Source organism: Bordetella petrii (genome assembly GCF_017356245.1).
Classification (GTDB): Bacteria; Pseudomonadota; Gammaproteobacteria; order Burkholderiales; family Burkholderiaceae_B; genus Bordetella_A; species Bordetella_A petrii_D.
The window spans coordinates 1726998-1841233 of sequence record NZ_JAFMZZ010000001.1; the positions used below are offsets into that span (position 1 = coordinate 1726998).

Annotated in this window: 107 protein-coding genes (2 of these 107 cut by a window edge); 66 read left to right on the forward strand and 41 right to left on the reverse strand. The window is 68.0% G+C overall.

Annotation, left to right across the window (positions count from 1 at the left end; genetic code table 11):
* The 11 genes from J2P76_RS08430 to fdxA all read right to left on the reverse strand — a co-directional run.
* On the reverse strand, positions 1-32 hold the start of the coding sequence (locus J2P76_RS08430) for an ABC transporter substrate-binding protein (protein ID WP_431603387.1). The gene continues 970 nt to the left of window position 1, outside the view; 32 of the gene's 1002 nt are visible here — the first part of the coding sequence; it begins with the start codon at positions 30-32; the stop codon falls past the left edge of the window.
* A gap of 94 nt (positions 33-126) precedes the next feature.
* Complete coding sequence (locus J2P76_RS08435; RefSeq protein WP_207406189.1) at positions 127-1107, reverse strand: branched-chain amino acid ABC transporter permease; 981 nt, start codon at positions 1105-1107, stop codon at positions 127-129.
* Entirely contained in the window at positions 1104-1991 is an 888-nt protein-coding gene (locus J2P76_RS08440) for a branched-chain amino acid ABC transporter permease (protein ID WP_207406191.1), read from the reverse strand. Before J2P76_RS08440 ends, J2P76_RS08435 begins: the two co-directional genes overlap by 4 nt.
* A gap of 93 nt (positions 1992-2084) precedes the next feature.
* The gene (locus J2P76_RS08445) at positions 2085-3299 is read right to left on the reverse strand and encodes an ABC transporter substrate-binding protein (RefSeq protein ID WP_207406200.1); all 1215 of its coding nucleotides are present in this window, start codon (positions 3297-3299) and stop codon (positions 2085-2087) included.
* A gap of 58 nt (positions 3300-3357) precedes the next feature.
* On the reverse strand, positions 3358-4071 hold the full coding sequence (locus J2P76_RS08450; RefSeq protein ID WP_207406202.1) for an ABC transporter ATP-binding protein: 714 nt from the start codon (positions 4069-4071) through the stop codon (positions 3358-3360).
* A complete protein-coding gene (locus J2P76_RS08455) occupies positions 4068-4841 on the reverse strand; it encodes an ABC transporter ATP-binding protein (RefSeq protein WP_207406210.1) in 774 nt (257 codons plus the stop codon). The genes J2P76_RS08450 and J2P76_RS08455 overlap by 4 nt, the downstream gene beginning before the upstream one ends.
* Positions 4842-4984: 143 nt before the next feature.
* Positions 4985-5623: an endonuclease III gene (nth, locus tag J2P76_RS08460; RefSeq protein ID WP_207406212.1), complete on the reverse strand. Its 639-nt coding sequence runs from the start codon at positions 5621-5623 to the stop codon at positions 4985-4987.
* On the reverse strand, positions 5620-6261 hold the full coding sequence (gene rsxB / locus J2P76_RS08465) for an electron transport complex subunit RsxB (protein WP_207406213.1): 642 nt from the start codon (positions 6259-6261) through the stop codon (positions 5620-5622). Before rsxB ends, nth begins: the two co-directional genes overlap by 4 nt.
* 46 nt (positions 6262-6307) lie before the next feature.
* Entirely contained in the window at positions 6308-7522 is a 1215-nt protein-coding gene (locus J2P76_RS08470; protein WP_207406222.1) for a polyhydroxyalkanoate depolymerase, read from the reverse strand.
* A 140-nt stretch (positions 7523-7662) separates the two neighbouring features.
* Positions 7663-8460 (reverse strand): ferredoxin--NADP reductase, encoded by a 798-nt coding sequence (locus J2P76_RS08475; RefSeq protein WP_207406224.1) that lies wholly within the window; start codon positions 8458-8460, stop codon positions 7663-7665.
* 47 nt (positions 8461-8507) lie between these two features.
* Complete coding sequence (fdxA, locus tag J2P76_RS08480) at positions 8508-8831, reverse strand: ferredoxin FdxA (RefSeq protein ID WP_207406226.1); 324 nt, start codon at positions 8829-8831, stop codon at positions 8508-8510.
* A gap of 171 nt (positions 8832-9002) precedes the next feature.
* Here fdxA and pncB point away from each other — a divergent pair, with 171 nt between their 5' ends.
* The 3 genes from pncB (at position 9003) to J2P76_RS08495 (ending at position 10821) form a co-directional block, all read left to right on the forward strand.
* Positions 9003-10178: a nicotinate phosphoribosyltransferase gene (gene pncB / locus J2P76_RS08485; protein ID WP_207406228.1), complete on the forward strand. Its 1176-nt coding sequence runs from the start codon at positions 9003-9005 to the stop codon at positions 10176-10178.
* 51 nt (positions 10179-10229) lie between these two features.
* On the forward strand, positions 10230-10583 hold the full coding sequence (locus tag J2P76_RS08490) for a RidA family protein (RefSeq protein WP_207406236.1): 354 nt from the start codon (positions 10230-10232) through the stop codon (positions 10581-10583).
* An 85-nt stretch (positions 10584-10668) separates the two neighbouring features.
* Positions 10669-10821, forward strand: a complete 153-nt coding sequence (locus J2P76_RS08495; RefSeq protein WP_207406238.1) for a DUF3309 domain-containing protein — start codon at positions 10669-10671, stop codon at positions 10819-10821.
* A gap of 2 nt (positions 10822-10823) precedes the next feature.
* On the opposite strand, the gene J2P76_RS08500 is transcribed toward J2P76_RS08495, so the two are convergent.
* Complete coding sequence (locus J2P76_RS08500) at positions 10824-11336, reverse strand: flavodoxin family protein (RefSeq protein WP_207406248.1); 513 nt, start codon at positions 11334-11336, stop codon at positions 10824-10826.
* Positions 11333-12190: a zinc-dependent peptidase gene (locus tag J2P76_RS08505; protein WP_207406250.1), complete on the reverse strand. Its 858-nt coding sequence runs from the start codon at positions 12188-12190 to the stop codon at positions 11333-11335. Before J2P76_RS08505 ends, J2P76_RS08500 begins: the two co-directional genes overlap by 4 nt.
* A gap of 105 nt (positions 12191-12295) precedes the next feature.
* On the opposite strand from J2P76_RS08505, the gene J2P76_RS08510 reads away from it, so the two are divergent.
* The 6 genes from J2P76_RS08510 to J2P76_RS08535 all read left to right on the forward strand — a co-directional run bounded on the left by J2P76_RS08510 (position 12296) and on the right by J2P76_RS08535 (position 19540).
* Positions 12296-14518, forward strand: a complete 2223-nt coding sequence (locus J2P76_RS08510) for a RelA/SpoT family protein (RefSeq protein WP_207406252.1) — start codon at positions 12296-12298, stop codon at positions 14516-14518.
* An 86-nt stretch (positions 14519-14604) separates the two neighbouring features.
* On the forward strand, positions 14605-15759 hold the full coding sequence (gene argE, locus J2P76_RS08515; protein WP_207406254.1) for an acetylornithine deacetylase: 1155 nt from the start codon (positions 14605-14607) through the stop codon (positions 15757-15759).
* 90 nt (positions 15760-15849) lie between these two features.
* Positions 15850-17049, forward strand: a complete 1200-nt coding sequence (gene trpB / locus J2P76_RS08520; RefSeq protein ID WP_207406255.1) for a tryptophan synthase subunit beta — start codon at positions 15850-15852, stop codon at positions 17047-17049.
* Positions 17050-17053: 4 nt separating this feature from the next.
* Positions 17054-17914 (forward strand): tryptophan synthase subunit alpha, encoded by an 861-nt coding sequence (gene trpA / locus J2P76_RS08525; RefSeq protein WP_207406257.1) that lies wholly within the window; start codon positions 17054-17056, stop codon positions 17912-17914.
* Between the two features lie 35 nt (positions 17915-17949).
* On the forward strand, positions 17950-18825 hold the full coding sequence (accD, locus tag J2P76_RS08530) for an acetyl-CoA carboxylase, carboxyltransferase subunit beta (protein WP_207406259.1): 876 nt from the start codon (positions 17950-17952) through the stop codon (positions 18823-18825).
* Between the two features lie 169 nt (positions 18826-18994).
* A complete protein-coding gene (locus tag J2P76_RS08535; RefSeq protein WP_207406261.1) occupies positions 18995-19540 on the forward strand; it encodes an acyloxyacyl hydrolase in 546 nt (181 codons plus the stop codon).
* A gap of 70 nt (positions 19541-19610) precedes the next feature.
* On the opposite strand, the gene J2P76_RS08540 is transcribed toward J2P76_RS08535, so the two are convergent.
* Both J2P76_RS08540 and J2P76_RS08545 read right to left on the reverse strand, forming a co-directional pair.
* Entirely contained in the window at positions 19611-20054 is a 444-nt protein-coding gene (locus J2P76_RS08540; protein WP_207406263.1) for an acyl-CoA thioesterase, read from the reverse strand.
* 125 nt (positions 20055-20179) lie between these two features.
* The gene (locus tag J2P76_RS08545) at positions 20180-23146 is read right to left on the reverse strand and encodes an Rne/Rng family ribonuclease (protein ID WP_207406271.1); all 2967 of its coding nucleotides are present in this window, start codon (positions 23144-23146) and stop codon (positions 20180-20182) included.
* 515 nt (positions 23147-23661) lie between these two features.
* Here J2P76_RS08545 and J2P76_RS08550 point away from each other — a divergent pair.
* From J2P76_RS08550 to msrQ, 4 genes are all read left to right on the forward strand, one after another.
* Entirely contained in the window at positions 23662-24630 is a 969-nt protein-coding gene (locus tag J2P76_RS08550; protein WP_207406273.1) for an RluA family pseudouridine synthase, read from the forward strand.
* A 2-nt stretch (positions 24631-24632) separates the two neighbouring features.
* Positions 24633-25289: an HAD family hydrolase gene (locus tag J2P76_RS08555; protein WP_207406275.1), complete on the forward strand. Its 657-nt coding sequence runs from the start codon at positions 24633-24635 to the stop codon at positions 25287-25289.
* A 102-nt stretch (positions 25290-25391) separates the two neighbouring features.
* Positions 25392-26357, forward strand: coding sequence for a protein-methionine-sulfoxide reductase catalytic subunit MsrP (msrP, locus tag J2P76_RS08560; RefSeq protein WP_207406284.1), 966 nt, complete (start codon positions 25392-25394; stop codon positions 26355-26357).
* Between the two features lie 16 nt (positions 26358-26373).
* Positions 26374-27045, forward strand: a complete 672-nt coding sequence (gene msrQ, locus J2P76_RS08565; protein WP_207406286.1) for a protein-methionine-sulfoxide reductase heme-binding subunit MsrQ — start codon at positions 26374-26376, stop codon at positions 27043-27045.
* A 5-nt stretch (positions 27046-27050) separates the two neighbouring features.
* Here msrQ and J2P76_RS08570 read toward each other — a convergent pair whose 3' ends face one another.
* Genes J2P76_RS08570 through J2P76_RS08580 form a run of 3 tightly spaced genes read right to left on the reverse strand, consistent with a single transcriptional unit; the run spans position 27051 to position 29205 of the window.
* Positions 27051-27896, reverse strand: a complete 846-nt coding sequence (locus J2P76_RS08570; RefSeq protein ID WP_207406288.1) for an N-acetylmuramoyl-L-alanine amidase — start codon at positions 27894-27896, stop codon at positions 27051-27053.
* The gene (locus tag J2P76_RS08575) at positions 27893-28609 is read right to left on the reverse strand and encodes an SAM-dependent methyltransferase (RefSeq protein ID WP_207406290.1); all 717 of its coding nucleotides are present in this window, start codon (positions 28607-28609) and stop codon (positions 27893-27895) included. The genes J2P76_RS08570 and J2P76_RS08575 overlap by 4 nt, the downstream gene beginning before the upstream one ends.
* Complete coding sequence (locus tag J2P76_RS08580) at positions 28606-29205, reverse strand: Maf family nucleotide pyrophosphatase (protein WP_207406292.1); 600 nt, start codon at positions 29203-29205, stop codon at positions 28606-28608. Before J2P76_RS08580 ends, J2P76_RS08575 begins: the two co-directional genes overlap by 4 nt.
* 65 nt (positions 29206-29270) lie before the next feature.
* Here J2P76_RS08580 and J2P76_RS08585 point away from each other — a divergent pair, with 65 nt between their 5' ends.
* The 18 genes from J2P76_RS08585 (at position 29271) to recO (ending at position 45273) form a co-directional block, all read left to right on the forward strand.
* Positions 29271-29882 (forward strand): YceD family protein, encoded by a 612-nt coding sequence (locus tag J2P76_RS08585; RefSeq protein WP_207406294.1) that lies wholly within the window; start codon positions 29271-29273, stop codon positions 29880-29882.
* Positions 29883-29933: 51 nt separating this feature from the next.
* Positions 29934-30116, forward strand: coding sequence for a 50S ribosomal protein L32 (rpmF, locus tag J2P76_RS08590; protein WP_207406296.1), 183 nt, complete (start codon positions 29934-29936; stop codon positions 30114-30116).
* 50 nt (positions 30117-30166) lie between these two features.
* Positions 30167-31231: a phosphate acyltransferase PlsX gene (gene plsX / locus J2P76_RS08595; protein WP_207406298.1), complete on the forward strand. Its 1065-nt coding sequence runs from the start codon at positions 30167-30169 to the stop codon at positions 31229-31231.
* A complete protein-coding gene (locus J2P76_RS08600) occupies positions 31231-32217 on the forward strand; it encodes a beta-ketoacyl-ACP synthase III (protein ID WP_207406300.1) in 987 nt (328 codons plus the stop codon). The genes plsX and J2P76_RS08600 overlap by 1 nt, the downstream gene beginning before the upstream one ends.
* A 77-nt stretch (positions 32218-32294) precedes the next feature.
* Positions 32295-33230 carry an ACP S-malonyltransferase gene (fabD, locus tag J2P76_RS08605; protein WP_207406302.1) on the forward strand — a complete coding sequence of 312 codons (936 nt, stop codon included), beginning with the start codon at positions 32295-32297 and terminating at the stop codon, positions 33228-33230.
* Positions 33231-33276: 46 nt separating this feature from the next.
* The gene (fabG, locus tag J2P76_RS08610; RefSeq protein ID WP_207406304.1) at positions 33277-34032 is read left to right on the forward strand and encodes a 3-oxoacyl-ACP reductase FabG; all 756 of its coding nucleotides are present in this window, start codon (positions 33277-33279) and stop codon (positions 34030-34032) included.
* 125 nt (positions 34033-34157) lie between these two features.
* Positions 34158-34397, forward strand: a complete 240-nt coding sequence (acpP, locus tag J2P76_RS08615) for an acyl carrier protein (RefSeq protein ID WP_003813816.1) — start codon at positions 34158-34160, stop codon at positions 34395-34397.
* Positions 34398-34580: 183 nt separating this feature from the next.
* Positions 34581-35810, forward strand: a complete 1230-nt coding sequence (fabF, locus tag J2P76_RS08620) for a beta-ketoacyl-ACP synthase II (protein ID WP_207406319.1) — start codon at positions 34581-34583, stop codon at positions 35808-35810.
* Position 35811: 1 nt separating this feature from the next.
* Positions 35812-36309, forward strand: a complete 498-nt coding sequence (locus tag J2P76_RS08625; RefSeq protein WP_207406321.1) for a hypothetical protein — start codon at positions 35812-35814, stop codon at positions 36307-36309.
* Positions 36306-36905 carry an RNA polymerase sigma factor RpoE gene (gene rpoE, locus J2P76_RS08630; protein WP_207406323.1) on the forward strand — a complete coding sequence of 200 codons (600 nt, stop codon included), beginning with the start codon at positions 36306-36308 and terminating at the stop codon, positions 36903-36905. Before J2P76_RS08625 ends, rpoE begins: the two co-directional genes overlap by 4 nt.
* A 12-nt stretch (positions 36906-36917) precedes the next feature.
* Positions 36918-37418 carry a sigma-E factor negative regulatory protein gene (locus tag J2P76_RS08635; RefSeq protein ID WP_207406325.1) on the forward strand — a complete coding sequence of 167 codons (501 nt, stop codon included), beginning with the start codon at positions 36918-36920 and terminating at the stop codon, positions 37416-37418.
* Positions 37418-38473, forward strand: coding sequence for a MucB/RseB C-terminal domain-containing protein (locus J2P76_RS08640; protein ID WP_207409154.1), 1056 nt, complete (start codon positions 37418-37420; stop codon positions 38471-38473). The genes J2P76_RS08635 and J2P76_RS08640 overlap by 1 nt, the downstream gene beginning before the upstream one ends.
* A 47-nt stretch (positions 38474-38520) precedes the next feature.
* Positions 38521-39993, forward strand: coding sequence for a DegQ family serine endoprotease (locus J2P76_RS08645; RefSeq protein ID WP_207406327.1), 1473 nt, complete (start codon positions 38521-38523; stop codon positions 39991-39993).
* 355 nt (positions 39994-40348) lie between these two features.
* Positions 40349-42142, forward strand: coding sequence for a translation elongation factor 4 (gene lepA / locus J2P76_RS08650; RefSeq protein ID WP_207406329.1), 1794 nt, complete (start codon positions 40349-40351; stop codon positions 42140-42142).
* A 19-nt stretch (positions 42143-42161) separates the two neighbouring features.
* Complete coding sequence (gene lepB, locus J2P76_RS08655; protein WP_207406331.1) at positions 42162-43046, forward strand: signal peptidase I; 885 nt, start codon at positions 42162-42164, stop codon at positions 43044-43046.
* A gap of 1 nt (position 43047) precedes the next feature.
* Positions 43048-43806: a ribonuclease III gene (gene rnc, locus J2P76_RS08660; RefSeq protein ID WP_207406333.1), complete on the forward strand. Its 759-nt coding sequence runs from the start codon at positions 43048-43050 to the stop codon at positions 43804-43806.
* Positions 43803-44693, forward strand: coding sequence for a GTPase Era (gene era / locus J2P76_RS08665; RefSeq protein WP_207406340.1), 891 nt, complete (start codon positions 43803-43805; stop codon positions 44691-44693). The genes rnc and era overlap by 4 nt, the downstream gene beginning before the upstream one ends.
* Positions 44686-45273 carry a DNA repair protein RecO gene (gene recO, locus J2P76_RS08670; RefSeq protein ID WP_207406342.1) on the forward strand — a complete coding sequence of 196 codons (588 nt, stop codon included), beginning with the start codon at positions 44686-44688 and terminating at the stop codon, positions 45271-45273. The genes era and recO overlap by 8 nt, the downstream gene beginning before the upstream one ends.
* 13 nt (positions 45274-45286) lie before the next feature.
* Here recO and J2P76_RS08675 read toward each other — a convergent pair whose 3' ends face one another.
* From J2P76_RS08675 to J2P76_RS08695, 5 genes are all read right to left on the reverse strand, one after another.
* The gene (locus J2P76_RS08675; RefSeq protein WP_207406344.1) at positions 45287-45955 is read right to left on the reverse strand and encodes a PliI family lysozyme inhibitor of I-type lysozyme; all 669 of its coding nucleotides are present in this window, start codon (positions 45953-45955) and stop codon (positions 45287-45289) included.
* A 140-nt stretch (positions 45956-46095) separates the two neighbouring features.
* Positions 46096-46806 (reverse strand): Bax inhibitor-1/YccA family protein, encoded by a 711-nt coding sequence (locus J2P76_RS08680; protein ID WP_207406351.1) that lies wholly within the window; start codon positions 46804-46806, stop codon positions 46096-46098.
* A gap of 114 nt (positions 46807-46920) precedes the next feature.
* A complete protein-coding gene (locus J2P76_RS08685) occupies positions 46921-47292 on the reverse strand; it encodes a hypothetical protein (protein WP_207406353.1) in 372 nt (123 codons plus the stop codon).
* A gap of 17 nt (positions 47293-47309) precedes the next feature.
* Positions 47310-47756, reverse strand: coding sequence for a DNA polymerase III subunit chi (locus tag J2P76_RS08690; protein ID WP_207406355.1), 447 nt, complete (start codon positions 47754-47756; stop codon positions 47310-47312).
* Positions 47757-47772: 16 nt separating this feature from the next.
* Complete coding sequence (locus J2P76_RS08695; protein WP_207406357.1) at positions 47773-49269, reverse strand: leucyl aminopeptidase; 1497 nt, start codon at positions 49267-49269, stop codon at positions 47773-47775.
* Between the two features lie 54 nt (positions 49270-49323).
* Between J2P76_RS08695 and lptF the strand changes: the two genes are divergently transcribed.
* Positions 49324-50424 carry an LPS export ABC transporter permease LptF gene (lptF, locus tag J2P76_RS08700; protein ID WP_207406365.1) on the forward strand — a complete coding sequence of 367 codons (1101 nt, stop codon included), beginning with the start codon at positions 49324-49326 and terminating at the stop codon, positions 50422-50424.
* A 13-nt stretch (positions 50425-50437) separates the two neighbouring features.
* Here lptF and J2P76_RS08705 read toward each other — a convergent pair whose 3' ends face one another.
* Positions 50438-51358, reverse strand: a complete 921-nt coding sequence (locus J2P76_RS08705) for a LysR family transcriptional regulator (RefSeq protein WP_207406366.1) — start codon at positions 51356-51358, stop codon at positions 50438-50440.
* Positions 51359-51502: 144 nt separating this feature from the next.
* Between J2P76_RS08705 and J2P76_RS08710 the strand changes: the two genes are divergently transcribed.
* The 4 genes from J2P76_RS08710 (at position 51503) to J2P76_RS08725 (ending at position 55868) form a co-directional block, all read left to right on the forward strand.
* Entirely contained in the window at positions 51503-52720 is a 1218-nt protein-coding gene (locus J2P76_RS08710; protein WP_207406367.1) for an ABC transporter substrate-binding protein, read from the forward strand.
* A 75-nt stretch (positions 52721-52795) separates the two neighbouring features.
* The gene (locus J2P76_RS08715) at positions 52796-54289 is read left to right on the forward strand and encodes a CoA-acylating methylmalonate-semialdehyde dehydrogenase (protein ID WP_207406368.1); all 1494 of its coding nucleotides are present in this window, start codon (positions 52796-52798) and stop codon (positions 54287-54289) included.
* A gap of 137 nt (positions 54290-54426) precedes the next feature.
* Entirely contained in the window at positions 54427-55371 is a 945-nt protein-coding gene (locus tag J2P76_RS08720; protein ID WP_207406369.1) for a CysB family HTH-type transcriptional regulator, read from the forward strand.
* Positions 55372-55556: 185 nt separating this feature from the next.
* Positions 55557-55868 (forward strand): DUF2325 domain-containing protein, encoded by a 312-nt coding sequence (locus J2P76_RS08725; protein ID WP_207406370.1) that lies wholly within the window; start codon positions 55557-55559, stop codon positions 55866-55868.
* A 36-nt stretch (positions 55869-55904) separates the two neighbouring features.
* Here the strand turns inward: J2P76_RS08725 and J2P76_RS08730 are convergent, their stop codons facing one another.
* A complete protein-coding gene (locus J2P76_RS08730; protein ID WP_207406371.1) occupies positions 55905-56546 on the reverse strand; it encodes a C40 family peptidase in 642 nt (213 codons plus the stop codon).
* On the opposite strand from J2P76_RS08730, the gene J2P76_RS08735 reads away from it, so the two are divergent.
* The 6 genes from J2P76_RS08735 to ltaE all read left to right on the forward strand — a co-directional run bounded on the left by J2P76_RS08735 (position 56517) and on the right by ltaE (position 64617).
* The gene (locus J2P76_RS08735; RefSeq protein WP_278253099.1) at positions 56517-58664 is read left to right on the forward strand and encodes a propionate--CoA ligase; all 2148 of its coding nucleotides are present in this window, start codon (positions 56517-56519) and stop codon (positions 58662-58664) included. The two genes, J2P76_RS08730 and J2P76_RS08735, sit on opposite strands and share 30 nt — an antisense overlap.
* Complete coding sequence (locus J2P76_RS08740; RefSeq protein ID WP_207406379.1) at positions 58661-59068, forward strand: GlcG/HbpS family heme-binding protein; 408 nt, start codon at positions 58661-58663, stop codon at positions 59066-59068. The genes J2P76_RS08735 and J2P76_RS08740 overlap by 4 nt, the downstream gene beginning before the upstream one ends.
* Complete coding sequence (locus J2P76_RS08745; RefSeq protein ID WP_207406381.1) at positions 59065-60411, forward strand: MFS transporter; 1347 nt, start codon at positions 59065-59067, stop codon at positions 60409-60411. The genes J2P76_RS08740 and J2P76_RS08745 overlap by 4 nt, the downstream gene beginning before the upstream one ends.
* A 168-nt stretch (positions 60412-60579) precedes the next feature.
* Complete coding sequence (acs, locus tag J2P76_RS08750; RefSeq protein ID WP_207406382.1) at positions 60580-62559, forward strand: acetate--CoA ligase; 1980 nt, start codon at positions 60580-60582, stop codon at positions 62557-62559.
* Between the two features lie 108 nt (positions 62560-62667).
* Complete coding sequence (locus J2P76_RS08755) at positions 62668-63549, forward strand: EamA family transporter (RefSeq protein ID WP_207406384.1); 882 nt, start codon at positions 62668-62670, stop codon at positions 63547-63549.
* 57 nt (positions 63550-63606) lie between these two features.
* A complete protein-coding gene (ltaE, locus tag J2P76_RS08760) occupies positions 63607-64617 on the forward strand; it encodes a low-specificity L-threonine aldolase (protein ID WP_207406386.1) in 1011 nt (336 codons plus the stop codon).
* Between the two features lie 40 nt (positions 64618-64657).
* On the opposite strand, the gene J2P76_RS08765 is transcribed toward ltaE, so the two are convergent.
* From J2P76_RS08765 to gtdA, 11 genes are all read right to left on the reverse strand, one after another.
* On the reverse strand, positions 64658-65749 hold the full coding sequence (locus J2P76_RS08765; protein ID WP_207406395.1) for a cytochrome: 1092 nt from the start codon (positions 65747-65749) through the stop codon (positions 64658-64660).
* 105 nt (positions 65750-65854) lie between these two features.
* Positions 65855-66838, reverse strand: a complete 984-nt coding sequence (locus tag J2P76_RS08770) for an IS110 family transposase (RefSeq protein WP_207403706.1) — start codon at positions 66836-66838, stop codon at positions 65855-65857.
* Positions 66839-67172: 334 nt separating this feature from the next.
* Complete coding sequence (locus J2P76_RS08775) at positions 67173-68369, reverse strand: 3-hydroxybenzoate 6-monooxygenase (protein ID WP_207406397.1); 1197 nt, start codon at positions 68367-68369, stop codon at positions 67173-67175.
* Between the two features lie 61 nt (positions 68370-68430).
* A complete protein-coding gene (locus J2P76_RS08780) occupies positions 68431-69783 on the reverse strand; it encodes an FAD-dependent oxidoreductase (protein ID WP_207406399.1) in 1353 nt (450 codons plus the stop codon).
* A 23-nt stretch (positions 69784-69806) separates the two neighbouring features.
* On the reverse strand, positions 69807-70793 hold the full coding sequence (locus tag J2P76_RS08785; RefSeq protein ID WP_207406400.1) for a tripartite tricarboxylate transporter substrate binding protein: 987 nt from the start codon (positions 70791-70793) through the stop codon (positions 69807-69809).
* The gene (locus tag J2P76_RS08790; protein WP_207406401.1) at positions 70786-71166 is read right to left on the reverse strand and encodes a chorismate mutase; all 381 of its coding nucleotides are present in this window, start codon (positions 71164-71166) and stop codon (positions 70786-70788) included. Before J2P76_RS08790 ends, J2P76_RS08785 begins: the two co-directional genes overlap by 8 nt.
* A gap of 24 nt (positions 71167-71190) precedes the next feature.
* Complete coding sequence (maiA, locus tag J2P76_RS08795) at positions 71191-71829, reverse strand: maleylacetoacetate isomerase (protein ID WP_207406402.1); 639 nt, start codon at positions 71827-71829, stop codon at positions 71191-71193.
* 33 nt (positions 71830-71862) lie between these two features.
* The gene (locus J2P76_RS08800) at positions 71863-72828 is read right to left on the reverse strand and encodes a tripartite tricarboxylate transporter substrate binding protein (RefSeq protein WP_207406403.1); all 966 of its coding nucleotides are present in this window, start codon (positions 72826-72828) and stop codon (positions 71863-71865) included.
* A gap of 107 nt (positions 72829-72935) precedes the next feature.
* Complete coding sequence (locus tag J2P76_RS08805; RefSeq protein WP_207406404.1) at positions 72936-74195, reverse strand: flavin-dependent oxidoreductase; 1260 nt, start codon at positions 74193-74195, stop codon at positions 72936-72938.
* 3 nt (positions 74196-74198) lie between these two features.
* Positions 74199-74897 carry a fumarylacetoacetate hydrolase family protein gene (locus tag J2P76_RS08810; RefSeq protein ID WP_207406405.1) on the reverse strand — a complete coding sequence of 233 codons (699 nt, stop codon included), beginning with the start codon at positions 74895-74897 and terminating at the stop codon, positions 74199-74201.
* A gap of 36 nt (positions 74898-74933) precedes the next feature.
* Entirely contained in the window at positions 74934-75986 is a 1053-nt protein-coding gene (gene gtdA, locus J2P76_RS08815; protein WP_207406406.1) for a gentisate 1,2-dioxygenase, read from the reverse strand.
* Positions 75987-76124: 138 nt separating this feature from the next.
* On the opposite strand from gtdA, the gene J2P76_RS08820 reads away from it, so the two are divergent.
* The 7 genes from J2P76_RS08820 to J2P76_RS08850 all read left to right on the forward strand — a co-directional run bounded on the left by J2P76_RS08820 (position 76125) and on the right by J2P76_RS08850 (position 85405).
* Positions 76125-77054: a LysR substrate-binding domain-containing protein gene (locus tag J2P76_RS08820; RefSeq protein ID WP_207406407.1), complete on the forward strand. Its 930-nt coding sequence runs from the start codon at positions 76125-76127 to the stop codon at positions 77052-77054.
* A gap of 270 nt (positions 77055-77324) precedes the next feature.
* Positions 77325-79709 (forward strand): type VI secretion system Vgr family protein, encoded by a 2385-nt coding sequence (locus J2P76_RS08825; protein ID WP_207406410.1) that lies wholly within the window; start codon positions 77325-77327, stop codon positions 79707-79709.
* A gap of 13 nt (positions 79710-79722) precedes the next feature.
* The gene (locus J2P76_RS08830) at positions 79723-80130 is read left to right on the forward strand and encodes a DUF3592 domain-containing protein (RefSeq protein ID WP_207406411.1); all 408 of its coding nucleotides are present in this window, start codon (positions 79723-79725) and stop codon (positions 80128-80130) included.
* A gap of 14 nt (positions 80131-80144) precedes the next feature.
* Positions 80145-82772 carry a DUF2169 family type VI secretion system accessory protein gene (locus J2P76_RS08835; protein WP_207406413.1) on the forward strand — a complete coding sequence of 876 codons (2628 nt, stop codon included), beginning with the start codon at positions 80145-80147 and terminating at the stop codon, positions 82770-82772.
* Positions 82769-83848 carry a pentapeptide repeat-containing protein gene (locus J2P76_RS08840; protein WP_207406421.1) on the forward strand — a complete coding sequence of 360 codons (1080 nt, stop codon included), beginning with the start codon at positions 82769-82771 and terminating at the stop codon, positions 83846-83848. The genes J2P76_RS08835 and J2P76_RS08840 overlap by 4 nt, the downstream gene beginning before the upstream one ends.
* A 29-nt stretch (positions 83849-83877) precedes the next feature.
* On the forward strand, positions 83878-84813 hold the full coding sequence (locus J2P76_RS23735; RefSeq protein ID WP_347565300.1) for a PAAR-like domain-containing protein: 936 nt from the start codon (positions 83878-83880) through the stop codon (positions 84811-84813).
* Entirely contained in the window at positions 84803-85405 is a 603-nt protein-coding gene (locus J2P76_RS08850; protein ID WP_242697327.1) for a suppressor of fused domain protein, read from the forward strand. Before J2P76_RS23735 ends, J2P76_RS08850 begins: the two co-directional genes overlap by 11 nt.
* Before the next feature lie 129 nt (positions 85406-85534).
* Here the strand turns inward: J2P76_RS08850 and glpK are convergent, their stop codons facing one another.
* Positions 85535-87055 (reverse strand): glycerol kinase GlpK, encoded by a 1521-nt coding sequence (gene glpK, locus J2P76_RS08855; RefSeq protein ID WP_207406429.1) that lies wholly within the window; start codon positions 87053-87055, stop codon positions 85535-85537.
* 58 nt (positions 87056-87113) lie between these two features.
* Entirely contained in the window at positions 87114-88544 is a 1431-nt protein-coding gene (locus J2P76_RS08860; protein ID WP_207406438.1) for a DHA2 family efflux MFS transporter permease subunit, read from the reverse strand.
* A gap of 97 nt (positions 88545-88641) precedes the next feature.
* Between J2P76_RS08860 and J2P76_RS08865 the strand changes: the two genes are divergently transcribed.
* The 4 genes from J2P76_RS08865 to J2P76_RS08880 all read left to right on the forward strand — a co-directional run bounded on the left by J2P76_RS08865 (position 88642) and on the right by J2P76_RS08880 (position 90969).
* Positions 88642-88830 (forward strand): DUF3460 family protein, encoded by a 189-nt coding sequence (locus J2P76_RS08865; protein WP_207406440.1) that lies wholly within the window; start codon positions 88642-88644, stop codon positions 88828-88830.
* Between the two features lie 15 nt (positions 88831-88845).
* Positions 88846-89733, forward strand: coding sequence for a segregation and condensation protein A (locus tag J2P76_RS08870; RefSeq protein ID WP_207406442.1), 888 nt, complete (start codon positions 88846-88848; stop codon positions 89731-89733).
* A 37-nt stretch (positions 89734-89770) separates the two neighbouring features.
* Complete coding sequence (gene panC / locus J2P76_RS08875) at positions 89771-90613, forward strand: pantoate--beta-alanine ligase (RefSeq protein ID WP_207406444.1); 843 nt, start codon at positions 89771-89773, stop codon at positions 90611-90613.
* Positions 90614-90729: 116 nt separating this feature from the next.
* Positions 90730-90969 (forward strand): response regulator transcription factor, encoded by a 240-nt coding sequence (locus J2P76_RS08880; protein WP_207406446.1) that lies wholly within the window; start codon positions 90730-90732, stop codon positions 90967-90969.
* Here the strand turns inward: J2P76_RS08880 and J2P76_RS08885 are convergent.
* The gene (locus tag J2P76_RS08885) at positions 90958-91743 is read right to left on the reverse strand and encodes an IclR family transcriptional regulator (RefSeq protein WP_207406448.1); all 786 of its coding nucleotides are present in this window, start codon (positions 91741-91743) and stop codon (positions 90958-90960) included. The genes J2P76_RS08880 and J2P76_RS08885 overlap by 12 nt on opposite strands.
* A 145-nt stretch (positions 91744-91888) precedes the next feature.
* On the opposite strand from J2P76_RS08885, the gene J2P76_RS08890 reads away from it, so the two are divergent.
* From J2P76_RS08890 to J2P76_RS08910, 5 genes are read left to right on the forward strand one after another with little or no spacing between them, the layout of a single operon-like run.
* Positions 91889-93076 (forward strand): acyl-CoA dehydrogenase family protein, encoded by a 1188-nt coding sequence (locus J2P76_RS08890; protein ID WP_207406457.1) that lies wholly within the window; start codon positions 91889-91891, stop codon positions 93074-93076.
* Positions 93073-94575 carry a class I adenylate-forming enzyme family protein gene (locus tag J2P76_RS08895; protein ID WP_207406459.1) on the forward strand — a complete coding sequence of 501 codons (1503 nt, stop codon included), beginning with the start codon at positions 93073-93075 and terminating at the stop codon, positions 94573-94575. Before J2P76_RS08890 ends, J2P76_RS08895 begins: the two co-directional genes overlap by 4 nt.
* The gene (locus J2P76_RS08900; protein WP_431603418.1) at positions 94572-95861 is read left to right on the forward strand and encodes an MFS transporter; all 1290 of its coding nucleotides are present in this window, start codon (positions 94572-94574) and stop codon (positions 95859-95861) included. The genes J2P76_RS08895 and J2P76_RS08900 overlap by 4 nt, the downstream gene beginning before the upstream one ends.
* A gap of 43 nt (positions 95862-95904) precedes the next feature.
* Entirely contained in the window at positions 95905-96924 is a 1020-nt protein-coding gene (locus J2P76_RS08905; protein ID WP_207406463.1) for a cyclase family protein, read from the forward strand.
* 53 nt (positions 96925-96977) lie between these two features.
* Entirely contained in the window at positions 96978-97955 is a 978-nt protein-coding gene (locus J2P76_RS08910) for a Bug family tripartite tricarboxylate transporter substrate binding protein (RefSeq protein ID WP_207406465.1), read from the forward strand.
* Here J2P76_RS08910 and J2P76_RS08915 read toward each other — a convergent pair.
* Positions 97952-100051 carry a PIG-L family deacetylase gene (locus J2P76_RS08915; RefSeq protein WP_242697328.1) on the reverse strand — a complete coding sequence of 700 codons (2100 nt, stop codon included), beginning with the start codon at positions 100049-100051 and terminating at the stop codon, positions 97952-97954. The two genes, J2P76_RS08910 and J2P76_RS08915, sit on opposite strands and share 4 nt — an antisense overlap.
* Positions 100052-100708: 657 nt before the next feature.
* On the reverse strand, positions 100709-101446 hold the full coding sequence (locus J2P76_RS08920; RefSeq protein WP_207406466.1) for a copper resistance protein NlpE N-terminal domain-containing protein: 738 nt from the start codon (positions 101444-101446) through the stop codon (positions 100709-100711).
* A gap of 177 nt (positions 101447-101623) precedes the next feature.
* Here J2P76_RS08920 and J2P76_RS08925 point away from each other — a divergent pair, with 177 nt between their 5' ends.
* From J2P76_RS08925 to J2P76_RS08960, 8 genes are all read left to right on the forward strand, one after another.
* Positions 101624-102478 carry a prepilin peptidase gene (locus tag J2P76_RS08925; protein ID WP_207406468.1) on the forward strand — a complete coding sequence of 285 codons (855 nt, stop codon included), beginning with the start codon at positions 101624-101626 and terminating at the stop codon, positions 102476-102478.
* Between the two features lie 57 nt (positions 102479-102535).
* Positions 102536-103180 (forward strand): dephospho-CoA kinase, encoded by a 645-nt coding sequence (gene coaE / locus J2P76_RS08930; RefSeq protein WP_207406471.1) that lies wholly within the window; start codon positions 102536-102538, stop codon positions 103178-103180.
* 40 nt (positions 103181-103220) lie between these two features.
* Positions 103221-103973, forward strand: a complete 753-nt coding sequence (zapD, locus tag J2P76_RS08935) for a cell division protein ZapD (protein WP_207406473.1) — start codon at positions 103221-103223, stop codon at positions 103971-103973.
* 133 nt (positions 103974-104106) lie between these two features.
* Positions 104107-105354 carry an MdtA/MuxA family multidrug efflux RND transporter periplasmic adaptor subunit gene (locus tag J2P76_RS08940; protein WP_207406475.1) on the forward strand — a complete coding sequence of 416 codons (1248 nt, stop codon included), beginning with the start codon at positions 104107-104109 and terminating at the stop codon, positions 105352-105354.
* Positions 105351-108440 carry an MdtB/MuxB family multidrug efflux RND transporter permease subunit gene (locus tag J2P76_RS08945; RefSeq protein ID WP_207406477.1) on the forward strand — a complete coding sequence of 1030 codons (3090 nt, stop codon included), beginning with the start codon at positions 105351-105353 and terminating at the stop codon, positions 108438-108440. The genes J2P76_RS08940 and J2P76_RS08945 overlap by 4 nt, the downstream gene beginning before the upstream one ends.
* Positions 108437-111553: a multidrug efflux RND transporter permease subunit gene (locus tag J2P76_RS08950; RefSeq protein WP_207406485.1), complete on the forward strand. Its 3117-nt coding sequence runs from the start codon at positions 108437-108439 to the stop codon at positions 111551-111553. The genes J2P76_RS08945 and J2P76_RS08950 overlap by 4 nt, the downstream gene beginning before the upstream one ends.
* Positions 111550-113079 (forward strand): efflux transporter outer membrane subunit, encoded by a 1530-nt coding sequence (locus J2P76_RS08955; protein ID WP_207406487.1) that lies wholly within the window; start codon positions 111550-111552, stop codon positions 113077-113079. Before J2P76_RS08950 ends, J2P76_RS08955 begins: the two co-directional genes overlap by 4 nt.
* A 279-nt stretch (positions 113080-113358) precedes the next feature.
* Positions 113359-114236, forward strand: partial view of a metallophosphoesterase family protein gene (locus tag J2P76_RS08960; protein ID WP_207406496.1) — the 5' portion only. The gene runs 1075 nt beyond the window's last position; the window shows 878 of its 1953 coding nt (coding positions 1-878); the start codon lies at positions 113359-113361; the stop codon falls past the right edge of the window.

Genomic DNA, 114236 nt, shown 5'->3' on the forward strand with positions numbered 1-114236 from the left:
GCGCCCAGCAACAGGCGGGGGGCTCGCGTCATGTGCATGAAGGTCTCCTTGCTCGCATGGTGGCGCCCTGGGGGCGATCGGCCCATTGTACGAGGCGCGGAGCGCGGCCCGGCCAGGGCGCGGCGTTCAGGCGCGCGCGCGGCGCCGTTCCATGAACGCCTGCCATTCGCCCACGATGCCGCGGCGGAAGGCCAGCACGCAGATGATGAAGATCAGGCCGATCACGATGGTGACCGATTCGCCCAGCCGCAGGAACCAGCTGCTGCCGGTGAGGTCGGCCATGAAGCGGCCGAAGTCGCCCACCTTGTTTTCCAGCAGCACCACGATGAAGGCGCCGAGAATGGGGCCCACCAGCGTGCCCAGGCCGCCGATCAGGGTCATCAGGATCACCAGGCCCGACATCTGCCACGTGGCGTCGGACAAGGTGGCCGACACGAACACCAGGGTCTTGGTGGCGCCGGCTAGGCCCGCGATCGCGGCCGACAGCACGAAGGCCAGCAGCTTGAAGCGGTCGACGTCGTAGCCCAGCGACAGGGTGCGCGGCTCGTTTTCGCGCAGCGCCTTGAGCACCTGGCCGAACGGCGAGTGCACGGTGCGCCAGATCACGAAGTAGCCGAACGCGAAGATCGCCATTACCAGGTAGTACAGGTTCAGGTCGTTGCGCAGGTCGATGAAGCCCAGCAGCGTGCCGCGCGGCACGCGCTGCAGGCCGTCTTCGCCGCCGGTGAAGTGCGCCTGCAGGAAGAAGAAGAACACCATCTGGGCCAGCGCGAGCGTGATCATGGCGAAATAGATGCCGCTGCGGCGGATGGCCAGCAGCCCCATCACCAGCCCCAGCAGCGCCGCCACGGCGGTGCCGAACAGCAGGCCCAGTTCGGTGGGAAAGCCCCACACTTTCAGCGCGTGCCCGGCTGCGTATGCCGCGCTGCCCAGGAATGCCGCGTGGCCGAACGACAGCAGGCCGGTGTAGCCCAGCAGCAGGTTGAAGGCGCAGGCGAACAGTGCATAGCACATCACCTTCATGGCAAAAATGGGATACACGCCCACGAACGGCAGGATGGCCACGACGATGGCCGCCGCCGCGTAGCTCAGCAGTTGGCGATTCATTTCTCTTTTCCGAACAGCCCGGCGGGGCGGAGCAACAGGACGATGGCCATGATGATGAATACGACGGTGCTGGAGGCTTCGGGCCAGAAGACCTTGGTCAGGCCTTCGATCACACCCAGCCCCAGGCCGGTGAGGATGGCGCCCAGGATGGATCCCATGCCGCCGATCACCACCACGGCAAACACCACGATGATCAGGTTGGAGCCCATCAGGGGCGAAATCTGCAGCACCGGCGCGGCCAGCACGCCGGCAAAGCCGGCCAGCGCCACGCCGAAGCCGTAGGTCAGGGTCACCATGCGCGGGACATTCACGCCGAATGCCTCGACCAGCTTGGGATTCTCGGTGCCGGCGCGCAGCAGGGCGCCCAGGCGCGTGCGTTCGATGACGAACCAGGTGGTCAGGCACACGGTGATCGAGGCCACGACGATCCAGCCGCGGTAATTGGGCAGGATCATGAAGCCCAGGTTGGTGGCGCCGCGCAGCAGGTCGGGCGTGGGGTAGGGCTGGCCCGACACGCCATAGAAACTGCGGAACAGGCCTTCGATCAGCAGCGTCAGGCCGAAAGTGAGCAGCAGGCCGTACAGGTGGTCGAGCTTGTACAGGTGCTTGAGCAGCAGTTTTTCGATCACGATGCCGAACAGGCCCACCACCAGGGGGGCGAGGATCAGCATGATCCAGTAGTTCAGGCCCAGATACGACAGCCCCATCCAGGCGACGAAGGCGCCCAGCATGTAGAGCGAGCCGTGCGCGAAATTGATGACGTTCAGCAGTCCGAAAATGACCGCCAAACCCAGCGACAGCATGGCGTAGAAGGACCCGTTGACCAGGCCCAGCAGCAGCTGTCCGAGCAAGGCCTGTAGGGGGATGCCGAAGAGGTCGATCATGTCGGGAAAATCCTGCGCGTTCGGATAGAGGCGTGCTTGTTCGCGGCGCGGCCCGGCCGGGTGGGCACGGGCGCGCGGGACAACTTCAGCGGATTACTGTTTGAAGAGCTTGCAGGCCGACTCGGACGGCTTGGTGTAGACCTCGTCGCCGGGCAGGTTGGCAACCACCTTGTAGTAGTCCCAGGGGCCCTTGGATTCTTCGGGGGTCTTCACCTGCATCAGGTACATCTCGTGGATCATGCGGCCGTCTTTGCGCACGTAGCCGTCTTTGGCGTAGAAGTCGTTGATCTTGTTCGACTTCATCCATTTCATCAGGGTGTCGGCATCGTCGGTGCCGGTGGCCTTGACGCCGTTCAGGTAGAACGACACCGAGGAATAATCCGCGGCCTGCAGGCTGGACGGCTTGCGGTTGACCTTGGCTTCGAATTTCTTGGTCCAGGCGCGCGCCGCGTCGGATTGATCCCAGTACCAGCTGTCGGTCAGGTACATGCCCTGAGTGGTCTTGAGACCCAGCGAGTGGATGTCGTTGATGAAGATCAGCAGGCCGGCCATCTTCATGGTCTGCGTGACGCCGAACTCGTTGGCGGCCTTGATGGAGTTGATGGTGTCGCCGCCGGCATTGGCCAGACCCAGGATCTGCGCGCCCGAGGCCTGCGCCTGCAGCAGGAACGACGAGAAGTCGGCGGTGGCCAGCGGCGCGCGCACGGCGCCCTTGACCTCGCCGCCGGCCGCCTTGATCACGGCGGTGGTATCGCGTTCGAGCGCATGGCCGAAAGCGTAGTCGGCGGTCAGGAAGAACCAGGTCTTGCCGCCGTTTTTCACTACCGCCGAACCGGTGCCGCGCGCCAGCGCGACGGTGTCATAGGCGTAGTGGATGGTGTAGGGGGTGCATTGCGCGTTGGTCAGGTCAGAGCTGCCCGCGCCGATCGAGATGAACGGCTTTTTCTTTTCGGCCGCGACGGCGGCCATGGCCAGGTTGGTGGCGGAATTGGTGCCGCCGATCAGCACGTCCAGGCCTTCCTGGTCGAACCATTCGCGCGCGCGGCTGGAAGCAATGTCGGCCTTGTTCTGGTGGTCGGCGGTGACCAGCTCGATCTTCTTGCCGTTGACGGCGCCGCCCGCGTCGGCAATGGCCATGCGGATCGCCTCCACGCCAGCCGGCCCGTCGATGTCGGAATAGACGCCGGACATGTCTGTAATGAAACCGATGCGGATGACGTCGCCGGAGATGCCTTGCGCCTGGGCGGGTAGCCCGGCAAATCCCAGGCCGGCCAGGGCCAGCGCGGCAGTGATGTGATGCAGCTTCATGGGATGACTCCTTTGCTTCTCTGTGGGGATGCCGCCTGCGCGGCGAATGACAGGATTCCTATACGCCCAGCAATTCGTTGAGCGTATCCTGTTTCTGTTGAAGTTCACTGGCCTCGAAGTGCTCGACGATCTGGCCGTGTTCCATGACGTAGAAACGGTCGGACAGCGGCGCGGCGAAGCGGAAGTTCTGTTCGACCATCACAATGGTGTAGCCGCGTTGTTTCAGCGCCGTGATCATGCGCGCCAGCGCCTGCACGATGACCGGCGCCAGGCCTTCCGATATTTCGTCGAGCAGCAGCAGGTTGGCGCCGGTGCGCAGGATGCGCGCCACCGCCAGCATCTGCTGCTCGCCGCCCGACAGGCGCGTGCCCGGCGAATTGCGGCGTTCGTGCAGGTTGGGGAACATGTCGTAGATTTCGGTCAGCGACATGCCGCCGCCCAGGGCGCCGCCCACCGCGGGCGGCAAGAGCAGGTTCTCTTCGCACGACAGGCTGGCGAAGATGCCGCGCTCTTCGGGACAGTAGCCCACGCCCAGGTGGGCAATCTTGTAGGTGGGCAGGTCGATGGCTTCGGTGCCGTGGATGCGCACCGAGCCCTTGCGGGAGCCGGTCAAGCCCAATATGGCGCGCAGCGTGGTGGTGCGGCCGGCGCCGTTGCGCCCCAGCAGCGTTACCACTTCGCCCTGCGCCACCCGCAGGTCGACGCCGTGCAGGATGTGCGATTCGCCGTACCAGGCCTGCAGGCCGGAGATTTCCAGTGCCGGGGTACTCATGCGTGCGCTCCTTGCAGTTCCCCCTCGGTGGTGCCCATGTAGGCCTGCATCACGGCAGGATGTCGCGACACTTCCGCATAAGGCCCTTCGGCCAGCACGGCGCCGCGCGCCAGCACGGTGATGGTGTCGGCGATGGACGACACGACGTTCATATTGTGTTCAACCATCAGGATGGTGCGGCCCTGGCTGACCTGCTTGATCAGCTGGGTGACGCGGTCTACGTCTTCGTGGCCCATGCCCTGGGTGGGCTCGTCGAGCAGCATCAGTTCGGGTTCCATGGCCAGCGTGGTGGCGATTTCCAGCGCGCGCTTGCGCCCGTAGGGCAGGTTGATGGTGGTTTCGTCGGCGAAGGCGCCCAGGTCGACCTGTTCGAGCAGCTCGCGCGCCTTGGCGTCGAGCGTGGACAGCTGCTTTTCGCTGCGCCAGAAATGAAACGACAGGCCGGTCTTGCGCTGCAGGCCGATGCGCACGTTTTCCAGCACGCTCAGGTGCGGGAACACGGCCGAGATCTGGAACGAGCGGATGATGCCGCGCCGCGCGATCTGGGCCGGGCGCTCGCCGGTGATGTCATGGCCGTTGAACAGGATCTGGCCCGAAGTGGGCGCCAGGAATTTGGTCAGCAGATTGAAACAGGTGGTCTTGCCTGCGCCATTGGGGCCGATAAGGGCATGGATCTGGCCGCGCTTGACGCGCAGATCGACTCCGTTGACGGCAACGAAGCCGAGGAATTCTTTTGTAAGGCCTTTTGTCTCCAGGATAATGTCATCCATATCCGCGGCACCAGCAATGTATTTTTTAAGAGTTGCCGGCGAGTATGCGGACCTATCCCTCAAAATGCCATGAGGGTTTTTCATAGGTATTGCGCTGCCGCATGGCCGATTGTCGGGCAGCCGACAATGCGCGGGATGAACCCCTATTGCGGCAGGGTCTTTTGCTTGAATTCGCAGAGGTCCGCGATGCCGCATTGCGGGCATTTCGGCTTGCGCGCCACACAGACGTAGCGGCCATGCAGGATCAGCCAGTGGTGGGCATCCTGCATGTATTCAGCCGGTACGAATTTTTCCAGTTTGTGTTCGACTTCCAGCACATTCTTGCCCGGCGCGATGCCGGTGCGGTTCGACACGCGGAAAATGTGCGTGTCCACCGCCATGGTGGGCTGGCCGAAGGCCGTGTTCAGCACCACGTTGGCCGTCTTGCGGCCTACCCCGGGCAAGGCTTCCAGCGCTTCGCGCGTTTGCGGCACGGCGCCGCCATGGCGTTCGATCAGCAGCCGGCAGGTGGCAATGGCGTTCTTGGCCTTGGTGCGGTACAGGCCGATGGTCTTGATGTACTCGGCCAGGCCGTCTTCGCCCAGCGCCAGCATGGCCTGGGGGGTGCCATAGCGCGGGAAGAATTTGCGCGTGGCCAGGTTCACCGATTTGTCGGTGGCCTGCGCCGACAGCAGCACCGCGATCAGCAGTTGAAAGGGCGTGTCGTATTCGAGTTCGGTGGTCGGATGGGGGTTGGCGGCTTGCAGGCGGGCGAAGATGGCCTGGCGCTTGGCTGCGTTCATGTCGGCGTGGCGGTGCGTCGGGCCCGGGCGCGGGCCAGGGCGGATTCGATGGCGGCGCGCTTGCGGGCGTCGCCGTCCGGGGGGGAGGCGGCCGGGCGCGGCGCGGCGGCGAGTTCGGCCGGGGCGGCCATCAGGCGCGCGTTGTCGGCTGTTTCGCGCGCCAGGCGGACCTGGCGGGCTTGGTGGCGCTGGCGGCCGGCCTGCGCATCGGCGGGGGTCCAGGCCCGGCCGGCCGGCACCATGTCGATGCAGTCGACCGGGCAGGGGGCCACGCACAGGTCGCAGCCGGTGCACCAGTCGGCCAGCACGGTGTGCATGCGCTTGTTGGCGCCCACGATGGCATCCACCGGGCAGGCGCGGATGCACAGCGTACAGCCGATGCAGTGGGCTTCGTCGATGCGCGCCACGGTCAGCGGGCCGGGCGCGCCGCGCGACAGATCCAGCGGCAGCACCGCGGTGTCGAGCAACGCCGCCAGCGCGGCGACGCCGTCATCGCCGCCGGGCGGGCAGCGGTTGATGGCGGCGGCGCCGTCGGCAATGGCCTGGGCGTATGGCCGGCAGCCGTCGTAGCCGCATTTGGTGCACTGCGTTTGCGGCAGCAGGGCGTCGATACGGTCGGCAAGGGAAAGACAGGGCATGGCGGGTGAAGCAGAAACGGGCCGGGGCGGCCCGCGTACGCCGGTACTATGCCTGGCGGATGAATTCCGCGATTTTAGGACAGATCATTTCGCGCCAGCGGCGGCCCGAGAAAATCCCGTAGTGGCCGCAGCCGGGCGCGGTGTAGTGGCGCTTGCGGGCGGCCGGTATGCCGCGGCACAGGTCGATGGCCGCGCGGGTTTGCCCCTGCCCGGAGATATCGTCGAGCTCGCCCTCGATGCTGAGCAGGGCCACTTTCTTGATATCGGCCGGTCGCACGGCCTGGCCGTCGACCTGCCAGGTGCCGTTGGGCAGCCGGAATTCCTGGAACACCACCCGGATCGTGTCCAGGTAGAACTCGGCGGGCATGTCCAGCACTGCGTTGTATTCGTCGTAGAAGCGCCGGTGCGCGGCCGCGTCGCTGTCGTCGCCGCGCAGCAGGTCCAGGTAGAAGTCGTAGTGCGATTTCAGGTGGCGGTCGGGGTTCATGGCGACGAAACCGGCATGCTGCAGGAAACCGGGGTAGACGCGGCGGCCGGCGCCGGGGTAGCGCGCCGGCACGGTGTCGATCAGCTGGCTTTCGAACCAGGAATAAGGCTTGGTGGTGGCCAGCCGGTTGACCTGGGTGGGCGACTGGCGCGGGTCGATGGGGCCGCCCATCATCACCATGCTGCGCGGCTGCAGCGGATCGTTGGCGGAGGCCATCAGGGCGATGGCGGCCAGCACCGGCACGGTGGGCTGGCACACCGATATCACATGGACGTCGGGCCCCAGGTGGCGGATGAATTCCTGGATGTAGCGCACATAGTCGTCCAGGTGGAACGGCCCCTGCGACAGCGGCACCATGCGCGCATCGAGCCAGTCGGTGACGTACACGTCATGGGCGGGCAGCAGGGCGCGCACGGTATCGCGCAGCAGCGTGGCATGGTGGCCCGACAGCGGCGCCACCAGCAGCACGCGCGGGTCGGCGCGGCGGGCGGCGCGCTGGAAATGCAGCAGGCGACAGAAGGGTTTTTCGAGCGCAACCGACTCGGTCACGCGCAGTTCGCGGCCGTCGACGCGGGTGGCCGGCAGGTTCCAGGCGGGTTTCTGGTATTCCTTGCCCAGCCGGTGCATGAGTTCACAGCTGGCCGCCAACTGCCGCGAAAGGGGCGTGTAGGCCAGCGGGCTGAACGGACTGGAGAACAACTGCGAACTGGCGTCGGTGAATGCGGCAAAGGGCGTCAGGAAGGCCCGTTGCAGTTCGTGCAAGTGATACAGCATGTCGACGAGGGTCCTCGGCTGGGCGGGAGCGGATTTATTACCAACGCGTGTAAGGATATATCCAATTCGTCTAGCCGCACGGTACCAATCGGGCCGCTTTTGTTGTGAAAAAGCGACCAGCCGGGGGCGCCTGGCCGGGTTTACCAGTAGTTTTCGACGGCCAGATTGCCCGGGATGCCGCGCCGGCCAGGGGCGAAGCCCCGCCCCGAAAGCAGTTTGCGGGCGTCGGAAAGCATGGCCGGATTGCCGCACAGCATGATCTTGGACTGCTGCGGGTCGAGGGCCGCGCCGGCCAGCTGCTCGAGGCGGCCGTCGGCGATGAGCGTGGTAAGCCGTTCCTGGGGCGCGCCGGGCAGAGCTTCCCGGGTGGCAATGGGCAGGTACACCAGCTTGCGCGGGTCTTGCTGGAAGTGCCGGGCGTAGGCCGGCTGGTGGCGCCACTGCTGGATTTCGTCGCGGTAGGCCAGCTCGCTGGCCGTGCGCACGCCGTGCACCAGGATGATGCGCCGGAAGGTCTGCCAGGTGGCCGGGTCGCGCAGGATGGACAGGTAGGCCGACAGCCCCGTGCCGGTGGCCAGCAGCCACAGGTCGCCGCCGGGCGCGAAGCGGTCGATGGTCAGGAAGCCGAAGGGGTTTTTCTCGATGTAGAGGGCGTCGCCCGGCTGCAGCAGGGCCAGCCGCGGGCTGAACAGCCCCTCGGGCACGACGATGGAATAGAACTCCAGCCCGTCTTCGTGCGGCGCCGACACCATGGAATAGGCGCGCCATACGGTGGGCGGCGCATCGGGGGCGTCGGCGGCCGGCAGCCCCACGCGGGCGAATTGCCCGGCCTGGAACTGGAACGCCGGGTCGCGGGTGGTGCGCACCGAGAACAGCTTGCCCGGGACCCAGGTGTGGACTTGGGTGACGGTCTGGCGCGTGTACTTGGAATCGGTCATCAGTTAAGCAGGGCGGGCGCGGCGGCAGGCGGCGCGCCAGGGCCGGCCTATTTTTCCAGGTGTTGCAGCTTGTCTTGCACGCCGTTCCATTCGTCGGCGTCGGGCAGCGGCTTCTTGGCGCGGCTGATGGGGGCGAATTCGGGGGTCAGTTCGGCGTTCAGGGCGATGAACTGGACCTGGTCCTGGGGCACGTCTTCTTCGGCGTAAATGGCGTTGGCCGGGCATTCGGGGATGCAGACCGCGCAATCGATGCATTCGTCGGGATCGATGACCAGGAAGTTCGGACCTTCACGGAAACAGTCCACGGGGCACACGTCGACGCAATCGGTGTACTTGCATTTGATACAGTTTTCGGTAACGACGTGGGTCATTCAGGAACTCCGCAGACAAGCAACAGCTTTTTTAACCTTTGCAGGATTTTACCCAATGCGGCGGTGCGGGGCGACCATAACCCTGGCCGGGGTAGTGCTGTGGCCGGGCCGGGACGGCGGGTTGCTTATGCTATGGTGTGACGAAACGAACCGCGCCCGAACCGCGCCATCATGATAATTACTTCGCTGCTCGACACCGACCTGTACAAGTTCAGCATGATGCAGGTGGTGCTGCATCACTTTCCCGCTGCGCAGGTCGAATATCGCTACAAGTGCCGCACCCCGGGGGTGAACCTGCGGCCCTATCTGGATGAGATCCGTGCCGAAGTGCACGCATTGTGCCAGTTGCGTTTCACCGAAGAAGAACTGCAGTACCTGGGCAGTTTGCGTTTTATCAAAAGTGATTTCGTCGATTTCCTGGGGCTGTTCCATTTGCCCGAGCGCTGCATTTCCATCGGCGAGGGCGAGCAGGCCGGCGAGATCGCCATTACGGTGACCGGCCCCTGGCTGCACACGATTCTGTTCGAGATCCCGGTGCTGGCCATTGTCAACGAGGTCTATTTCCGCAATACGCGCCGCCATCCCGACTGGGAAGAAGGCCGCCAGCGCCTGCAGTCGAAGATGCACCTGGTGCTCGACGACCCCGCGCTGGCCGAGTTCCGCGTGGCCGAATACGGCACGCGGCGGCGTTTCTCGAAGCTGTGGCACGAAGAAATCGTGTCGACCATGAAGGCCCAGATGGGCGTGCATTTCGCCGGCACCAGCAACGTGCTGCTGGCGATGCGGCATAACGTGCTGCCGCTGGGCACGATGGGCCACGAATACCTGCAGGCCTGCCAGGCGCTGGGGCCGCGGCTGCGCGACTCGCAGGTGTTCGCGCTGGAAGTCTGGGCCAAGGAATACCGCGGCGACCTGGGCATCGCGCTGTCCGATGTGTACGGCATGGACGCCTTCCTGCGCGATTTCGATATGTATTTCTGCAAGCTGTTCGACGGCGCGCGCCATGATTCGGGCGACCCGTTCGTGTGGGGCGAACGGCTGCTGGATCACTATCGCAGCAACCGCGTCGACCCGCGCGCCAAGACCCTGGTGTTCTCGGATTCACTCACTTTCCCGCGCGCCATCGAACTGGCCAGGCAGTTTGCCGGCCGCTGCAAGGTGTCGTTCGGCATCGGCACCAACCTTACCAACGACCTGGGCCACGAGCCGCTGCAGATCGTGATGAAGATGGTCCGCTGCAATGGCCAGCCCGTGGCCAAGGTGTCGGATGCGCCCGAGAAGACCATGTGCGACGATCCCGCCTACCTGGCCTACCTGCGCCAGGTGTTCCAGTTGCCGCCGGCCTGACGCGGCCGGCCCGTTTCTTTCTTTGCCAACCATTCTCTCAGGGGATTTCTGATGAGCAGCATCAAGCGCGTCAATGTGGAAAAACGGCTGTCGGACATGGCCGTATACAACGGCGTGGCCTATCTGGCCGGGCAGGTGCCCGACGACGCCTCGCTGGACATGGCCGGCCAGACCCGCCAGGTCCTGGCCACCATCGACCGCCTGCTGGCCGAGGCCGGCAGCGACAAGAGCAAGATCCTGATGGCCCAGATCTTCGTGGCCAACATGAAAGAGTTCGACGCCATGAACCAGGCCTGGGACGCCTGGGTGGCTCCCGGCAATGCGCCGCCGCGCGCCACCGTGGAAGCGCGCCTGGCCAACCCGGATTTCAAGGTCGAGATCGTGGTGACGGCCGCCGCCGGCTGATGCAAGGGCCCCCGCCAGGCACGCCGCTTGCGGAAGGCCGGGCGGCGGCTTGGGTGGCCGCCCCGACAATCACAAGGAGCGCGCCATGGGTACTATCCTGCTGATCATCCTGATCCTGCTGCTGATCGGGGCCTTTCCAAGCTGGCCGTACAGCCGCGGCTGGGGGTACTACCCAAGCGGCCTGCTGGGCCTGGTGGTGATCATCCTGATCGTGATGCTGCTTACCGGCAGGCTATAGCGTCATTCTTCGCCGGCCAGCAGGGTGGCCGCCAGCAGCCCGCCCAGTTCTTCGCAGCGCCGCAGCGCGGCGGCCGGCACGGTCTTGGGCGCCAGGATGGCTTGCGGCGTCTGGGCGCCGTTGCGTTCGATCAGGGCGGGAGCCGCGGCGCGCAGCCGCCAGCCGGTGCAGATGCGTTCAGCCTGGCGGGCCGCGCCGGCCCCATCGGTGCCGGCGCTGATCGCCAGCGCATAGGGCCGGCCCTCGATCCGGTCCAGGGCCCCGTAGTAGCAGCGGTCGAAGCATTCTTTCATCTCGCCGCTCAGGCCGGCCAGGTTCTCGGGCGCGCAGAACAGGTAGCCGTCGGCGGCCAGCAGGTCGGCGGGCTCGACCAGCCGGGCGCGGCGCAAGGTTACATGCAATCGGTCGGCCAGTTCCAGCGCAATGCCCGCCTGGCGCGCCCCGCGCACCAGCGCGCGCGCCATCTGCCGGGCCGCGCCGGTACGCGAATGCCACACGATCAGCAGGCGCTTCATGCCGGCCTCTGTCCGGCCGGCCGTGCCAGGCGCGCCAGGGGATCCTGCCGGTAATAAGCCTGCAGCAGCCCATACCATTCGGGCAGCGCCTGGGCCAGCGGCGCCGGATCGACAAAAAAGTGCTCCGAACTGACGGCGAAGAACTCCGCTTCGTCGGACGCCGCATAGGGGTCCAGCGGCAATTGGCCATACCAGGCGTCGGCGGCCTCGCTTTCGGGATCCATATCGGGCGGAATCGCCGCCTCGATCGCGTCGAGCGCGGCGATGAAGCGGTCCAGGCTGTCGTCCAGCACGCGCCGCCAGGTGCGCGGCGCCAGGCCAGGGTGGGCGCCCAGGTCGGGCATGCCGTCGGCATGGCCCGAGGAAAGATCCAGTTTATGGGCAAATTCGTGGATGACGACATTGAAGGCGGTGCCGCTGGGCAGCGCGTCGGCCCACGACAGGATCACCGGGCCGCCGTCCCAGGCTTCGCCCGCGGCGGCCTCGTCGTATTCGTGCACCACGCCCGCCTCGTCCTGCTGCACGCGCGGGATCGAGAAGCCTTCGGGGTACACGATGATCTCGTCCCAGCCTTCGTACAGGGTGGGCGGCAGGTTCAGGATGGGCAGCGCCGCCTGGGCGGCGATCGACAGGCGCATGAAGTCATCGGGCGCCAGGCCGCGCGCGCCGTTGAGGTTCTTGCTGGCCAGCAGCCAGGCTGCGCGTGCCTGCAGCTGGCTGCTTTCGGCCGCGTCCAGCACCGCCAGGAAGGGGTGCGCCCGCAGCACCCGGGCCCACACCTCGGGCTCGATGCGGGCCTGCACCTGGGCCACCGCCGAGGCGGCTGCCCCCCGGCCTCTCAGCCATCGCAACATAACTCTGTGTTCCTTGATCATGCCCGCCGCGCGGGCGTCGCGGCGCTTGCGCTTAGTGTAGAGTGTAGGAAAATTCTGCTTACTTGCCGGCCCGTTTCGTTCGCGATGTCTGTGATCCCCGATACCGATGCGTCTTCGCCGTTCGACGACGCCTGGCGCCAGACTGCCGGGGCCGGCCTCGAACCCGACGCGCTGGCGCGCATCGAGCGGGCGGTGGCCTGGGCCATGCCCCGGTTCGCCGGCCAGCACACGGCCACCGGCGAGTCCCTGGCGCGCCATGCCGCCGGCGCCGTACGCATCCTGGCGGGCCTGCAAACCGACGTCGCGGTCCGCATCGCCGCCTTGCTGGCGGTGCTGCCCACCGACCTGTCCCAGCCCGCCCCGCCGCTGCGCAATGACCCGATCGCCGCCGAGTTCGGCGCCGAGGTCGCCCGCCTGGTGCAGGGCGCGCGCGCGCTGCTGCGGCTGGGCATGGTGGCGCGCCACGCCAGCGACAGCGAAGCCGACAGCGGCGACCAGAAAGAAATGCAGCGCAAGATGCTGCTGGCCATGGCGGCCGACCTGCGCATCGTGCTGATGCGCCTGGCGTCGCGCCTGCAGACGCTGCGCTGGCACGCCGAATCCAAGACCCCGTGCACGCCGGCCTTCGCCCAGGAAACGCTGGACCTGTACGCGCCGCTGGCCAACCGGCTGGGCATCTGGCAAATCAAGTGGGAAATGGAAGACCTGGCCTTCCGCTTCCTGGAACCCGACCGCTACAAGCAGATTGCGCGCCTGCTCGAAGAAAAGCGGGTCGAGCGCGAAGCCTTCATTGCCGGCGCCATCGAGCGCGTGCAGGCGGCGCTGGCCAGGGCCGGAATCCACGCCGAGGTCAGCGGCCGGCCCAAGCACATCTACAGCATCTGGAACAAAATGCGCCTGAAGGGGCTCGAGTTCTCGCAGCTGTACGACCTGCGCGCACTGCGCGTCATCGTCGACGACGTGCGCGATTGCTACACCGCGCTGGGCATGGTGCACGACATGTGGACGCCGATGCCCGACGAGTTCGACGACTACATCTCGCGCCCCAAGCCCAACGGCTATCGCTCACTGCATACGGTGGTGGCCGACGACGACGGCCGGCCGTTCGAGGTGCAGATCCGCACGCGCGGCATGCACCAGTTCGCCGAATACGGCATGGCCGCGCACTGGCGCTACAAAGAAGCCGGCGCCAAGGGCGGGCAGGTGGCCGCCTCCAGCGAGTACGACCGCCAGCTGTCCTGGATGCGCCAGCTGCTGGCCTGGAACACCGACATGGAAGCGGGCGGGGCGGCTGCGCCGGCCGGCGCGCCGCGCGACGAACGCATCTACGTGCTGACGCCGCAGGCCCGCGTCATCGAGCTGCCGGCGGGCGCCACGCCGGTCGATTTCGCCTACCACCTGCATACCGACCTGGGACACCGCTGCCGCGGCGCCCGCGTCGACGGCCAGATGGTGCCGCTGCAGACCCGCCTGGCCACCGGCCAGACAGTCGAGATCATCGCCGCCAAGTCGGGCGGCCCGTCGCGCGACTGGCTCAATCCGCAGCTGGGTTTCCTGGCCAGCCCGCGGGCGCGCGCCAAGGTGCGCATGTGGTTCAACGCCATCGAGCTGCAGCAGCGCATCACCACCGGCCAGGCGCTGATCGAAAAAGAACTGCAGCGGCTGGGCAAGACCGCCGTCAATCTCGAGCAGCTGGCGCAAAGCCTGGGCTTCGCGCGGGCCGACGATCTGTACGTGGCGGCCGCCAAAGACGAATTCAGCCTGCGCCAGATCGACAGTGTTTTCCAGCAGCCGGCTCCCGAACCCGAACCCGAGGCGGCCGCCCTGGCCAATGCGCACAGCGCCGACAGCGCCGCGCGCAGCGGCAAGAGCGGGGTGCTGGTAGTGGGGGTGGGGTCGCTGCTGACCCAGCTGGCGCGCTGCTGCCGGCCGGCGCCGCCCGACGAGATCGCCGGCTTCGTCACCCGCGGCCGCGGCGTGTCCATCCACCGCACCGGCTGCCGCAGCTACCAGGCGCTGGCCGCGCGCGAGCCGGAACGGGTCATCGACGTGGCCTGGGGCAAAACTTCCGAAACTTTTTACCCGGTTGATATCAGCGTGCATGCGCACGACCGCTCCGGCCTGCTGCGGGACCTGTCCGAAGTCTTCGCCCGCCAGCGCCTGAACGTGGTGGGCGTCAATACCCAAAGCCGCCAGTCGCTGGCGCACATGATCTTCACGGTCGAAGTGCGCGGCGGCGAGTCGCTGGGCAAGGCGCTGGCGGCGCTGTCCGAGGTGCCGGGCGTCACTTCCGCGGTGCGCCACTGACGCGGTGCCCCCGGCCCGGCCCGCCAGGCGCGGCGGCCGGCGGTTCTGTCCTACACTCGGTGTTTTACCCTGTCGAGAATCGTCACATGGATACGCGTACCTGGCTGCAAACGCTGGTCGGCATCGATACCACCAGCCGCAACTCGAACCTGGGCCTGATCGAAACCGTGCGGGACAGCCTCAAGGCCCAGGGCGTGCAGGCCTGGCTGGCGCACAACGCCGATGGCAGCAAGGCCAACCTGTTCGCCACGCTGCCGGCCAGCGACGGCGGCGAGCAGGGCGGCATCGTCCTGTCGGGCCATACCGACGTCGTGCCGGTCGACGGCCAGGCCTGGTCCACCGACCCGTTCGCGCTGGCCGAGGCCGACGGGCGGCTGTACGGCCGCGGCACCTGCGACATGAAAGGCTTCATCGCCGCCTCGCTGGCGCTGGTGCCCGAATACCTGGCCATGCCGCGCAAGAAGCCCATTCACCTGGCGTTCTCGTACGACGAAGAAGTCGGCTGCGTCGGCGCGCCGGTGATGCTGGCCGAGCTGCGCGAGCGCGGCATCCGGCCCGACGGCTGTGTGGTGGGCGAGCCCACCGGCATGCAGGTGGTCGTGGCGCACAAGGGCATCAACCTGTTCCGCTGCTGCGTGCAGGGCAAGGCGGCGCACTCGTCGCTGACTCCGCGCGGCTGCAATGCCATCGAGTACGCGGCCCGCCTGATCTGCCGCATCCGCGAGCTGGCCGATACATTCAAGGCGCAGGGCCCCTACGACGAGTTCTACGACGTGCCGTATTCCACCCTGACCACCAACCTGATCCAGGGCGGCATCGCCGTCAACACCATTCCCGAGCGCTGCGAGTTCTCGTACGAGTTCCGCAACCTGCCGGGCATGCCGGCCGACGAAATCCAGGCCCAGGTCGAGCGCTACGTGCAGGAAACCCTGCTGCCGGCCATGCGGGCCGAGTTCGAGGGCGCCCGCATCGACATCCAGTCCGGCGCCAGGGCGCCGGGCCTGGACGCCTCGGAAGAGGCGGCCATTACGCAGCTGGCGCGGGCCCTGACCGACGACCGGGCCACCCGCAAAGTGGCCTACGGCACCGAGGCGGGGCTGTTCCAGGGCCTGGGCGTGCCCACGGTGGTGTGCGGCCCGGGGCACATCGAGCAGGCGCACAAGCCCGACGAATACGTGGCGCTGGATCAGCTGGCGGCCTGCGAGAAATTCCTGCGCCGCCTCGGTCAGTCGCTGGCATAGGCTGGCCACCCGTCCGCTCGGGTAAAATGGCGGGTTGCGAAGCGGGCTTCGCGGCGAACGGTGCGTTTGCCGCCAGCCCAGGAGAAACTGGTGAAACCTTACGACCTCCCGGATGCCCAGGGCCATTTCGGCCAGTATGGCGGCGTGTTCGTGGCCGAAACGCTGATGCACGCGCTCGATGAGCTGCGCGCGGCCTACGACCACTGCCGTCTCGACCCCAAGTTCGTCGAAACCTTCAACTACGAACTCAAGCACTTCGTGGGGCGCCCCAGCCCCGTCTACCACGCGGCCCGCTGGTCGCGCGAGCTGGGCGGCGCGCAGATCTGGTTCAAGCGCGAAGACCTCAACCACACCGGCGCGCACAAGGTCAACAACTGCATCGGCCAGGCCCTGCTGGCCCGCCACATGGGCAAGCCGCGCGTCATCGCCGAAACCGGCGCCGGCCAGCACGGCGTGGCCACCGCCACGGTGGCGGCCCGCTATGGCATGGAATGCGTGGTCTACATGGGCAGCGAAGACGTCCGGCGCCAGGCTTCCAATGTGTACCGCATGAAGCTGCTGGGCGCCACGGTGGTGCCGGTCGAGTCCGGCTCGCGCACCCTGAAAGACGCCCTGAACGAAGCCATGCGCGACTGGGTCACCAATATCGAAAACACCTTCTACATCATCGGCACGGTGGCCGGCCCCGATCCCTACCCGCGCATGGTGCGCGACTTCCAGACCGTCATCGGCAACGAATGCCTGGCGCAGATGCCGCAAGACGCCGGCCGCCAGCCCGACTACGTGCTGGCCTCGGTGGGCGGCGGCTCGAATGCCATGGGCATTTTCTACCCGTACATTCCCTATGAAAACGTCCGGCTGGTGGGCGTGGAAGCCGCCGGCGAAGGGCTGGACAGCGGCCGCCACGCGGCGTCGCTGGCCGCCGGCCAGGTCGGCGTGCTGCACGGCAACCGCACCTATGTCATGCAGAACGCCGACGGCCAGGTCCAGGAAACCCATTCGGTGTCGGCCGGGCTCGACTACCCCGGCGTGGGGCCCGAGCACGCCTGGCTGAAAGACAGCGGGCGCGCCCAGTACGTGGGCATCACCGACGACGAGGCGCTGGCCGCGTTCCACGACTGCTGCCGCATCGAAGGCATCATGCCGGCGCTCGAGTCTTCGCATGCCATTGCGCAGGCCGTCAAAATGGCGCCCACGCTGCCGCAAGACACCATCATCCTGGTCAATTTGTCGGGCCGTGGCGACAAAGACATGCATACCGTCGCCGAACGCGCCGGCATCCAGTTCTGACACCATGACGACCCAAACCGATCGTATCGCCGCGGCGTTTTCCCGCGTGGCCGAATCCGGCCGCTCGGCCGCGCTGATTCCCTACATCGCCGCCGGCGACCCCTCGCCGCAGGCCACCGTGCCGCTCATGCACGCGCTGGTGCAGGCCGGCGCCGACATCATCGAACTGGGCGTGCCGTTTTCCGATCCCATGGCCGACGGCCCGGTCATCCAGCGCGCCGCCGAGCGCGCCATCGCCCAGGGCGTGGGCCTGCGCCGCGTGCTCGAACTGGTCGCCCAGTTCCGCCGCGACGACACCGCCACGCCGGTGGTGCTGATGGGCTACGCCAATCCCATCGAATGCATGGGCCAGCAGGCGTTTGCCCAGGCCGCCCAACAGGCCGGCGTCGATGGCGTGCTGGTGGTCGACTACCCGCCCGAAGAAGTCGATGCCTTCGCCGGGCAGCTCGAAACCTGCGGCATCGCCCCCATTTTCCTGCTGGCGCCTACGTCCACCGATGCCCGCATCCAGGCCGTCGCCCGCATCGCGCGCGGCTATGTCTACTATGTGTCGCTCAAGGGCGTCACTGGCTCGGGCAGCCTGAACACCGACGACGTGGCGGCGCGCGTGGCGCTCATCCGGCGCCACGTCAGCATCCCGGTGGGGGTGGGCTTCGGCATCCGCGACGCGGCCAGCGCGCAGAACATCGCGCGCGCCGCCGACGCCGTGGTCATCGGCAGCAAGCTCATCGAAACCCTCGAACAGGCGGTTGCCGCCGCGCCCGCCGGCAAGCAGACCGAGGCCGCCGTGGCCGCCGCCAGCCAGTGGCTGGGCGGCATCCGGCAGGCGCTCGACCAAATCAAACGAGGCAACCCGCCGGCCTGAAGCCGCCGCGCGCCGCCTCTTAACGGAAAAAGACAATGAGCTGGATCGAAAAACTCCTGCCGCCCCGCATCAACAAAACCAGCGACAGCGGCGCCCGGCGCGTGCCTGAAGGCCTGTGGGTCAAATGCCCGTCCTGCGAGTCCGTGCTGTACAGCGAAGACCTGGCGGCCAACCTGCATGTGTGTCCCAAGTGCGACCACCACATGCGCATCGGCTCGCGCGCCCGCATCGACTCGCTGCTCGATGTCGAGGGCCGGGTCGAAATCGGCCAGAACACGCGTTCGGTCGATTCGCTGAAATTCAAGGACACGCGCAAGTATCCCGAGCGCGTCCAGGAAGCCATGAAACAAACCGGCGAAACCGACGCGCTGGTGGTCATGAGCGGCTCGATCCGCGGGGTGCCCGCGGTGGTGGCCTGCTTCGAGTTCGAATTCATGGGCGGCTCGATGGGCTCGGTGGTGGGCGAACGCTTCGCGCGTGGCGCCCAGGTGGCCCTGGACAACAAAACCCCGTTCATCTGCGTGGCGGCCTCGGGCGGCGCCCGCATGCAGGAAAGCCTGCTGTCGCTGATGCAAATGGCCAAGACCAACGCCATGCTGACCCGCCTGTCGGCGCACGGGCTGCCGTTCATCAGCGTGCTTACCGACCCCACCATGGGCGGGGTGTCGGCCAGCTTTGCCTTCATGGGAGACGTGGTCATCGCCGAGCCCAAGGCCCTGATCGGCTTCGCCGGCCCGCGCGTCATCGAGCAGACCGTGCGCGAGAAGCTGCCCGAAGGCTTCCAGCGCGCCGAGTTCCTGCTGCAGAAGGGGGCCATCGACATGGTGGTCGACCGGCGCCAGCTGCGCGAAGAAATCGCCCGCCTGCTGGCCCTGCTGACCGACCAGCCGGCCGACGTCGTCACCGCCTGATACATGGTTTTCCCGGTGCGATATTTCCATATTGCACTGGAATCCACCTGGTTTTCACCACCGGATGTCGGATTTTTCCGCCGGACTGTTGCCTGGCTTATACAGGCGGCGGCGAGGGCGGCGGAATTTCTGATATGTTTACTGGCGCGTAAAAAACACAGGAGCATTCATGCTGAATCTCAATAATAAAATCACCCGTTCGGCGCTGGCCGCCTTGTCGCTGGCCGGCCTGGTATGCACGGCGCAGGCCCAGGAAGCCACCCAGGGCGGCATCGGCCTGCACTATGGCGTGGGCGACCACTACCAGCGTACCGAACTGGTGTACGAAACCCCCGGCCTGCAGCTGTACAAATCCGACGGCAATTGGGGCCGCGTGGATCTCACCGGCGAATTCGGCGTGGCCTACTGGACGGCCAACGGCTCGCGTTCGCCCAGCCATGTCTGGCAATTCAATGCCATCCCGATGTTCCGCTGGTGGATGAGCGAACGCTTCTACGTCGAAGCCGGCATCGGCGCCACCGCCTTCACCCACACCAGATTCGCCGACGAGAACATCAGTACGGCGTTTCAGTTTGGCGATCACATCGGCATGGGTTTCCTGGTGACGCCCAACAATCGCCTGGGCCTGCGCTATTCGCATTTTTCCAATGCCAGCATCAAGCGTCCCAACCCGGGCCTCGACGTCCTGCAGCTGACGTATACGTACCAGTTCTAAGCCGTGCGCGGGCCGGCAGGCCCCACGCAAAAAGGCCGGAAGCATGCTTCCGGCCTTTTGCTTTGCGGGCTCAGGATGGCGTGCAATAGCGCGCCAGCCGCTCGCGATGGCGCGCCGGGATGGCCACCGGCCGGCGCGAATGCGGGTCGACGTAGACGTGCGTGAACACGCCGCTGGCGTGGCTGTCGGGACGCTGCGCCGTGAACACCCCCAGCCGATAGGTGACGCTGCTGGTGCCCAGCTTGAGCACCCGCAGGCCGATTTCCACCGGCGCGGGAAACGATACCGGCTCGTAGTACTGGCATTGTGTGCCGACCACCAGGCCGATGGCCTCGGGCGAATCGGCGCCCGCGATGCCTTCGGCGATCAGCAGGCCGTTTACCGCCGTATCGAACCACGAGTAATAGACCACGTTGTTGACGTGGCCGTAGACGTCGTTGTCCATCCAGCGTGTGGTGATGGGGGTGAAGTGCCGATAGGCATCGCGGCCTTCGGCAAGCAGCCGGTCTGTCATGCGGGGCTCCGTTGAAGGGGGCGGGCGGGCCCGCGCTGGAACGGGGCCAGTCTACCGCGGGGCGGCAGCAAAAAAAACGCCGGCATTGCTGCCGGCGTTTTCACGTGGCCTGGCGGCCGCGCCGCTTAGTGGCGCTGGGTTTCCACCTGCACCAGCGGCACATTGGAGACCGGCGCCACGGGCTTGCGCTCGCGGCCCAGGCGCGCCGGCACATGGCTGGCGGCAATGCGCTGCTGCGTCTGCGCATGGCGCTCGGGGTCGGTTTCCACCCACTTCAGCCCGGCTGCGCTGACCACGTCTTGCAGGGCCTGGGCAGGCGCGGCCGGCGGCACCACGATGGGCTGGGGAGCGGCCGGCGCGGGTTCCGCGAGGGCGGCGGCGACGGGCGCCGGTTCCTGGGCCGCGGCCGGTTGTTCGACGACAGGGGCAGGAGCCGGTTCGGCCTGGGGCGCGGCCTCAGCCGGCGACGGGGCGGCGGCCACGGGCTCAGCCGGTGCGGCCTCGACAGCCTCGGCCGGGGCTTGCGGCGCGGCGGCCGGGGCCGGTTCCGCCGGCGGCTCGGCCGCCATCACGGCGGGCGCCGCGGGCTGTTCGGCAGGAGCCTCGGCCGGCGTCTGCGGGGCGGGCACCGCGACTTCCGGCATGCCCTGCGCCACGGCTGCGGCATTGGACACGTCGGACAGGCTGGGCGCCGGCTCGGCGGCGGCCGGCGCGGCCTCTACGGCGGCCTGGCCTTCGGCCGGCTGTTCCTGGTCGTCGCCTTGCTCTTCGGCGCCCTGCAGGGCCTGGTCGTCCTGGCTGCGGCGGCCGCGGCGGCTGCGGCGGCGGCGGCGCTTGCGTTCCGGATCGCCCGTGCCTTCAGCGTTGTCGGCATCGCTTGCATCGGCGGCCGGCGCGGCGTCGGTGGCGGCCTCGGCCTGCTCGGTCAGGGCGGCGGCGATCGCCGGACCCTGGGCGGCGGGCAGGGCGGAAGCCACGGTTTCCGCCAGCGCGGCGACCATGCTTTCCTGTTCGCTCATCGGCGCGTCTTGCTGGGCGCTGTCGTCGCGGCGGTTGCGGCCGCGGCCACGGCGGCCGCGATTGCTGCGCGAAGCGGTGTCATCGGCGGCGGCCGTTTCGTCAGCCAGCGCGCGCTCGGGGCGGGCAGCTTCGCGCTCGGCGCGGGGGGGGCGTTCGGCGCGTTCTTCCTGGCGGCGGTTGCCGCGCACGTGGTGGCGGGCCGCGCCGTCGGCCTCGGCGGTGTCCGAACGGCCCTCGCCGCGGCGGTTGCGGCCGCGATCGGAGCCGTGGCGTTCGCCGCGGCGCTCCTGGCCGTCATGGCTGCGCTTGGCGCGCGAGCCGCCGCGCTTGGGCTCTTCCTTGGCCGCGACGGGGGCGGCCGGCTCGGCGCTGCCGCTCAGCCAGCCCACCAGGCGCTTGAACAGGCCGCCGAAACCGCCCGAGGCGGCCGGTGCTGCCGTGGGCGCGGGGGCGGTCGACACCGGGGCCGGCTGCGAGGGCGTGATGCCCTTGACCAGGGCTTCGGGGCGCGCCTTCACTTCCTGGTCGCGCGGCGCCCAGGCCATGTCGGTGGACGGCGCCTCGGCCAGTTCGAAGCTGGTCTTCACTTCTTCCAGGCGCGGGTCGTCGTGGCGCAGGCGTTCGATGTGGTGGTGCGGGGTTTCCAGGTGCTTGTTGGGAATCAGCACCAGGTTGACCTTCAGGCGGGCTTCCATCTTGGCGATGTCGGCGCGCTTTTCGTTGAGCAGGAAGGTGGCCACGTCGACCGGCACCTGGGCGTGCACCGCCGCGGTGTTTTCCTTCATGGCTTCTTCCTGCAGCAGGCGCAGCACGTGCAGGGCGCTGGATTCGGCGTCGCGGATCACGCCGGTGCCGTTGCAGCGCGGGCAGGTGATGTGCGAGCCTTCGTTCAGGGCCGGACGCAGGCGCTGGCGCGACAGTTCCATCAGGCCGAAGCGCGAGATCTTGCCCATCTGCACGCGGGCGCGGTCGAAATGCAGAGCATCGCGCAGGCGCTGTTCGACGGCGCGCTGGTTCTTGCCGTCTTCCATGTCGATGAAATCGATCACGATCAGGCCGCCCAGGTCGCGCAGGCGCAGCTGGCGGGCCACTTCGTCGGCCGCTTCCAGGTTGGTGCGCAGCGCGGTTTCTTCGATGTCGGAGCCGCGCGTGGAACGCGCCGAGTTGACGTCCACCGCCACCAGGGCCTCGGTGTGGTCGATGACCACCGCGCCGCCCGAAGGCAGCTGCACCGTGCGCGAATAGGCGGTTTCGATCTGGTGTTCGATCTGGAAGCGCGAAAACAGCGGGATGTCGTCGCGGTAGCGTTTGACGCGCTGCACGTTGTCGGGCATCACCACGCTCATGAACGCGGTGGCCTGATCGGCGATTTCGTCGGTATCGATCAGGATCTCGCCGATTTCAGGCGAGAAGTAGTCGCGGATGGCCCGGATGACCAGGCTGGATTCCAGGTAGATGAGGATGGGCGCGGCATTGTCGCGGGCGGCCGAGTCGATGGCCGTCCAGAGCTGCATCAGGTAGGACAGGTCCCATTGGAGCTCTTCGACGTTGCGGCCGATGCCGGCGGTGCGGGCGATGATGCTCATGCCCTGGGGCACTTCCAGCTGCTCCATCGTGTCGCGCAGTTCCTGGCGGTCTTCGCCTTCGACCCGGCGCGATACGCCGCCGCCGCGCGGATTGTTGGGCATCAGCACCAGGTAGCGGCCGGCCAGCGAGATGAACGTGGTCAGGGCGGCGCCCTTGTTGCCGCGCTCTTCTTTTTCGACCTGGACGATCAGTTCCTGGCCTTCGCGCAGGGCGTCCTGGATGCGGGCGGAGCGGACGTCTATGCCTTCTTTGAAGTAGGTGCGGGCCACTTCCTTGAACGGCAGGAAGCCGTGCCGGTCTTCGCCGTAATTGACGAAGCAGGCTTCCAGGCCGGGTTCGATGCGGGTGATGACACCTTTGTAGATGTTGCCTTTGCGCTGTTCGCGGCCGGCGGTTTCGATGTCGAGGTCGATGAGCTTCTGCCCATCGACGATGGCAACGCGCAGTTCTTCCTGGTGCGTTGCATTGAACAGCATGCGCTTCATGAGTGGGGTTCTCCGTTGTCATGACGCGCCGATATCGGCGCGTGACCTTGGGCCACTCGGGCTGCGGACTGAAGCGGGGCAAGAAGGTCAAACGGCAGCCGGGCGCAACGCCCAGGCGTAGCCGCCGCCGGTCAGGCGGGCACGTCGTGCCCTGGGGCACGCGGTTCTGTCAGCAGGGGGGTCAGCTTCACTAAGTGTGGTTGACGGAAAGGGTTGCTGTGAACGGCAGGTGCGGCCGGCGATCGGCCCGCGCGCACCTGGTGCTTTAATTACGCGACGATTCTTGCAGTGCTTCAGAGCCGCTTGCGGCAGGCAACGGACCTGTCAGGACGGCGGGCAAATGCAGTGCCACACCACCATCCGGCAGGGCGCGGTTGCGCCGGCGACCGAGAGGCCCCGGAGCTGAACGATCGGGCAGCAGTACAATGGCGGCCCGCGCGCTCGACGGAGACGCGTACATGTTGCATCTCTACGCCAGGCGGCTTTGTTCAGCCCCTTAAGGCTGTCCCGATTATATGTCGCTTTCCGCAATGCGCAAAGAAACCGCGTTTTTCTCCCATTCCGCCCCCTCGGTCCGCCTGGTCGAGGTCGGGGCCGAGCACGACGGCCAGCGCATCGACAATTTCCTGGTGCGGCTGTGCAAGGGCGTGCCCAAAAGCCATATCTACAAGGCCATCCGGGGCGGCGAGGTGCGGGTAAACAAGGGACGCATCCAGGCCGACTACCGGGTGGCGGCCGGCGACGTGGTGCGCGTGCCCCCGCTGCGCCTGCCGGCGCCGGGCGAGGCCCGGCCCGTGCCCGGCGCCGAGTTCCCGGTGGTGTACGAAGACGATGTCCTGCTGGTGGTGGACAAGCCCGCCGGCGTGGCCGTGCACGGCGGCAGCGGGGTGTCGTTCGGGGTCATCGAACAATTGCGCGCCGCCCGCCCGCAGGCGCGCTTTCTTGAACTGGCGCACCGCCTCGACCGTGAAACCTCGGGCCTGCTGATGATCGCCAAGAAGCGCAATGCGCTGCTGGCGCTGCACGCCATGCTGCGCGAAGGCAAGGGCGACAAGCACTACTTGGCCCTGGTCGAGGGCGACTGGGTCAACGACCGCCAGCATATCCGCCTGGCTCTCACCAAATGGACCACCCAGTCGGGCGAGCGCCGCGTGCGCCCCGATCCGGACGGCCAGGCGGCGCACACCATTGTCACCCTGAAGCAACGCCTGGGCGGTTACAGTCTGGTCGATGCCGAACTGCGCACCGGGCGCACCCATCAAATCCGGGTGCATCTGGCGGCCAGCGGCTTCCCCATCGTGGGCGACGATAAATACGGGACGGATGAAACGCGCGCCTGCTTCGCGCGCCAGGGGTTCAATCGCATGTTCCTGCATGCGCACCAGTTGACCCTGCCGCACCCGCTTACCCAAGAACCCCTGCGGCTGACGGCGGAATTGCCGGCGGCCTGCCGCAACCTGCTGCTGCAGTTGGAGAGCCTGTAGACATGTCTTATTCGCTGGTGGTGTTCGATTGGGACGGAACCCTGATGGATTCCACGAACGGCATCGTGGCCGCCATCCAGGGGGCCTGCCGCGACCTGGACCTGCCCGTCCCGTCGGTCTCGGCCGCCAGCTGGGTGATCGGCCTGTCGCTCGAAAGCGCGCTGCGCCGGGCCGTGCCCGAGCTGACCCAGGCCATGGTGCCGCGCTTTCTCGAGCGCTATCGCACCCATTACCTGCTGCGCGACCCCGAACTGCGGCTGTTCGACGGCATCGAAGACCTGCTGGGCGACCTGGCCGGCCGGCAGGTGCGCCTGGCGGTGGCCACCGGCAAGAGCCGGGTCGGCCTGAACCGGGTGCTGGCCGCCACTGGCCTGCGCGACATCTTCCAGGCCACCCGCACGGCCGACGAAACTTTCAGCAAGCCGCATCCGGCCATGCTGCACGAACTCATGCAGGAGCTCGAGGTCGAACCCGAAGGGGTGGTCATGGTGGGCGATACCTCGCACGACCTGCAAATGGCCTGCAATGCCGGCGTGCACGGCCTGGGGGTCGCCTACGGCGCCCACAGTCCCCAGGAACTGCTGGGCTGCCAGCCGCAGGCCGTGGTCGACAGCGTGGCCGCCCTGCGCGAATGGCTGCTGCCACGGGCCGGCGCCTGATTTTGCGCGCGGCAGGGAATATTCCCGCCTGTGGTTCGTCTAAGAGATGCTGCCCTGTGTCGCCAAGTGCCTGACACCTGGCACTAACAGGAGGAAACCGTCATGCCGTCACGCAAGCCGGGCCACGTGCCGCCGCCATCCGAAATCACCCCCGAGGCGGTCTGGCTGTCGCGCCGCGAATGGATCGTCCGCGCCGGCCTGGCCGCCGCCGCGGCGGGCCTGCCGTCCTGGGCCGCCCGCCAGGCATTCGCCCAGGACGCGGCGCCGCTGGCGGGCCGCCCCAGCCCGCAGTTCTCGGTGATGGACAAGCAGACCTCGTTCAAAGACGTCAGCACCTACAACAACTACTACGAGTTCGGCGTCGACAAGGACGAACCGGCCGAATACGCCGGCAAGCTGCAGACCCGGCCCTGGTCGGTGGTCGTCGAAGGCGAGGTGCGCCGTCCGCAGACCTTCGACATCGATGCTCTGCTCAAGCTGGCTCCCATGGAAGACCGCGTCTACCGGCTGCGCTGTGTGGAAGGCTGGTCGATGGTGATCCCCTGGGTGGGCTATCCCCTGTCGGCGCTGCTCAAGCAGGTCGAGCCCACCGGCAACGCCAAGTACGTCGAGTTCACCACTGTTCTGCAGCGCGAAAACATGCCGGGCGTGCGCTATCCGGTGCTGGATTGGCCCTACGTCGAAGGCCTGCGGCTGGACGAGGCCATGCATCCGCTGGCGCTGCTGGTGTTCGGCCTGTATGGCAAGGTGCTGCCCAACCAGAACGGCGCGCCGCTGCGCCTGGCCGTGCCCTGGAAATACGGCTTCAAGTCGGCCAAGTCGCTGGTGCGCATCCGGCTGGTCGAGCGCCAGCCCACCAGTTCATGGATGCAGGCCGCCGCCAACGAATACGGCTTCTACGCCAATGTGAATCCCGATGTGCCGCATCCGCGCTGGAGCCAGGCCACCGAACGGCGCATCGGCGAGGACGGCCTGTTCACTCCCAAGCGCAAGACCCTGATGTTCAACGGCTATGCCGACCAGGTGGCATCCCTGTACCAGGGCATGGACCTGAAGGCCAATTACTGAGCCGCCGGGCCGCCGCATGCAGGGATCTTCCTCCGCCACGCCGCCATCCGCCGCGCGCCGTCCGCAATGGTCGGCCGCGGCCGTGGGGCGGTTCAAGCCGCTGCTGTTCATCGCCGGCCTGTTGCCATTCGCGCGCTGGATCTGGCTGGGCTTCACCGATGGCCTGACCGCCAATCCGGTGGAATTCCTGACGCGTTCGTCGGGCACCTGGACGCTGGTGTGCCTGTTGGCCACCCTGTCGATCACGCCGCTGCGCCGCATGCTGGGCCAGCCCGCGCTGGTGCGCCTGCGCCGGCCCTGCGGGCTGTTCGCCTTTTTCTATGGCTGCCTGCATTTCATGGCGTGGGTCTGGTGGGACCGCGGCTTCGATCCGGCCTCGATGCTGCAGGACATCGGCGAACGGCCGTTCATCACCGTGGGTTTCGCGGCGTTCGTGTGCATGGCTGCGCTGGCGGTCACATCCACGCAATGGGCCATGCGCAAAATGGGGCGCCGCTGGCAGGCGCTGCATCGCGCCGTGTACCTGATCGGCATCCTGGCCATCGTGCACTTGTGGTGGCACAAGGCGGGCAAGCACGATTTCCAGCAGCCTCTGGCCTACGGGGCCGTGCTGGCGGCGCTGCTGGGCTGGCGCGTGGCGGCGATGCTGCGCGCGCGCGCCGCGGCGAGGGCGCCGCGCCAGCTGTAGCCTGGTCAGTTGCGCTTGGCGCCGTGCCCCGGGCCCGCCGACAGGGCCATCATGATGGCCGCGGTTTCCGCGTCGGGCTGGCCGTCGTAGTTGGCCGGCCGGTAGTGCATCTGGAAGGCCGCGATCACATTGCGCGTGGCGCGGTCCAGCTTGCCGTGCTGCGGGCAGGCGTAGCCCAGCCGCGCCAGCTGCCGCTGGAACCAGGCGGCATCCGGCACGCCCTGGCGCTGCAGCGTGACCCAGTTGGCGGCCGCCTGCGCCTCGTCGTACCAGCGTCCGATGCCGGCGTCGGCCAACTGCTTCCAGGGAAACAGCGGGCCGGGATCGGTCTTGCGCTGCGGCGCGATGTCGCTGTGCCCCACGATGTTTTCAGGGTGCACATGGTGCCGCGCGATCAGGTCGCGCAGCAGCAGCACCAGCGCCCGGATCTGCGTATCGGGATACGGTTGCCAGCCCGGCGCGCCATGCGCGTGGTCGGTCCGGCCGGCATTGACCAGTTCTATCCCGATGGACATCGGGTTCAGCCAGGCCTGCTCGTACCATTGGCTTTCGCCGGCATGCCAGGCGCTGCGGGTTTCGTCGACCAGCCGGTAGGTGTGCGGGCGGACATCGTCGGTAATCAGGTAATGGGCGCTGACGCCGCCCTGCGACAGCAGCTTGAGCGAGAGCGGGCCGTCCGTCGAGGTGTAGTGCAGCACGATGTAGCGCACCCGGCTGTCCTGGCTGACCGCGGTGACCGAGTCATCGATGTCGAGCTGGGGCGGCCCGGGCGGGGGGCTTGCGCAGCCGCCCAGCACCAGCGCCGCGGCGGCCAGGGCCGCAAGGTGGCGGAGCCGGCGCAAGGCGGTCATGGGCGCCCGGCCAGGTACAGAAACAGGGTGGGGCGCTTGTCCAGTTCGGGCGCGGGCCGGTTCTTCCAGTCGGCGATGGCAAGGGTGCGCACCCATTCATCGCCGGTGGTCAGCGAACGGGCCACGCACAGGCGCGTATCGCCGCGCAGCGTGGCCAGCAGCGTGGCGAACATGGCGGCATTGCGGTAGGGCGTTTCGATCAGCAGCTGCGTCTGGTGGTGGCGCGCCGAATGCTGTTCCCAGCTGCGCAATTGCCTGGCCCGCTCGGCCGGGTCGACCGGCGCATAGCCATGGAAGGCGAAGCGCTGGCCGTCCAGACCGCTGGCCATCAGGCCCAGCAGGATGGACGACGGCCCTACCCACGGGCGCACGGTGATTCCCAGGCGGTGCGCGGCGGCGACCACGGTAGCGCCGGGATCGGCCACGGCGGGGCAGCCGGCCTCGGACACCAGCCCCAGGTCGTGGCCCTGCTGCACGGGCGCCAGCCACTGCTGGATCTGGGGCGCGTCGGTCTTGGGCGTGAGGGTGTGGATGGTGATTTCCTGCAAGGGGCGCACGGTGCCGATCTGCTTCAGGAAGGCGCGCGCCGTCTTGGCGTTTTCGGCAACGTAGGTGTCCAGGGTGCCTGCCAGGGCGCGCGCATCGGCGGGCAGCCAGCGCTCGGGCGCGGCCTCGCCCAGGCCGACCGGAATCAGGTGCAGTGTGCCGCTCATGCCGCGCTGCCCGCGAGGGGGTCCAGGCCGAACGTGGCCAGCATGCCCGTCAGGGCGATCAGGGGCAGGCCGATGATGGCCGTGGGGTCGTCGCTGCGGATCGATTCCATCAGCGCGATGCCCAGGCTTTCCGCTTTCGCGCTGCCCGCAGTATCGTAGGGTTCTTCGGCGCGCAGATAGGCCGCGATGGCGGCCTCGGACAGGGGGCGGAACCGGCAGTGCGTGACCACGTCGGCCTTTTCGACGCGCTTGCCGTCGGTAACCGCCAGCGCGCTGTGGAATTCCACCGCGCGGCCGGCCAGTTCCCGCAATTGGGCCTGGGCGCGCGGGAAATCGCCCGGTTTGCCGATCGGCCGGCCGTCGACCGTGGCGACCTGGTCGGAGCCGATCACGATGCAGCCCGGATGCCGGCCGGCGATGGCCAGCGCCTTGTCCACGGACAGCCGCAGCGCCAGGTCGGCCGGGGCTTCGCCGGGGGCGGGGGTTTCGTCGATATCGGGGGAAATCGCCTCGAACGGCAGGCGCAGGCGCGCCAGCAATTCGCGCCGGTAGCGCGAGCTCGAGGCCAGGATCAGGCGGTGTGGCAGATGAGGCATACAAAGTTTGACGATGACACGTAAGTCACGGTATTATCTAACGTTTTGCGGGATTTTTGCAGGCTGTGCCCAACCCTAAGCTCGCCCATTCCATCAATGCGGCGGCCGCCGATGCGGCTGTCGTGGATGCGTTCGGGCTTGCTCGCCAGGGCGGCGGCGTCCAGGGTACTGTACCCCTGGTGCGGCTGGCCAGGGCGGTCGAGGGCCTGCCAGAGCAGCCTGCCGGCGAAGCCGGGCTGGTGGCCTGGTCGGTGCGCGGCGAAACCGGAACTGGCGCCGCCAAGACCGGCATCGCCGCCGGCCAGCCGCTCTTGCACTTGCATGTGCGGGCCAATCCGGTACTGGTGTGCCAGCGTTGCAATGCCCCGTTTGTTTATGCGGTAGATTCCCGGACAGTACTGCAGTTGGTCAAGTCTGAAGACGAGCTCGACGACGACCTGTCCCTTGAATCGCAAGACCCGGATCTTGCGGACTCGCTGCCCGAAAAGGTGGTGGGCTCGCATCGTTTCGATCTGTTGGCCCAGGTCGAAGACGAGCTCATCCTGAGCATCCCGTACGTGCCCAGGCATCCCGTATGCCCGGGCGCGCAGGCCGAAGACGGCGACGCCTCCCCGGCGCCCGCCGCCGGGCGTCCGTCGCCTTTCGCGGTGCTCGAACAACTGAAGCGCAAAGATTAGGTCAACATCGGGCCGCATCGCGTACAATGCGGCCCGTTTCTAGGAGTCATCATGGCTGTTCAACAAAACAAGAAGTCCCCGTCCAAGCGTGGCATGCATCGCTCGCACGATTTCCTGGGCAACCCGTCCACCGCGATCGAGCCCACCACCGGCGAAACCCATCTGCGCCATCACATCAGCCCCAACGGCTTCTATCGTGGCCGCAAGATCCTGAAGACCAAGGCCGACGAATAACGCCGCGGCGGACTCGTCTTTCGCATTCACGGCAGCGCTGACCTGCACCCGTGATACGCATCGCCATCGACTGCATGGGCGGCGATTTCGGCCTGCCCGTCACGATTCCGGCCGCGATCGAGTTCGCCCGGCAATTCCCGGATTCCCGGCTGTTGCTGGTCGGCCTGCCCGACGCCATCGAGGCGGCGCTGGCCGAGCACAAGGCCGCCCCGCGCGATCGCCTTGAAATCGTGCCGGCCACCGAGGTCGTCTCCATGGACGATCCGGTCGAGGTCGCCCTGCGTCGCAAAAAAGATTCCTCCATGCGGCTGGCCGCCCAGGCGGTCAAAGACGGCCGCGCCGACGCCTGCATCTCGGCGGGCAATACCGGCGCCTGGATGGCCATCTCGCGCTATGTGCTCAAAACGCTGGACGGCATCGACCGCCCGGCCATCGCCACGTCCATTCCCAACCAGACCGGCCGCGCCACGACCGTGCTCGACCTGGGCGCCAACGTCGATTGCACCGCCGAGCACCTGCTGCAGTTCGCCATCATGGGCACGGCCCTGACCCAGGCGGTCGACCACCGTGACAACCCCACGGTGGGGCTGCTGAACATCGGCGAAGAAGTCATCAAGGGCAACGAAGTCGTCAAAGAGGCCGCCGAGCTGCTGCGCCGCAGCCCGCTGAACTTCCGCGGCAACGTCGAAGGCAACGACATCTTCAAGGGCACGGTCGACGTGGTGGTCTGCGACGGCTTCGTCGGCAACGTGGTGCTCAAGTCGGTCGAAGGCCTGGCGAAAATGCTGTCCAGCGTGATCCGTGAAGAATTCAAGCGCAACCTGGTCACGCTGCTGGCCGGCGCCATCGCCAAGCCGGTGCTCAACCGCCTGCGCAATCGCGTCGACAACCGCCGCTACAACGGCGCGGCCCTGCTGGGCCTGCGCGGCGTGGTAATAAAAAGCCACGGCTCGGCCGACGTCTACGCCTACGGCTTCGCCCTGCAGCGCGCACGCGAGGCCGTGGTGAGTAAACTGCAAGAACGCACTGCCCAGGCCGTGGCGCTGATCACCCAGCGCGTCCAACTGGGCGAGGCCGCTGCCGGCGAGCCCGAGGCGGCCGGGGATACCGTTTGATGGGTACCGCAATGACATATGCCGTGATCGCCGGCTCGGGCAGCTTCCTGCCCGAGCGGGTCGTGTCCAACGACGAACTGGCCGCCGAGCTGGCCACCCGCAATATCTCCACGTCCGACGAATGGATCGTCGAACGCACCGGCATCCGCCAGCGCCACCTGGCCGAACGCGGCGTCACCACCAGCACCCTGGCCACCGAAGCGGCCCGGCGCGCGCTGGCCGACGCCGGCGTGCAGGCCTCCGAGGTCGACCTGATCATCGTGGCCACGTCCACGCCCGATTACGTCTTTCCCAGCACGGCCTGCCTGGTGCAGGCCAATCTGGGCGCGAAAGGCGGCGCGGCGTTCGACGTGCAGGCCGTCTGCAGCGGCTTCGTCTATGCGCTCAGCACGGCCGATGCGTTCGTGCGGGCCGGCCGGGCGCGCTGCGCGCTGGTCATCGGCGCCGAAGTCTTCTCGCGCATCCTCGACTGGAACGACCGCGGCACCTGTGTGCTGTTCGGCGACGGCGCCGGCGCGGTGGTGCTCAAGGCGGCAAGCCAGCCGGGCATCCTGGCGGCCCAATTGCATGCCGATGGCTCGCAGACCAAGATCCTGTGCGCGGCCGGCAATGTGGCCTATGGCGACGTCACCGGCGACCCGTTCCTGCGCATGGACGGCCAGGCAGTGTTCAAGCAGGCGGTCACGGTGCTCGACCGTTCCGCGCGCGATGTCTGCGCCGAGGCGGGCGTCGACGTCGCCGAGCTCGATTGGTTGGTGCCGCATCAGGCAAACGTCCGCATCCTGAATTTCCTGGCGCGCAAGCTGCACGTGCCGACTGAAAAAGTCGTGATCACCGTCGATTCGCATGCCAATACCTCGGCGGCCAGCGTGCCGCTGGCCCTGGATGCGGCCCGCCGCGACGGCCGGGTCAAGCCGGGCCACCTGGTGCTGATGCAGGGCGTGGGCGGCGGTTTCACCTGGGGCTCGGTCCTGGCGCGCATGTAACGCCGGTCGCGGCCCCTGGGGGCCCGGGCCCGTTGTCGGGTATCCTCACCGATTCTGAAATCAGTCGATACATCATCATGAAAATCGCGTTTGTCTTTCCTGGTCAGGGTTCGCAGTCGGTCGGCATGCTCGATGCCTGGGCTGGCAATGCGGCCGTGGCCGATGTCGTGGCTCGCGCGGGCCAGGCGCTGGGCCAGGACCTCGGCGCCCTGATCGCGCAAGGGCCGGCCGATCAGCTCAACCTCACCACCAATACGCAGCCGGCGATGCTGACGGCCGGCATGGCGGTGTTCGCCGCCTGGCGCGCCGCCGGCGGCGCGATGCCGGCCGTGATGGCCGGGCACAGCCTGGGCGAATATGCCGCCCTGACCGCCGCCGGCGCGCTCGGCCTCGAAGACGCGGTGCGCCTGGTGCGCGTGCGGGCCGACGCCATGCAGGCGGCAGTGCCGGTCGGCGCAGGCGGCATGGCCGCCGTGCTGGGCCTGGACGATGACGCCGTGCGCGCCGCCTGCGCGCAGGCCGCCCAGGGCGAAGTGGTCGAAGCCGTGAATTTCAACGCGCCCGCGCAGGTGGTCATCGCCGGGCACAAGGCCGCCGTCGAGCGCGCCTGCGAAGCCGCCAAGGCGGCCGGCGCCAAGCGCGCCCTGGTGCTGCCCGTGTCGGCGCCGTTTCATTCCAGCCTGCTGCGGCCCGCCGCCGACGTGCTGGCCGGCGCGCTGGCGCAGGCCGCGGTCGCCGCGCCGCAAGTGCCGGTCATCAACAACGTCGACGTGGCCTCGCCCGCCGACCCGGCCGCCATCCGCGATGCCCTGGTACGCCAGGCCTGGCATCCCGTGCGCTGGGTCGAAACGCTGCGGGCCATGAAGGCGCAGGGCGTCACCCATGTGGTCGAATGCGGCCCCGGCAAAGTGCTGGCCGGCTTGACCAAGCGCATCGACAGCGAACTTACCGGCCTTTCGATCACCGATCCGGCTTCTCTCGAAGCCGCGCTGGCTGCCCTCGGCCAGAACTGACACGACATGTCCCGCCCCTCGGGGCGGGCGTCACCACGGAACTGACATGGACAAACAATCGGCAGAACTGCAAGGCAAAGTAGCCCTGGTAACCGGCGCCACGCGCGGCATCGGCAAGGCCATCGCCCACGAACTCGCGGTGCGCGGCGCCGTGGTGGTGGGCACCGCCACCAGCGAATCGGGCGCGCAGGCCATCAACGAGGCGCTGGCCCCGCTGGGCGGCCGCGGCGTGGTGCTCGATGTTACCGACGCCCAGGCCTGCGATGCCCTGATCGACGCGCTGGGCAAAGAAACCGGCGGCGGGCCGCACATCCTGGTCAACAATGCCGGCATCACGCGCGACAACCTTGCCATGCGCATGAAAGACGACGACTGGTCGGCCGTCATCGACACCAACCTGGCGGCGGTCTTCCGCCTGTCGCGCGCGGTTTTGCGCGGCATGATGAAGGCCCGCTGGGGTCGCATCATCAACGTGACCTCGGTCGTGGGCGCCAGCGGCAACGCCGGGCAGGCCAACTACGCGGCCGCCAAGGCCGGCGTGGCCGGCATGTCGCGCGCGCTGGCGCGCGAGCTGGGCAGCCGCAACATCACGGTCAATTGCGTGGCGCCGGGCTTCATCGATACCGACATGACCCGCGCGCTGGGCGAATCCCAGACCGCCGCGCTGCTGCAGCAGATTCCGCTGGGGCGCCTGGGTTCGCCCGTTGACATCGCGCAGGCGGTGGCCTTTTTATCTGGCCCCCAGGCGGGTTACATTACTGGAACCACCCTGCACGTCAACGGCGGGATGTACATGCAATAAGGCCGCCCCAGAGCGGCCGTTATGGGGCACGCCGGGGTCTTACAGTCATTTTTGTCACGGCCAGGCGTTTGCATTCCTCTGCGCTTGGCTATAATTCGCGGGATTTTTCCCAATTGGAGATCTGCATGGAAAGCATCGAACAGCGCGTCAAGAAGATCGTCGCTGAACAACTTGGCGTCAACGAAGCCGAGATCAAGAACGAATCCTCCTTCCTTGACGACCTCGGTGCCGATTCGCTCGACATGGTTGAACTGGTCATGGCGCTCGAAGACGAATTCGAGACCGAGATCCCCGACGAAGAGGCCGAAAAGATCACCACCGTGCAGCAAGCGATTGATTACATCAATTCGCACGGTAAGCAGTAAGCTAAGCCTGTATTCTCCCGGACGCCACGCCGCCTTGCGGGCGCGGCCGGGAACGGGGGCGGTTTCAGGAGCGCCGTGCGGTCCGTGCGCGGAAGCATCATCATGATGTTTCCGCGGCCGGGCGGGCCGCATGGGCGGCGCATCCGAAAACCGCCTTTCTTTTGTCTGTTTTAGGAGTCCTCCGTGAAGCGACGAGTCGTCATCACCGGCCTGGGTATCGTATCGCCCGTGGGCAACGACATCTCCAGCGCCTGGGACAATATCGTCAACGGACGTTCCGGCATTGGCCGCATCACCCGTTTCGACCCCTCGGCCATCACCACGCACATCGCGGGCGAGGTCAAGGATTTCGACGTCACCCAGTACCTGCCCGCCAAAGAAGCGCGCCAGATGGATACTTTCATCCATTACGGCATGGCAGCCGGCATCCAGGCCTGGCAGGACAGCGGCATCGAGGTCACCGAGGCCAATGCCGAGCGCATCGGCGTCATCGTCGGCTCGGGCATCGGCGGCCTGCCCCGCATCGAAGAAACCCAGACCGAGCTGCTGGCCAAGGGCCCGCGGCGCATTTCTCCCTTCTTCGTGCCGGGTTCGCTGATCAACCTGATCTCGGGCCAGTTGTCCATCCGCTTCGGCATGAAGGGCCCCAGTTACGCCGTCGTGTCGGCCTGCACCACCGGCCTGCACTGCATCGGCGACGCCGCCCGCCTGATCGAATACGGCGATGCCGACATCATGCTGGCCGGCGGCGCGGAATCCACAGTGTCGCCGCTGGGCATCGGCGGTTTTGCCGCCATGCGGGCGCTGTCCACGCGCAACGACGACCCCACCACCGCATCGCGCCCCTGGGACCGCGACCGCGACGGCTTCGTGCTGGGCGAGGGCGCGGGCGTGCTGGTGCTTGAAGAATACGAACACGCCAAGAAGCGCGGCGCGCGCATCTACGGCGAATTCGTGGGCTACGGCATGAGCTCCGACGCGCACCACATCACCGCGCCCGACAAAGACGGCCCGCGCCGCGGTGTGCTGAATGCCCTGCGCAACGGCGGCATCAATGCCGACGAGGTCGACTACGTCAACGCGCACGGCACGTCCACGCCGCTGGGCGACAAGAACGAGTCCGACGCCCTGAAACTGGCGTTCGGCGATCACGCCAGGAAGCTGGTGGTCAATTCCACCAAGTCCATGACCGGCCACCTGCTGGGCGCTGCCGGCGGCATCGAGGCGGTGTTCACCACCCTGGCCCTGTACAACCAGAAGTCGCCGCCCACGATCAACATCTTCAACCAGGATCCCGAATGCGACCTGGACTACTGCGCCAACGAGGCCCGGGACATGAAGATCGACGTGGCGATTTCCAATTCCTTCGGTTTTGGCGGCACCAACGGCTCCATGGCCGTTCGCCGGATCTGATTTGGACGACCGCCGGGATCTCGGCCGCCGGACGCTCTGCGTGCCGGTGCGCCGCCCGAGCCACCTGACGCTGTTGGGCCGTGCGGCCGTTGCAGGCGGCGCCGCCTGCGTGGCCGCCGCGGCGTGGTGGCAGGCCGGGCCGCAAGGCCTGGCCGTCCTGGCCGGCACGGCGGGGGCCCTCGCGGGCTTGCGGCGCGCGCTGGGCCGCCGGCGGCCGGCGGGCCGCGGTCCGGTCCGGGCGATCCGGGCGGTAGCCGGCAGCCGCCGCTGGCAGGTCCGTGTGGAAAGCCGCTGGCACCCGGCCACCCTGCGCGATGCCCGGCGCGGCGCCTGCTGGCTTGATTTGCGCTTGCAGCCCGATCCCGCCGCAGGGCGGGCGGTTACAAATTACCGGGTCGCCGTGTGGCGGCCCAGTGTGTCCCCGGCCCGCTGGCGCCGGCTCTGCCTGCTGGCAGGGGCGGCGCAGCGCCTGGACACGCCAGCCCCGAGGCCCGCATGAGCGAGCGCGACATCGACGCCGAACTGGTCGCCCGCGTGCAGCGCGGCGACAAAAAGGCTTTCGACCTGCTGGTGCTCAAGTACCAGCGCAAGATCCTGCGCCTGCTGGGGCGCATGATCCGCGATCCGGCCGAAATCGAGGACGTCGCCCAGGAGGCCTTCATCAAGGCCTACCGGGCGCTGCCGCAGTTCCGGGGCGAAAGCGCCTTTTACACCTGGCTGTACCGTATTGCGGTCAACACGGCCCGCAACTGGCTGGCCTCGGCCGGGCGCCGTCCCAGCGCGCCCAATGCAATCGAGACCGAAGACGGTGAAACTTTTAACGAAACAGACAACCTAACCGATATCAGCACGCCGGAATCCATGATGGCCAGCCGCGAGATCGCCGAAACTGTCAACGCGGTCATCGAGGAATTGCCCGAAGAGCTCCGGACCGCTATCGTGCTGCGTGAAATCGAAGGTATGAGTTACGAAGACATCGCCCAGAGCATGGGTTGCCCGATTGGTACCGTGCGTTCGCGCATTTTCCGTGCCCGCGAAGCCATTGCCACCCGGTTGCGCCCCCTGCTGGACACCGATGCCGAGCGTCGTTGGTAAGGAGCGGCAGTCATGCAATCAACAGTCAAATCCTTGGCAGACACCGATATATCCCTGGAAGAATCGGTATCGGCCTGGATGGACGGCGAAGCGTCCGAAGATATTTTTCCCGATCTCGCCACTGTGCAAGGCCGTCGAACCTGGGACACCTACCACCTGATCGGCGACGCGCTGCGCAACGCCGATCTGGCCGTCAGCCCCAGCGCCAGCTTCCATGCGCGCCTCTCGCGGGCGCTGGACGCCGAGCTGCCCATCGTCGCCCCGCAGCGGCGCCGTTCGCCGCTGCGCATGGGCCTGTCCGGCCTGGCCGTGGCCGCGGCCGTGGCCACGGTCGCCTGGGTGGCGCAGCCCTACATCATGGGCGGCTCCAGCCGCCCCGCCGAAACCCGCGTGCTGGCCGATGCCTCGTCCTCTGAAGCGCCGGGGCTGCGCGATTACCTCGAGGCGCACCGCCAGATGGCGGGCCCCAGCGCCGTGCGCCAGGTCTCGTTCGATGCCGGAGCCGGACGTTGATCGCACAGCTGCAGCAGTTCTGTCGACCGGTACTGGGCCGGGCACCCTGGGGCCGCCGGCCCGCGCAAGGGGCCGGATGGGCCCTCACCGCCGTCTTCCTGGTGGCCCTGGCGGCCGCCCACGAGGCCGCCCGGGCCGCCGAGCCCGCCCAGGGCGACGCTTCGATCCAGCTGCTCTACGACATCCAGCAGGCCGCCCGCAAGCAAGACTACGCCGGCGTCTTCCTGTACCAGCAGGGCGAGGTCATCCAGTCGTCGCGCCTGGTGCACGTCATCGATGGCACCGGAGAGCGCGAGCGCCTGGAAATCCTGGACGGCCAGCCGCGCGAATACCTGCGCCACAACGACGAAATCCAGTGCCTCATTCCCGAGCGCAAGACCGTGCTGATGGAACCGCGCCGCGGCGACCGCTTCCCGGGCCTGCTGCTGGGCAATCCCACTGACCTGGCGCAGCACTACAGCATCCGCACCGAAGACAAGCTGCATCGCGTGGCCGACCGCCAGTGCCGCATCATCACCATCGAGCCGCGCGACGGCCTGCGCTATGGCTATCGCCTGTGCGCCGACGTCGACACCAACCTGCTGCTCAAGGCCCAGACGATCGACGTCGACGAGGGCGTGGTCGAACAGGTGTCCTTCACCTCCATCCGCGTGGGGGGCAAGGTCGATTCCTCTGAATTGGCGTCGCGCTGGAGCACACGCGACTGGAAAGTGCTGCAGCCGCGCATCGAGCCCACCGACCTGGCCGCCCAGGGCTGGCGCATTCCCGCGCCCAAGGGTTTCGTGGCCGTGATGCAGGTCAAGCGCTCGATGGGGCACAGCAATGTGAACCAACTGGTGCTTTCCGACGGGCTGGCGGCCATTTCGGTATTCATCGAGCCGTACGACACGGGGCACGGCCATCCCCTGTCGGCGGGGGCGGCGCGCCGTGGCGCCATCAATATCTATGGCACGCGAATTGCCGACTTCTGGCTGACCGCCCTGGGTGAAGTGCCGGCCGCGACGCTCGAGCAATTGGCCACTTCCACCGAATACGTGCCAGTACCCTCTCAATAACAAGAAACCTGCAAAAAAAAGGTTTGGGGAATTTTCGGAGTTCTCTCATGCAAACACTTTCAGTGTCGACTCTTTTTTTCCGGCGCTTTTTCCTGGTCCTGATGGCCAGCGTCATGCTGGCAGGGGCCTATGGGCCCGCGCAAGCCCAGCCTTCCGCACCGCCCACGGTGGTGCTGCCCGATTTCAGCGGCATCATCGCCAAGGCCGACCCGGCCGTGGTCAACATCCGCACCACCGCCACCGTGCCAGTCCGCTCGCCCGGGGGCGGCAACGACCCCTACGAGCTGTTCCGCTGGTTCTTCGGCCCCGATTTCCAGCCGCCCGGCATGCCGCCGCAACCGCAGCAGCCGCAGCCGCGCCAGGCTCCCGAAGAGCGCAAAGTGCCGCGCGGCGTGGGTTCGGGTTTCTTCATCTCCGATGACGGCTACATCCTGACCAACAACCATGTGGTCTCCGACGCCGCCGACATCTACGTCACCCTGACCGACGGGCGCGAGTTCAAGGCCAAGGTCATCGGCACCGACGAACGCACCGACGTGGCCCTGATCAAGATCGACGCCAAGGGCATGGTGGCCCTGCCGATCGGCGATCCCAAGCAGCTCAAGAAAGGGCAGTGGGTGCTGGCCATCGGTTCGCCGTTCGGCCTGGATTCCACCGCCACCTCGGGCATCGTCAGCGCCATCGGCCGCGATACCGGCGAATACCTGCCGTTCATCCAGACCGACGTGGCCGTCAACCCGGGCAACTCGGGCGGCCCTCTGCTCAACCTGAACGGCGAAGTGGTCGGCATCAACTCGCAGATCATTTCCCGCAGCGGCGGCTTCATGGGCATTTCGCTGGCCATTCCCATCGATGAAGCCATGCGCGTGGCCGACCAGCTGCGCGCCAGCGGCAAGGTTACGCGTGGCCGCATCGGGGTGCAGATCAGCGAAGTCGGCAAGGACGTGGCCGAGGCCATCGGCCTGCCCAAGGCCGAAGGTGCGCTGGTCAGCAACGTCGAATCCGACGGCCCGGCCGACGACGCCGGCGTCAAGCCGGGCGACGTGATCACCTCGTTCCATGGCGAATCCATCAAGCGCTGGTCCGACCTGCCGCGCATCGTCGGCGAAACCAAGCCGGGCACCCGCACCGAAATGGAAGTGTGGCGCCGCGGCAAGACGGTGACCCTGTCGGTCAAGGTGGGCGAGCTCACCAACACCGCGGCGGCCTCGTCCGACAAGGCCCCGGCCGAACCCGAGCACGCCGGCAATGCGCTGGGGCTGCGCGTGGTCGACGTGCCGGCCGATGTGCAGCGCAAGCTGGGCATCAAGGGCGGGGTGCAGGTGCGCGCGGCCGACGGCGTGGCCGGCGCGGCCGGCCTGCAGCCGGGCGATATCGTGCTCGCGGTCAACAACACCGACGTGACCGGCGCCGAGCAGTTCAACAAGCTGGTCGACAAGCTGCCCAAGGGCAAGGCGGCCGGCCTGCTGGTGCGCCGCGGCGACCAGACGCAGTGGGTGGCGGTGGAGCCCGGGAAGTAGTCCCACCCCCGAAGCGCTGCGCGCTTTCCACCTCGCGGCTGGCAGGCCGCTCGGATTCGCCAGGCATAGAACAGTCCTCAAGGGCTGTTCTATGTCCGGGCTCATCCCCCTCAAGGGGGGCGACGCTGGCGGCACCTGCGGAGCCTGACACCTGCCAAAACCCCGCCTGGGCGGACACGTGCAGCCCAGGGGAAAACACGGTGAGGCAGGCGGGCGACGTTATGTGGCGCGAACCCGTATAAAATAGCCAGTTGCCGCAAAAGGGGGCGCGATGCGCCCCCTCGTTTTTGGCCTGTCGCCGTGGCGCCGCTCGCGCCTGTGTCCGCGCGTGTTTTGTCCCTAATAAACCCACCTTATGCAGCATATCCGCAATTTCTCCATCATCGCCCACATCGATCACGGCAAATCGACCTTGGCCGACCGCCTGATCCAGCGTTGCGGCGGGTTGGCGGCGCGCGAAATGTCCGCCCAGGTGCTGGACTCCATGGAAATCGAGCGCGAACGGGGCATCACCATCAAGGCCCAGACCGCCGCGCTGCAATACCTGGCCCAGGACGGCAAGACCTACAACCTGAATCTCATCGACACCCCGGGGCACGTCGACTTCTCGTATGAAGTCAGCCGTTCGCTGTCCGCCTGCGAAGGCGCCCTGCTGGTGGTCGATGCCTCGCAGGGCGTCGAGGCCCAGACGGTGGCCAACTGCTATACCGCCATCGAGCTGGGCGTCGAAGTGCTGCCGGTGCTCAACAAGATGGACCTGCCGCAGGCCGATCCCGACGCCGCGCGCCAGGAAGTCGAAGATGTCATCGGCATCGACGCCTCGCACGCCGTGCTGGCCAGCGCCAAGACGGGCATGGGCATCGACGAGATCCTGGAAACCATCGTGGCCCGCGTGCCCGCGCCCCAGGGCAAGCCCGACGGCGCGCTGCAGGCCCTGATCATCGATTCGTGGTTCGACAACTACGTCGGCGTGGTGATGCTGGTGCGCATCATCAATGGCGTGCTGCGGCCCAAAGACAAGATCCTGCTGATGGCCTCGGGCGCCACCCACCTGTGCGAACAGGTCGGCGTGTTCACGCCCAAGTCGCAGCCGCGCAGCGAGCTGTCGGCGGGCGAGGTCGGCTTCATCATCGCCGGCATCAAAGAACTGGCCAATGCCAAGGTGGGCGACACCATCACCCTGGCCGGCAAGCCGGCCGATGCGCCGCTGCCGGGCTTCAAGGAAGTCAAGCCGCAGGTGTTCGCCGGCCTGTACCCGGTCGAAAGCTCCGAATACGACCAGCTGCGCGATTCGCTCGAAAAGCTCAAGCTCAACGACGCCGCGCTGATGTTCGAGCCCGAGGTTTCGCAGGCCCTGGGCTTCGGATTCCGCTGTGGTTTCCTGGGCCTGCTGCACATGGAAATCGTGCAAGAGCGCCTGGAACGCGAATTCGACATGGACATCATCACCACCGCGCCGTCGGTGGTGTACGAGGTCGAGCAGCGCGACGGCAGCATCGAAACCATCGACAGCCCTGCGCGCATGCCCGAAGTGGGCAAGATCACCGACATCCGCGAGCCCATCGTCAAGGTCACGCTGTTCATGCCTCAGGAATACGTGGGGCCGGTCATGACGCTGTGCAACAACAAGCGCGGCATCCAGATCAACATGAGCTACCACGGGCGCCAGGTGCACCTGACCTACGAGATACCGCTGGCCGAAATCGTGCTCGACTTCTTCGACAAGCTCAAGTCGGTGTCGCGCGGCTATGCCTCGATGGACTACGAATTCCTGGAATACCGTTCGGCCGACGTGGTGAAGGTCGACCTGCTCATCAACGGCGACCGGGTCGATGCGCTGGCCATGATCGTGCACCGGGCCAATGCCCGCTACCGCGCCCGCGACGTGGTCACGCGCATGCGCGGCCTGATCCCGCGCCAGATGTTCGATGTGGCCATCCAGGCCGCCATCGGCGCCGAAGTCATCGCGCGCGAGAACGTCAAGGCGCTGCGCAAGAATGTGCTGGCCAAGTGCTACGGCGGCGACATCACCCGCAAGAAAAAACTGCTTGAAAAGCAGAAGGCCGGCAAGAAACGCATGAAGCAGGTAGGCAGCGTGGAAATTCCGCAGGAAGCATTCCTGGCCATTCTGCAAGTAGAAGACAAGTAGCGATAAAAAGGCGTTTTACATGAGCTGGAACTTTGCACTGATACTTTTCGTGCTGCTGGTGGTAACCGGCATCATCTGGGTGCTCGACGTGGCCATGCTGCGCCGCCGCCGTGCGCAGCTCGCGCAGGCGGCGGCCGACGGCGTCGATACCACGTACGCCTCCGATCCCCAGGAAGCCGCGCGCCTGCGCCAGGAGGCGGCCGCGGCGGCCGGGCGCATCCCGTGGTGGGTGGAATACGCTGTCAGCTTCTTTCCGGTGATTCTGTTCGTGTTCGTGCTGCGCTCTTTCGTGGTCGAGCCGTTCCGCATTCCGTCGGGCTCGATGCTGCCCACCCTGCAGTCGGGCGACCTGATCCTGGTTAACAAGTACAGCTATGGCATCCGCCTGCCCATCGTCGACAAGAAAATCATCGACATCGGCTCACCGCAACGCGGCGACGTGGTGGTGTTCCGCTATCCGGTGGACCCGACCGTCGACTACATCAAGCGCATTGTCGGGCTGCCGGGCGACGAGGTCGCCTACGTCGATAAAAAGCTCTATGTGAACGGCCAATTGGTGCCGCACCAGCGCGACGGCGAGTATTTCGAGCCCGACCGGGTGTCGTACATTGCCCAATATAAAGAGAAATTGGGCGAAGTTAACCACGATATCCTGCTTGATGAAGGCAAATCGCAGATTTACGGGCCCATCTGGAAGTTTCCGGGGCTGAGCAACTGCGAGTACGCCCGTAATGGAGTACGCTGCAAAGTACCCGAAGGCCATTATTTCGCCATGGGCGACAACCGGGACAATAGCGCCGACAGCCGCTACTGGGGGTTCGTCCCTGACGCTAATATCGTCGGGAAGGCATTCTTCATCTGGATGAACTTCAGCGATCTCAGCCGTATCGGCAGCTTTAACTGACATGTCCCTCGCCACGCTGGAAGCCCGCCTGGACCACCGCTTCGGTAACGCCGCCCTGCTCGAGCAGGCGCTGACGCACCGCAGCCACAGCGCTCGCCACAACGAGCGCCTTGAGTTCCTGGGCGATTCCGTGCTGAATTTCGTCGTGGCGGCCATGCTCTTCGAACGCTTTCCCAAACTCGACGAAGGCGACCTGTCGCGCCTGCGGGCCAACCTGGTCAAGCAGGCCTCGCTGGCAGACATCGGCCAGCGGCTCGAGCTGTCGCAGTACCTGCGGCTGGGCGAGGGCGAACTCAAGAGCGGGGGCTTTCGCCGCCCGTCCATCCTGGCCGACGCGGTCGAGGCCATTTTCGGGGCGGCGTTCCTGGATGGCGGCTTCGACACGGCGCGCAAGGTAATCGTGCGGCAATACCAGCCGGTATTGGCCAGCGTCGATCCCAAGACGCTGGGCAAAGATGCCAAGACGCTGCTGCAGGAATTCCTGCAGGGGCGCAAGCTGGCCCTGCCGCTGTACACCGTGGTGGCCACGCACGGCGCGGCCCACAGCCAGCAGTTCGAGGTCGAATGCGCCATTCCGGCGCTCGAGATCAAAGTCGTGGCGCCCGGCGCCAGCCGGCGTGCCGCTGAACAATCGGCCGCCAAGCTGGCGCTCGAGGCCGCGCAGGCGGCCAGCCCCGCGCGCGCCGCGCGCAAGCCGGGCAAGGCCCGCAAGGCCGCGCAATTGTCACTGCCCGTGGCAGTGGCCCAAGAGGTCAAATGAGCGAATCCCCTTTCCGAACCGGCTTCATTGCCGTGGTCGGGCGCCCCAATGTGGGCAAATCCACCCTGACCAACGCCTTGATCGGCTCGAAGATCTCCATCGTTTCGCGCAAGGCGCAGACGACGCGGCACCGCATCCATGGCGTGCTTACCCGCGAACGCGAGCAGTTTGTATTTGTCGACACCCCGGGGTTCCAGACGCGCCACGGCGGCGCCATGAACCGCATGATGAACCGCGTGGTCACCCAGGCCCTGGCCGAGGTCGACGTGGTGGTGCACGTGGTCGAGGCGGGCAAATGGACCGACGGCGATGCCAAGCTGCTGCCCCTGCTGCCCGATGCGAAGCGCACCATTCTGGTGGTCAGCAAGATCGACGCCGTGAAGCGGCGCGACGACCTGTACGCCTTCGTGTCCAGGATCGTGGCGCAGCACCCCTACGATGCCGTGGTGCCGGTCAGCGCCCTGAAGTCGCAGCAGCTCGACCAGTTGCTGGATGAAATTGCCGCGCGCCTGCCCGAAGGCGAGCCGCTGTTCGAGGAAGACACGCTTACCGACCGGCCGATGCGCTTTATTGCCGCCGAGCTGCTGCGCGAGAAAATCTTCCGCCTGGTCGGCGACGAACTGCCCTATGGCTGCACTGTCGTCATCGAGCAATGGGAAGAAACCGACAAGGGCTTGCGCGTGGCGGCCTGCGTGGTGGTCGAGCGCGACAGCCATCGCCCCATTCTGCTGGGAGCCGGCGGCGTGCACATGAAGCGCATCGCCACCGAGGCGCGCCAGGACATCGCCAAACTGGTCGACAAGCCCGTGCATCTCGAGGTGTACATCAAGGTGCGCAAGGGCTGGTCCGACCGCGAAAGCGCGCTGCGCGACCTGGGCTATGAGTAGAAGGGCGCACCGCGTCCAGGACTGTGCCGCCTATATGCTCCACGCCACCGCGTGGCGCGAAACTTCATTGATCGTTCAGAGCTTTTCCCGCGAGCACGGTTGCGTGGCGCTGGTGGCCAAGGGCGCCAAGCGCCCCTATTCGGTGCTGCGGCCCGTGCTGTCGGCGTTCCAGCCCCTGCTGCTGTCCTGGAGCGGCGCCGGCGAAGTCAAGACACTGACCCGGGCCGAAGTGGCCGGCCTGCGGCCGCTGGCCGGCGCGGCCCTGATGTCGGCCTGGTACATGAACGAATTGCTGCTGCGCCTGCTGCCGCGCGAAGACGCGCACCCCGCGCTGTTCGACGCCTACGACACGGCGCTGCAGCAGCTGGCGGGCGGCACCCGGGCCGCCGGGGCGCTGCGCCGCTTCGAGTGGACATTGCTGCGCGAAACCGGCTATGGCATCGACCAGGAAGCGCCGGATTTCGATGACCCGGCCATCGAGCCCGCCTTGCGGCGCGACCTGCGCGAGCGCCTGGCCGCCAACCTGGCGGGACGCCCGCTGGCCACCCGGCGGGTGCTGCTGGACTTGCAGAAACTGTAGCCGGCGCGCCGGCTCAGGGCGTTTTCGACAGGGCCGGCACCCATTGCAGTTGCCAGCCGTCCCGGATCTTGTAGACATCCAGCGTTACATAATTGCCCGAGCCCGCGGTAACCAGCGTGACCGCCAGTTCGGGCTGCCCGTCGCCATCCATGTCTTTGAGTTCCGCTTGGCGCAGCTCGCCGTCGCGCGGGCGGATCAGGCCGTCGGCATAGTCGCCGGCCGACAGATCGCGGTACAGGCGCACGCTGTAAGTGCCGATGGAAGCAGGTTCTCCGGGCTCTTGCGCCACCACCAGCGCCGCCGGCGCCGCCGCCAGGGGCACGACGATGGGCGCCGGGGCGGCGGCATCGGCCGGGCTGGGCGAGCCGGCCCACTCGACCACGCTGGCGCGGCTGCTGCGGCGATCGACCAGGCACAGCATGGTTACCGCCGCGCCCTGCATGTGCGCCTGGGTGGCGCGGCCGCGGATCAGCAGGGCGGTCTGGCCGGACGGGTCGTCGAACTGCATGGGGGTGCCGACCTGCTCGGTCTGCGCCAGCCCGGACGCCTGGGCGCACAGGCGCAGCGCCTTGTCTTCTTGCTGCTGCCAGGCGGCGGGCGAGCTGGCTTGCGCGGCGGGCAGGGCGAGCAGGGCGGTGACGGAGAAACAGATCAGGGCAGGGCGGCAGGGAGAAAGCGGCATGCGGGCCTCTGGTCGGGGGAAAGGGATATCCTGTCGTGTAGCACGCGCCATGCCATGGTGTCCACGCCGCCCGGCACCGATAGACGCCAGGCGAAAAAAGGCCCGCACATGGCGGGCCCCAGGATGCCGACGGATACGGGTTATTCGCGATTGCCGCCGAAGATGCCCAGCAGCATCAGCAGGTTCGAGAAGACGTTGTACACATCCAGGTAGATGGCCAGGGTGGCGGACACGTAGTTGGTTTCACCGCCGTTGACCACGCGCTGCAGGTCGACCAGCATGAAGGCCGAGAAAATGACCACCGCCAGCACCGAGATGGTGAGCATCAGGGCGGGCATCTGCAGGAAGATGTTGGCCAGCGCCGCCAGCAGGATGACCACCGCGCCGGTGAACAGCCATTTCTGCATGCTGGACAGGTCGCGCTTGATGGTGGTGGCCAGCGTGGCCATGGTGCCGAACACCACGGCGGTGCCGCCGAAGGCCGTCATGACCAGCTGCGCGCCGTTGCCCATGCCGAGCACGAAGCCCAGCAGGCGCGACAGCATGATGCCCATGAAGAAGGTGAATGCCAGCAGCAGCGTCACGCCCAGCGAGCTGTTCTTGTTTTTCTCGATGGCGAACATCAGGCCGAAGGCGCCCACCAGGAAGACGATGGCCGACAGCCCGGGGCTGGCCATCATGATCTGGTTCACGCCGGTGTACAGGCCCACCGCGGCACCCAGCACGGTGGGGATGAGCGACAGCGCCAGCAGCCAGTACGTATTGCGCAGCACCTTGTTGCGGACGACTTCGCCCGGCGCGCCGGCATAGCTGCCGGAGCGGTTGAAGGGGGAAGGACGGTATTCGTTCATGGACGGCTCCTGATTGCGGCAAAAGGGGATTGCCCAATGGGGTTAGATGGGTAGGATACCTTACAGTTCCCTGAAAAATCCACTTGGGCGGGCCGGGGCGGGCGGGCGCCGGCTTCAGCCCGGGCGCACGCCGCGCACGGCGCGCTCGATCAGGGCGGGCAGTTCGGCTTCGAGGCGGGCGCGCAGGCCGGCGGCGGCGTCGTCCAGGGCGCGCTGCAAGGCCTGTTCCAGCTCGGCCTGCAGGGCGGCCCGCAGAACGGCATCGCCGGCGGCGCCCGCGGCGGTGCTCCAGGCGGCCTGGGGCAAACCCGCGCCGCCGGCGGCATCCGCCCGCGCCTCGGGGCCAGGGCGGTCGGCCACCTGGGTCAGCACGGGCAGGTCGGCGCCGTGCGCGCTGCCGGCCTGCGCGGCGCCGGAATCGGGCGCCAGCGTGGGCTCGGCCCGCTGCGTCAGGGTGGGGATGCCGGGGTCTGAATAATGGGGCATGGGGCTCCTGGGGCGGCTTACGCCGTGCGGCCCGCCAGATCGTGGCTGTGAGGGGCGTGGCCGGCGGACTGGTAGCTGCGCCAGCGCTGGCGCGCCGCCTGGCGGTCGGCGGGGTCGTCGGAGACGATTTCCAGCACACGCGCAAATCCATCGTAGCCCGGCGGGCAATCGTCGTCGAGGTTGAGCAGCCAGAGCTCGCCGGCTTCGCCGCCCGCCGCGGCGGGCTGGGGAGGCGCGGCGGTAAGAATGACCGGCGTGTCGGCGGCCAGGGGGTCGGACGCCAGCACGTGCGGCACGAACGAGGTGTCGTCGAACGCCCACAGCATGCGGTCGAAGGCCGCCAGGCGCGCGCCGTCGGCGCAGTACACGACCAGCCGCTGGCCCGCCTGGTAACGCTTGCGGGCGGCCTGGCAGGCGGCCCGCAGGCGGTCGGCGGCGCCGAAGGCGAAGTCGATGCGCGTCATCGGCAAAGCCGGGCCGTCAGGCCTGGTCGAGCAGGAACTGCATCAGCAGGGGCACCGGGCGGCCGGTGGCGCCCTTGTCTTTGCCGCTGCGCCAGGCGGTGCCCGCGATGTCCAGGTGGGCCCAGCGATAGGCCTTGGCAAAGCGCGACAGGAAGCAGGCCGCCGTGACCGAGCCGGCCGGCGGGCCGCCGATGTTGGCCACGTCGGCGAAATTGGACTTGAGCTGATCCTGGTAGGCGTCGTCCATGGGCATGCGCCAGGCGGTGTCGAGCGCCTGCCTGCCGGCCGCCAGCAGCGCATCGGCCAGCGCGTCGTCTTGCGAGAACAGGCCGGTGTTGATATGCCCCAGCGCCACCACGCAGGCGCCGGTCAGCGTGGCGATGTCGACCACGGCCGAGGGCTTGAAGCGTTCGGCGTAGGTAAGGGCGTCGCACAGCACCAGGCGGCCTTCGGCGTCGGTGTTCAGGATTTCGATGGTCTGGCCCGACATGCTGGTGACGATGTCGCCGGGCTTGTTGGCCTTGCCGCTGGGCAGGTTCTCGCAGGCGGCGATCAGGCCCACCACGTCGACGGGCAGTTCGAGTTCGGCCAGCGCGCGGAACGTGCCTAGCACGCTGGCCGCGCCGCACATGTCGTACTTCATTTCGTCCATGGTGGCGGCGGGCTTGAGCGAAATGCCGCCGGCATCGAAGGTGATGCCCTTGCCCACCAGCACCACCGGCCCGGCCTTGGCTTTCTTGGCGGGCTTGCCGGCGTGGCGCAGCACGATGAAGCGCAGCGGTTCGTCGGATCCGCGCGCCACCGACAGGAACGAGCCCATGCCCAGCGCCTCGACCTGCTTGCGATCGAGCACTTCGACCTTCAGCGACTTGAATTCGCGCGCCAGCTTCTTGGCGGTGTCGCCGAGATAGGTGGGGGTGCAGACGTTGCCGGGCAGGTTGCCCAGGGTGCGGGTGAGTTCCATGCCGTTGGCGATGGCGCCGCCTTCGCGCAGGCCTTGCTGGGCCTGCGCGGTTTCGCCGCGCTCGACCACTTGCACGATTTTCTTGAGCTTGGGGCGGGCGTCGCGGTCGGGTTTGCCGAACGTGGCATCGTAATGATAGGTGGCGGCGCCGGCGGCGATGGCTGCCGAGCGGGCCCGGGCCCGGATGCCGGTGTCGGCGATGGGGTTGCCGGCCAGCGTGGAGACGGCTTCGGCCACGCGGGCGGCCACGCACGCCGAGGCAAAGCCCTGTTCGGCGGTGGCATGGGCGCGCGCGTTGTATTCGCTTTGCTTGCCCAGGCCCACCAGCACCACGCGCTGCGCCGACACGCCGGGCAGCGCGCGCAGCACCAGCGTGGCGCCGGCGCGACCGCGGAACTCGGCCTTGACGACATGGCGCACGGCATTGTTGCTGGCGCGATCGATGACATCGGCGGCGGGGCTGAGTTCGCCGTCGGCGTATACGCCCACGGCCAGCGCGGCGGTCTTGATCTGGTGCAGGGAAGCGGTGCTCTGTGTGCTAAATTCCATGGAGGATTCCCGTGTGCGTGGTGCAGTGCGGTTGATTATCCCGCATATTCTCACATGTCTCTATTCAAACGGTCTGTCGTCGCCGAGATCACCAGTCACGCGGGCGTGGTCTTTTCCACGCTGGTAGTGGTGTGGCTCAGCGTGCTGCTGGTGCGCCTGCTGGGCGAAGCCGCCGGCGGCACCATCGGCGCCGACGTGGTGCTGGGCCTGGCGGCCTTTTCCACGATCACTGCGCTGCCTACGGTACTGGCCGTGTCGTTGTTCATCGCGGTGCTTACTACTGTTACGCGCAATTACCGCGAATCGGAAATGGTGGTGTGGTTCGCCAGCGGCCTGTCGCTGGCGGACTGGCTGCGTCCGGTGCTGCGCGTGGCGGTGCCGGTGGCGGGGCTGGTGGCGGTGCTGACCCTGGTGGCCTCGCCCTGGGCCTATCGCCAGATCGCCGAATACCGCGAACGCTTCGAGCAGCGCTCCGATCTGTCCAAGGTCACCGCGGGCCAGTTCGCCGAGTCGGGCGAAGGCGAGCGCGTATTCTTCGCCGAAGAGCCCACCCAGGCCACCGACGAACTGGGCAATGTGTTCGCGCGTGAAACCGGCCCCGAATGGCACAGCGTCATGACGGCCAGCAGCGCGCGCGTCGAAACCGAACCCAACGGCGACCGCTTCCTGGTGCTGGGGCGCGGCCATCGCTATGACCTGAAGCCGGGCACGCCCGAGATCCGCCTGGTGGATTTCGCCAAGTACGGCGTGCGCCTGGAAAGCAAATCGGGCGACCCCATGGCCGAGGCGCGCGCCGCGGCCGAGCGGTCCAGCAAGGCCCGCCCCACGATGCAGCTGATTGCCGACGACACCGACAGTTCATGGTCGCAGATCATGTGGCGGATATCGATGCCGCTGGCGGCCCTGAACCTGGCGCTGCTGGCCATTCCGCTGGGCGCCGTGAACCCGCGCCTGGGCCGTTCGGGCGACCTGCTGATCGCCGGGCTGGTGGGCCTGCTGTACATGAACGTCATCAACCTGTCGCGCGCCTGGATCAGCAGCGGCAAGCTGCCGTTCGGCGTCGGCGTGTGGGTGGTGCACGCGCTGGTGCTGGCGCTGGCGGCCTACCTGCTGATGCGCCGCCTGCGCGTAAAGGCGCCGCGCCAGCCATCGTGATGCCCACGGGGTTTTACGGCAGATAGCGCATGCCGCCCTGGCGGCCCGCCAGCAGCGGGGCGTTGCGCACCACCGAGCGACGCATGAAATCCCACAGCACCGACATGCGCTTGAGCTTGTGCAGGTCTTCGTGGCAGTACATCCAGAAGCTGCGCGTGATGGCGATGTCGTCTTCCAGCACCGGCACCAGGCGCGCGTCCTGCGCGGCGATGAAGCAGGGCAGGATCGCCAGCGAGCGGCCCTGCAGCGCGGCATGGTACTGCGCCACCACGCTGGTGCTGCGCAGCACCACCCGGCTGTCGGGCAGCAGATCTTCCAGGTAGCGCAGCCGCTCGCTGAACAGCAGTTCGTCGACATAGCCGATGAAAGTGTGGCCGGCCAGGTCGGCGCGCGCCGCAATGGGGGCGTGGCGCGCCAGGTAGCCGGGGGTGCCGTACAGGCGCAGGGTGTAGTCGCACAGCTTGGTGCATACATACGGACCGCGCTGCGGGCGCTCGATGGTGATGGCCAGGTCGGCCTCGCGCTTGGACAGGCTGACAAAGCGCGGCACCGGCAGGATGTCCAGCGTGATGTGCGGATAGCGGCGCTGGAAGTCGGCCGCCAGCGGCGTCAGCACATAGCTGCCGAAGCCTTCGGTGGCCCCGATGCGCAGGTGGCCCGACAGGGCCTGACCGATGCCCGACAGGCTCTCGCGCGCGGTCTGCACCGCGCTTTCCATCTGTTCGGCATAGACGAACAGGCGCTGCCCGTCGTCGGTCAGCACGAATCCGGTGCTGCGCGATTTTTCGAACAATAGCGAATCGAGCTCGGCTTCCAGCGCGCGGACGCGGCGCGCCACCGTAGTGTGTTCCACCCCCAGTTTGCGGGCCGCCGCGCTGACGCGCTGGGTGCGGGCCACTTCCAGAAAATAGCGCAGGCTGTCCCAGTCCAGCATGACGGTTTCCTTGTTTATTTGTGCACAATGAATGTGCAATTTGTGCTGTTGCTTGATGATTTTTACACATCTACACTAGATCAGCCGGCCAGCCCCCGCGGGCGGCCCGGCTACAACCACACGAATAATCACCGGAGACACAACATGACACTGCACGCTCGCGGGCTGGCCGCCGGTTTCTGCCTGGGCGCCATGCTGGCAGGCCCCGCCATGGCGGCCGACAAGCCGCCGGTCAAGATCGGCATCCTGACCGACATGTCGGGCACTTACGCGGCCATGGGCGGCGCCGGTTCGGTGGCGGCGGCGCAACTGGCTATCGATGACTGCCTGGCCGCGGAATGCAAGGGCATGAAGATCGAGCTGGTGTCGGCCGACAACCAGAACAAGGCCGACGTGGGGGCGGCGCGGGCGCGCGAATGGTTCGACCGCGACGGCGTGACCGCCATTGCCGACCTCACCAATTCCGCGGTGGCGCTGGCAGTGCAGGGCATTGCCCGCGAGAAGAACAAAGTGGTGATGTTCTCCGGCCCGGCCACCACCGCGCTGACCAATAAAGAATGCTCGCCGCTGGGCTTTCACTGGATGTTCGACACGTACTCGCAGTCGGCGGGCGGCGCCAAGGCCACGGTGCGCGCCGGCGGCAAGTCCTGGTATTTCATTACGGTGGATTACGCCTTCGGGCATTCGCTGGAAGCCGACACGGCCAAGGCGGTCAAGGGCCTGGGCGGCTCGGTGGTGGGTTCGGTGCGCCATCCGTTGAACGCGCCCGACTTCGCCTCGTACCTGCTGCAGGCGCAAAGCTCCAAGGCGCAGGTGGTGGCGCTGGCCAACGGCGGGCAGGACACGGTCAACGCCGTCAAGCAGGCGCGCGAATTCGGCATTGTCGAAGGCGGCCAGCGCCTGGTGTCGCTGCTGATCTTCCTGTCCGACCTGCGCGCCCTGGGCCTGGAGAACGCACAGGGGCTGTCTTATGTAGACGGCTTCTACTGGGACTACGACGACGGCACGCGCGCCTGGTCGAGCCGTTTCGAGAAGGCGTTCCGCGGGCTCAAGCCCACCATGACGCAGGCCGGCGTGTATTCCAGCGTGCTGCACTACCTGCGCGCGGTGGCCGCCAGCGGCACCACCGACGGCCGCAAGGTGGCCGACAAGATGCGCGAGCTGCCGATCAAGGACCCGATCATGCACAACGCCAGCATCCGGCCCGACGGCCGCGTCATCCACGACATGTATCTGTACGAGGTCAAGAAGCCGGGCGAATCCAAGGGCGGCTGGGATTATTCCAAGCTGGTCGCCACCATCCCGGCCGACGAGGCCTTCCAGCCGCTGGCGGACTCGACCTGCCCGCTGCTGAAGCAGTAAAACGGTTGCCAGGGGCGGGCCGCGCAGGCCTGTCCCGGGGGCCGGCAGTATCCCGCAATCTATGAGGAGCAACCCATGAGTGAAGTCCCCAGCGTACCGCTACTGATCGGCGGCAAGCTCGTGCAATCCAAGACGACTGAATGGCGCGACGTGATCGATCCGGCCACGCAGCAGGTGGTCGCCCGCGTTCCCTTCGCCACGCGCGAGGAGCTGGACCTGGCGGTGTCCAATGCCAAAGAAGCCTTCCAGTCGTGGCGCAATGCCGGGCAGGGCGCCCGCATGCGCGTCATGCTGAAGCTGCAGCAGCTGCTGCGCGAAAACACCGGCAAGCTGGCCGAGATGATCACCCGCGAGCACGGCAAGACCCTGCCGGATGCCGAGGGCGAAGTCGGCCGCGGCCTGGAAGTGGTCGAGCACGCGTGCGCGATCGCCAACCTGCAGCTGGGCGAGTATGCCGAAAATGCCGCCGGCGGCATCGATGTCTACACCCTGATCCAGCCCCTGGGCGTGTGCGCCGGCATCACGGCGTTCAACTTCCCGGTCATGCTGCCGTGCTTCATGTTTCCCATTGCCGTGGCGTGCGGCAATACCTTTGTGCTCAAGCCGTCCGAGCAGGACCCGACGTCTTCGCTGTTCCTGGCCCAGCTGGCGCTCGAGGCCGGCCTGCCGCCGGGCGTGCTGAACGTGGTGCACGGCGGCCCCGAGATCGCCAACGGGCTGTGCGAACACCCCGACATCAAGGCCGTGTCGTTCATCGGGTCTACCCGCGTGGGCTCCGAGATCTACCAGCGCGCCTCCAATGCCGGCAAACGTTGCCAGGCCATGATGGGCGCCAAGAACCACTGCGTGATCCTGCCCGACGCCGACCCCGAAGTGGCGCTGAACCAGCTGCTGGGCGCGGCCTTCGGCGCGGCCGGCCAGCGCTGCATGGCCGCCTCGGTGGCGGTGCTGGTGGGCGAGGCGCGCAATTGGCTGCCCGACTTCGTCGAACGCGCCAAGGGCCTGAAGGTCAATTCCGGCACCGACCGCAAGGCCGACCTGGGGCCGCTGGTGTCGCCCAATGCCAAGAAACGCGTCGAAAGCCTGATCCAGAAGGGCGTGGACGAAGGCGCCAAGCTGCTGCTCGACGGGCGCAACCTGAAAGTGCCGGGCTTCGAGCAAGGCAACTTCGTAGGCCCCACGGTGTTCGACGGCGTGACGGAAGACATGACCATCTACACCGAAGAAATTTTCGGCCCCGTGCTCAGCGTAGTGGGCGTCGACACCCTGGAAGAGGCGGTGGCGTTCATCAACCGCAACCCCAACGGCAACGGCGTGGCGCTGTTCACCCAGGACGGGGGCGCGGCCCGCTACTTCCAGAACAACATCGATGTGGGGCAGGTGGGCATCAATATTCCCATTCCCGTGCCGGTGGCCTGGTTCAGCTTCACCGGCTCGCGCGGGTCGAAGCTGGGCGACCTGGGGCCGAACGGCAAGCAGGCCGTGCAGTTCTGGACGCAGACCAAGACCGTGACCGCGCGCTGGTCGGCCCATGGGCGTACGGTGAACACCACGATCTCGATGCGCTGAGGTCTGTCACGCATCTGTCGCAGCAGGCCGCCAGCGGCGGCCTGCATCCCGCCTTGTGTCCCTCTAAACTTATATCTATAAATAATATAGAACAGGTTCTTTATTACTTATAATTGGCCGGTCTATCAGGGGCCACCATGAACCTGCAGCAATTCCGTTTTGTGCGCGAGACCATCCGGCGCGACTTCAACCTGACCGAAGCCGCCCGCATGCTGTATACCTCGCAGCCCGGCGTGTCGAAGGCCATTATCGAGTTCGAGGACGAACTAGGCATCAAGATTTTCGAACGCCATGGCAAGCGCATCAAGGGGCTGACCAAGCCCGGCCTGGCCGTGTCGCAGGTCATCGACCGCATCATGCGCGAAGTCGACAATCTGAAAAAAGTCAGCGATGAGTTCGCCCGCCGCGATGAAGGGGGCCTGGTCATTGCCTGCACCCATACACAGGCGCGCTATCTGCTGCCGCGCGTCATCCCCGGGTTCCGCAAGCAGTTTCCCAAGGTGCACCTGTCGCTGGCCGAAGGCAGCCCGGGCCAGTTGGCCGAGATGGTGCTGCACGAACAGGCCGACCTGGCCCTGGCGACCGAGTCGCTGGCCCTGACCCCCGGGCTGGCCACCCTGCCGGTGTATGCCTGGGAGCACACCGTGGTGGTGCGGCCCGACCATCCGCTGGCCGAACTCACCAGCAGCGCGGCCAAGAACCTGACGCTGGCGCAACTGGCCGAGTACCCCATCGTGACCTACGACCGCGCTTTTACCGGCCGCAGCACCATCGACGAGGTGTTCGCCAGCCAGGGCATCCATCCGGACATCGTGCTCGAAGCCATCGACGCCGACGTCATCAAGACCTACGTGGACGTCGGCCTGGGCATCGGCATCATCGCCGGCGTGGCCTACGATCCGCGCCGCGACGGCAACCTGGTGGGCCTGCCGGTGGGCCACCTGTTCGGCACGCATACCACGCGCGTCGGGGTGAAGGCCGGCGTGTTCCTGCGCGACTACGTCTACACCTTCCTGGAAATGATGGCGCCTGCGCTCACCCGCCAGGTGGTTACCGAGGCGGTGCAGGGCCATGGCGCCTGAACCGCCTGCCTGCCCCATCCCGCCCGGCCCCAGGCCGGGCTTTGTTTTGGGGGCCCGGTGAACGATGCTATGCCAGGGCAGGGGCCGATTAAAATAATTAAATAAGAACCGATCTCATTTGTGTTGACTAAAAAATAGGAATCATTATCATTAACTCCAGTTCTCAACGATCTGGAGTACATATCATGGCAGCAGCGCTTAGCGCAGTGGTGGTGGGCGCCGACAGGCTGGGGAATATTCCGGACCTGTTGAAGGGCCACAATATTTCGATCACGCACCATATCAGCGGGCGTGATCCTTCGCACCAGAAGAAGACGCTGCAGCTGCCCTCGGGCACGCAACTGGTCATTCTGCTGACCGACTTCCTGGGGCACAACGTGATGAAGACCTTCCGCCACGCGGCCCAGCGCGGCGGCATCCGGGTGGTGGCGTGTCGGCGGTCGGTATGCAGCATGCAGCAGGCTCTGCAGCAATGCGGCCTGTGCTCGATGCACTGATCAAGGTAAAGGCGGCGGCTCTTTGAGCCGCCGTTTTTATTGGCTGGTGTCGCCGGGGGCCGAGGCCAGCAGGCCGCCTTCCAGGCGGCGAGCGCCGTTGTAGCGCTTGGCCCAATAGGCCAGTGTCATTTTCTCGATGCGCACCACGCCGCCTGAACTGGGCGAATGCACGAAGCGGTTGTCGCCCAGATAGATGCCCACGTGCGAATAGCGCCGGCCCAGGGTGTTGAAGAACACCAGGTCGCCGGGCTGCAATTGCTTCCTGTCGATGGCGGTGCCCATCAGCGCCATGGCCGAGCTGTTGCGGGGCAGTTTCAGGCCCAGCGCGTGCTGGGCCGAATAGACGACCAGGCCGCTGCAGTCGAAGCCGGTGTCGGGCGACGAGCCGCCATAGCGGTAGCGCACGCCCAACTGATCCAGGGCCTCGTCGATGAGCGGGTTGGCGATGGCCTGCTGCCGTTCGCGGCTGAGCTTGCGCGTCACCAGCGAGCCGATCGGGTCGTCGGACCGGGCGGCCCAGGCCGCGTCCTGCGAATCGAGCGCGCCGCTGTCGGCGCCCGGGCGGGGGGCCGCGCAGCCCGCCAGCAGTACGCACAGCGCGACGACAGCCAGGCCGGCGTGCCGGCGGGTGAGGCCGGAGCCCTGCATATGGAGTACGCGCGTAGATTGCCGGTGCATGCCTGCCCGAGCGGAGCGCCATGCCCCGCGGATGCTGGTGGAATTGGCGCGATTCTAGCAAATGCCGATGTTTGCAACGGTTGCCCGGCCCAGGCCGGGCCCGTGCGACCTGGGGAATTCCCCAGGTCGCACGGCAAGCCTGATGCAAGCTTTGCCCGCCACAATAAACCCCGGCAGGGGACAAAGAAGCCCCCAACGGAGAGCAAGCCCGTGCAACCGGAGGCAAGCATGCAAAAAACCCGCGATTTCCATCGCCGTTCCATCGACGACCGCGACGCGTTCTGGCGCGCCGAGGCCCAGCGCATCCATTGGGAAACCCCTTTCGGGCAGGTGCTGGACTATTCCCGGCCCCCATTCGCCCGCTGGTTCGTGGGCGGGCACACCAATCTTTGCTACAACGCGGTCGACCGCTGGCTGCCGCAGCAGGCCGACCAGCCCGCCCTGATCTGGGTGTCCACCGAGGTCGAGCGCGACATCACCTACACGCGCCGCCAGTTGTACGACGAGGTCAATGCGGTGGCCGCCATGCTGCGGGCGCAGGGCGTCGGCCGCGGCGACCGGGTGCTGCTGTACATGCCCATGGTGCCCGAGGCGGTATTCACCATGCTGGCCTGCGCGCGCCTGGGGGCGGTGCATTCGGTGGTGTTCGGCGGTTTTGCGTCGGTGAACCTGGCGCAGCGCATCGACGACGCCGCGCCGAAGGTCATCGTGTCCGCCGACGCCGGCTCGCGCGCCGGCAAGGTGGTGCCGTACAAGCCGCTGCTCGACAAGGCCCTGGGCCTGTGCGCCCGGCCGCCGGGCTCCGTCATTGTGCTCGACCGCGGCCTGGCGCCCTGTGAACGCCAGGCCGGCCGCGATCTCGACTACGCCGGGCTGCGCGAGCAGCACAGCGGCGAGCAGGTGCCCGTGCAGTGGCTGGAATCCTCCGAGCCCAGCTACATCCTGTACACCTCCGGCACCACCGGCAAGCCCAAGGGGGTGCAGCGCGACGTCGGCGGCTACGCGGTGGCGCTGGCCGCGTCCATGGAATACCTGTTCGACGGCAAGCCGGGCGACACCTATTTCTGTACCAGCGACATCGGCTGGGTGGTGGGGCATTCGTACATTGTCTATGGGCCGCTGATCGGCGGGCAGGCCACCATCCTGTACGAAGGCACGCCGGTGCGCCCCGACGGCGCCATCTTGTGGCAATTGGTCGAGCGCTTCGGGGTCAACACGCTATTTTCGGCGCCCACCGCGGTGCGCGTGCTCAAGCGCCAGGCGCCCGAGCTGTTGTCGCGCCACGACCTGTCGTCGCTGCGCGCGGTATACCTGGCCGGCGAGCCGCTCGACGAGCCCACCGCGCAATGGATCTCGCAAGGGCTGGGCAAGCCCATCATCGACAATTATTGGCAAACCGAATCGGGCTGGCCGATCCTGTCGGCCCAGCCGGGGGTCGAGCGCGTGCCCACGCGCTTCGGCAGCCCGTCGTTTCCCGTGTTCGGCTTCGATGCGCGCATCGTCAGCGAAAGCACCGGCGCCGACCTGGGCCCGGGCGAAAAGGGCGTAGTGGCGATTGCGCCGCCGCTGCCGCCGGGCGCCATGTCCACTATCTGGGGCGACGACGAGCGCTTCGTGCAGACCTACTTCACCTCCATTCCCGGGCGCCAGCTGTATTCCACCTTCGACTGGGGGCGCGTCGACGACGACGGCTACTGGTTCATCCTGGGCCGCACCGACGATGTCATCAACGTGGCCGGCCACCGGCTGGGCACGCGCGAAATCGAAGAGTCCATCAACAGCCACCAGAGCATCGCCGAGTGCGCCGTGGTAGGGGTGGCCGATGCGCTGAAGGGGCAGGCGGCGGTGGCGTTCGCGGTGCTGAAAGACCCCGACGCGGCGGCCGGCCCCGATGCCGCGCGGGCGCTGGAAGGCGATATCATGCGCGTGGTGGAAGAACAGCTTGGCGCCGTGGCCCGGCCCGCGCGCATCCATTTCGTGGCCGCGCTGCCCAAGACCCGTTCGGGCAAAGTGCTGCGCCGGGCCATCGTGGCCCTGTGCGAAGGACGCGACCCCGGTGATCTCACCACCATCGAAGACCCCTCATCACTCGAACGAATCAAGGAATCGCTGCCATGAAGACCAAACCCGCGTTGACCTCCGAAGACGTCAAGAAAGTGCTGGCCGCCGCCGAAGCGCACGCCGTGAAGAACGGCTGGGCGGTGGCCATCGCCGTGGTCGACGACGGCGGGCATCTGATGGGCATGCTGCGGCTCGACGGCGTGGCGCCCATTTCCAGCCGCATCGCGCCCGCCAAGGCGCAGACGGCCGCGCTGGGCCGGCGTGAATCGCGCCTGTACGAAGAGTCCATCAACAGCGGCCGCTATTCGTTCCTGTCGGCGCCCCTGCTCGAGGGCATGCTCGAAGGCGGGGTGCCGATCCAGGCCGGCGGCGAGGTGGTGGGCGCGGTGGGCGTGTCGGGCGTGAAATCGTCCGAAGACGCCGAGATCGCGCGCGCCGGCATCGCGGCCCTGGGCCTGTGACGCATCCCCTGCCGCCCGAGCCGGGTTCCGCGCCGGCGGCCCGGCCGGCATCCGGGCCAATGGCCAGCCTGCTCAACCCCGGTGTGGCGCGCCGCGAGGTCTGGGCCTGGGCCATGTACGACTTCGCCAATTCCGGCTACACCACGGTCATTCTTACCACCGTGTTCAGCACGTATTTCGTCGGCGTGGTGGGCCAGCGGGCCGACTGGGCCACGCTGGCCTGGACGGCGGCGCTGTCGCTGTCGTACCTGGCCATCATGCTGACCATGCCCACCCTGGGCGCGCGCGCCGACGCGCGCGCGGCCAAGCGGCGCCTGCTGTACACCAGCACGGCCGGCTGCGTGGCGGCCACGCTGGTGCTGACCCAGGCGGGGCCGGGCGATGTATGGCTGGCGCTGGCGGCGGTGGCCGTGTCCAATTACTGCTATTGCATCGGCGAGTCGGTGGTGGCGGCGTTCCTGCCCGAACTGGCGCGTCCCGACGCGCTGGGCCGCGTGTCCGGCTGGGGCTGGAGCTTCGGCTACTGCGGCGGCATGCTCACGCTGGGCCTGTCGCTGGCGGCGGTCACGGTGGGCGAGGCGCGCGGCCTGTCGGCGCAGCAATATGTGCCGTGGGTCATCGTCATTACCAGCATCATGTTCGCGCTGGCGGCCCTGCCGTCGTTCTTCCTGCTGCGCGAACGGGCCACGCCGCATGCCATCGCCGTGCGCGCGCCCGACATGCTGCGGCGGCTGGCCGCCGCGTGGCACGACACGGGCGCGCACTACCCCGAGTTCCGCCGCCTGCTGATGTGCGGAGCCTGCTACCAGGCCGGCATCGCGGTGGTCGTCACCCTGGCGGCGGTGTATGCCGAACAGGTAATGGGCTTTACCTTGCCGCAGATCATGCTGCTGGTATTCACCGTGAACATCGGCGCGGCAGTGGGGGCTTTCGGCTTCGGCTACCTGCAGGACCGCATCGGCCACAAGCGGGCCCTGGGCATTACGCTGGCCGGCTGGATCATCATGGTGCTGGTGGCCTATGCGGCCGTCACCGCGCCGGTGTTCTGGGCCGCGGCCATCCTGGCGGGCTTGTGCATGGGCACCAGCCAGAGCGCGGGCCGGGCCATGGTCGGGGCCCTGGCGCCGCCGACCCGCCTGGCCGAATTCTTTGCCCTGTGGACCTTCGCCGTGCAGCTGGCCGCGGTGGTGGGGCCGCTGACCTACGGCCTGGTCACCTGGCTGACCGCCGGCAACCACCGGCTGGCCATCCTGGTCACCGGCATATTTTTCGTGGGCGGCCTGGCGCTGCTGGCGCGCGTCGACATCGGCCGCGGCCTGGCCCGGCGCGCCCTGCACGGTTGAAGCGGCCGCATGGCGCCGGCTGGTATTCTTATGGATGCACGCCGGCGTACGCCCCGGGCGGGCCGCTCCAGCCCGCCTGCTGCGTAAGGTGCCCGTAAGAGCGCGGCGATACGGTTGGGCATAGGCAGCCACCGCCATACCCACAAATCACGAACCCGGAGACAAATCATGTCCAATACCATCGAATCCGTCCTGGTCGAAACGCGCGTGTTTCCTCCGCCCGAACGCGCCGCACAAGGTGCGCGCATCGGCAGCATGGACGCCTACCGCGCGCTCTGCCAGGAAGTCGAACAGGATTTCGACGGTTTCTGGACGCGCCAGGCCCGCGAAAACCTCACCTGGTCCAAGCCTTTCACGCAGGTGCTCGACGAATCCGACGCGCCGTTCTACCGCTGGTTCGGCGATGGCGAACTCAACGTGTCGGCCAACTGCCTCGATGTCCACCTGGACAACGGCAATGCCGATAAAACCGCCATCATCTTCGAGTCCGACGACGGCAAGGTCGACAAGGTCACCTACCGCGAATTGCTGGCGCGCGTGTGCCGCTTGGCCAATGGCCTGAAGTCGCTGGGCTACAAGAAGGGCGACCGCGCCATCATCTACATGCCCATGTCCATCCAGGCCGTGGTGGCCATGCAGGCCTGCGCGCGGCTGGGGGTGACGCATTCGGTGGTGTTCGGCGGCTTCTCGGCCAAGAGCCTGCAGGAACGCATCGTCGACGTGGGCGCATCGCTGGTCATCACCGCCGACGAGCAGGTGCGCGGCGGCAAGACCATCCCGCTGAAGCCGGCCGTCGAAGAAGCCATCGGCATGGGCGGCTGCGACGCGGTCACCAAAATCGTCGTCTACAAGCGCACCGGCGGCAATGTGCCCTGGAAAGACGGCCGCGACCTCTGGATGCACGACGTCGAGGCCGGCCAGTCCGACACCTGCGAGCCGGTGCCGGTCAATGCCGAGCATCCGCTGTTCATTTTGTACACGTCGGGGTCCACCGGCAAGCCCAAGGGCGTGCAGCATTCCTCGGGCGGCTATCTGCTGTGGGCCCTGCTCACGGTGAAATGGACCTTCGACGCCCGCCCCGACGACGTCTACTGGTGCACGGCCGACGTGGGCTGGGTCACCGGCCACACCTATATCACCTACGGCCCGCTGGCCGCGGGCCTGACGCAGATCGTCTTCGAGGGCGTGCCCACCTATCCCGACGCCGGCCGCTTCTGGGACATGATCGCGCGCCACAAGGTCACCACGTTCTACACGGCGCCCACCGCCATCCGCTCGCTGATCAAGGCGTCCGAAGGCACGCCCGCCGCGCATCCGCGCAACTACGACCTGAACAGCCTGCGCATCATCGGCACCGTGGGCGAGCCCATCAACCCCGAGGCCTGGATCTGGTACCACAAGAACGTCGGCCAGGAACGCTGCCCCATCGTCGACACCTGGTGGCAGACCGAAACCGGCGGCCACATGATCAATCCGCTGCCCGGCGCCACGCCCACCAAGCCCGGCTCGTGCACCTTGCCGCTGCCCGGCATCGCGGCCGCCGTGGTCGATGAAACCGGCGCCGATGTCGAGCCCGGCAATGGCGGCTTCCTGGCCATCAAGCGGCCCTGGCCCGCCATGATCCGCACCATCTGGGGCGACCCGGAACGCTTCAAGAAAAGCTATTTCCCGCCCGAGCTGCGCGGCTATTACCTGGCCGGCGACGGCGCGCAGCGCGATGCCGACGGCTACTTCTGGATCATGGGCCGCATCGACGATGTGCTGAACGTCTCGGGCCATCGCCTGGGCACCATGGAAGTCGAATCGGCGCTGGTGGCGCACGAACTGGTGGCCGAGGCCGCCGTGGTGGGCCGCCCCGACGACACCACCGGCGAAGCCGTGGTGGCCTTCGTGGTGCTCAAGCGCGCGCGTCCCGAAGGCGACGAGGCGCTGGCCATCGCCAAGCAGCTGCGCGACTGGGTCGGCAAGGAAATCGGCCCCATCGCCAAACCCAAGGACATCCGCTTCGGCGACAACCTGCCCAAGACCCGCTCGGGCAAGATCATGCGGCGCCTGCTGCGCGTGGTGGCCAAGGGCGAGCAGATCACGCAAGACGTTTCCACGCTCGAAAACCCCGCCATCCTCGACCAACTGTCCAAGTCGGTCTGAGGCCGTGGCCGCGGCGCGCCGCGCGGGGCGCGCCCAGGAGTATCATCGGATCCGCCCGTCCCGGTTGACGCCGGGACGGGCGTTTTTTCTTTTTCCACGAGTTTCCCCGTGAGCCGCAGCAACTTCGACCGGACAGGGCTGGCCCTGATGTTCACCACCATCCTGGTGTGGGCGGGCAGCTGGGTGTCGATGAAGCTGATCGTGCCGTACATCGCGCCCTTCCAGTTCGTGGCGGTGCGCTACCTGGCCGGCAGCCTGGTGCTGTTCGCGCTGCTGGTGGCGCTGCGGCGGCCGCTGGCCATGCCGCCCTGGCAACTGACCCTGCTGACGGGCCTGACCCAGACAGCCGCGTTCCAGATCCTGGTGCAGATTGCGCTGGTCACCGGCGGCGTGGGCAAGGTGTCGCTGCTGGCCTACACCATGCCGTTCTGGGTAGTGGTGTTTGCCTGGGCCCTGCTGGGCGAAAAGCCGACGCCGCGGCATGGCGCCGGCTTTGCGCTGGCCGCGGCCGGGCTGGTGTGCTTCCTGGAACCCTGGGGCGGCATGGGCGATGCCGGGGCGGTGCTGCTGGCCCTGGCTGGCGGCCTGTGCTGGGGCCTGGGCACCGTGCTGTCCAAGCGCATGTTCGATCGCCATGCTCCCGACCTGATGACCTTCACCGCCTGGCAGATGCTGCTGGGCGGCGCGCTGACCGTGCCGGCCGCGCTATGGGTGCCGCACGCGCCGGTGCAGTGGGTTTGGCAATTGTGGGCCGGCATGTTTTACATTGTGCTGGTTGCCACCGCGGTGGGCTGGCTGTTGTGGCTGTCGGTGGTGCGGCGCGTGCCCGCGTCGATCGCCGGCCTGTCCAGCCTGGGGGTGCCCATCGTGGCCACGCTGCTGGCCTGGCTGTTGCTGGGCGAGCAGCCCACGCTGGTCGAGATGGCGGGCATGGCGCTGATACTGGGCGGGCTGTGGGTAGTCAGCCGCGCGGCGCGGCGGCCGGCATAGATTTCTTTGCGAAGGCGGGCCGCTGCTCGCCCGGATACTGAAACCTCTGGAGCACTTATGATCGATTTGCGCAGCGATACCGTCACGCGGCCCACCGCCGCCATGTTGCAGGCCATGGCGGCTGCGCCGGTGGGCGACGACGTCATGGGCGACGACCCCACGGTGCAGCGCCTGCAGCAGACCCTGGCCGAGCGCACCGGCAAGGAAGCCGGCCTGTTCTTTCCGTCGGGCACGCAAAGCAACCTGGCCGCCTTGATGGCGCATTGCGGCCGCGGCGACGAATACCTGGTGGGCCAGCTCGCGCACACCTACAAGTACGAAGGCGGCGGCGCCGCAGTGCTGGGCAGCATCCAGCCCCAGCCCATCGAGCATGCCGCCGACGGCACGCTGCCGCTGGACAAGCTGGCCGCGGCGGTCAAGCCGCAAGGCGATCCGCATTTCGCCCGCACCCGTTTGCTGGCGCTGGAAAACACCTTCCAGGGCAAGGTCATTCCGGCCGGCTACATCGACCAGGCCGCGGCCTTCGCGCGCGAGCATGGCCTGGGTCTGCACCTGGACGGTGCCCGCGTGTTCAACGCGGCGGTCGCCTCGGGGCGCCCGGTGCAGGACGTTTGCGCGCCGTTCGACAGCGTGTCGATCTGTTTTTCCAAGGGCCTGGGGGCGCCGGTAGGGTCCGTGCTGGTGGGCAGTCGCGCCCTGATCGATGCGGCGCGCCGCTGGCGCAAGGTGCTGGGCGGCGGCATGCGGCAGTCCGGCGTACTGGCGGCTGCCTGCCTGCATGCGCTGCAGCACCATGTCGAACGGCTGGCGCAAGACCACGCCAACGCGCAATTGCTGGCCGAAGGCCTGGCCGGCGTCGAGGGCGTGCGGGTGCTGGCGCAGAACACCAACATGGTGTTCGCCGAATTCGCCCCCCAGGATTGCGAGCCCCTGTCGCGCGCGCTGCAAGAGCAGGGCATCCTGATGCGCGCCGTCTATGGCGGGCCGACCCGGCTGGTGACACACCTGGACCTGTCGGCCGACGACATCCGCAAGACGGTTGCCGCGATCAAGGCATATTTCGCCTGAGCGCGGGCCGGCCACGCCGGTGTCAGTGCTTTGCCGTGCGCTACGCGAGCGAAAAGCGCGGCACACGCGCATTCGGCAAGGGCAGGTAACCCAGCCCATGCAGCAGTGTGGCGGGGTCCAGGCCCCCATCCAGCAGATGCGCCACCGCCTGGCCGGCCGACTGCAGCGCGGTCGAGCCGCCTGGGCAGGCATGGCGGCCGGCCCCGAAGGTCCAGGGCGCATCGCCAGGCTCGGCCGCGCCGGCCGCGGCCAGCACCAGCAGCACCGTGGCGCCAGCGGGCAGGGTATGGCCGTCCAGCAAGATGGGCGCATCCAGATAGCGCCGGGTATTGTGCACCGGCGGGTCCCGCTGCGCGGTGCGCGCGGCCGCGCACTGGCACAGCGCCGCATCGCGGCGGGCCGCCGCGGCCAGGCCCGGGTCGCGGCCCAGGGCCACCAGGGTATTGCCGATCAGGCCCGCGCCGGCCTCGCACGACTGGAACAGCAGGCCGATCAGATTGGCGGCGATCTCGGCCGGCGCGATGCCGGCCCGTGCCGCGTGGCCGCGCAACAGGGCCAGCGGCGTGCTGTCCGCTTGCGCATCCAGGTGCGCGGTCATGCCGGATTGCAGGCGCGCCGCCGCCGCATGGCCCGCTGCCCGCTGGCCGGCGCTTGCCGCCGGACCCAGTGCGGCGCGAAACTGCCGCACGTCGTGGGCGCAGGCCGGCATGGCATGCGGCGCCAGCCCCAGACGGCCGGCCATCGCGTATACGGGGGCATCGAACAGGAAATCGTCCAGCGCGGGCAACGTGCGCGGCGCCGCGGGCCAGCACGGCGGCGGGGCGGCCAATGCGCGCAGGCAGTCCGCCAGCAAGGGCTTCAGGCTTGCGTGGCCGGCATCGTCGCGCATGCGCGCGTAGCGGCCGAACAGCAGGCCCGCCGGGCCATCGCGCAAGGCGGGCGGCACGGGTTGCGCGGCCGGCCGCACCCGGGCGGCGGGATGGCCCAGCACGGCGCGAATCGATGCCGGCGCGCTGGCCACCCATAGTTCCAGCCTGTCGTCGTAGTACAGCGGCCGCTCGCGCGCGAGCTTCCGGTAGTACGGATAGGGGTCGGGGTGCGAGGGGGCCTGGATGGGGTCGGTGGGATGCATGGCGACACTATGCGGCGGCGGCCGGCTGCGATGTTTCGATGCAGCTCGAAAGATCGGGCTTGATTCGCGACCAGGTGTCTGACTCCGCAGATACCGTCTTGGCGGTCAAGGGCTTAAGGCGTAATCAGAGCGATATGGAGTGCGGCTCTTGAGTACGCCGAAGCATAAGTGAGCGAGCTTTCGCATGGCCGCGCCCAGCGCGGCCATTTTGCTTTTACCCGCGTTGAGCAAGCGAGCGTAAAGCGCCTGTATATGCGGGTTGTGCCGTACCGCGACGACCGCTGCCATGTAGAGCGTGGCCCGTACTCGCGCCGGGCCGGTCTTGGATAGACGAGGCCGGCCATTCAGGCTGCTGCCCGATTGGCGCTGCACCGGTACAACGCCTAGATAAGCGGCCAGCGCCTGCGGTGAGTCGATGCGCCGGTTATGCATGATCGACAGAATGGCATTGCCGGTCTGCGGGCCAACGGCCGGGATACTGCTCAATAGCTCCCGGTCTCCCTTCAGGTCGGGGTGGCGATCGATGTGGTCGTCAATGGCGCGCTCCAGGCGCTTGATCTCTTCACGCAGGAACGCCACGGTCTTGGCGATCGAACCGGCCACCAGCTCCGGAGAGCGGCCAAACTCGCTTTTCTCCTGGCGGTTGAGCTCGCGTTGCAGGTCTTTGGCCAAGGCTTCACGCCGGGCCAGCAGTGCACGCAATTGCCGCGCATGCAGCGGCGCGGGCTGCCAAGCCGGTGGGCGCACTACCTGGCCGTAGCGGGCCAGCATGTAGCTGTCGATCTCATCGGTTTTCGAGCGCACCGCCAAGGCGCGGGCAAAGTCGCGTGCCTGTGCCGGATTGATCATCGAAACCGTGGTTCCTGCGTCGTGCAATGCCGTGCCGGCCTGCTCATGGTAGGGGCCGGTCGGCTCAAGCACGGCGTGCAATTGCTCCGGTGTAGCGCCTTGCTTGGCGCACCAGCCCACCAAGGCCTGGATGCCCGCGGCCGTGTTGGGCACCACTTTGGTCTTGCGCTTGTCGCCTTCGGCGCTCAGCAAGGCACAATTGAGCTTCGCCTTGGAGACGTCAATTCCTAGAAAAAACATAGACTTGGGCTCCTCAAAAAGAATCCCCTCAACCCACTGTGCCCACTTACCTTGTACATGCAGGGTCCTGGCCCTAGGCTACCGTTCAGTGTTCAGCTGGCTTACAGGGGGCGGTTCCGGGGCTTCATCTGCGGAGCAAAGTCCACGCTTTCGGTGCCAGAACAAGCTCACCGGAACCGCTGTGGTGATAGCTAATCACCACAAGTGCCAAGATACAAGGTGCCAGACACCGTACGGTTAAGGCAGTCGCTGCACACTTCGGTGTCTGACACCCTGCGGGAGTCAGACACCTGCCGAGACACCCGGGAGTCAGACTCCTGCCGCGGGGCGGGCCTCACCCCAGGCAGTTTTCCACCTTCCATCCGTACAGCCACTGCAGTCCTTCATAGAACTGCGCCTGCGTCTTTCCCTCCCACAGGCTGTTGCGCACTTGCCGCTCGACGCCCTGGGCGTGGTAGATGCGGCCCATTTCGCGGGTGGACCACACCACCCGCGCGCTGCGCGGGATGCGCACCGATTCGTACAGCCGGAAGGCCGCCTGCAGGTCGCCGTCACAGGCCTTGACGGCCTGCCCCAGCGTGGCCGCGTCTTCCAGCGCCATGCAGGCGCCCTGCGCCATGTATTGCGTCATGGGGTGCGCGGCGTCGCCCAGCAGGGTGGCGCGGCCCTGGCCCCAGTGGTCGACGGGTTCGCGGTCGGCCGTGGCCCAGCGCCGCCATGAGGTCGGACGGTCCAGCATCTGGTGCGGGCGCGGATGGACGCCCTGGAAATAGCTCAGCACTTCTTCCTTGCTGCCGTCGCGCACCCCCCATTCCTCCTGCTCGCGGCTGTGGAAGGTGACCACCAGGTTGTACTGCTGGCCGCCGCGCAGGGGATAGTGCACCAGGTGGCAGCGCGGCCCGGCCCACAGCACCGGCGCATTGATGCGCAGCTCGTCGGGCATGTTGTCGCGCTCGACCACCGCGCGGTAGACCACGTGGCCGGTCACGCGGGCGGCGTCGCCCACCAGGTGTTCGCGTATCACCGACTTGACCCCGTCGCAGCCCAGCACGGCATCGGCGCGGTAGCGCCGGCCCTGCGTGTCCTGCACCTCGACCTGCGCGCCGTCCTGGCGCAGGCCGGTGATCTGGGTCGAGGTGTGGAACTGGATCAGCGGGTCGCGCTGCACGGCTTCCAGGATGGACTGGTGAATGTCGGCCCGGTGGATGACCGCGTACGGGCCGCCGAAGCGCTGCCTGAACGCCTCGCCGGTGTCGATGCGCACCACTTCCTGGGCATCCACGGCATCCATCATGATGATGTGGTCGGTGAACACCGCGCGGCTGCGCGCGGTCTGACCGACGCCCAGGGCGTCCAGCGCCGCGAAGGCATTGGGCCCCAGCTGGATGCCGGCGCCGATTTCGCCGATGTGGCTGGCCTGTTCCAGCAACTGCACCGCGATGCCCTGGCGGGTCAGCGCCAGGGCGGCCGCCAGGCCGCCGATGCCGCCGCCGACCACAATGGCCGATTGCGTGCCCGTCGTGTCGCTCATGTCATGCTCCTGCTGTCTTGCGAGGTTCCGCGCGGGAACCGATGAAAAGGGGCGGGCCGCGTCATGCCGGCTCGCCCAGGAACGCGCCCCGGCGGCGCAACTGGTCCTGCAGGGCCGCGGCGGGCAGCTGGCGCAGCGCCACGCCGGCGCGCAGCGCCAGCGCCGCGGCGGTGCCGGCGGCCTCGCCCATCACGAAGCAGCTGCCGCTGACGCGCGCGGCCGACTGGCCTTCGTGCGTCATGCCGGCGCAGCGGCCGGCCACCAGCACGTTGGGCGCGGCGCCGGACGCCAGGCGCGGCACGATCATGCGCAGCGGCAGCTGGTTGTAGCCGCGCGACTGCGGTATGGGCGGCCACACCCACTGCACGTCGCCGGCCACATGGATTTCCAGCGGCCAGCCATTGACGCCGATGCTGTCCGGGAAGTCGGCGCAGCCCAGCACGTCGTCGCGGCTGAGCATGTACTCGGCCACGATGCGGCGGGTTTCGCGTATACCCAGCTGCGGGGCGATGTCCAGCACGTAGGCGCGCTCGAACCCGGGTACCCGCGCCCGCAGGAACGCCAGGTAGTCGACGATCTGCCGGCGGCCTTCCAGTTCGCCCGCCGACAGCGACAGCGCGTCGGTGCCGTCGGCGGCCGAGCCGTCGGGATTGCTGAGCTGGGTCACGTTGACGCGCCACTCGTAATCGTGTTTCTGGGGGCGCACAATGGCGCCGCGCCGCGGAAAGCGGAACTCGCCGCTGGCCTCGGCCTCGTCCATCAGCCGCGGAATGATCTTCCAGGCTTCGCGGGCGCGTTCGCCGTCGACGTTGCCCACCTTGAACATCAGCGTGGGGTACATCATGTGGCCCTGGCCGTCGCCTTTCTCGAACGGCAGGCCGGCCCACTGGGCGATATCGGCGTCGCCCGAGCAGTCGATGAATACGCGGCCGCGCACCGCGCGCGGGCCCGACTTGGTTTCCAGCAGCAGGGCATCCACCGCGCCGTCGGCGCCGCGCGCCACGCCGGTGGCCAGCGCGTGGAACAGCACCTGCGCGCCACTGTCGCGCAGCAGGCCATCGGCCGCGCACTTGAAGGCCGATACGTCGTAGGCCTGGGCGTGGATCTTGCCCAGGATCAGGTGCGGCTCGTTCAGGCCGTCCAGCGCGCGCATGCGGTCGAGCAGCTCGTCCGCCATGCCGTGCACTACCTGCCGGATATCGCCGTGCACATTGGCGTGCAGGCCGCAGAAATTGGAAACGCCCGCCGCCGTGCCCATGCCGCCCAGAAAGCCGTAGCGTTCGGCCAGCAGCACGCTGGCGCCGTTGCGCGCGGCGCTGGCGGCCGCCAGCAGGCCGGCCGGCCCGCCGCCCAGCACGACGACGTCGTACTCGCCGTGTACTGGTATCTGGCGCGGGGGTTCGGTGACGAACATCGGAGGCTCCTTGGGTGCGTGCATTACTGGGCCTGGATGCCCAGCTGCTTGATCAGCGGCTTCCAGCGCCGCAGTTCATCATCCATGTAGGCGCGGAATTCGGCCGGCGTGTCGCCCACCGGATCCATGTACTGCGCGCGCAGGCGCTGCTGCACGGCCGGGTCGTGGATGGCCTGGATCAGCGCGTCGGCGAGTTTCTTCCGGATATCGGCGGGTACCTTGGACGATACGACAAAGCCGATCCAGGCCGAGCCTTCGATGCCCTTCACGCCCACTTCGCCCAGCGTGGGAATATCGGGCAGCAGCGCCGAGCGCTTCGACGAGGTGACGGCCAGCGCTTTCAGGCGGCCGTCTTTCACCATGGGCATCACGGCGATGGGCGGCAGCGCGGCGAATTGCGTGTCGCCGGCGATCACCGAGCTCAGCGCGGCTGGCGACGAGGGGTAGGGCACGTGCACCGCCTTGGCGCCAATGCGCTGCAGCATCAGCTCGACCGACAGGTGCGATACCGTGCCCGCGCCCGGCGACGGGAAGTTGTACTGGTCGGGGTGCTGCTTCAGCGCGTCGAGCAGCTGCGCGATGCTGGTGATGCCCGACTTGGCCGGCACGACCAGCACGTTGGGCTGGTGCACGGCCAGCGTCAGGGCGGCCAGGTCTTTGAAAGGGTCATAGGGCAGCTTGTCGAACAGCACGGTATTGTTGACCAGCGGGCCGGTGATGGACACCCCGAAGGTATAGCCGTCGGGCTTGGCGTTGGCGATGGCGAAGGTGCCGATGTTGCCGCTGGCGCCGGGCTTGTTCTCGACCACCACGGTCTGCCCCAGGATGCTGCCGGCCTTGTCGCCGACGATGCGCGCCACCTGGTCGGGGCTGGAGCCGGGGCCGAACGGCACCACCAGCTTCAGGGGCTGGGCCGGCCAGCCGGCCGCATGCGCCGTGGCCAGCGGCATCAGTATCAGTACGGTGCTCAACAGTCGGCGGCGCCAGCCGCTGGCGATCAAATCATGCATCAGGGTCTCCCGTTGGTGTCATTTTTTTGAAGTAGTGCTGCTCGTTGGCGATGAAGGCCGCCACCATGGCGCGGTAGGCGGCCTCGACCACGTCCTCCAGGTTCTCGAACCCCTGGTCGTGGCGGCGCGCCAGCTCGCGTGCCCGCACAAAGACTTCGGCCTGGCGCGCCGGCGCGCTGACCTGGAACGCATCGCGCTTGAAGCGCGCCGCGTCCTTTACATACATGGCGCGCTCGGCGATCAGCCGCACGATCGCGTCGTCGAGCCGGTCGATGTGCGCGCGCACCTCGCCCAGGCTGGCGCACAGCGGGCGATAGGCCGGGTCGTCGTACCGGCGCAGCGGGCCGGATGCGGGGTCGGGTTCGGTGGCCATGGCGTGTCTTCGCAAGAGGCCGGCTCAGCCGGCGTAGTCGGGCTGACGCTGCGGGGCGGCCGCCTGGAAGGCCGGCTGCTCGCTGCAATGCGCGTACACGCGCATTGCGTGCGGATAGGCCGCCAGGTCGCAGCCCATGCGCTGCGCATTGGCGATCTGCGGCACCAGGCAGCAGTCGGCCAGCGTGGGCGCCGCGCCGAAGCAATAGGGGCCGCCGCCGTGGCGCGCCAGCAGGGCCTCGACCGTGGCCATGCCTTCGCGGATCCAGTGGCCGTACCAGGCGTTCTTCTGTTCGTCGGTCGCGCCCAGCACATCCTGCAGATAGCGCAGGATGCGCAGGTTGTTCACCGGGTGCATGTCGCAGGCAATGGCGTACGACAGCTCCAGTACGCGCGCGCGCTGCTCCGGGTCGGCCGGGATCAGGCGCGGTTCGGGGTGCCGGGCATCCAGGTAGTCGATGATGGCCAGCGACTGCCCCAGCGCCAGGCGGCCGTCGTCCAGCAGCGGCACGTTGGCCGACGGATTGCGCGCCACATAATCCGCGGCGCGGTGCTCCAGTTTGCGGATATTGACGGGCACGTAGTCGTACGGCAGGCCCTTGAGCGCCAGCGCGATGCGCACGCGGTACGAGGTGGAACTGTTGAAGAAGCTGTGCAGTTGCATGGAAGTCTACTGGGGGTGGCGGATGGGAGCGGTTCAGTCGGCGCTGATGCCGGTGCGCGTGATGATGTCGTCCCAGCGCTTGGCGTCCTTGGCGACCAGCGCGCCGAACTCGGCCGGCGTGGAGGTGGCGGGCACCATGCCCTGGGCGTCGAACGCCTTCGCGGTGGCGGGGTCTTGCAGGATGACGTTGATGGCCTGGTTCATGCGCCCCACGATCGCCTCGGGCGTGCCGGTTGGCGCGAACAGGCCGTACCACATGTCCACGTCGGCGCCCTGCAGCCCGGCCTCGGTCAGGGTCGGCACGTCGGGCAATTGCGGCAGGCGCTTGGGGCTGCCGGTGGCGATGACCTTCAGCTTGCCGGCCCGCACTTGCGGCAGCGCCACGTGCACCGGCAGGAACATATAGTCCAGCCGCCCGCCCAGCATGTCGGTGACGGCCCCGGCGGTGCCCTTGTAGGGCACGTGCAGCATGCTGGTATGGGTGCGGTCCAGGAACAGCGCCATCGACAGGTGGTGCGGCGTGCCCACGCCGGGCGTGCCGTAGGTGAGCTTGCCGGGCGCGGCCTGGGCGGCCTTGACCACGTCGGCCACCGTCTTGGCCGGGTTGGAGGGATGCGTGACCAGCAGCAGCGAGCCCCATGAGGTCTGGCCGATGGGCGCCAGGTCTTTCAGCGGGTCGAAGTGCAGCTTGCCCTTGTACAGGCTGCTGTTCATGACCAGCGTGTTCACGGTAACCAGGAAGGTGTAGCCGTCGGGTTCGGCGCGCGCGGCTTTTTCGGTGCCGATATTGCCGCTGGCGCCGGCCAGGTTCTCGACCACCACCGGCTGGCCCAGCGCCTGGGGCAGATGGGCGGCCAGCTGGCGGGCGATCAGGTCGATGCCGGTGCCGGGCGTGAAGGGCACGACCAGCGTGATGGGACGCTCGGGCCAGGCGGCGTGGCTGGCCGTGGCGGCCAGCGCCAGGGCCAGCGCGGCCATGGCGCGGATCAGGATGTTCATTTGTCTCTCCTTGCCTTGCATGTAGTTATGGGGCGCTGCCTTGCTACTAAGGTGTCTGACACCCTGCGGGAGTCAGACACCGAAGCAGGATGCCCGGACACCTGCCATCACAAAAACGATGCCCGCGCCTTCAGGCTGGCCGGATCGAAGCCGGCCACCTGCTTGTAGCGGTGCGAGATGCCTTCCAGCTCTTGCCGGCTGATGACGTCTTCGATGCGCTGGTAGGGGCGGTCGCCCGAGCGCTCATACACTTCGCGCAGGATCGCGTCGGGCGGGTTGCTGCGGTTGGTGAGCACCACGCGCGTGGTGGCCTCGACCCGCACGCGGTCGTATTCCTGCAGGGCCGCGTTGCCCAGGCCCAGGTGCTTGAGCCGCCCAGCCAGGAAGCGGGCGTCGATCACCGCCTGGCCCGCGCCGTTCGAGCCGCGCGGCACCATGGGGTGGGCGGCGTCGCCCAGCAGCGTCACGCGTCCGCGGGTCCAGGTGGGCAGCGGGTCCTGGTCCACCATGGGGTATTCCAGAATCGAGTCGGCGTTGCGGATCAGCGCCGCCACATCCAGCCAGTCGAACTGCCAGCCGGCGAAGGCCGGGTAGAAGTCTTCCAGGCGGCCGGCGCGGGTCCAGTCGCGCTGGGCCGGCACGGGCGATTCGATTTCCGCCACCCAGTTCACCAGCTGGTTGCCTTCGGCGTCGATGGCGTCGCGTATCGGGTAGATGACCATCTTGCCGCCGGCCAGCCAGCCCGCGCGCACCATGCTGGCGCCGCTGAGAAACGCCGGGTGGCGGGTCACGCCGCGCCACATGTTCACGCCCGAATAGCGCGGCGCGCCCTCGTCGGGATAGAACTGCTTGCGCACGGCCGAATGGATGCCGTCGCAGCCCACCGCGATGGCGCCGCGCACCGGCGGCAGGGCTTCGCCGGCGCCATTGGCCAGGTGCACGGTGACGCTGTCGGCGTCCTGGTCGACGCGCACGCAGCGGCTGTCGGTGACCACGCTGTCGGCGCCCAGGCGTTCGCGCACCGCGGCCAGCAGCGCCATCTGCAGGTCGCCGCGATGGATCGAGTATTGCGGCCAATCGTAGCCGGCCGCCTTGCCCGCCGGCTCGCTGTAGATGAACTGGCCATGGCGGGTGAAGAAGATGGATTCTTTGGTATGCACGCCCAGGGCGTCCAACGCCGGCAGCAGCCCCAGCTCGTCCAGTTCGCGGGCGGCGTGTGGCAGCAGGTTGATGCCCACGCCCAGCGGCTGGATCTCGGCCACGGCTTCGAAGACGCGGCAGCCGATGCCCGCCTGGTGCAGGCTCAGGGCCAGCACCAGGCCGCCCACGCCGGCCCCGATGATGATGACGTCGGTATCGGTCTTCATGGGTCAGGCCACCCGCACGCGCAGCGGTTCCAGCCCCTCGACGCCGCCTTCCATCAGGTCGCCCGCCTTGACCGGGCCCACGCCCTCGGGCGTGCCGGTGTAGATCAGGTCGCCCGGCTCCAGGCGGAAGTAGTTCGACAGATAGGCGATGGTCTCGGCCACCGACCAGATCAGTTTCGAGGTGTCGCTGCGCTGCCGGTCCTGGCCGTTGACCTGCAGCCAGATCGCGGCGCGCGACAGGTCGCCCGCGTCGGCCGCGCGGTGCAGCGGCGCGATCGGCGCGCTGTGGTCGAAGGCCTTGCCCAGTTCCCAGGGGCGGCCCGCTTCGCGCATTTTCATCTGCAGGTCGCGGCGCGTCATGTCCAGGCCCACGGCATAGCCCCAGACGTGGTCCAGCGCCTGTTCGGCCGGAATGCGGGCGCCGCCCTTGCCTATGGCCGCCACCAGCTCGATTTCGTAGTGATAGTTGGCGGTTTCGGGCGGATACGGGATTTCCAGCGTGGCGCCGGCTTCGGCCGGCACCACCGCGTCGGCCGGCTTGCAGAAGAAGAAGGGCGGCTCGCGATCGGGGTCGAAGCCCATTTCGCGGGCATGCGCGGCGTAGTTGCGGCCCACGCAGTAGACGCGGCGCACGGGGTAGTGATCCTGGCTGCCGACAACCGGCACGGCGACCGGGGCGGCGGGGGCAAAGACATAAGACATGTATGAACCTTGGTTAGAGCGGAATGAACAGGCGGGTCAGCCTTCGCGCGACTCGCGCAGCAGGCCCAGGGCGGCTTGCACCGGCCGGTCGGAATAGCTGAACAGGGTGGCGTCTTCCAGCGCGCCCAGCTGTACGGGCAGCCACGAGGGCGCCACGAAGATGTCGCGCGGGCCGAACTCGAACTGCTGGTCGCCGATGCGCGCCGTGCCGCGGCCCTCGACCACGCTGTACACGGTGGAGTCGGTGCTGCGGTAGGTCTTGCCGTGGAATCCGGCCGGCAGGAACTGCATGAAGGTGGCCATGGTGGGCATGGGATAGCCGCCGGTGGCCGGGTTGACGTAGCGCAGCTTCACGCCGTCCCAGGCATCCAGCTCGCCGTGGCGGTACAACTGGTCCAGCGCTTCGCGGCTGCGTTCGTAGGGGTAGTTGAAAATCGGCGACGAGCCGCTGGCCGGCTGGTAGCGCACCGGCGCCATGTTGTGGCCGAAGCGCGCGGTGCTGTCGCCTTCGGGGCGGCTGACCGGCTGCGTGGCGGCGGGGTAGTTCTCGGCGAAGCCGGCATCCAGGAAGCGCAGCAGCGGGATGTCCAGGCCGTCCAGCCAGATCACCGGTTCGCCGCCGTCGGCGGCTTCCAGGTTGCCGTGGTCGTGCCAGGTCCAGGACGGCGTGATGATGAAGTCGCCGGGGTGCATGGTGGTGCGCTCGCCGTTCACGGCGGTATAGGCGCCCTTGCCCTCGACGATGAAGCGCAGCGCCGATTGCGTGTGCCGGTGGCTGGGGGCGATTTCGCCCGGCAGGATCAGCTGCAGCCCGGCGTACAGGGTCTGGGTGATGCTGGCCTGGCCCGCCAGGCCGGGGTTTTCCAGGATCAGCACGCGGCGCACGGCTTCTTCGGCGCTGATCAGCGTGCCGGATTCCAGCACGTCGGCGCGCACGTCGTCGTACTTCCAGAGGGCGGGCAGGCAGCGCGACGCGGGCTGGCGCGGCACCAGGTTGTGCAGCGATTCCCACAGCGGCGCCATGTGCTTGCGGGCGATGCGGGTGTAATAGGCGGCGCGGGCGTCGGCGGAAGTGGGGCCGTCGGGCATGATGGGTGTCTCCGGGTTCCGGCCGGCCTGGCGGCCGGCTGCTGACATGTTGTTTTGGCCATTATGAAGCCGCCAGCCATGTCGAAAAAAATGAAATAAACTTATTATTCATACATAAAACAATATGGCGGGAGACTCATGGACTGGACCCACCGGCTGCGCCTGCGCAACCTGAAAATGCTGCTCAGCCTGGCGCAGACCCGCAATATCAGCCATTCGGCGGCCATGCTGAACACCACCCAGCCAGGCCTGTCGAAGTGGCTGAAAGACCTGGAAGAAGACATCGGCCTGCCGCTGTTCGAGCGCCACGCGCGCGGGCTGCGGCCCACGCCGTACGGCGAGGCCCTGATCGCGCACGCCCAGCGCATCGATGCCCAGCTCGACCGCGCCAGTGGCGACATGGCGGCGCTGCGCGAGGGCGGCGGCGGGCGGGTGGTGATCGGCGCTTCCGGCGCGTCCGCCTCCGACACCGTGCCGCTGGCGGTGGTGCGCCTGCTCGAACGCATGCCGCAGGCGCGCGTGAAGCTGGTCGAAGGCACCACCGACCGCCTGCTGGCACAGCTGGCGCAAGGCGACCTGGACATCGTGGTGGGCCGCTATGCGCCCGAGCACCACGACCCCGCCGTGCAGTCCGAGGCCCTGTACCTCGAGCCCGTGCACCTGGTGGCGCGTCCGCGCCATCCGCTGCTTGCCAAGGCATCGGTGCAGTGGGCCGACGTGCAGGCGTACCGCTGGATCCTGTGGCCCAAGGGCACGCCGATCCGCAATGCGCTGGACACGGCGCTCGAGGCGGTGGGGCTGTCGGCGCCGGCCGATGCGGTGGAATCCAATTCGGTCACCGTCAATCTCACCCTGATCAATAACAGCGACCTGATCGGCGTGGCCTCGCACCGCGCCGCCCTGCGTTTTTCGCACATGAACGCGATGCGCATCGTGCCGTTGCGCCTGTCGGGTTTCGGATCGGTGGCCATGTACTGGCGCCGCGAGACCTTCCTGCCGGCCGCGGTAGAGGCCGCCATGGCCTGCCTGCGCCAGGCCGTGGCCGACCACGCCCCGGCCAGCCGCTGAGTTGCCCAGGTGTCCGGCTCCGCAGGAGCCAGACACCGACGTGCGCCGACGGTACCGTGCCTGACACCTGCGCAGTCAGGCATCTGATGCACTCCGATTCGCTCGGCAGTTGTATGCGTTCGCAAATTCTGTAACCGCGCCCCAGGAGGGCGCGGTTACGTTTCGGCGTACTGAAGCATTGCCGTCATCCTGCCTGCCTAGCATCGTCCCCGGGGCCGCCTTGGGCCCGCCGCGCGACCTTGCGCCGCCTACGGACTACAGACAGCAGACATGGACAACGTCATTTCGCTTCAACGCCGCACCGTCGTCGCCCGCTCGCCGCTGCCCGACGACATGCTGGCGTTCCGCGGCATGGTGGGCCATGAGGCCCTGTCGCAGCTGTTCGAGCTGGACATCGACCTGGTGTCGCCGTCGCATTCGCTGGACATGAAGCAGCTGCTGGGCAAGCCGTTGACACTGGACATCCAGGCCGCCGGCGGCCTGCGCTACCTGAACGGCCACATCACCCGCTGCAAGCTGGCCGGCCGCGAAGGTCCGACCTCGCGCCTGTACCGCTACCGCGCCACGGTGCGCCCCTGGCTGTGGTACCTGACGCAGACCTCGGACAGCAAGATATTCCAGAACAAGAGCGTGCCCGACGTGATCCGCGAGGTGCTGGCCGAATACCCCTTCCCGGTGGAATTCAAGCTGGCCGGCAGCTACCGCAACTGGGAATACTGCGTGCAGTACCAGGAGACCGACTTCGCCTTCATCAGCCGCCTGATGGAGCACGAGGGCATCTATTACTGGTTCCGCCACGGGGCCGGCCAGCATACCCTGGTGCTGACCGACGACGTGACGCAGCACGAAAACTGCCCGGGCTACGACACCATCCCGTACTACGGCCCCGACCGCGTGACCGTGCCGCAGCAGGAATACATCTCCAGCTGGGAAATCGCCGAACAGATCACGCCGGGGGCGTTCGCCACGTCGGACTACCACTTCAAGACGCCCGGGGCCGACCTGCAGGCGCGCCGCAACAACCCGGGCGGCTACGACCACAGCGACCTGGAAATGTACGAATGGCAGGGCGGCTACACCAACCCGGCCGACGCCGAGCGCTACACGCGCATCCGCCTCGAAGAGCTGCAATGCCGGCAAGAGCAGATCAACGGCGCCTGCAACGCGCACGGCATGGCGCCCGGCTACCTGTTCACGCTGCGCAACCACCCGCGCCAGGCCGAAAACCGTGAATACCTGATCGTGTCGGCGCACTACCGCATCCAGGAAGCGGGCGAGGCCAGCGGCCTGGACGCCGCGGTGTTCGACGTGGGCTTCACGGTGCTGCCGTCCGCCACGCCGTTCCGCGCGCCGCGCGTCACGCCCCTGCCGCACACGCATGGCCCGCAGACGGCGCGCGTGGTGGGCAAGGCGGGCGAGCAGATCTGGACCGACAGCTACGGCCGCATCAAGGTGCAGTTCCACTGGGACCGCTACGGCCAGAAGAACGAAAACAGCTCGTGCTGGGTGCGGGTGTCCAGCCCCTGGGCGGGCGGCGGCTTCGGCGGCATCCAGCTGCCGCGCGTGGACGACGAGGTCATCATCGACTTCATCGGCGGCCATCCCGACCGGCCCATCGTCATCGGCCGGGTCTACAACGCCAGCAACATGCCGCCCTGGGAGCTGCCCGGCAACGCCACCCAAAGCGGCTTCCTGAGCCGCTCGCGCGACGGCACGCCGGGCAACGCCAATGCGCTGATGTTCGAAGACAAGCCGGGCGGCGAGCTGGTATGGCTGCATGCCGAACGCGACCTGACGTCGGAAGTCGAGGGCAACGAGCTGCACAACACCGACGGCACCCGCACCACCACCGTCGGTTCGAACGACACCACCATGATCGGCACCCTGGGCGGCGGCAACCGCGACATCACCGTGCACGGCACCGACCGCCTGCAGGTCGACAGCACCCGTACGGTCAATGTCGACGGCGCTGAAACGTACACCGTCAAGCAGCAGCGCACGGTGCACGTGACCGACGGCCTGATGAAGGAAGAGTTCGACAAGGGCCTGAACACCACCGTCGCCGCCAACGGCGAGATCCGCAACATCACCGGGCTGTTCGACGAAACACTCAACGACGGCGAGACGCGCCTGGTGACCGGCACGTTCGATGAAACGCTGGACGGCAACGTGACCCAGACCATCAAGGGCGGCGGCACGTTTACCGAGACCATCACGGCCAACCACATCCACGACCTGACCGGTACCCAGGACTCGACCATTACCGGCGCGGTCACCCATACGGTGAACGGCACCTTCACCAAGACCGTGACCGACCCGCTGACGGTCAATGCCGACACCAGCATGACGGTCAATACGCCCAGCTGGACGGTCAGCGGCGCCAAGCAGGCGTTCTGGACCGGCAACCTTGTGCGGGGCACGCCGGCGCGCGCCACCGTGGTGCTGGCGGCGGCCGACCTGTGGGGGGTGCGGCAGCAGGTGTACGCCGGCATCAACTCGCAGTGGTCCACGGTGAAGCTCGACCTGGCCGCCTTCAAGAACGGCGACCAGGGGTTCGAGTTCGGCGGCGCCGCCACGCAGATCAAGGGCATCGGGGTGCAGATCAAGAGCGGGGTGGCCGGCATCATCTCGCGGGTGGCCAATATTTTCCCATGACGAGGCGGGCGCAATGAGCAATGTGGGGTGGTGGCTGGCCGGGACAATCGCCACCGTGGTGTTCATCGGCTTTGTGGCGATGATCGTGCGCGAAAACGCGCGGCCCTTCGAGCAAGAGCGCAAACTGGCCGCCCAGCTGGCGCAGACAGGGCAGCCCGCCGCGGCCACGGTGCTGGCGCTGGAACGCCAGCCGGGCGGCCGGCCGTTCGCCCTGCCTGTGAAGCTGAGCCTGCGCTTCGCCGACGCCGACGGCCGCGAACAAGAGGCCGACCTGCAGATGTACATCGACCGCGAGTTGCTGGCGGGCTTCATGCCCGGGCAGACCGTGCACGTGCGCTACGACCGGCAGCACCCGGCCCGCATCGCGGTGGACCGGCAGCTGACGCCCACGGAAGTGCCCGCCGCCTGGCGCGGCAAGTAGCCGCGCCGCTCGATATGAAAATCGTCAAACCTTTGCGCCTGGGCGTGATGAGCCGGCCCTACGTGATGCGCGGCCGCGCCAGGCTGGGCGTAAGCGTGCTGGCGCTGGCCAGCCTGGACGGCGCGGCCCTGCTGCAGCCCGAAGCGGATCTCTGGACCCTGGTCGGCGAGATGCTGGGCGACGACGGCGTGCTGGACCTGGGCGTGCCCAAGCCCTGCGCCGAGTTCCTGGTCAGCGGCAGCGTCTACACCGCGCACCAGCCCCAGCGCAGCGCGTGCGTAGCGCGGGTGCGCGTGGGCAGCCTGCAGAAGAGCCTGATGGTGATGGGCGACCGCTATTGGCTGGACCAGCGCGCCACCGACCCGCTGCCCTACGACGCCATGCCGCTGGACTGGCGCCACGCGTATGGCGGCCCCTCGTATCCCGACAACCCGCACGGGCGCGGCGCCGACGAAGAAACCATCAACGGTGTGCGCACCCGCCGCCTGCCCAACATCGAGCCGCTGGACGGCCGCATGGCGCGCCCCGACCAGCGCCCGGAGCCGGCCGGCTTCGGCCCGGTGTCGCCCATGTGGCCGCGCCGCTTCCGGCGCGCCGGCGACTATCACGACAGCTGGCTGGACCAGGGCGCCCGCGGGTTCCTGGATACCCTGGACCCGCACTTTTTCAACGCCGCGCCGCCCGACCAGTGGTGGCCCGGGCAGCCCGAGCTGGCGCCCGGCGCCGATTACGAAATCTGGAATATGCATCCGCGCCGGGCCTGTGTGGAAGGCGTGCTGCCGGACTGGCGCGCGCGCTGCTTTCTGCGGCACGCCGAGAGCCAGGCGCTGCAAGCGCTGGACTTGCGGCTGACCACGGCCTGGCTGTTTCCGGATCGCGACCGCGTGGTGCTGATTTACCAGGGCGCCACCGACATTGCCGAAGACGACGGCGCCGATGTGGACCTGCTGATGCCTGCCCTGGACACGCCCGATGCCATGCGGCCGCAGTCCCATTACGAAAGCGTGCTGGCCCGCCGGCTCGACCCCGACTACGGTCCGCTGCACGTACTGCTGGACGACGAGCTGCTGCCCGAGGCGGCGCTGGGGCCCTGGGAATCGCTGGACAAGTGGAACCCCATGAACAGCCCGCTGAACCAGAACCAGCGGGCGCGCGCGGCGTCGATGCGGGCGCGCATGCGCGACGAGGCGCGCGCCGCGGGGCTGGATGCTTCGGCCTTCGATGTGCCCGAGCCGCCCGGGTTCGCCACGCCCACCCTGCAGGAACTGCCCGGCCTGGCCAGGCACGCGCGCCATGCCGCCGAAGAGGCGCGCATCGACATGCTGCATGCCCGCCGCCAGCTGGCCGGGCAACTGCGGGCCGAGGCCGGCAACATGCCGCCCGGCATGACGCCCGACTCGCTGCTGGACGGTGCGCAGGCGGGCGCGGCGCCGGGCGGGCCGCCCACGCTGTACGGGCAGCCGGGCCTGGCCACGCTGCAGGAACTGGCCGCCGGGCAGCCCCTGGGGCAGGGCGATGCCACGCTGGACGGCGCGTCGATGCGCGCCATGATGGCGCGCGCCGATGGCCAGCTGCGCGACATGTATTTGCGCGGCGCGCATCTGCAGCGCCCCGCCGAAGCGGCCCGGCCGGCCCGGGCCGGCCGCCTGCGGCGCCGCGTCCAGGCCCTGCTGGCCGGCAGCCGCGACCTGTCGGGGCTGGACCTGACCGGCGCCGACCTGTCCGGGCTGGACTTGAGCGGCGCGCGCTGCGTGGGCACCTGGTTCGAATGCGCCGACCTGTCGGATGCGCGCCTGGACGGCGCCGACCTGACCCGGGCCGTGCTGGCGCGCGTGCGGGCCGCGGGCGGTTCATGGCGCAAAACGATACTGCAGCATGCCAACCTGGGCGGCGCGGCGCTGGTGGATACGGACTTGCGCGAGGCCAGTGTGGGCCATTGCGAGCTGGCCGGCATCCGGCTCGAGCGCTGCGATCTTGCCGGCCTGGTGATGAAAGACTGCCACCTGCCCGGCGCCGAACTGATCGGCTGCCGCTTCGATGGCGCGGTGCTGGATACCGTGACCTTCTGGCAGCAGACGCGGCTGACAGACCTGGCGTTTACCGATGCCCGCATGGCGCGGGTCACCTGGGTGGACTGCGTGCTGGACGGGGTGGCCTTCGAGGGCGCCCAACTGCTGCGCTGTTCGTGGGTGCAGTCGGTGTGCGAAAGGCCGGCCGACTGGACGCGCGCGCAGCTGACGACGTGCTGCGTGGTGCTGACCGACCTGGACGAGGCGGTTTTCGCGGGCGCCACCCTGCACGAATCCAGCCTGCGCAACATCGGCCTGGCCGGCGCCGATTTCACCGGCGCGCGGCTGCAGCGCTGCGACCTGTCGGGCGCCGACCTGCAGGACGCCTGCCTGGCCGGCGCGCGCGGCGATGAGTCGCTGTTCATTCGCGCCAGCCTGAGCGGCGCCGACCTGTCCGATGCCGACCTGAAGAATGCCCTGCTGCACAAGGCCGACCTGACGCAGGCCGATTTGCGCGGCGCCAATCTGTTCCGCGCCGACCTGGCGCAGGCGCGGCTGGACGACACCACCGACACGCGCGGCGCGTACGTGCACTTGGCCAATACCCGGCCCGCCGCGAGGCCGGCCGCATGATGACGCCCGCGGCGCTGCGCGAGCGCATCAAGGGCGGCGAGGTGCTGTCCGATATCGATCTGCGCGGCCTGGCGCTGGACGGCCTGGACCTGGCGGGCGCAGTGATGCACCGCTGCGACCTGAGCGGCGCCACCCTGGCCGGCGCCGACCTGCGCGACAGCTGCTTCAGCGAATGCCGCATGAACCAGACCGACTGGCGCGGCGCCGATGCCAGCGAGTGCGCCTTTTTCCGCTGCGAGCTGGAGCAGGCCGATTTTCGCCAGGCCGCGTGCGCCGCAACCGCTTTCGTCGAATGCCGCGCGCCGCGCATCGACTTCAGCGGCACCACGCTGAGATCCTGCCATTTCACGCAGACGGTGCTGACGGGCGCGCGGCTGGAAAGCGCGGTGCTGCACGAAGGCTCGTATTCCGAATGCCCGCTGGACGAGGCCAGCTTCGCGCACGCCCGCATGGAGAAGGTGACCTTCGTGCGCGCCGACCTGCGCCGTACGCGCCTGGCCGGCGCGGCGCTGGACAAGACCGTGTTCATCGAAAGCGACCTGACCGGCCTGGCGCTGCCCGGCCAGACGCTGGAAGGCTGCCAGTTCATCGACGCGCGCATGGATGGCTGCGACCTCAGGCAAGCGAAACTGGCGCAGGCCAATTTCAAGGGCGCATCGCTGCGCCGGGCGCGCCTGAGCGGCGCGCGCGCGGACCGGGCCCTGTTCGTGCAGGCCGACCTGACCCAGGCCGATGCCGCCGGCGCGTCGTTCGAGCAAAGCGTGTGGCCCGATGCCTGCCTGGATGGCGCCGTGCTCAGCGGCGCCAACCTGACCCAGGCGGTGCTGCATCGCGCCCGCTGCGCCGCCACGCGTTTTGACGGGGCGCGCCTGGTGTATGCCGATTTTTCGTATGCCGACCTGCGCGACGCCGACCTGCGGCACGCGCAGCTGCAGCGCACGCAGCTGCACCGCGCCCTGGCCGACGGGGCGCGCTGGAGTTCGCGCGACGGCATCCTGGACAACGACCCGGCACTGTACGAAGCCGAACTGTGGTCGGCGCGCCGCGGGTCTTCCTTCCCCGCGCGCGAGCGCTGACAGGCCCCAGCACAACAAAGGAAAACCGCGTGTTCGCCGACTGCCAGCTCATGGGAATGGATCTAGCCTTTCCCGACATCTGCAAGACGCCGCCCGTATTGCTGCCCATTCCTTATCCCAATTTCGCGATCGGGCCGATGGCGATTCCCAATGTGTGGAACACGCTGTTGATGATGATGCCGGCGCACAATCTGCTGACCACCATCCCGATGACCAACGGCGACAACGCCGGCCTGGCGCTGGGCCTGATTTCTCAGACGGTCATGTCGCAGGCGCGCCGGGTGACCTGCGTGCCCAATGTGCTGTTCGGCTGCATTCCCGCCACGCGCCTGACGTGCCTGACCATACAGAACACCATCAACACCATGGGTATCCGCGCGCTGCCCAGCCAGTTGAAGGTGGTACTGCTGGGCGGGGGCGGCGGCGCGGGCCGCGGAGCGAAGGGGGCCAAGGGCGGCACGCCGGGCCGCGGCGTGCGCACCGGCAGGCTGGCCACCCGGTCGGCCAAGTCGGGCAAGAGCGGTTCGGCGCCCAAATCGGGGTCGGCGCCCAAGAGCAACGCGTCGAGCGCGTCGCGCCCGGCGTCCAGGTCCGGCCAGGCCGGCAAGCCCGGGCAGGCCGGAAAATCCGCCAAGCCGGGCGGGCAGAAGGGCGATCCGCGCTACAAACGCGGCAAGTTCCGCAAAGGCGTGCGCGACAAGGCCTGGGATGCCGCGAAGGGCAAGGACGGCAAGGTGCGCGATCCCGTGAGCAAGAAGGTGATGAAAAAAGACGAGCCCTGGGATATGGGCCACAAGCCGGGCTACGAGCACCGCAAGCATGTCAGGAGCGCGGCCGAACGCAATATCGATCGCAAGCAGTTTCTTGATGAATACAATGAACCATCCCACTACCGGCCCGAGCTGCCCAGATCCAACCGCAGCCACCAGGGCGAACTGAAAACGGACGACTATTTTGGCTTCTGACGCTTCTACCCCCGTTTCGCCGCAGCGCAAGGCCGTGGCACGCCACGCGCTGGCGGTGTTTGAAGGCACGCCGGTGGTGCACGCCTACCACCATGACGAGATCGACATGTCGATCGACATCCTGGCGGTGGACGACAGCCCCGACGACGGTCTGGTGTCGTATTCCACGCTGGGCCTGTTCGAGGCCGAGCTGCGCCACGACGACGGCGACCCGCTGGAAACGCGTGTCGAGCTGTGCGCCGAGGCGCCGCAAGAGCAGGACTTGTGGGGCAACATTCTCAGCACGGCCGCGTTCGGCCTGATGCGCGACGGCGCGGCCGTCATGCCGGGCAGCGCGCTGCCGGGCTGCGTGGGCGAATACTACCCCGAGGCCAGCGTGCCGCATCTGTACTTGTGCGTGCCGTTTTCATGGCAAGACGGCGAATTCCGCCGGCTGGAACTCGACGGGCAGGTCGTCAACTGGCTGCAGGGTTTTCCCATCAGCGACGCCGAACTGGCCTATCTGGAAGAGCAGGGCGCCGAGGCCTTCGAAGACCTGCTGCTGGAGCACGATCCCGACCTGTACGACCTGGAGCGCGACTCCGTCGTGTGAGAGCCAAGATACAAGGTGTCTGGCGCCGCGGGTGCCAGACACCGAAGCGGGCAGAGGCTGTCTCGATCGTACGGTGTCAGGCACCTTGCGGAGCCTGACACCTGGCGGCGCGGACGGCCGCCGGCGCCGCTACGCCGGCCGCGCCCAGCCCTTGGCGTGTTCGACGGCCTGGCGCCAGCGGGCCAGGCGCGCGGCGCGCTGGTCGGCATTCCAGCGCGGCTCGAAGCGGTGTTCGGCTTCCCATTGGCCGGCGAATTCGTCCAGGCCCGACCAGAATCCCGCCGCCAGCCCGGCCAGCCCCGCGGCGCCGCGCGCGGTGGATTCGGAAACGCGCGGGCGCACCACCGGCACGCCGAGCAGGTCGGTCTGCATCTGCATCAGCAGGTCGTTGCGCGCCGCGCCGCCGTCGACGCGCAGTTCGGACAACTCGATGCCGCTGTCGGCGTTCATGCAGGTGAGCAGTTCGGCACTTTGCAGGGCAATGGCTTCCAGGGTGGCGCGCGCCACATGGGCGCGCGTGGTGCCGCGCGTCAGCCCCACCAGGGTGCCGCGCGCGTAAGGGTCCCAGTCGGGCGCGCCCAGGCCGGCGAACGCGGGCACCAGGAACACATCATCGGTGTCGGGCACGCTGGCGGCCAGCGCCTCGACCTGGTCGGAACGCTGGATGATGCCCAGGCCGTCGCGCAGCCACTGCACCGCCGCGCCGGCCATGAAAACGCCGCCTTCCAGCATGTAGGTGGGCCGCCCGGCCGGGCCCGCGCCCTGGCCCGGCAGCCCCCAGCCTATGGTGGACAGCAGGTTGTTGCGCGACGCCACGGGCGCGTCGCCCACGTTCATCAGCATGAAGCAGCCGGTGCCGTAGGTGTTTTTGGCCATCCCCGGCTTGAAGCAGGCCTGGCCGAACGTGGCGGCCTGCTGGTCGCCCGCGACGCCGGCAATGGGAATGGGGCCGCCGAACCATTCGGGCAGGGCGCGGCCCACTTCGGCGCTGCTGGGCGCCACCGACGGCAGCACGCTGCGCGGGATGTCGAGCAGGGCCAGGATCTCGTCGTTCCAGTCCTGGGTGTGGATGTCGTACAGCAGCGTGCGCGACGCATTGCTGGGATCGGTGCTGTGCACCTGCCCGCCGGTCAGCTGCCACACCAGCCAGGTGTCCACGGTGCCGAAGGCCAGTTCGCCGCGCTGCGCGGCCTGGCGGGCGCCCGGCACGTTGTCCAGCAGCCAGGCCAGCTTGGTGCCGGAAAAATAGGCGTCCAGCACCAGCCCGGTGCGCGCCTGCAGCAGGCGGTCGTGGCCCTGTTCGCGCAGCCTGTCGCACAGGGGCGCGGTGCGGCGGTCTTGCCAGACCAGCGCGTGGGCCAGCGGGCGGCCGCTGGCGCGGTCCCATATCAGGGTGGTTTCGCGCTGGTTGGTGATGCCGATGGCGGCCACGTCGGCCGCGCTGGCGCCGGCATTGCGCAGCGCCTCGCGGGCCACGTCGAGCTGGCTTTGCCAGATCTCGCCGGCGTCGTGCTCGACCCAGCCCGGCTGCGGATAGTACTGGCGGAATTCGCGCTGGCCCACGCCGCGCGCCTGGCCCTGCCGGTCGAACACGATGGCGCGCGAACTGGTGGTGCCCTGATCCAGGGCCAGGATGAATGACTTCGTCACGGAGAACCTGTTCTAGAGCCTGTTGACGCTAACAAGAGCCGTGCACGATGTGCCGGCCCTATCCCTGCAGCTGGGCCCCGGCGGCGGGCGACAGCCTGCGGAACGACAGCAGCGAGGCCGCGCACAAACCGCCGATGACCAGAAACGCGACCACCGTGTCGCCGATGGCGACATGGTCGGCGCCCCGCGCGGCCATGCTGATATTCAGCGTGACCGCGGCCACCCCCACGCCCAGGCTGATGCCCAGCTGCTGGGCCATGGCCGCGAAACTGCTGGCGCTGCTCATGCGCTCGGGCGGGATATCGGCATAGGTTAGCGTATTTACGCCGGTGAATTGCAGCGACCGGAAGAAGCCGCCAGCCAGCAGGATGCCGATCAGCAGCCATACCGGCGTGGTGGCCGTGAAGGCCGCGCAGGCCACGATGAACAGCCCCGTGAGCACGGCGTTGACGGTAAGCACGCGGCGGAAACCGAAGCGCTGCACGATGGGCGTGGCCACGAATTTCATCAGCAGCGCCCCGGCGGCGCTGGCGAAGGTGATCATGCCGGCCGAGAACGGCGTCAGGCCGAAGCCCACCTGCAATTGCACGGCCAGCAGGAACGGCATGGCGCCCACCGCGAAGCGGCACAGGTTGCCGCCCAGCACCGAGATGGCGAAGGTGGGTTCGCGCAGCAGGGTCAGGTCGAGGATGGGGTGGGCGGCCCGCTTGGCGTGCTGCACATAAAGCACGCCGCACAGCAGGCCCAGGGCGGCCAGGCCGGCCACCGCCAGCGGCGGGATCAGGCTGTGTCCCAGGGCCTCGAAGGCGCTGACCAGCGTGGCCAGGCAGACGGCGCTGAGCAGGAACCCCAGCCAGTCCAGCCGGGGCGTGGAAGCCTCGCGGATCTCGGGCACGTAGCGCCGCACCAGGGCAATACCCAGGATACCGATAGGGATATTGATCAGGAAGATCCAGTGCCACGACATGTACGTCACCATGAAGCCGCCCAGGGGCGGGCCGATCACCGGGCCCAGCAGCGCGGGGATGGACAGGAACGACATGGCCTTGAGCAGGTCTTGTTTGGGCACCACGCGCAGCAGGATGATGCGGCCCACCGGCACCATCATGGCGCCGGCGATGCCCTGGGCGATGCGGGCCAGCACCAGGTGGGTGAGGTTCTGCGACAGCGCGCAGGCCACCGAGCTGAGCGTGAACAAAGCGATGGCCGCCATGAAGACGCGCCGCGCCCCGTAGCGGTCGGCCGCCCAGCCGCTGACCGGCACGAACACCGCCACGGCCAGCAAATACGATGTAATGGCCACGTTCAGCCGCACCGCGGTCGAGCCCAGCGCCTGGGCCATTACGGGCAGGGCCGTGGCCACCACGGTGGAGTCGAGCATTTGCATGAAAAGCGCGCACCCGACGATGAAGGGAATCATCCGGGCCGCGCGGGCGGTGTCCTGGGAAGGAGAAGAAGGTGAGGGCGAACTGGCGGTGTCGGCAGGCATGTCGGCAGGGGACAGAGGGGCCGGTCGATTGTAACGCCGACGGCCGGCCGGGGCTGAAGTAAACTTGCGTGATCCGCAACCTGTTCAAATCGGTGCCATGGCCAGCAATTACGAATCCGAAATCACCCGCTTCCTGAAGGCGTACAAGGCGTCGCATCCCGACGTCGAGCAGCGCCAGCGCGAAGGCCGCGCCCGGCTCTGGGACAAACCGCAGAATACCGAGCTGCTCGAAGGCTTCCGCGCCGGCCGCGTGCCGCAAAAGCCGTACGTGTATCAGGCCGACTGATACCGCGCGGTGTCCATGCCCTCGAACTCCCCGGTTTCCGGCGAAGCCCTGGCCGCTTTGGTCGAACCCACGGTCGACAGCACCCCCGACGTCGTCGACAGCGTGGCGTTCGCGCGCCTGTACGGCGAGCCGCTGTTCCAGCTGCCCACCGACCTGTACATCCCGCCCGACGCGCTGGAAGTCTTCCTGGAAACCTTCGAGGGCCCGCTCGACCTGCTGCTGTACCTGATCCGCAAGCAGAATTTCAACGTGCTCGACATTCCCATGGCGGATGTCACGCGGCAATACCTGTCGTATGTCGAGCAGATCCGCCTGCACAACCTCGAACTGGCGGCCGAATACCTGCTGATGGCGGCCATGCTGATCGAGATCAAGTCACGCATGCTGCTGCCGGTCAAGAAAACCGATACCGGCGAAGAACCCGAAGACCCGCGCGCCGAACTGGTGCGCCGCCTGCTCGAATACGAGCAGATGAAACTGGCGGCGCAGAAGCTCGATGCCCTGCCGCAGCTGGGGCGCGACTTCAAAAGCGCCCAGGCCGTGGCCGACATCAGCACCGAGCGCATGCTGCCCGACGTCAGCGTCGACGATCTGCGCGCCGCGTGGGCCGACATCCTCAAGCGCGCCAAGCTGAACCAGCATCACCACATCACGCGCGAACAGCTGTCGGTGCGCGACCACATGACCCACATCCTGCGGCGCCTGAACGACGTGCGCTTCATGGAATTCGGCGAGCTCTTCATGGAGCGCGTCCGCGAGGGCGCGCCGGTGGCCGTGGTGGTGGTACATTTCATCGCCATGCTCGAACTGGCGCGCGAATCGCTGCTGGACATCACCCAGGCCGAACCCTACGCGCCCATCTATGTGCGCCTGGCCTATACCAGCGTAGCCGCCGCCGCCTGAGCGGCGCGGCGGCCACCGACCGTTCCCGGAGATCCCCTTGAAAGTCGTCCACACGATTCAGGAATTGCGCGATCACCTGCGCGGTCAGAACCGCGTGTCGTTCGTGCCCACCATGGGCAATCTGCACGAAGGCCACCTGGCCCTGATGAAGCTGGCGCGCCAGCACGGCGATCCGGTGGTGGCCAGCATTTTCGTCAACCGCCTGCAGTTCGGCCCCAACGAAGACTTCGACCGCTACCCGCGCACTTTGCGCGACGACATCGCAAAACTCGAGAACGCGCGCGACGTATACGTGCTGTTCGCGCCCCACGAGCGCGAGATGTACCCCGAGCCGCAGAATTACCGCGTGCAGCCGCCCGACGACCTGGGCGACATCCTGGAAGGCGAGTTCCGGCCGGGTTTTTTCGGCGGGGTCAGCACGGTGGTGCTGAAGCTGCTGTCGTGCGTGCAGCCGCGCGTGGCGGTGTTCGGCAAGAAAGACTACCAACAGCTGATGATCGTGCGCAACATGTGCCGCCAGTTCCAGCTGCCGGTGGACATCGTCGCGCATGAAACCGTGCGCGCCGACGACGGCCTGGCCCTGTCGTCGCGCAACCGCTACCTGTCGCCGGCCGAGCGCGCCGAGGCGCCGGCGCTGTACCAGGCGCTGCAATCGATACGCCAGCAAGTGGCCGCGGGCGCCCGCGACCTGCCGGCCGTCGAGCGCGAGGCCGTGCAGGCGCTGGCCGCGCGCGGCTGGCAGGTCGACTACCTGGCGGTGCGCCGCCAGCGCGATCTGCAGGCGCCGCAGCCGGCCGATCTGGCCGCCGGCGAGCCGCTGGTTGCCCTGGCGGCGGCCAAGCTGGGCGCCACGCGGCTGATCGACAACCTGGAACTGTAGCGGGCAAGCGGGGCGCCGGCTCCGCGCAGAATCATGTCCTGTCAGGTTTGACAGCTATATGGCCCCACGCGGCCCTGGCAGACTGCCCAGCAATCCGACCTTGCAAGAGACCTTCCATGCAGGATTCTTCCTTGCCACCCGGCGGTGGCGCGGCGGGCCGGCTCACTCCGCGCGAGCAGCAGGTCGTGTCTTACCTGACGGCGGGCAAGCCCAACAAGGTGGTCGCCATCGAACTGGGCATTTCGCTGCGCACCGCCGAAGCGCATCGCGCGCGCATTTTCCGCAAGCTGGGCGTGCGCAACACGCTTGAACTGGCCTGCACTCTGTGCCGCCACGGCGGGCACTCACGATCCTAATTCGCCGGTAATGCGCGAGGCCTCGTGCCTGAGCTGGCTGGCGATTTCCTTGCGGCGCTGCGGGTCCATGCGTCCGTAGTGGGCCGCCACACTGATCGCGGCGATCGGCTGCCTGGCCAGGTATACCGTCACCCCCACGCCATACATGCCCTTGAGCAGATGGCCGGGATTGAATGCATAGCCGCGCTGCCGCGCATCTTGCACGGCCTGCATCAGCACATCGCCGGTCACGGTAGGGTACGGCGCCAGCCGCGCACTGTTGCGGCGCAGTACGTTGCGCACCTCGTCGTCTTCCAGCGCGGCCAGCAGTGCCAGACTGCCCGAGCCCACGCCCAGAGGGCGTCGGGTGCCCACATTCTGCGTCAGCACTTTGACCGGAAACGCGCCTTCCTTGCGGTCGATGCATACGGCATCCAGGCCGCTGCGGATGGTCAGCATGACTGTGTCGCCGGTGGCCTGCGCCAGCCGTTCCAGCGACGGCCGGGTCACCGCGCGTATGTCCAGGCGATTGGCCGCGCGTTCTCCCAGCGACAGGAATTCAAGCCCCAGGTAGTACACCCGGCTGCCGGCGGCCTGCTCGACGAAGCCTTCATGGGTCAGCGATTTCAGCAGCCGGTGCAGCGTGCCCTTGCTCAGGCCGCTTTGGGCCTGCAGGTCGGAAAACCGCATTCCCGATGATGATGCGTTGAAAGACAGCATGCGCAGGATATCCAGCGCGCGCTTGACGCTCTGGACAGTGTCTCCGTTGGCGCCTTGCTCGATGGTGCGCCCCATTTTCTCCAACCCCGGTTTTGCATGTCGGTACTGGAGTTCCGTCTGGCGGAACTTTTGCGCAGTTTACGCCTTTTTGCGAGGGGCGGCCGCTAGATTTCCCTCGACCGGCCGTCCGTGAGCAGGCGGCCCGCATGGTGGAGGAGCAATGCAGATTCAACAGCCCTATGACTGGAGCCGCGGCTTGTGGCGGGACACAGTGGACGCGGCTTTCCTGGACGGCCTGCGCGCGGCCGTGGCCGCCGAAGTGCTGCCGCGGGCCGACGCGATCGACCGCGACGACGTATACCCCGTGGATGTGATCAAGGCGCTGGCTGCGCAGGGCTACACCAGCATGACCCTGCCAACCCGCTGGGGCGGCGCCGGCAGCAGCTACGGCCTGTGCGCGGCCCTGTTCGAAGAGGCTTCGTATGCCAGCGCCGCCGTGGGCATCAGTCTGATTACCATCCTGCAGGCCCAGAACCTGATCCAGGCGTTTGCCGACGAATCGCTCAAGGCGCGGGTGCTGCCCGAGTTCCGGCAGGGGCTGATTACGTCGTACGCCCTGACCGAGGCCAATCATGGCAGCGACATCCGCAGCCTGGACACCAAGGCGGTTCGCACGGCCGGCGGCTGGCGGCTGACCGGACGCAAGTCGTTCATCACCTCGGGGTCGGCGGCCGAGGCGTACATCATCCTGGCGCAGACCGACGTGGGCGTATCGACCTTCTTCGTGCGCCGCGACATGCCGGGCGTGTCCACACAGATGGGCCCCAGCGCCAGCACGTTCGGGCTGCGCAACGGCCCGCATGTGGACCTGTTGCTCGATGGCGCCGAAGTGCCGGCCGACCACCTGGTGGGCCAGGAAGGCAAGGGTGTGCGGCAGGCGGTGACCGTGCTGGATTTCTCGCGCACCATGGCCGCGGCGATCAGCACAGGCATCGCGCGCGCCGCATTCGACCGGGCGCTGGATTTCGCGGCCAGCCGCGTCGCTTTCGACACCACCGTGCTGCAGTTCCAGGGTATTCAATGGTATTTCGCCGACATGCTGGCCGAGATCGACGCAGCCCGCCTGCTGGTATACGACGCGTGCCGGGCGCTGGACGAGCATCGCGACATCGCCCGCCACGCCAGCCAGGCGAAACTGCTGGCCGGCCGCGTTGCCACCCGCACCGCCGAGCAGGCCGTGCAGATCTGCGGCGCCTACGGCGTTACTGAGAATGCACCGTTCGGCCGCTACCTGCGCGATGCCAAGGCGTATGAGATCGCGGGCGGCTCATCCGAGATACTGAAGAACACGCTGGGCAAGTACCTGCTCAAGTTCGTCGCCGGCCGGGCGGGCGGGGAGCCCGCATGATCACCGACTTGCTCTACGCGCATGCCGCGAACACGCCTGAGCATCCCTTTCTGGTGTGCGATGCGGGCCAGTACAGCTATGCGGCCATGGCCCGGCTGGTGTCGCAAGCGGCGCGCCGGTTGCACGGGCACGGCGTGCGGCCAGGCCATCGGGTGGCCTTGCTGTGCGGCAACCGCCCGGCCTTTCTGGCCGCCTGGTTTGCCATCAGCGAGCTGGGGGCGGTAGCGGTGCCGCTGAACACCGGACTGAAAGGCGAAGGGTTGCGCTACATTCTGGCGCAAAGCGGCGCAAGCCTGCTGCTGATCGAGCCCGGCCTGCTGGACGCTCTGGCCGCCGACCTGGATGCGCTGGAAGCGGGCCCGCCGCGCCTGACGGTCGACAGCTGGTTGGAACAGGCGCCGGCGCAGGCGGCGCGTTGGTCCGAGCGCGCCGCCCAACAGCCGCTGGCGGCCAACAGCATTCTGTACACCTCGGGCACCACTGGCCTGCCCAAGGGCGCGGTGCTGCCGCATGCGGCCTATCTGGCGGCCGGGCACGACATGGCGCGGTCGCTGGATCTGAGTCCGCAGGACCGCATCATGGTGTTCCTGCCGCTGTTCCACGCCAATCCACAGATGTACGCCGTCGCCTCGGCCCTGCACGTGGGCGCCACGCTGGTGCTGCGCCCGCGCTTTTCGGCCCGTGCGTTCTTCGACGATGCGATCCGCTTCGGTGCCACCGGCTTTACCTATGTGGGCACCGTGCTGGCTATCCTGGAAAAACAGCATCCGCAGCCGCGCGCCGATCATCCGCTGCGCTGGGGCGTGGGCGGCGGGGCGCCCGAGCGCGTCTGGCGCGATCTGGCGCCGCGCTTCGGCCTGGCGGTGTGCGAGCTGTACGGCATGACCGAAACCGGCGGCTGGGTCAGCATGAATACCGCGCAGGCCACCCGCGTGGGTTCGGTGGGACAGGCGCGGCCCGGCGTCGCCCTGGAGGTGCGCCGCGAAGACGGCCGGCCGGCGCCGCCGGGTGGCCAGGGTGAGATCGTGGCCCATGCCGAGCCGGGCATTTTCTTTACCGGATACTGGAACAACCCCGAAGCCACCGCCGCCACGCTGCGCGAGGGCTGGCTGCATACGGGCGACCGCGGCTCGCTGGACGCTGACGGCTACCTGTATTTCCATGGCCGCATCAAAGAGCTGATCAGGCGTGGCGGCGAGATGATCGCGCCGGCCGAGATCGAGATGCAGCTGCTGCGCCACGCCGACATCCGCGAATGCGCCGTGATCGGCGTGCCTGACGAGATCATGGGCGAGGAAATCCTTGCCGTCCTGGTGGCCCGGCGCCCGATCGACGCCGCCGAGCTGCGCGAATTCGTGGCGGCGCGCCTGCCGGCGCACATGGTGCCGCGCTACGCGGCCTACGTGGACTGCCTGCCCAAGACCGAGACCGAAAAAATAAAACGCCACGAGCTGGCCAGGCTGGATGCGCCGGTACTGGACATGGGGACGCGAGACTGAGTACGGAGGAATTCATGTCGAATCTGCAAGAGAGCAGTATCGCTGAAGGAGGCAACGGGCTGGGCGAGTTCTACCGCGCGCTGGAGCCCATGGAGCGCCGCACATTCTGGGCCTGTTTTGGCGGCTGGGTGCTGGACGGGCTGGACTTCATGCTGTATCCGCTGGTCATCGGCACCATCATCGCTCAGTGGCAAGTGGATCCGTCGAGCGCCGGTTTCGCGGTGACGCTGACCCTGCTGGCCTCGGCGGTGGGGGGATGGGGCGCCGGCATACTGTCGGATCGCATCGGCCGGGTGCGCACGCTGCAGATCACCATTGTGTGGTTTTCGGTTTTTTCGGTGTTATGCGCCCTGGCGCAGAATTTCAACCAGCTGATCCTGTTCCGCGCATTGCTGGGCATCGGCTTCGGCGGCGAATGGACCGCCGGCGCCGTGCTGATAGGGGAAACCATCCGGGCCCGCTATCGCGGCCGCGCGGTGGGGTCGGTGCAGTCCGGCTGGGCGGTCGGCTGGGCACTGGCCGTGCTGGTGCAGGTGGTGTTCTACACCGCCTTGCCACCCGAGCAGGCCTGGCGCTGGATGTTCGCTTTCGGCGCGCTGCCGGCCTTGCTGGTGGCGTCCCTGCGCCGCTACGTGCCCGAGCCGGGCGTGGCGGTGCGCGCGCGCAAAGAAAACGACGCTTCCCGTGCGCCATTCTGGGACATTTTCAAGCCGCCGGTGCTGCGCATCACCGTGCTTACCGCGCTGCTGGGCACCGGCGCCCAGGGCGGCTACTACGCCATTACCACCTGGGTGCCGCTATACCTGAAGTCCGAGCGCCATCTGTCCGTCATCGGCACCAGCGGCTACCTGGCCGTGCTGATCGCCGGCTCGTTCTGCGGCTATCTGACCGGCGCCTGGCTGTCCGACCGGATCGGGCGCCGCCGCCTGTTCCAGCTGTTCTCGCTGGCCTCGCCACTGCTGGTCATTGCCTACCTGGTCCTGCCCATTCCCAACAGCCTGATGCTGCTGCTGGGTTTCCCGCTAGGGTTCTGCGCCAGCGCCTATTACTCGGGGCTGGGACCGTTTTTCACCGAAATGTTTCCCACCGCGCTGCGTGGATCGGGGCAGGGCTTCGCCTACAACTTCGGCCGCGGCATCGGCGCGCTATTCCCGGGCTTCGTGGGCATGCTGGCCGGCAGCCTGTCGCTGGGGCGGGCGATCACGCTGTTTGCCGTGCTGGCCTACGGCTTGTTCTTCATCATGGCCTGCATCATGCCCGAGACGCGTGGCCGTGCGCTGCAGTAACGGAAGATGCCGCAATCGGGCGGCATCCAGGACGGAGGAATCGATGGCACGACGCTGGAAACAACGGCCCGACGGATCGAACTGGGGCGATTTCGGAGACGATGATCAACTGGGGCGCCTGAATCTGCTGACGCCGCAGAAAGTGCTGGAGGCGGTCGCTGAGGTGCGCGCCGGCCAGGCATTCAGCCTGAGCCTGCCGCTGGATTTCCCGGGCGGCAATGTCTTGAACCCGGCCCGCCATCCGCCGCGCCTGACCGCCACGCGGCGCGACGACAAGCCGGTATTCCTGCATTCATTCGCGCATGACCACAACACCACCGATGTGGCATGCGACGACATGGTGACGCTGTGCCTGCAGTATTCCACCCAGTGGGACGCGCTGTCGCACATCGGCTCGCATTTCGATGCCGACCAGGATGGCCGGGACGAGATCGTGTTCTACAACGGCTATCGCCCCGATCCCGACTTCAGCCATCCGGACGCCACGCCCGATGGCGCGTCCAGGGCGCACCGCCTCGGTATCGAGCACATGGCGGCCACCGGCGTGCAGGGCCGCGGCGTGATGGTGGACTTGCGCCACCACTACGGCGACGCGCGCCGCCGCGTCGGCTACGACGACCTGATGGCGGTCATCGAGCGCGATGGCGTGCAGGTGCGGCGCGGCGACATGCTGTGCCTGCATACCGGGTTCGCCGAAATGGTGTTGTCCATGCAGGGCCGGCCCGATGCGGCCCGGCTGGCGCAGTCGTGTGCGGTGCTGGACGGCAGCGATGTCCGGCTGCGCCGCTGGGTGGACGAGAGCGGCATTGCCGCCCTGATCGCCGATAACTATGCCGTGGAAGACCGTCCCTACGATTTCCACGGCGACGGCTGCCACGCGCTGCTGCCGCTGCATGAACTGTGCCTGTTCAAGCTGGGTATCCATCTGGGAGAACTGTGGCACCTGACGCCGCTGGCCGAATGGCTGCGCCGGCACGGGCGCCATGCGTTCCTGCTGACCGCGCCGCCCTTGCGCCTGCCGGGCGCGGTGGGGTCGCCGCTTAATCCCGTCGCGACTGTGTAGCGCGGCTTGCGTCCCGCCTTGCGGCGGGGCGCCCAGACAAAAAGGAGAGAGACATGAAAAAGAAATCTTTTATCGCCCTGGCGGCCTGCGCCGCGGTGGCGCTGTGGGCCGGCACGCCGGGCCTGGCCCAGGCCAGTTGGCCCGACAAGCCGATTCGCCTGCTGGTGGGTTTTTCGCCCGGCGGGCCCACCGACAACGTGGCGCGCATCCTGGCCGAAAGCATGAGCGTCCAGCTGGGCCAGCCGGTCGTGGTCGAGAACAAGGCCGGCGCGGCAGGCAATATTGCCGCCGCGGCGCTTACGCAGGCCGCCAATGACGGCTATACGCTGCTGTACAACACCTCGTCGATTGTGATCGCGCCGTGGGTCTACAAGACTCCCGGCTTCGATCCGGTGAAGGATTTTGCCCCGGTGGGGCTGACCGCTGCCGTGCCGCTGGTGCTGGCCACTACTGCCGGCCTGCCGGCGAAAACCCCCGGCGAGCTGGTGGCGCTGTTGAAGGCCGAGCCGGGCAAGTACAACTACGCGTCCTCGGGCACCGGCGCCATCGAACACTTGACGGCGGCGCAGCTGCTCAAGCTGGTGGGCGCGCAGGCCACGCATGTGCCCTACAAGGGCACCGCGCCCGCGCAGGTGGACCTGATCGCCGGGGCGACGCAATTCACCACCACCACGCTCAATACTGTCATCGCGCCGGTGCAGAAAGGCACGCTGCACGCCCTGGCGGTGACCAGCCGCGAGCGTTCGCCGGTGCTGCCGGATGTGCCGACGATTTCGGAAACCCTGGCGCCCGGCTTCGAGAGCCTGGCCTGGCAGGGTATTGTGGCGCCGGCTGGCACGCCGGCCCCGGTTCTGCAACAGCTCAACGCGGCGATCAACGCGGCGCTGGCGTCTGATGCCGTCCAGCAGAAGCTGCGGGCGCAGGGCACGCTCATCCTGGGCGGCACCGTGGACGACTACGCGAAGTACATCCGCGACGAGTCGGCCCGCTGGGGCAAGGTGGTCGAGCAGGCCGGGGTCCAGGCGCGCTAGTGCGCCGAGCCGGCCGTGGCCGTAGCCGTGGCTGTGGCCGTGACGGTAGCGGGGCTGGCGGCCACGGCCGCCGCCGGGCCGGCTGGCTTGGGTTCGGCCGAAGCCAGTACGCCCGCTGCCGGGATGCGCGTGCCGAAGGGGCCGCCGCCGGCCAGCGGCAACTCGCCCAGCGCGGCGTCGGCCGCCCATACGCCATTGCGGCGCGCCAGCACCTGGTACGTTTGCAGCTGGCCGGCGCTGCGGGCTACCACGTACAGGGTGCCGTGCAGGAAGCGCATGGCCGGCAGCGAGGCGGCGTGCGCCTCGAGCCTGGTCGGCTGTCCGTCCTCCACCAGCCACAGCGCGCCGCCCTGGCGCTCCAGCACCGCCACCGCTACTTCGCCGTCCTGGTCAGCGCCGACGGCGGGCCTGCCCACATATTCGATGCCCAGGTCGACGGCCGGGGTCCAGCGCAGCGTGCGCGAGGCGGCATCGGCCGGGGCAATGGCGGCATCCTGCACGATGCGCATCAGGTGCCGGGTATCTTTGTCGCGCAGGTACAGCTCGATCAGGCCCTGTGCGTTGCGGATGGCCGCCAGGCCGCCGCCGCACCGGGGCGCGGGCACGCGCTGCCAGGGGCCCCAGGCGGCCTCGTCCTGTGCGGCGCGCTGCCGGGTGGCGTACAGCCAGCCGTCACTGTCGATGGCGAACGCCCAGAAGCGGTTGCCGGCATCTTTGGCGATAGCCGCATTGCCCACCGCGCCCGGCAGCTGGGGCAGCGCCTGCCAGGGCGCCCAGCCGCTGTCCAGGCCCTGCAGGGCGGTCCAGTGGTACAGGCCGTCGTTGCCCATGGCCACGGCCGCCGCATCGCCGCGCGGCGCCACCGCCGGCGGCCGGGCCGCCCGCACGCCGGCCAGGGCCTGCCAGCCCTTCCAGGTGCCGTCCAGATTCTGTTTGTTGATCCACAGGCCGCCCAGCGTATCGCGGGCCAGTATCCCCACCGATGAATCCGGGTAGGCGAACGACACCAGCGGCCCGGCGGTGCGGCCGCCCAGCGTGTTCCAGCGGCCGTTGCGGGCGTCCCACATATTGACGGCGTCGTTGGCCTCGCCGGCGGCGAACACCATCAGGCCGCCCTGCGGATCGGCGAACAGTTCGGGCGCCACGTCGTGGCGCGACACGTAGTACGAGCGGCGCACCCAGGCCGCGGCCGGGCCGGCCGGTTCCTGGCAGCCCACGGGTCCCGAGCAGTAGTGGTAGTCGTTCCAGGCGTACTGCCGGAAGATTTCGGACTTGCTGGCGATCTCGGCGTCGGCCAAGTTGGCCTCGCGTTCCTGGCTGGGGTAATCGATGTAGCCGGTTTCGGCGTAGTTGCCCGGCGCCTGCGCGATGGCTTCGCGCACCAGCCGCGCGCTGGCGATGTGGTCGGGGTGCCCGTGCCCGGCGCAGCGCCAGCACAGCTTGGTGTACGGCACGCTGATCGTGTCGTCCAGGTGGCGCACGGTGGTGGGGCCGTAGGCCCTGATGATGGCGGCCAGGGTGCGCACCAGGTCGGCGCGGCGGTATACGTCGTGGTACGGGCCCAGCGTGTCGGCGGTCATGCCGGGCACCGATTCGGCCTGGCTCAGGGGCGTCAGGCTGCCCCAGCCCTTGCCCAGCCAGGGGTCTTTCAGGCGCATGTGCCACAGCTGCACATGCGGGTTGCCCTGCAGCGTGAAACGGGCGACGTGATAGGCGTCGACCAATACCGTGTCTTCTTTCCACAGATCGGGCTGCCTGGCCATGTAGGCATAGGCGGCGCGCACGCCGCGCTCGCGGCCCAGCATGTAGTGTTCGCCTTCGCCCGCGTCGCTGGCGGTCAGGTACACCACCTGCACGCAGCCCCCGGCCTCGATGTTCGAGGCGATGTCGGGGTTCATGAACAGCAGGTCGTCATCCAGGTGGGCGACAAAGGCCAGGTCTTTGATGCCATGGCATTCGGCCAGCGTGGGGACGGCGGAGGGCGCCGTGGCGGGAATGGCCGGCGTGGCAGCCACGGCGGCGGCGCAGGCAAGCCAGGCCAGGCCGGGCAACAGGAAGCGGATGGCGCGCAGGCAGCGGGCCGGAAAGGGTCGCATGGATCGTCAGGCGGACGACAACCCGATACGGAGCCTGGCGATGAGCTGCGTCAGCCCGAGTATCTTGGTATGGCGTAACGTCGTTGTTCTGTGGTGCGCGGCGAGTATAGCGGGTTGCCTGCGCCGCCGCCATCGGGGCGACCCTGAGTGGCTGCCCGGGCCAGGCGCCAGGCTCCCGAAGGGTGTCAGGCCGCGTTGTGAGCCGTGGTTGTCTCGGACAGTGTCCGACACCCATGGTGCTACCTTAAGGACGATCCGGTGATTTCCTGGCTATTGGTCTTATGCACCTGTGGATATTGCGTTTTGGGGTTTGCGTTCTAGCCCCGTCCCGCGTCGTGCGGGCCAGCGGTGCCGGCGCACGTGCGTCGGGCTCGGGCGCAACCAGGCGCCCTCGGCCTGCTGCGCAGGCTGCCCCGCCGCCCAACGCGCCGACACCGCTGGCCCGGACGACGCGGGACTGCGATAGTTGAATTCGAACCGCCGCTCAGCACCCGTATCGCAGGATCGTCCAGTTTATCCAGGTGTCTGACTCCCGTAGGGTGTCAGACACCGAAGTGTGCCGCGATTGTCTCAATAGCACGGTGTCTGACACCCTGCGGGAGTCAGATACCTGCCATCACACCCGCCGTTCGACCGCTGAGCGGGGGCGCGTGCCCGTCAAAGGCACTTCGGGGCGGGCTGGCCCGACAGCTCGTCGATGGCATCCAGGTCGGGCTGGCGCGTCAGGCTGTAGTTCAGGTTGGGCGATTTGCCCAGCACCGAGCGCACGCGCAGCACGTTGTTGGCGGCCACCACGAATTCGACGCGCTGGTTGCCGTCGGCGTCGGCCAGCAGCACGCGCGGGGGGTGTTCGGCGGTGGCGTCCCAGCAGCCCTGTTCGGCGCTGGGTTTGCCCAGGTTGCCGGCGCTGTCCAGGAACGCGGTACGGCTGCGCCAGCGGCCATTGGGCGCCAGGGTCAGCGTGATGCGCTGCGCCGCGCATTGCGGCGACGGCGTCAGGCAGGGCAGGGTGCCCATGTAGGTCTGGGCCTGCGGCACCAGCGCGTGGGCGGCCGGCGAGGCGCTGCCGGCGGCTTCGGCCGCGGCATTGGCGCTGCTTTCAGAGGCTTTCGCGGCCGCGGCGTCTTCGGCGTCGGACCTGCCGCGGGACTGGCCCGGCGGCGGCGCCTTCAGTTCAATTTGCAGCTGCGAGGGCGCGCGCACCACTTGCCGATAGCCGGCCCCTTCGCCCTGGTACTGCGCGTCGGTGGTCGTGCTGGCCGCCGGCGGGTTGTAGTAGCCCGCGCTGCGATGCTGGGCACAGCCGGCCACCAGCAGCGCGATACCCGCCAGCGCGGCCGCGGTCAGGGTCGGGGATCTGCGGCGGGGCGCCTGGGAAAGCACGGGAGCGGGCATGGTGGCTGGTGGCGGTAGTTGGATATGTCCGGAATTCTACGCATTTATGCAAACATCCGATACGCTCGCGCCACAGTCCGGGTTTGAACTATTCGCCGCATGCCGGAATAATGCGACGTCGCCGCGTTGCGGCCGGTTCTTGCCCCGCGCGGCATTTTTCCTGTCCGTCTGAACTTCATGTGGCATCCCTTTGCAGTCGATCCTGGATGGGCCATTGCCATGGCCGCGGTGCTGGGCCTGGCGGTCGGCAGCTGGCTGACCGTGCTGGCGCACCGCCTGCCCCGCATGATGGAGCGCGAATGGCTGCAGCAGTACCAGGAGTTCCGGCCTGGAGCCGTGTCCGACCCCGAGTCCGGCGCCGCGGCCGGCTACACGCTGTGGCGCCCGGGCTGGCACTGCCCGGCCTGCGCCGCGCCGGTGCGCGGCTGGCGCCGGCTGCCGGTGCTGGGCTGGCTGCTGCTGCGCGGGCGCTGCGGCGCCTGCGGCGACCCCATCGGCTGGCGTTATCCTGTCACTGAACTGGCCACTGCGCTGCTGTTCGCCCTGTGCGCCTGGCGCTTCGGGCCCACCCTGATCGCGCTGTGCGCCATGGGCCTGTGCGCGGCGCTGCTGGCCCTGGCCTGGATCGACCTGCAGACCAGCCTGCTGCCCGACGCCATCACCCTGCCGCTGGCCTGGGCGGGGCTGCTGGCCAACCTGGGCGGGGCGCTGGCGCCGCTGCCGCTGGCCGTGCTGGGGGCGGTGGTGGGCTATGTGTTCCTGTGGCTGCTGTTCCACATGTTCCGGCTGCTTACCGGCCGCGAAGGCATGGGCTACGGCGACTTCAAGCTGCTGGCGGCGCTGGGGGCCTGGTTCGGCCTGGCCGCGCTGCCCGGCCTGCTGCTGGTGGCCTCGCTGGCCGGTGTGGCCGGCGCGGGCATCCTGCGCCTGACGGGCCATGCGCGCCGCGGCCAGCCCTTGCCGTTCGGGCCGTACCTGGCGCTGGCCGGCATCGCGATGCTGATGGCGGTGGGGCATCCGGCATGGTTCTGACACGGCGCCAGGGCGTATGCTGGACAGGCAGGCAATGTTCTTGATGGAAAAGCGGCTATGTACAAAATCGGCCTGACCGGCGGCATCGGCTCCGGCAAGACGCGCGTGGCGGACATGCTGGCCGAATGGGGCGCGGCGCTGGTCGACACCGACGCCATCGCGCACGACCTGACGGCCGCGGGCGGCGAGGCCATGCCCGCCATCAGCCAGGCCTTCGGCGCCGCCGCCGTAGCCGCCGACGGCTCGCTCGACCGGGCCTGGATGCGCGACCTGGTCTTCCGCCAGCCCGAGGCCCGCGCGCGGCTCGAGGCCATCCTGCATCCGCTGATCGGCCTGCACACCCGGCGCGCGGCCGATGCGGCGCAGGGCGTCTACCTGGTGTTCGTGGTGCCCCTGCTGGTCGAATCGGGCCGCTGGCGCGAGCGGGTCGACCGCATCTGCGTGGTTGATTGCGACCCCGCAACCCAGGTCGCCCGTGTGCAGGCGCGCAGCGGGCTGACGGAGCAGGCCATACGGCGTATCATGGCGGCACAGGCCGCGCGGGCAACCCGGCTCGCGGCAGCGGATGATGTCATCGTCAACGATGGCGCCACGTCTGCCCAGCAGTTGCGCGCGCGGGCAAAGGCTCTGCACGACAGCTGGTGCCGATTGGCGGCGGCACCGCGCCGGCCCCCGCCATGCGCGGCCGGCGTTCCTGAATAACCCGGCCCGCGGGCCGCTCACCAACAGGCCTGTATAAAGCGTGATTCTTTACGAATATCCCTTCAACGAGCGTATCCGCGCCTATCTCCGGCTGGAATATCTGTTCGACAGATTGTTCTACTTCGCACGTGAAGGCGACCCCCGCCATCACCAGATCGCGGTCGCGACCTTGTTCGATATTCTCGACGCCACCGAACGCACCGACGTCAAAACCTCCGTCCTGCAAGACCTCGAACGCCAGCGCGCGGCGCTGCACGCGCTGCGCGACCATCCCGGCGTGGCGCAGGACGCCCTTGAGTCCATGCTGGCCGAAATGGAACGCACGGTGGGCGGCCTGGCGGCCCAGGGCCGCGCCGGCCAGTCCCTGCGCGAAAACGAGTGGCTGGTCAGCCTGCGCGGCCGGCTGGCGGTGCCGGGCGGCGCCACGCAGGTCGACATGCCTTCGTACCACGCCTGGCAGCACCGGCCCGAGGCCGGGCGCTGCGCCGACCTGCAGGCCTGGACGGCTCCGCTGCGCCCGCTGCACGATGCCGTGGCCATGGCGCTGCGCCTGCTGCGCGAATCGGGCCGCCGGTCCGAAATCGTGGCCGAGCAGGGCGGCTACCAGCAAATGCTGGCTGGCAAGCTGTTCCAGCTGCTGCGGGTCTGGATCGACCCGGCCCAGGGGGTCTTCCCCGAAATCAGCGCCAACAAGTACATGATCTGGATACGCTTCTCGGCCCAGGACGGCGACGCCAAGCCCCAGCAGGTGGCGCGCGACATCGGTTTCCAGATGTCTCTGTGCAGCGCCTGAGCGGCGCCCGGGCGCGGCCTGGCGGTTTCCGCCTGATTCCTGTTGCGGTGTATTTCAGGGCGCGGCGCGCGGCGCCGTAAACGGGCGCAGTTGGGGGACAATAGCGGCTCCCGCTGCCTGCGCCCCATACTTCATGCCCGAAAGCCGCCCCGTTCCGCCGCCCCGCCGCACGCGCCGCCTGGTTGCCATCATCCTGCTATTGCTGGCCGCCGCCGTGGCGGCATGGCTGCTCTTCAAGCCCGGCGGGTCCCAGCAGCCCGCGCAGCGCGGCGGCCGCGGCTTCGGCGGGGCCGCCATGATGAACCTGCCGGTGCCCGTGCGGGTGGCCCAGGCCGGCACCCAGGACATCGACATCGTGCTGCGCGCCCTGGGCACCGTCACCGCCTACAACACCGTCACGGTGCGCAGCCGGGTCGATGGCGAACTGGTGCGGGTGGCTTTCAACGAAGGCCAGCGCGTCAAGGCCGGCGACCTGCTGGCGCAGATCGATCCGCGCCCCTTCGAGGTGGCGCTGGCGCAGGCGCAGGGCCAGCAGCAGCAGAACCAGGCCCTGCTGGCCAATGCGCGGCGCGACCTGCAGCGCTATCAGACGCTGTTCAAGCAGGATTCCATCGCGCGCCAGCAGCTCGACACCCAGGCCGCGCTGGTGCGCCAATACGAAGGCACCCAGAAAATCGACCAGGCCGCGGTCGACGACGCCAAGCTGCAGCTGGGCTATACGCGCATCACCGCTCCCATCGAAGGCCGCCTGGGCCTGCGCAAGGTCGATCCGGGCAACCTGGTATCCGCCGGCGATACCGACGGCCTGGTGGTCATTACGCAAACCCAGCCCATCGCGGTGGTGTTCTCGCTGCCCGAAACCCAGCTGCCCGAGGTGCTCGAGCAGGTGCGCGCCGGCCGCACCCTGGCGGTGCAGGCCTACGACCGCACCGACACCCAGGCCATCGCCAGCGGCCAGCTCGAAACCATCGACAACCAGATCGACGTGGCCACCGGCACCGTCAAGCTCAAGGCGCGGTTCGACAATGCCGACGAGCTGCTGTTTCCCAACCAGTTCGTCAATGTGCGCCTGCTGGTGCAGACGCGCGCCGATACCACGGTCATTCCCACCGCGGCGGTGCAGCAGGGCTCGGCCGGCGCCTTCGTGTTCCTGCTGCGCCAGGACAGCACCGTGGAGGTGCGCCAGGTGAAACTGGGCGCCATCAACGGCGACCGCGTCGCCGTGAATGAGGGCCTGGCGCCCGGCGACAAGGTGGTCGTCGAAGGCACCGACCGCCTGCGCACCGGCGCCAAGGTGAACGTCGTCACCGGCGACACCGCCATTCCCGCCTCGCCCGGCCAGGCGCTGGGCGCCGGCCAGCCCGCTTCGAAGGCGCCGTGAGCCCGTCGCGCCTGTTCATCCTGCGGCCGGTCGCCACCACGCTGTCGATGGTGGCGATCCTGATCGCCGGGTTCATCGCCTACCGCCTGCTGCCGGTGTCGGCGCTGCCCGAAGTCGATTACCCCACCATCCAGGTGGTGACGCTGTACCCGGGCGCCAGCCCCGATGTCATGACCTCGCTGGTCACCTCGCCGCTCGAACGCCAGTTCGGGCAGATGCCGGGCCTGAACCAGATGTCGTCCACCAGTTCGGGCGGCGCGTCGGTGATCACGCTGCAGTTCAGCCTGGATCTGTCGCTGGACGTGGCCGAACAGGAAGTGCAGGCGGCCATCAATGCCGCCTCGAACCTGCTGCCCAGCGACCTGCCGGTGCCGCCCGTGTACAACAAGGTCAATCCGGCCGACGCGCCGGTGCTGACCCTGGCCATCAGCTCGCCCACCATGCCGCTGCCGCAGGTGCGCGACCTGGTCGACACCCGCATGGCGCAGAAGCTGTCGCAGGTGCCGGGCGTGGGGCTGGTGGGCGTGGCGGGCGGGCAGCGGCCGGCCGTGCGCATTCAGGTGAACCCGCGCGCGCTGGCGGCGGCCGGAATGTCACTGGCCGACCTGCGCACGGCGGTGGTGGGCGCCAACGTCAACCAGCCCAAGGGCAATCTCGACGGGCCCGAGCGTTCGACCACCATCGACGCCAACGACCAGCTCAAGTCGCCCACCGCTTACAACGATCTCATCATCGCCTACCGCAATAACGCGCCGCTGCGCCTGTCCGATGTGGCGAACGCCGTGCAGGGCGCCGAAGACGTGCGCCAGGCGGCCTGGGCGGGCGGCCAGCCCGCCATTCTGCTCAACGTGCAGCGCCAGCCCGGCGCCAATGTCATCGACGTGGTCGATCGCATCCGGGCCATGTTGCCGCAGGTCAAAGAGGCCCTGCCCGCCACGCTGGACGTCAGCATCGTGTCCGACCGCACGCAGACCATCCGCGCCTCGGTGTCGGATGTGCAGTTCGAGATGATGCTGGCGGTGGCCCTGGTGGTCATGGTGACCTTCCTGTTCCTGCGCAGCCTGACCGCCACCTTCATTCCCAGCGTGGTGGTGCCGCTGTCGCTGATCGGCACCTTCGGCATCATGTACCTGGCGGGCTTCAGCATCAACAACCTGACGCTCATGGCCCTGACCATCGCCACCGGCTTCGTGGTCGACGACGCCATCGTCATGATCGAGAACATCGCGCGCCACCTCGAACAGGGCGAAACCCCCATGCAGGCCGCGCTCAAGGGCGCCGCGCAGATCGGCTTCACGCTGATCTCGCTGACCTTCTCGCTGATCGCCGTGCTGATCCCGCTGCTTTTCATGACCGAAGTGGTGGGGCGGCTGTTCCGCGAGTTCGCCATCACGCTGGCCGTGGCCATCCTGATTTCGCTGGTGGTGTCGCTGACATTGACGCCGATGATGTGCGCGCGCCTGCTGCGGCCCGAGTCCGAGCAGCGCCACGGGCGCTTCCACCGGGCCACGGGCGCCTTCATCGACCGCACCATCGCCCACTACGACCGCATGCTGCAGTGGGTGCTGGCGCACCAGCCGCTGACGCTGCTGGTGGCGGTGGGCACGTTCGCGCTTACCGTGCTGCTGTACATCGCCATTCCCAAGGGCTTTTTCCCGCAGCAGGACACCGGCATGATCCAGGCCATTACCCAGGCCCCGGCCTCGGTGTCGTTTCCGGCCATGGCGCAGCGCCAGCAAGAGGCCGCGCGCATCGTGCTGCAAGACCCCGACGTCGAATCGGTTTCGTCGTTCATCGGCGTGGACGGCACCAACGCCACGCTGAACACCGGCCGCATGCAGATCGCCCTGAAGCCGCACGGCCAGCGCGAGGCCGACCTGCCCGCCGTTACGCAGCGCCTGCAAGACGCGCTGGACGCCCAGCAGGGTGTCAGGGTGTACATGCAGCCGGTGCAGGATCTCACCATCGAAGACCGCGTCAGCCGCACGCAATACCAGATGACGCTGTCCAACCCGGACATCGCCGTGCTGGCCGAATGGGCGCCCAGGCTGGTCGACCGCCTGTCGCAGCTGCCCGAACTGACCGACGTGGCCCACGACCTGCAGGACGACGGCCTGCAGACCTGGGTCGAGATCGACCGCGACGCCGCCGCGCGCCTGGGCATTTCCACCTCGGCCATCGACGAGGCCCTGTACAACGCTTTCGGCCAGCGGCTCATTTCCACCATCTTCACCCAGTCGAACCAGTACCGCGTCGTGCTGGAAGTGCTGCCGCAGTTCCGCCAGTCGCCCGAGGCGCTGGGCCAGATCCACCTGGCCACCGAATCGGGCGCGCTGGTGCCGCTGTCGGCCGTGGCGCACATCTCGCAGGGCCGCACCATGCTGGCCATCAACCGGCTCGACCAGTTCCCCATGACCACGGTGTCGTTCAACCTGGCGCCGGGCGCCTCGCTGTCGGCGGCGGTGGATGCCATCGCGGCGGCCGAGGCCGGGATCGGCATGCCGGCCAGCATCGAGACACGCTACCAGGGCGCCGCGCTGGCCTTCCAGAATTCGCTGTCGAGCACGCTGTGGCTGATCCTGGCGGCGGTGATCACCATGTACATCGTGCTGGGCGTGCTGTACGAAAGCTACATCCATCCCATCACCATCCTGTCCACGCTGCCTTCCGCGGCGGTGGGCGCGCTGCTGGCGCTGATGATCAGCGGCACCGAACTCGACATGATCGGCATCATCGGCATCATCTTGCTGATCGGCATCGTGAAAAAGAACGCCATCATGATGATCGACTTCGCGCTCGAGGCCGAGCGCAAGCGCGGGCTGGCGCCGCGCGCCGCCATCCATGAGGCCGCGCTGCTGCGCTTCCGGCCCATCCTGATGACCACGCTGGCCGCGCTGTTCGGCGCGCTGCCGCTGATGCTGTCCACCGGCACCGGCGCCGAGCTGCGCCAGCCGCTGGGCCTGGTGATGGTGGGCGGCCTGCTGCTCAGCCAGGTGCTCACGCTGTTCACCACGCCGGTCATCTACCTGATGTTCGACCGCCTGGCGCGGCGCGGCCGCGCGCGTCCCGCCGCGGAGCAGCCATGATCCTGTCGGCGCCCTTCATCGTCCGCCCGGTCGCCACGGTACTGCTGTGCCTGGGGCTGGTGCTGGCGGGGGTGCTGTCGTTCCGGCTGCTGCCGGTGGCGCCGCTGCCGGAAGTCGACCTGCCCATCATCTCGGTAACCGCCAACCTGCCCGGCGCCAGCCCCGAAACCATGGCGTCCAGCGTGGCCACGCCGCTGGAGCGCTCGCTGGGCAGCATCGCGGGCGTTACCGAAATGACCTCGCGCAATTCGCAGGGCTCGACCCGCATCATCCTGCAGTTCGACCTGAGCCGCGACATCGACGGCGCCGCGCGCGATGTGCAGGCGGCCATCAATGCGGCGCGCTCGCTGCTGCCCACGGGCCTGCGCAGCAATCCCACCTACCACAAGGTCAACCCGTCGTCGGCGCCCATCATGGTGCTGGCGCTGACGTCCGGCACGCTCAGCCAGGGCAGGCTGTACGACCTGGCCTCGACCATCGTGGCGCAGAAGCTGGCGCAGGTGAACGGCGTGGGCGAGGTCACCGTGGGCGGCAGCTCGCTGCCGGCAGTGCGGGTCAACCTGATTCCGGGCGCGCTGTCCAGCCGCGGCGTGTCGCTCGACGAAGTGCGCACCACCCTGACCGAGGCCAATGCCAACCGGCCCAAGGGCGTCATCGAGAATGACCGCTACCACTGGCAGATCATGGCCAGCGACCAGCTCGAGCGCGCCGAACAATACCGCCCGCTGATCGTCGCCTGGCGCGACGGCGCCGCGGTGCGGCTGTCGGATGTGGCCACTGTCGAGGACTCGGTCGAAGACCTGTTCCAGACCGGCTTCTACAACGACCGCCAGGCCATCCTGCTGATCCTGCGGCGCCAGGCCGATGCCAACATCATCGAAACCGTCGAGGCCATCCGCGCGCAGCTGCCGCAGCTGGCGGCGCTGCTGCCGGGCGACGTAGACATGACGGTGGCCCAGGACCGCACCCCCAGCATCCGCGCCTCGCTGCACGAGGCCGAGCTGACGCTGGTGGTGGCCGTGGCGCTGGTGATGCTGGTGGTGCTGCTGTTCCTGCGGCACTGGCGCGCCGCGCTGATCCCCAGCGTGGCGGTGCCGGTGTCGCTGGTGGGCACGTTCTGCGTCATGTACTTGTGCGGCTTCACGCTGAACACGATTTCGCTGATGGCGCTGATCGTGGCCACCGGCTTCGTGGTCGACGACGCCATCGTGGTGCTGGAAAACATCATGCGCCACATCGAACAGGGCGCCTCGCCCATGCGGGCCGCGCTGCGCGGCTCGCGCGAGGTCGGCTTCACGGTGCTGTCCATGAGCCTGTCGCTGGTGGCGGTGTTCATCCCCATCCTGCTGATGGGCGGCGTGGTGGGGCGGCTGTTCCGCGAATTCGCCGTGACGCTGTCGGCGGCCATCATGGTGTCGCTGGTGGTGTCGCTGACCCTGACGCCGATGATGTGCGCGCGCCTGCTGCGCGCCCAGGCGCCCGAGCGCGCGCCGGGCCGGCTGTCGCGGGCCATCGGGCGCGGTTTCGACGCGGTGCTGGCGCGCTACCGGCGCAGCCTGTCGTGGGCGCTGGCGCACGGCCGCATCATGCTGCTGCTGCTGGCCGCCGCCATCGGGCTGAATGTGTACCTGTACGCGGTGGTGCCCAAGGGGTTCTTCCCGCAGCAGGACACCGGCCAGCTGCTGGGCTTCTTCCGGGTCGACCAGGGCACCTCGTTCCAGGCCACGGTGCCCAAGCTGGAATACTTCCGCAAGGTGATCCTGTCCGACCCGGCGGTGGCCAGCATCACCGTGCACGCCGGCGGGCGCGGCGGCAGCAACAGCAGCTTCATGTCGATCCAGCTCAAGCCGCAGGCCGAACGCCGGGCCAGCGCCAACGACGTGGTCAACCGGCTGCGCGGGCGGCTGCAGAACACCCCCGGCGCGCGCGTTTTCCTGGTGCCTCAGCAGGACATCTTCCTGGGCGGCGGGCAAGGCAGCGGCTCGTACGACTACACCCTGCTGGCCGGCGAGCTGTCGCTGCTGCGCACCTGGATGCCCAAGGTGCAGCAGGCCATGGCCGCGCTGCCCGAGCTTACCGACGTGGACACCAGCGTCGAAGACAAGGGCCGCCAGGTCGAACTGGTGATCGACCGCGAGGCCGCGACGCGGCTGGGCATCAGCATGTCCGATATTTCCGCGGTGCTGAACAACTCGTTCAGCCAGCGCCAGGTGTCGGTGATGTATGGCCCGCTGAACCAGTACCACGTGGTCATGGGGGTGGACCAGCGCTTTGCCCAGGATGCCGAGTCGCTCAAGCAGGTGCACGTCATCACCCAGGACGGCCAGCGTGTGCCGCTGGCGGCCTTCGCGCACTTCGAGTCGGGCAATGCGCCGCTCAGCGTGCAGCACAACGGCCTGTTCGCGGCCGACGACATCTCGTTCAACCTGGCGCCGGGCGTTTCGCTGGATCAGGCCATCCGCGCCATCGATGCGGCGGTGGCGCGCATCGGGCTGCCCTCCGACCAGATCCAGGCCGGCTTCCTGGGCACCGCCGCCGCCCAGCAGGAAGCGCAAAGCCAGCAGCCCTGGCTGATCCTGGGCGCGCTGGTCACCATGTACATTGTGCTGGGCATCTTGTACGAAAACCTGGTGCACCCGCTGACCATCCTGTCGACCCTGCCCTCGGCCGGCATCGGCGCGCTGCTGGCGCTGATGCTGGTGGGCAGCGAATTCACCATCATTGCCCTGATCGGCGTGTTCCTGCTGATCGGCATCGTGAAAAAGAACGCCATCATGATGGTGGATTTCGCGCTGGATGCCGAGCGCCGCCGCGGCCTGCCGCCGCGCGACGCCATTTTCGAGGCCTGCCTGACGCGCTTCCGGCCCATCATGATGACCACCCTGGCCGCCATTTTCGGCGCGCTGCCGCTGGTGCTGGCCACCGGAGCCGGCGTCGAGATGCGCCAGCCGCTGGGGGTGACCATCGTCGGCGGCCTGATTCTCAGCCAGATCCTTACGCTGTACACCACGCCGGTCGTGTACCTGTACCTGGACCGCTTCCGCCTGTGGGCCCGGCGCCGCCGCGGCGCGCAAGGCGCGATCGGTTCGCAACCTGATGTAGAACGCCCATGAGCCGCGCATCGCCATTGCCCTTTTCCTTCCCGGCCGCGCGCGCGTCGCGCCGAGCGGCCGCCGTGCTGTGCTGCGCGCTGTTGTCGGCCTGCGCGGTGGGCCCCGATTACCAGCGGCCCGCGATGGACCTGGGCGATGCCTACAAAGAGGCGCAAAGCCAGGAAGGCTGGAAGCCCGCGCAGCCGCGCGACGCGGCCGAGCGCGGCGCCTGGTGGCGGGTATACGGCGACGCCACGCTCGATGGTTTGATGGGGCAGTTGAACACGGCCAACCAGAGCATTGCCCAGGCCGAGGCGAACTACCGCCAGGCGCAGGCGCTGGTGCAGGGCGCGCGCGCCGGGTTCTTTCCCACGGTGGGCACCGATGCCGGCGTGACGCGCGCCGGCGGCGGCAGCACCGCCACCAGCAGCGGGGTGGCCAACCAGTACAGCCTGAGCGGCACCGCCAGCTGGGAGCTCGACCTGTGGGGCCGCGTACGCCGCGATGTCGAGGCCAGCCGCGCCGAGGCCCAGGCCAGCCTGGGCGACTTGGCCAATGCGCGCCTCAGCGCGCAGTCGGCGCTGGCGCAAGACTATTTCCAGCTGCGCATCCTGGACGAACAGAAGCGCCTGCTGGAATCCACGGTGCAGGCCTACGAGCGTTCGCTGCAGATGACGCAGAACCGCTACCAGGCGGGCGTGGCCGGGCGCGGTGACGTATCGGTGGCGCAGGCCCAGCTGGAAAGCGCCCGCGCCCAGCTGATCGACCTGGAATGGCAGCGCGGCCAGTTCGAACACGCCATCGCGGTGCTGGTGGGGCTGGCGCCCTCGCGCTTCGCGCTGCCGCCCCAGGCGTTCGCGCAGGCGGTGCCGCAGATTCCGGCCGGCGTACCGTCCGAATTGCTGGAGCGCCGCCCCGACGTGGCGTCGGCCGAACGCCGCGCGGCCTCGGCCAATGCGCAGATCGGCGTGGCGCAGGCGGCCTGGTTCCCCGACCTGGTGCTGAGCGCCAACGGCGGTTTCCGCAGCGGCGAGTTCGCGCAGTGGCTGACCGCGCCCGCCCGCTTCTGGTCGCTGGGGCCGGCGCTGGCGCTGACCCTGTTCGACGGCGGCGCCCGCCAGGCGCAGCTGGACCAGGCGCGCGCCGCCTACGATGCCCAGGCCGCGCTGTACCGGCAAACGGTGCTGGGCGCGCTGCGCGAAGTGGAAGACTACCTGATCCAGCTGCGCGTGCTGGAACACGAACAGGTGGTGCAGCGCCGCGCCCTGGAAGCCACGCGCGAATCGCTGCGGCTGGCGCGCAACCAGTATCAGGCGGGCCTGATCGGCTACCTGGACGTGGCCGTGCTGGAAACCAGTGCGCTGACCAGCGAGCGCAGCGCAATCACGCTGGTGGGCAGCCGCCTGACAGCCAGCGTGCAGTTGATCGCGGCGCTGGGCGGCGGCTGGCAGGGCCTGGAGGCGGAGCGGGCCGAGGCCCAGGGGGACGCGGCCGCCGGATCGACGGGTTCCGTGGATGCCGCCGCAGGCTCTGCTTCGGGCTCTTGAGGCGTCGCGGCGCGGCGCCGCCCAGGTGTCTGGCTCCCGCAGGGTGCCAGACACCGTACTGTTGAGACAGCCCCTGCCCACTCCGGTGTCCGATACCCTTCGGAAGCCGGACACCCATGGGCGCAACGCCTTGAGCTTAGTCGCCTGAGATTCGCAGGCCTGTCATGAATGGCGGGTAAGGCGGCCGATTGCGCCGCCGTACCCGCCAGGCTTGCCGGCGAGTCATGGGTGCGTAACGTCGCGTTTCTATGCTCCTCGTTTTCTTACAGAGGGGCTGACATGTACCACTTGTTTGGCAGTTTGCAGCACCGCAAGCGCGTCGGCGCCATGGCCTGCGCATTGTTTGCATTGACGGGATGCGGCAGCAGTTCCGGCGACGATGATGAAACAACGGAGCCGGGCACCTCGGAACCCGCGCCGGAACCGGAAACCAGCAAGCCGTTGCGTGTGGGCGTGCTGCCCGACACGCAGGGCAGCGATTCCGGGGTTGCCGAACACCCGATGCGCGCCGCGCTGGACAAGCTGGCCGAGCAGGACGTGGACATCGTGCTGATGGCGGGCGACCTGACCGAAAACGGCACCCGCGGCGAGTATGCGCAATGGCGGGCCATCGCCGCCGACTACACCGGCCGCATGACCTTGCTGCCCATCATGGGCAACCATGACAACAAGGGCATCGATCAGGACTACTTCGATACGGTCAGCGACCTCATTCCGGGCGACGCGCAGCACATGTCCGGCTCGAAATACAAGAACTACGCCCTGGTGCGCGAGAATGTGCTGTTCATCAACATCTCGTACGACTGGCTGCCCTTTGCCTACGACTTCGTGGCCGGCCAGATCGCCCGGCACCGCGATGAAGTGGACCACATCATCCTGATGACCCACAACTCGCTGGTGGGCAACCGCTACGGCATGCTGCGCGAGAAGATACTGGAAGGCTATCTGTCCGAACCTTCGGACGTGGCGTTCCGCGACGTGTACGACGACTATCGCGAATTGTTCGCCGCAAACGACGTCATTTATGTGGCGGGTCACGAACACATGTACGCGCGCAGCCAGATCCGCGACGCGACACAGCGCGGGTTCATGCAGATCGTCGCCGGCAGCGCGGCCTACAAAGGCTACGAGAATCGCTACGGCGAGCACGAGCAGGT

Coding starts and splice junctions, on each gene's coding strand:
- J2P76_RS08435 (WP_207406189.1), bottom strand. CDS start 1,107: ATGAATCGCCAACTGCTGAGCTACGCGGCGGCGGCCATCGTCGTGGCC.
- J2P76_RS08440 (WP_207406191.1), bottom strand. CDS start 1,991: ATGATCGACCTCTTCGGCATCCCCCTACAGGCCTTGCTCGGACAGCTG.
- J2P76_RS08445 (WP_207406200.1), bottom strand. CDS start 3,299: ATGAAGCTGCATCACATCACTGCCGCGCTGGCCCTGGCCGGCCTGGGA.
- J2P76_RS08450 (WP_207406202.1), bottom strand. CDS start 4,071: ATGAGTACCCCGGCACTGGAAATCTCCGGCCTGCAGGCCTGGTACGGC.
- J2P76_RS08455 (WP_207406210.1), bottom strand. CDS start 4,841: ATGGATGACATTATCCTGGAGACAAAAGGCCTTACAAAAGAATTCCTC.
- nth (WP_207406212.1), bottom strand. CDS start 5,623: ATGAACGCAGCCAAGCGCCAGGCCATCTTCGCCCGCCTGCAAGCCGCC.
- rsxB (WP_207406213.1), bottom strand. CDS start 6,261: ATGCCCTGTCTTTCCCTTGCCGACCGTATCGACGCCCTGCTGCCGCAA.
- J2P76_RS08470 (WP_207406222.1), bottom strand. CDS start 7,522: ATGCTGTATCACTTGCACGAACTGCAACGGGCCTTCCTGACGCCCTTT.
- J2P76_RS08475 (WP_207406224.1), bottom strand. CDS start 8,460: ATGACCGATTCCAAGTACACGCGCCAGACCGTCACCCAAGTCCACACC.
- fdxA (WP_207406226.1), bottom strand. CDS start 8,831: ATGACCCACGTCGTTACCGAAAACTGTATCAAATGCAAGTACACCGAT.
- pncB (WP_207406228.1), top strand. CDS start 9,003: ATGATAATTACTTCGCTGCTCGACACCGACCTGTACAAGTTCAGCATG.
- J2P76_RS08490 (WP_207406236.1), top strand. CDS start 10,230: ATGAGCAGCATCAAGCGCGTCAATGTGGAAAAACGGCTGTCGGACATG.
- J2P76_RS08495 (WP_207406238.1), top strand. CDS start 10,669: ATGGGTACTATCCTGCTGATCATCCTGATCCTGCTGCTGATCGGGGCC.
- J2P76_RS08500 (WP_207406248.1), bottom strand. CDS start 11,336: ATGAAGCGCCTGCTGATCGTGTGGCATTCGCGTACCGGCGCGGCCCGG.
- J2P76_RS08505 (WP_207406250.1), bottom strand. CDS start 12,190: ATGTTGCGATGGCTGAGAGGCCGGGGGGCAGCCGCCTCGGCGGTGGCC.
- J2P76_RS08510 (WP_207406252.1), top strand. CDS start 12,296: ATGTCTGTGATCCCCGATACCGATGCGTCTTCGCCGTTCGACGACGCC.
- argE (WP_207406254.1), top strand. CDS start 14,605: ATGGATACGCGTACCTGGCTGCAAACGCTGGTCGGCATCGATACCACC.
- trpA (WP_207406257.1), top strand. CDS start 17,054: ATGACGACCCAAACCGATCGTATCGCCGCGGCGTTTTCCCGCGTGGCC.
- accD (WP_207406259.1), top strand. CDS start 17,950: ATGAGCTGGATCGAAAAACTCCTGCCGCCCCGCATCAACAAAACCAGC.
- J2P76_RS08535 (WP_207406261.1), top strand. CDS start 18,995: ATGCTGAATCTCAATAATAAAATCACCCGTTCGGCGCTGGCCGCCTTG.
- J2P76_RS08540 (WP_207406263.1), bottom strand. CDS start 20,054: ATGACAGACCGGCTGCTTGCCGAAGGCCGCGATGCCTATCGGCACTTC.
- J2P76_RS08545 (WP_207406271.1), bottom strand. CDS start 23,146: ATGAAGCGCATGCTGTTCAATGCAACGCACCAGGAAGAACTGCGCGTT.
- J2P76_RS08550 (WP_207406273.1), top strand. CDS start 23,662: ATGTCGCTTTCCGCAATGCGCAAAGAAACCGCGTTTTTCTCCCATTCC.
- J2P76_RS08555 (WP_207406275.1), top strand. CDS start 24,633: ATGTCTTATTCGCTGGTGGTGTTCGATTGGGACGGAACCCTGATGGAT.
- msrP (WP_207406284.1), top strand. CDS start 25,392: ATGCCGTCACGCAAGCCGGGCCACGTGCCGCCGCCATCCGAAATCACC.
- msrQ (WP_207406286.1), top strand. CDS start 26,374: ATGCAGGGATCTTCCTCCGCCACGCCGCCATCCGCCGCGCGCCGTCCG.
- J2P76_RS08570 (WP_207406288.1), bottom strand. CDS start 27,896: ATGACCGCCTTGCGCCGGCTCCGCCACCTTGCGGCCCTGGCCGCCGCG.
- J2P76_RS08575 (WP_207406290.1), bottom strand. CDS start 28,609: ATGAGCGGCACACTGCACCTGATTCCGGTCGGCCTGGGCGAGGCCGCG.
- J2P76_RS08580 (WP_207406292.1), bottom strand. CDS start 29,205: ATGCCTCATCTGCCACACCGCCTGATCCTGGCCTCGAGCTCGCGCTAC.
- rpmF (WP_207406296.1), top strand. CDS start 29,934: ATGGCTGTTCAACAAAACAAGAAGTCCCCGTCCAAGCGTGGCATGCAT.
- J2P76_RS08600 (WP_207406300.1), top strand. CDS start 31,231: ATGGGTACCGCAATGACATATGCCGTGATCGCCGGCTCGGGCAGCTTC.
- fabD (WP_207406302.1), top strand. CDS start 32,295: ATGAAAATCGCGTTTGTCTTTCCTGGTCAGGGTTCGCAGTCGGTCGGC.
- fabG (WP_207406304.1), top strand. CDS start 33,277: ATGGACAAACAATCGGCAGAACTGCAAGGCAAAGTAGCCCTGGTAACC.
- acpP (WP_003813816.1), top strand. CDS start 34,158: ATGGAAAGCATCGAACAGCGCGTCAAGAAGATCGTCGCTGAACAACTT.
- rpoE (WP_207406323.1), top strand. CDS start 36,306: ATGAGCGAGCGCGACATCGACGCCGAACTGGTCGCCCGCGTGCAGCGC.
- J2P76_RS08635 (WP_207406325.1), top strand. CDS start 36,918: ATGCAATCAACAGTCAAATCCTTGGCAGACACCGATATATCCCTGGAA.
- J2P76_RS08645 (WP_207406327.1), top strand. CDS start 38,521: ATGCAAACACTTTCAGTGTCGACTCTTTTTTTCCGGCGCTTTTTCCTG.
- lepA (WP_207406329.1), top strand. CDS start 40,349: ATGCAGCATATCCGCAATTTCTCCATCATCGCCCACATCGATCACGGC.
- lepB (WP_207406331.1), top strand. CDS start 42,162: ATGAGCTGGAACTTTGCACTGATACTTTTCGTGCTGCTGGTGGTAACC.
- rnc (WP_207406333.1), top strand. CDS start 43,048: ATGTCCCTCGCCACGCTGGAAGCCCGCCTGGACCACCGCTTCGGTAAC.
- era (WP_207406340.1), top strand. CDS start 43,803: ATGAGCGAATCCCCTTTCCGAACCGGCTTCATTGCCGTGGTCGGGCGC.
- recO (WP_207406342.1), top strand. CDS start 44,686: ATGAGTAGAAGGGCGCACCGCGTCCAGGACTGTGCCGCCTATATGCTC.
- J2P76_RS08675 (WP_207406344.1), bottom strand. CDS start 45,955: ATGCCGCTTTCTCCCTGCCGCCCTGCCCTGATCTGTTTCTCCGTCACC.
- J2P76_RS08680 (WP_207406351.1), bottom strand. CDS start 46,806: ATGAACGAATACCGTCCTTCCCCCTTCAACCGCTCCGGCAGCTATGCC.
- J2P76_RS08685 (WP_207406353.1), bottom strand. CDS start 47,292: ATGCCCCATTATTCAGACCCCGGCATCCCCACCCTGACGCAGCGGGCC.
- J2P76_RS08690 (WP_207406355.1), bottom strand. CDS start 47,756: ATGACGCGCATCGACTTCGCCTTCGGCGCCGCCGACCGCCTGCGGGCC.
- J2P76_RS08695 (WP_207406357.1), bottom strand. CDS start 49,269: ATGGAATTTAGCACACAGAGCACCGCTTCCCTGCACCAGATCAAGACC.
- lptF (WP_207406365.1), top strand. CDS start 49,324: ATGTCTCTATTCAAACGGTCTGTCGTCGCCGAGATCACCAGTCACGCG.
- J2P76_RS08705 (WP_207406366.1), bottom strand. CDS start 51,358: ATGCTGGACTGGGACAGCCTGCGCTATTTTCTGGAAGTGGCCCGCACC.
- J2P76_RS08710 (WP_207406367.1), top strand. CDS start 51,503: ATGACACTGCACGCTCGCGGGCTGGCCGCCGGTTTCTGCCTGGGCGCC.
- J2P76_RS08715 (WP_207406368.1), top strand. CDS start 52,796: ATGAGTGAAGTCCCCAGCGTACCGCTACTGATCGGCGGCAAGCTCGTG.
- J2P76_RS08720 (WP_207406369.1), top strand. CDS start 54,427: ATGAACCTGCAGCAATTCCGTTTTGTGCGCGAGACCATCCGGCGCGAC.
- J2P76_RS08725 (WP_207406370.1), top strand. CDS start 55,557: ATGGCAGCAGCGCTTAGCGCAGTGGTGGTGGGCGCCGACAGGCTGGGG.
- J2P76_RS08735 (WP_278253099.1), top strand. CDS start 56,517: ATGGAGTACGCGCGTAGATTGCCGGTGCATGCCTGCCCGAGCGGAGCG.
- J2P76_RS08730 (WP_207406371.1), bottom strand. CDS start 56,546: ATGCACCGGCAATCTACGCGCGTACTCCATATGCAGGGCTCCGGCCTC.
- J2P76_RS08740 (WP_207406379.1), top strand. CDS start 58,661: ATGAAGACCAAACCCGCGTTGACCTCCGAAGACGTCAAGAAAGTGCTG.
- acs (WP_207406382.1), top strand. CDS start 60,580: ATGTCCAATACCATCGAATCCGTCCTGGTCGAAACGCGCGTGTTTCCT.
- ltaE (WP_207406386.1), top strand. CDS start 63,607: ATGATCGATTTGCGCAGCGATACCGTCACGCGGCCCACCGCCGCCATG.
- J2P76_RS08765 (WP_207406395.1), bottom strand. CDS start 65,749: ATGCATCCCACCGACCCCATCCAGGCCCCCTCGCACCCCGACCCCTAT.
- J2P76_RS08770 (WP_207403706.1), bottom strand. CDS start 66,838: ATGTTTTTTCTAGGAATTGACGTCTCCAAGGCGAAGCTCAATTGTGCC.
- J2P76_RS08775 (WP_207406397.1), bottom strand. CDS start 68,369: ATGAGCGACACGACGGGCACGCAATCGGCCATTGTGGTCGGCGGCGGC.
- J2P76_RS08780 (WP_207406399.1), bottom strand. CDS start 69,783: ATGTTCGTCACCGAACCCCCGCGCCAGATACCAGTACACGGCGAGTAC.
- J2P76_RS08785 (WP_207406400.1), bottom strand. CDS start 70,793: ATGCATGATTTGATCGCCAGCGGCTGGCGCCGCCGACTGTTGAGCACC.
- J2P76_RS08790 (WP_207406401.1), bottom strand. CDS start 71,166: ATGGCCACCGAACCCGACCCCGCATCCGGCCCGCTGCGCCGGTACGAC.
- maiA (WP_207406402.1), bottom strand. CDS start 71,829: ATGCAACTGCACAGCTTCTTCAACAGTTCCACCTCGTACCGCGTGCGC.
- J2P76_RS08800 (WP_207406403.1), bottom strand. CDS start 72,828: ATGAACATCCTGATCCGCGCCATGGCCGCGCTGGCCCTGGCGCTGGCC.
- J2P76_RS08805 (WP_207406404.1), bottom strand. CDS start 74,195: ATGAAGACCGATACCGACGTCATCATCATCGGGGCCGGCGTGGGCGGC.
- J2P76_RS08810 (WP_207406405.1), bottom strand. CDS start 74,897: ATGTCTTATGTCTTTGCCCCCGCCGCCCCGGTCGCCGTGCCGGTTGTC.
- gtdA (WP_207406406.1), bottom strand. CDS start 75,986: ATGCCCGACGGCCCCACTTCCGCCGACGCCCGCGCCGCCTATTACACC.
- J2P76_RS08820 (WP_207406407.1), top strand. CDS start 76,125: ATGGACTGGACCCACCGGCTGCGCCTGCGCAACCTGAAAATGCTGCTC.
- J2P76_RS08825 (WP_207406410.1), top strand. CDS start 77,325: ATGGACAACGTCATTTCGCTTCAACGCCGCACCGTCGTCGCCCGCTCG.
- J2P76_RS08830 (WP_207406411.1), top strand. CDS start 79,723: ATGAGCAATGTGGGGTGGTGGCTGGCCGGGACAATCGCCACCGTGGTG.
- J2P76_RS08835 (WP_207406413.1), top strand. CDS start 80,145: ATGAAAATCGTCAAACCTTTGCGCCTGGGCGTGATGAGCCGGCCCTAC.
- J2P76_RS08840 (WP_207406421.1), top strand. CDS start 82,769: ATGATGACGCCCGCGGCGCTGCGCGAGCGCATCAAGGGCGGCGAGGTG.
- J2P76_RS08860 (WP_207406438.1), bottom strand. CDS start 88,544: ATGCCTGCCGACACCGCCAGTTCGCCCTCACCTTCTTCTCCTTCCCAG.
- J2P76_RS08865 (WP_207406440.1), top strand. CDS start 88,642: ATGGCCAGCAATTACGAATCCGAAATCACCCGCTTCCTGAAGGCGTAC.
- J2P76_RS08870 (WP_207406442.1), top strand. CDS start 88,846: ATGCCCTCGAACTCCCCGGTTTCCGGCGAAGCCCTGGCCGCTTTGGTC.
- J2P76_RS08880 (WP_207406446.1), top strand. CDS start 90,730: ATGCAGGATTCTTCCTTGCCACCCGGCGGTGGCGCGGCGGGCCGGCTC.
- J2P76_RS08885 (WP_207406448.1), bottom strand. CDS start 91,743: ATGGGGCGCACCATCGAGCAAGGCGCCAACGGAGACACTGTCCAGAGC.
- J2P76_RS08890 (WP_207406457.1), top strand. CDS start 91,889: ATGCAGATTCAACAGCCCTATGACTGGAGCCGCGGCTTGTGGCGGGAC.
- J2P76_RS08895 (WP_207406459.1), top strand. CDS start 93,073: ATGATCACCGACTTGCTCTACGCGCATGCCGCGAACACGCCTGAGCAT.
- J2P76_RS08905 (WP_207406463.1), top strand. CDS start 95,905: ATGGCACGACGCTGGAAACAACGGCCCGACGGATCGAACTGGGGCGAT.
- J2P76_RS08910 (WP_207406465.1), top strand. CDS start 96,978: ATGAAAAAGAAATCTTTTATCGCCCTGGCGGCCTGCGCCGCGGTGGCG.
- J2P76_RS08915 (WP_242697328.1), bottom strand. CDS start 100,051: ATGCGACCCTTTCCGGCCCGCTGCCTGCGCGCCATCCGCTTCCTGTTG.
- J2P76_RS08920 (WP_207406466.1), bottom strand. CDS start 101,446: ATGCCCGCTCCCGTGCTTTCCCAGGCGCCCCGCCGCAGATCCCCGACC.
- J2P76_RS08925 (WP_207406468.1), top strand. CDS start 101,624: ATGTGGCATCCCTTTGCAGTCGATCCTGGATGGGCCATTGCCATGGCC.
- coaE (WP_207406471.1), top strand. CDS start 102,536: ATGTACAAAATCGGCCTGACCGGCGGCATCGGCTCCGGCAAGACGCGC.
- J2P76_RS08940 (WP_207406475.1), top strand. CDS start 104,107: ATGCCCGAAAGCCGCCCCGTTCCGCCGCCCCGCCGCACGCGCCGCCTG.
- J2P76_RS08950 (WP_207406485.1), top strand. CDS start 108,437: ATGATCCTGTCGGCGCCCTTCATCGTCCGCCCGGTCGCCACGGTACTG.
- J2P76_RS08955 (WP_207406487.1), top strand. CDS start 111,550: ATGAGCCGCGCATCGCCATTGCCCTTTTCCTTCCCGGCCGCGCGCGCG.